This window comes from Nocardia sp. NPDC060255 (assembly GCF_042727395.1).
In the GTDB taxonomy this organism is placed as follows: Bacteria; Actinomycetota; Actinomycetes; order Mycobacteriales; family Mycobacteriaceae; genus Nocardia.
The window spans coordinates 295,857-393,179 of sequence record NZ_JBHXAU010000004.1; the positions used below are offsets into that span (position 1 = coordinate 295,857).

Sequence of the window (97,323 nt, forward strand, 5' to 3'; positions counted from 1 at the left end):
CGATCGCGTTGACGACGGCGAAGTCGGTGATCGACCCGGTCTGCTGGAACACCCAGATGCTGAGCACCAGGGCACTGAGCCCGCTGCCGACCATGGAGATGAACTGGCCGAGCGCGACGAGAGCGAACTTGGACAGGCTGGGCGGTGGACCGGCGGCCGGAATCGGCACGGGTGCAACGGGTTCGGCTTCACGCTCGGCGAAGTCGACGAGCGCTCGAGCCAATGGCTCGGCGTGGCTCTTCACGAAGAAGTGCCCGGCTCGCGGTAGCACGGCGAGGTCGAGCGGGCCTTCGGTGAAGTGCTGCCATTCGTGATGGCGTTCGGTGTAGTGCTCGGTGACCCGGTCCTTGGCGCCGACGACGGCCAGCACCGGTGCATGTAGTGGCGTCTGGGGGTCGGTGTACGCGGCGGTGAAGTACTCCTCGGCGTCGCGGGCGTCATGGCGGACATTGCGCAGCACGAAAGACTGCTGTTCCGCGTCCTCGATGTCGACGAACCCGCCGCGGCCACGCAGATAGGTCAGGTACTCGCGATCGGAGGTGAGCCGGTCGGTCGGCACCAGGCGGTAGAACCAGTCGAAGAACCGGCCGGGCAGCCGTGCGGTGGGGAACCCGGCGCCGAGCGCGACACCGGCCAACTCGATGCCCGCGGCCTCGGCCTGCCGCGCCAGCTCGACGGTCAGCGCGACACCGAGGCAGTGGCCGTACAGCAGAATCGGTCCGGCGATCGCGGGCAGCTCGGCCAGGATCAGTCCGGCGACCACCGTGCCGGGCAACAACTCCTCGTCCGGCCGGGCGCGATCGTGGCCGGGCAGTTCCGCCGCGTACAGCGCCCAGTGCGCGGGCAGTGCTTCGGCGAGTGGCTGATAGGCGACGGCGCTGCCACCGGAGTAGGGCACCGCGACCACCGTGATGCCGTCGGTGGTGGCGTCGATATCGGTGAGCCGGTGCAACATTCGTCGTTCGGCGGGCAAGCCGGGGGAGCGGCCGTCGAGTAGCGCGGCCAGCCGCCGGACCGTCGGATATTGATAGAGCTCGATCAGTGCGGGCGCGGGCTCGAGACGTCGAATCACCTTCAATGCGGCGAACGAGTCACCGCCGAGCGCGAAAAACGTGTCGTCGATACCGAATTCGGCAACGCCGAGCACCTCGCCCCACACCGCCGCGATCCGCAGCTCGGTCGCGGTGCGCGGTGCTGGCCCGGTCACCGATCCGAGGTCGTCAGGCGGTGCGGGTAGTCGGGGACGATCTAGTTTCGCGTTCGGCGTCAGCGGCAGCGCGGCGAGCGTGAGAACCCGTGCGGGCACCATGTGCGTCGGTAACTCGGTCGCGAGCGCCTCGCGAATCGCGGCCTCATCGGCGTCGGTGCCGTCGCGGGTGACGACATACCCGATCAACCGGGCCAGCCCGGATTGCGGCGTGTGCATGGTGACCGCACAGCCGACCACGTCCGGCAACGCGCCGAGCGCGGCCTCGATCTCGCCGATCTCGACCCGGTATCCGTTGACCTTCACCTGCCCGTCGAGCCGGCCGAGGAAGTCGACCTGCCCGTCGAGCCGCCAGCGCGCGGCATCACCCGTGCGATACATCCGCGCGCCCGGTTCGGCCGCGAACGGATCGAGCACGAACCGCTCGCCGGTGAGCTCGGGCCGGTCGTGGTATCCCGGCGTGACACCCGCCCCGCCGAGGTACAGCTCGCCCACGATGCCCGCGGGCACCGGCTCGCGATACGCGTCCAGCACGTAGACCTGGTTGTTCGGAAACGGCCGGCCGATCGGCAACGGCGCATTGCCGGGCAGGTGATCCACCGCGCCCGCGAACCACACGTTGTCGACGCTGACCTCGGTGATGCCGTACGCGTTCACCACCGAGTTGTCCGGCCCGACCAGCCGCCGAGCCAACTCGTATTCCCGAACCCGCCACTCCTCACCGCCGCCGATCAGCAGGCGGACGAAATCCAGCCGCTCGCCGATCTGCTCGACATGGGTGAGCAGCGTGCGCAACACAGCGGGCACGAGTTCGGTGCATTGCACCACTTCGTCCCGCATCAGCGCGTACAGGTCGGCGGGATCGAGCAGCGTCTCCCGCGGCACGATCACCAACCGGCCGCCGGTCGTCAGCGCGCGCAGCGTCTCGCCGACGAACATGTCGAACGAGAAGCTGGCCGCCTGCTGATACGTCCATTCGGGGCGCAGTTCGTAGGCGTGCCGCCACATCCCGACCGCGTGCACCAGGTTGCCGTGATTCACCACGACGCCCTTGGGTTTGCCGGTGGATCCGGAGGTGTAGATCAAATACGCGGGGTCGTCTGCGGTGTTGCGCAACGGCAAATCGCTACTGTCGTCCGGGGTTTCGCCGACCAGATACTCGGCGTCGACGACGAGTGTCGCGCCGCAGTCGGCGAGCATGTAGTCGAGGCGCTCCCGCGGATACGCCGGATCGAGCGGCACATACGCCGCACCGGCTTTGAGCACCGCCCACATCGCGACGAACAGGTCGAAACCGCGATCGAGGCAGATCGCCACCCGCTCGCGCGGCGCGACACTCTCGGCACACAGCCGCCGGGCGAGCCGGTTGGCCCGCTGGTTCAGCTCGGCATAGCTGATCGTGTCGCCACGGAAGGTCAATGCCGGAGCGTCCGGAGTTGTTGCGGCACAACGCTCGAACAGTTGATGCAGTGCCGTCGCGTCGAGCCGGGGGAGTGCGCTGTCGTTCCATTCGCGCACGATCCGACGGTGTTCGGCATCGGTGAGGATGGGCAGCCGGGCCACCGGCGTGCCCGGCTCGGCGACGGCCGCGGCCAGCACGGTGAGCAGGTGGCCGAGCAGGGCCTCGATCCGTGCTGCGTCGAACAGTTCGGTCGCGTAATCGATGCTCAGCACGGCACCGTCGGCGGGGAAATCGAGACCGACGGCCAGGTCGACCATCGTTGCGGCAGGGGCGATCTCACCCGCGTACCGAACGGTGCGGTCGCCGGGCTGCGGCGTGTTGTGCACCGTCAGCATGACCGGACTGACCCGGTTCCGGTTCCCGCTGCCCGGCCTAACGAGAGCCTCGATCAAGTCCGGTAAGGCCAGGTCCTGATGATCCAGGTCGAGCAGCACCGCGTCGCGGACCCGGTCGAGCAGTTCGGCGAACGACGGCTCGCCGGAGATGTCACCGCGCATCGGCAGGATGTTGAGTAGCGGGCCGACTAACGATTCCAGGCCGCTTGCGGTCCGGCAGGCGACCGGTGCCAGCACGGTGAGGTCGGTTCTGCCGGTGTAGCGGGACAGCACCGCCTGCAAACTTGCCAGCAACGCCATGAACAAGCTGGCGCGTCGGCTCTGCGCGTAGGTGCGCAGCCGATCGAGCAACTCCGGGTCGATGCGGGTGGAAACGCGTGCCGCAGCGAAGGATCGGGCCACCGGACGCGGGCGGTCGGCGGGCAGTTCCACGTCGAGATCCGCGCCCTCGAAACGGTCGCGCCAATACGCGGTCAACGATCCGTCGGCCTTCGCCGCGGCGGCTAGGGCGGCCAAGTCCGGCAGCGGCGCGGCCGCAGGTAGAGCACTGTCGACGCCGGTGCGCGCGGCCTCATACAGCTGTGCGAGTTCGTCACCGACGATGCCCGCCGACCACCCGTCGAACGCGAGGTGGTGGACGACGAGGACGACCTCGTCCGAATCGTCACCGCGAACCAGGAATGCTCGCGCGATCGGACCGCGTCGCAGATCGATGCCGTCGGTCTCCGGCGCGGATTCGATCAGCGGGATCGTCGCGTCCGGATCGATCACCATGCTCGGTTCCGCGCCGTCGTCCACGAAGCGAGACCTGAGCAATGGATGACGGCGAGCGAGCTCGACGAGACCATGGGCCAGCGCGTCCGCATCGACGCGACCATGCCACCGATACCGGATGCCGAGCGCGTGCGCGGGCAACCCGGCGCACACCTGCTCGGCGACCCAGAAATCGCGCTGCAATGGACTCAGCGGCAGCGGCACATTCTCCGGCAAGCCCGTGATCCACCGGGGCTCGGCGGGTACGTGCCGACCGAGCCGAGCCGCGACTGCAGCGACAGTAGATGCCGAGTACAGCTCGCGCAGTGTGAAATCGACGCCGTGCTCATGGCGGAGGACGGCGCTGAGGCGTACCGCGCTGAGCGAATCACCACCGAGCGTGAAGAAGTCATCGTCCGGCCCGCTGACGGGCACACCGAGCAGCGACTCCCACAGCGCGGCGATCTTCGCCTCGTCCGCGCTGCCTGACCACGAAACGCTTTGGGCCTGAGTGGGTTCCGTGACAGATATCAGCGCCGCACGATCGATCTTGCCCTGCGGCGTGAGCGGAAACCGCACGTGCCGAACGAGATCGGCGGGCACGAGGTAGGCGGGCAACGTGTCCCGCAGCGCCGCTCGTACTGCGGCCAGGTCAGTGTCGGATTCGGTCACGACATGACCGATCAACACCGGGCGCTCGGCTCGCTGATCCACCAGCACCACGGCATCGTCGATCGCCGGGAGCGCCCGCAGCGCCGCTTCGATATCACCCGGCTCGACCCGGAAGCCGCGGATCTTCACCTGATCGTCGAGCCTGCCGAGGAATTCGAGCTGCCCGTCGCGCCAGCGAACGCGGTCGCCGGTGCGGTACTCCATGCCGTCAGGTCCCGGCCGGAATCGCTCGGCGGTGAGCTCGGGCCGGTTCAGATAGCCCTCGGCGAGGGTGGACCCGCCGATCAGCAGTTCACCGATCGGCGCCGGATCGCCATCGGCGTCGACGACGCGGCAGGTCACCCCGGATAGGGGTGTGCCGATCGGCACCACCTCGCCCGCCCACCGGGTGAGGTCCGCGACGGTCGCGACAACCGTGGTTTCCGTTGGCCCGTAAGTGTTCAGCAGTCGGGTCGCGCCGCCGACCGCGGCCTGCCAGCGGCGCACCGCGTCGGGCCGCGCGGCCTCGCCGCCGATGATGGTCAGCCGGACCGTCGCGGGCAGCGCGGCCTCACCTCGATCGAGCGCCGTGACCAGCTCATGCCAGTAGGCCGTCGGCAGGTCCAGCACCGACACCGCCAAGGCCGCGCAGCGGTCCAGGAACAGATCGGGCCGGCTGATCATGTCTTCGTCCCGAAGCACCACTGCCGCACCACAACTCAGCGCGGGAAAGAGCTCCTCGACGCTGGCGTCGAAACTCAACGACGCGAACTGCAACACCCGGTCATCGACGCCGAGCCCATACCGATCGATCGCGGCCGCACAGAATGCCGCGAGCGCCCGCCGGGAAACCAGCACGCCTTTCGGCCGCCCGGAGGTTCCCGACGTGAAGATCAGATAGGCGGCGTCGGGCTGCGGCACACCGTCGCCCAACGCGACGACACCGTCCTCGGTGACCAGCGCCGCGGGCCGGGCGTCGTCGATCATCGCGTCCAGTCGAGCCGCCGGATACGCCGGATCGAGCGGCACATACGCCGCCCCCGACCGCAGCACGGCCAGGATCGCGACGATCGCCGCACGGCCGCGCGGTAGCTGGACGCCCACCAGGTCGCCGACCCGAACTCCGTTGGCGCGCAAGCGCTCCGCGAAGTCCTCGATCAGCTCGGCGAGCTCGGCATACGTCACACTCCCGGCGCCGTCGATGAGTGCCGCCGCTCCCGGCTGACGACTCACCTGCCCAGCAAAGGACTGCCACATCCCGTCTGTCACATCGGATCGGAATGCCTCACCGGCAGCACTCACCGGATCTCCTCGCCTCGGTCGAACTCCGGGGCAGATGTTATGGGTCCGGCGACGCGCCGCGACGGCGGCGGAAAGCCGCGATGATGTTCCGATGATGCCCGATTGCCGGAATGGGCGGGCCAGCCGGACTTTCGGTGGCGGCGGGTAGGGCGTCGATGATCCAACGATGATGGATCAGAGCTTGATGTTCATCAGATGTATGCGAAAAGTACGGTGCTGCAATGGGGTTCAGGTCGAGATGGCGCTCGCTCGATGGGTTTGCCCGCGGTGGTCTGCCGGAGTCGCGCCGCCGCCGCTCTCCTCGCCCGATGCCGTGTTGATCGCGACGATGCTGCGCCGACGGATCGGTTGATCCGTTGGCGACCAGCAGAATCGGGCGGTCATTTCGGTACGGTGGTTGAGGTGAGGCCTGCCGTGTGGCGGCCCACGGGTGGGCGCGATCGATCCCGGTCGCGTTGAGCAGGGAGGGCAGTATGGCCGACATCGAGGCGCAGGACCTGATCGAGACGGTGGGCGCGGACTTCTTCGAGGACCCGCAGGTGTACTACCGGCGGTGGCGTGAGCGGGGTCCGGTGTTGCAGGTTCAGTTCTCGCACAGCGCACCGGTGTGGGTCGTCATCGGGTACGCCGAGGCGCGGGCGGCGCTCGCCGATCCGCGCCTGCACAAGAACATCCCCGGGATGATCGAGGTGATTCGTCGGAAAGACCCGACAGTAGAACAGGATCCGGAGTGGCTGACACTCACCGACCACATGCTCAACAGCGACCCGCCCGCACACAGCCGGCTGCGCAAGATGGTCAACAAGGCCTTCACCACCCGCCGAGTGGCGGCGCTGCGGCCGCGCATCGAAGAGATCACCGCCGGGTTGCTCGATCAGATGGCCGAGCAGGAGGAGGTGGACCTGGTGGCGGCCTTCGCGACGCCGCTGCCGGTCACCGTGATCTGTGAGCTGCTCGGCGTGCCGTTCGAGGATCGGGAGGACTTCCAGCGGTGGACGAAGGTGCTGGTCGGGGTGGGCGGCGGGACGAGCGGGGTGGAGGAGCGGGCGCGCTGCTCGGCCGAGATGTCGCAGTATCTGGCGGAATTGGTGCAGACGAAGCGGACCGATCCCGGCGATGATCTGCTCTCCGGTCTCACGCAAGCGCGCGAAGACGGTGACCAGCTCTCCGAGGAGGAACTGCTCGGCATGGCGTTCCTGCTGCTGATCGCAGGCCACGAAACCACCGTGAACCTCATCGCGAATGGCTCGTATGCGTTGCTGCGCAACGAATCTCAGTTCCGTGCGCTGCGCGATGATCCGGTCGGCGTGCCCGCCGCGGTAGAGGAATTCCTCCGCTTCGGTAGCCCGGTCGACTGGGCCACCATCCGCTACACCACGGAGCCCGTTCAGGTGGGCGGCACCGAAATCCCTGCCGACGAGTTCGTTTACGTCGCCCTCGCTGCCGCGAACCGTGACCCGGCCCGCTACCACGACCCCGACACCCTCGACCTCACCGGCGACACGGGAGGCCACCTGGCCTTCGGCCACGGCATCCACTTCTGCGTCGGCGCCCCGCTGGCCCGGGTCGAAGCGGAGATAGCGTTCACCGCACTCCTGCGACGATTCCCGAACCTGGCATTGGCCCCGCAGGCCGAGCCCGTGCAGTGGCAGCCCAGCCTCCTCATTAGAGGTCTTGTCGCGCTGCCAGTCCGGTTGCACGGGTAGGTCGAGCGGCCGCGTTCGCGTGCTGCCTCGCCTGCTCGAACCGGGTGTTCGGGTCCGGTGGAGGTAGTTGCCGATCCGGTCCGAGTCTGCCCGTGGTGGAGTGTCGGGTATGACCGACGAGAAGCGAACGGTAGGTGCCCTGTCCGGGATCGTGGTCGCGGACTTCGGGCGGATTCTTGCTGCGCCGTATTTGACCATGTTGCTGGCCGATTTGGGGGCCGAGGTCATCAAGGTGGAGCGGGCGGGTGCCGGGGACGACACTCGAGGGTGGGGGCCGCCGTTCGTGGACGGGCAGGCTACCTATTTTCAGTCGGTGAACCGGAACAAGACGTCGGTGGCGCTGGATTTGCGGAGCGCGGAGGGGCAGCGGTACGCGCGGGAGTTGGTGCGGCGGGCCGACATTGTGGTGGAGAATTTCCGGCCTGGGACGATGGCGAAGTTCGGGTTGTCCTACGAGCAGGTTCAGGGGCTCAATCCGGGGGTGATCTACTGCTCGCTGTCTGCGTTCGGCGCGGGTAAGGGTGCTGAATTGCCGGGTTACGATCTGCTGATTCAGGCTGCGGGTGGGTTGATGAGCATCACGGGGGACGGGGAGCCCACGAAGACCGGCGTCGCCGTGGTCGATGTGCTCGCGGGACTGCATGCGGCCGTGGGAGTGCTTGCGGCGCTACGGCATCGGGCGGCGACCGGCGAAGGGCAGCTGGTCGAGGTGAATCTGCTGTCGAGCCTGCTGGCGGGCATGGTGAACCAGAGCACGGCTTATGCGCTGGCCGGTGTGGTGCCGACCGCGCTCGGCAACCGGCATCCGTCGATCGCGCCGTATGAGGTGTTTCCCACCGCGGACCGGCCGCTGGCGGTGGCGGTGGGCAGTGATGGGCAGTTCGGCACGCTGTGCCGCGCCATCGGCGCCGAGCATCTGGTCGGCGATCCGCGATTCACCGGCAACACCGCGTGGGTCGCGCATGTCGAGGTGCTGGCAGCGGAACTCAGTGCCATCTTGACGACGAAGCCCGCGGCCGAGTGGGAAGCGCTGCTCACTCCGCTCGGCGTTCCCTGCGGGCCTGTCAACGACATGGCCGGCGCGTTCGCATTGGCCGACCGGCTCGGGTTGGAGCCCCGCATCCCGTCGGAGACCGGTCTGCCACCGCTGGTCGCGAACCCGATCACGTTGTCACGGAACCCTGTTCGCTATGTCAGCGCGCCGCCCGCACTCGGGTCCGGGACCGATCGAATCCTCGCCTGGCTGGATGAGGCCTGAGCGATCGTCAAGTGCCCGTGAATGTTCCGCGCTGACCCCGAATTCAGTTCGCGCTGACGGCGACCGGAAGGCGAGCCGCCATCCGCCGCGCCAACAGGATCACCACGTGGGCCCGCAGCATCCCGATGATGCCCGCGCAGGTGTCCGCCCGCGCCATGGCCATATAGTCGTGCACGTTCTCCGGATCGCTCAGGAGTTCGTCGAGTTCCATTCCGGCCCTGGCCTGTTCGAGAGTGAGGGCCCGATCGGGCAGCCAGCTCAACTGCCACACCGCCCGGCCGCGGTCGGCAACACGGGAGGCATGTTCCGGACTGGTATCACTGGTGATCGACCACTCGGTGAAGTAGAGCGCCATGACAAACTCCTCTTGGCAGCATCGTCGAATTCGCAGCGCTGATTCATTGTTCGCGCGCGCTGTCGACAGACGGGAAGCTCGAGGCGAGCAGCCTTATTCGGTCTATCTCGTCGGTCTCGACAGATTGTCGATCCCAGACCCAACGTAGAACCTGCCGACGCAATACACGAGCCCTGCGGCGCATTCTAAAAGCGAGTTCAGGTGCCGTTAACTGGCATATCACGGCCGATCACGGACCGGTCACGTGCAGATCATGTTCGACCAGGTGTTATACGTAATCTGTCGGCGTTCCGGGTGATCACAGGTCATCGACGCAGCTCATCGACCTGGCTTGTCCGTCCCCCGGAGGCCTGCGCGGGCCGTCGCTCATCGTGGTCACGAGTCGCTGCCGACCTGGCATTAGCCGTGTAGTGGCCGATTGATCCGCAGCCGGTTCCGATGTGTATGTACTCGGATTCTCCGCGCCTCCCGAGTAATTAGACCATGGCGACAAGAATAGGGCGAATTGGATCTTCTGCCGCCAAGTATTCCGGTCGATGATGAATCGGTGCCGGTACATCAGCAGGGCTTCACGTTTGTCGTTGAGTACCAACGTCATTGCGCATCGAGGCAGTCGCGCGACGTACTGGGTGAACTTCACGCCGTTGGGCAACTCGATGTCGACGGTCGAGAGCTTCATGTGTCGGTTCTCGTCCACGACGGTCTCACCGTGGATCGTCCACTGGGTGCGGCTCACAAGGTCGACGGTAGCGCTGGACCGCGGTGGGAAGCCAAGCGCCGTCCTTAACGAGTGGGACGAGCCGGGGGTGGGTGGTCAGCGTAAATCGGTGATGAGGCGGAAGCGTTGGAGGATTACGATTGTTTCATCGTTGACGGTGAAGGTTTCGTTGTTGAGGGATTGGCGCATTTCTGGGCTGTGCCAGTAGGTTTCGTGGACTGTTCGCCAGTCGGTGAGGGTGGTGAAACCTTCGCCTTCGTCGATGGCGTGGGGGAGGTCCACTTCGGCGAGGCGGGTGAGGCGAACGTCGGTCACTTCGATTACTGCGACCCGGCGGTCGTTTGAATCGACTACTGCCGCAAGGGAACCGACCTCTGGTAACGGGTCGCCGGAGTGCTCGTAGTCGGCGAGGATGCCGGTGGTGGAGGTTTTCGAACCGTCGAGGATCGCGGCGACGAGTTGATCGCGGATCGGGCCGGGGAATGCGAACTCGGCCTTCGGTAGCGCGCGGGGATCGGTCGTCATGTCGCAACTCTAGGTGGCTGCGGGGTTATGGATCGCCTGCTTTTTCGGACGAGGAAAGGTCGACTTGGCTGCTGATGTTGCCGCGTAGGGGCATGAAAGTTCCGTTGCGGAGGGATTGTTCGATGTCTTCTAGGGAATGGCCCTTTGTTTCGGGGACGCAGAAGTATACGAAGACCAGGGACAGCAGGTTGAAGGCGGCGTACATGACGAAGGCTGGGCCTAGGCCTAGTGCGTCGATGGTGGTCAGGGCGGTGAGGGTGAGGACGAGGTTGGAGCCCCAGAGGGCTACTGCGTGGAGGCTGGTGGCGCGGTCACGGATGCTGAGGGGGTAGAGCTCGGAGCCTAGTAGCCAGCCGACTGCTTGGAGGCCGGCGGCGTTGCAGGCCATGTAGGCGAGCATCAGCGTGAGGGTGAGGAAGCGGTTGGGGTGGGCGGTGAGGATGAAGAGCAGGCCGAAGCCGAACAAGAAAAAGGTCGCGCCGGGGATGAGTATGAGCATCAGGCGGCGGCGGCCGACCTTGTCGACGAGGCGTTCGCCTACTGCGGTGAAGATGAGGTAGACGGCGGCGATGCCGAGGCCGGACCAGACGACCAGGCCGGTACTGAAACCTGCTGCGCTACCGAGGATGGTGTGCGAGTAGTAGATCATCATCTCCAGGCCGGAGAGCTGGGTGAAGGCGGCGATGCCGAGGCCGGCGACGAGTGCGGGGCGGGCCCAGCGTTGGGTCAGGTTGGTCCAGCCGCCGCGGGATTCCTTCTGTTCCTGTTGTGAGATGGCCCAGATCTTCAGTGTTTCGTCGACGGCGGCCGTGCGGTTCGGGCGCATCCAGCGCAACACGACCCTGGCCTTGCCGACCGTGCCGTTGTCGATGAGCCAGCGCGGTGTTTCGGGCAGCTGCAGCATCGCGGCGGCCAGCACGAGCGCCGGGATCACCGCGATGCCGATCATCCAACGCCAGCTGTCGCTGGCCTGGAAGGTGTTGTCGGTGGCCGCGAACACGCTGACCAGGTTGGCGAGGAAGATGCCGACGCCGATCGCGATGTTGAAGAAGGTGACCATCGCGCCGCGGCGATGGGGCGGTGCGAGTTCGGCGATGTAAGTCGGCACGATCTGTGAGCAGGCACCGACGGCGAGGCCGAGGAAGAGCCGGCAGGCCGTCATCATCCAGGCGTCGACGGCGAGCGCGCACGCTATGACACCGACGGCGAAGACGCAGGCGATGATGAAGATGGTCTTGCGGCGCCCCAACGTCTTCGACAGCGAACCGCCGATGAGCGCGCCGATCACCGCACCGGCGAGGATCGCGGCGGTCAGGATCTCCTGGCGGGAGTGGTCGATGCCCCACTGCGCCGACATCTTGGGCAGCGCGCCGGAGATGATCCCGGTGTCGTAGCCGTACAGCATGCCGCCGAGCGCGGCGAACAAGGCCACGATGACGACATTGCGGTCGGCGCTCTGGTTTTCGTCGTCCGTCGGTTTTTCCGGCGCGGAGACGACCATCTCGTAGCCATCGAGGTTGCGACGGCGCAGCCGCGGAATGAAACTCCTCCGTCTGGCTATTGTCGTATTCTCGGTGGGCATCGTTCCAGTGGATAGGGCCGGAACAGGCTGCGCAAACTAAGCGGTCTTGTTTGTGAACAGAATTACTTTCCTGTTTGAAAAGGTGCGTGGTTTTCCGGTTTTGCGCGGTTCTGCCGAATGTGTTGTCCCCGCTTCGGCGGGAATTGTCAGCTCCCGCGCAGGCCGAGACCACGCAATTCCAGGGCGGCCAATTCGCGCACCGTGTCGTCGTCGCCGCGCCGCCAGGCGTCGACCACGTCGGCGTCTATCCGGTCCAGCTTGCGCAGCGGTTGGTTGGTGAGTGCGCGTAGGGCGAGCAGTTCTCGACCGCCCGGGACGGCACGCAGCCGCATCGCGGCCGCGGCCCGGCGCATCCACCGCACCCGCAGCGGCAACCAGACGAACAGCACCAATCCCAGTGGGACGATGAGCATTCCGATCGCGAGGGTCATCGCCAGATCGTTGACGATCGCCTGTTGGTCGTGCCCGGCATCGGCCATCGACCGGGCGGCTCCGGCGGCCCGGTCGAACGGAGAGGTCAGATCGTCACCCACCACGGGCACGCGGCCGACCTTGCGGCCGACATCGCCGAGACTGTCGGCCATCCCGGTGCCCGCGCCCGCCAGTTTCTGCCCGGGAACGGCCAGTTTCTGTATTAGATCGTGCAGCCATAGCGCGGCCACGATGGAGGCGTAGACCCACGCCACTACGATCAGATCCGTGATCAATTGGCGGGCGGCGACGGTGGCCCGATCCGCGTAAATCTTCACGCATTCAGAATCCTCGGTCCGCTGAGCGAAAACAGCACTTTCGCGTTCGGCAGTCGAGGGCGCAGGATCTACCTGCGATCCGCCCGGCGCGATGGGGCGTGCGATGAGGAGGGGCGTCTGTGCCACAACATATTTCACCCGCCATCAAGTCGCTGGATGATGCGCTCGGCGCGGTCACCGAGCTCGCACCCATCGCCCGCCAGTACAGCAAACAAGCCGAGGATGCCCGCAACCTCCCGCCCGAGGTGGTCGACGCCATCGCGGCCGCCGGTCTGTGGGGTGTGTTCACTCCGGCCTGCGCCGGCGGCAGCGGCCTGATCGGTCTCGACGAGGCGTTCGAGATCGTGCGGGCGCTCGCCTACGCGGACACGAGCACGGCGTGGAGCCTGTTCATCTGCGCGACCACGCCCGCCATCCTGGCGGCCGAACTGCCTGCCGACGGACTCGCCGAGGTCTTGGCCGACGGGATCGGACCCATGTCCCTCGTCTTCGGCCCGAACGGGCGCAGTCGGCCCGCCGAGGGTGGGTTACGCGTGACGGGACGGTGGCCGTTCGCCAGCGGCATCGGCTATGCGGGCTGGGTCATGGCGAACACCGTCCTGCTCGACGAAGACGGCGCGCCGAAGCCTGGCGCCGATGGGTTGCCCGAACTCATCTCGGTCGTCGTGCCCACCGAACAGGTGAACATCATCGATGACTGGCACGTCGCGGGCCTACGGGGCACGGGCTCAATGAGTTTCACCCTCGATGACGTGTTCGTACCCGCGCGCCACAGCTTTTCGTTCTTCGCGCCGAGTCACCTCGAGGACGCGAAGTATCGGCTCCCGCTGTTCAGCCTGCTGGCGCCCGGGTTCGCCGGTGTCGCGATCGGCATGGCCGAACATGCCCTCGACGAGGTCCGGGCCGTGCTGCCGAATCGGGTCGGTCCGCCGAAATTCCAACCGGCATCGGAAGATCCGGTCATCCAGCGCATCGTCGGTCGAGCACAGGCCGCGATCCGCGGCGCGCGCGAGTCGACCCGCGCGGTGTTCGACACGTATGTCGACCGGCGGTTGCGCGGCGCGGACATGAGCCAGCTGTCGGTCGCTGACCGGTGTGAGCTGCATCAGCAGGTGGTGTGGGCGGCCGAGACCTGCCGGGACGCGGTCGACGACCTCTTCCGGATCGCCGGGGCGAGCGCGATGTATGAGACGAGCCCGATCCAGCGGATCTGGCGCGACATCAACGTGCTCACCCAGCACCTCTATCTGCGCGACACCCAGCACGAGCACGCGGGCAAGTTCGCCCTCGGCCTCGACGTGGTCAATCCGACGATTTGAGCCGTCAGAGCGTGCCTTGGCGCGCCGACCGCCACAGATCGACCTCACCGTCGTCATCGAGCAGACGGTCGATCTCGGCGAGCTCGTCGGTGCTGAAGTCGAGCGTGCCCAACGCCGCGACGTTCTGTTCGAGCTGCTCGGTGGTGGACGCGCCGATCACCAGCGAGGTCACCCGCTCGTCGCGCAGCGCCCAGGCGAGGGCGAGTTGAGCGAGGGTCTGGCCGCGCTTGTCCGCGATCGCGTTGAGCTTGCGCAACCGCTCGATCATCTCGGGGGTGAGCAATTCCTTCTGGAACGACTTGTCTTGCGCGGCACGCGATTCCGGCGGAATACCGTCGATGTACTTCGAGGTGAGCAGGCCCTGCGCGAGCGCGGTGAACCCGATGACGCCGAACCCTTCCTCGGTGGCGGCGTCGAGCAGGCCCTCGGTCTCGATCCAGCGGTTGAGCATCGAGTACGACGGCTGGTGGATGAGGAGCGGCGTGCCGAGCTCGCGCAGCAGCTTCGCCATGGTGACGGAATCCGCTGCGGTGTACGAGGAAATCCCCACGTACAGCGCTTTGCCTTGGCGGACAGCGGTATTCAGTGCTGCGGCGGTCTCCTCCAGCGGCGTCGTCGGATCGAACCGATGCGAGTAGAAGATGTCGACGTAGTCGAGCCCGAGCCGGGTCAGCGACTGATCGAGGGACGCGAGCACGTACTTGCGCGACCCGCCGCCCTGCCCGTACGGTCCGGGCCACATGTCCCAGCCCGCCTTGGTGGAGATGACGAGTTCGTCGCGATACGGCGCGAGCTCCTCGCGCAGAATACGTCCGGCGTTGATCTCCGCCGACCCGTACGGCGGGCCGTAGTTGTTGGCCAGATCGAAATGGCTGATGCCGAGATCGAAAGCGCGCAGGGCGATTTCGCGCTGGACGAGATACGGGCGATCGTCGCCGAAATTGTGCCAGAAGCCGAGCGAGAGCAGTGGCAGATCGAGACCGGACCGGCCCGAGCGGCGATAGCTCATCGCGCCGTCGTACCTGGTCGGTTCGGGGACGTATGTCATGCGGACCTCCTCGTCTCGGTTGTTCATACTGCCTGAACGGAGTTCGGCGCAGGCCGGAACCCGTCGTGCGGACATTCAAGAGCGGGGCCTGAGTAGGTCCTGGACCAGAGTGTCCACCAGATCGCGGGGGATCGTCGACCCTGTCAGCGCGCGATAGACGAGCGGGCCGATGAGCGCGTCGATCGCTTCGTCCGCGCCGAGCCTGGGCGATATCTCGCCGGATTCGATTGCGCGGGTGAGCATGTCGCGTTCTTGGTCGCGGCGCGGATCGAGATATCGCTCGTGCAGGCTGGTGGCCGTTGCCGGATTGTGCTGTGCCTCGGCGATCAGCGCGAGCAGGACCTTGCCCGCCGGGTCGCGGGTGAGAAAACGCACGAAGGCGCGCAGGTAGCCGCTGATGCTCGCCGCAGTGGGCGCACCGGTGGGGAAGGGGAGGCGCTTGCCGGTGTCCTCGATGAGCGTGTCGAGCAGGATCTCGACCTTCGACGGCCACCAGCGGTAGATCGTCTGCTTGGCGACGCCGGCGCGGCGGGCGATGGCCTCGACGGTCAGCCCGCCGAAGCCGTGCTCGACGAGCAGATCGTCGGCGGCGTGCAGCACGGCGAGCCGGGCGGCCTCGTCGCGCCGTGGGCCGGAGCGCGGCCGCTGTGGCTGAGAGCTCGTGGCGGGCATGCGGGACACCTTACCTATCGGCGGATCGTGTGATTGACTCTAGACGCTACGTCTAGTCTAGATTATGTCTTCGCACTACCAAGGAGTAAATGTGCCTGAAGCGACCAATCGCCGAGCCCTCGTCATCGGCGCCTCGCGCGGGTTGGGGCTCGTGCTCGCCGACGAGCTCGTCCGCCGCGACTGGCAGGTCATCGCGACAACCCGTCGGCCAGGCGGCGAACTGCAAGCGGCTGCCGAGGCCTCGAACGGGCGGCTGACGGTCGAATCACTGGAAATGACCAGCGCCGAACAGCTGGCCGCGCTGCGGGAGCGCCTCGACGGCATCCGACTCGATCTGCTCTTCGTCAACGCCGCGATCGATCGCGGCGACCTGCCGATCGGCGAGGTCCCGACCGGCATGTTCACCGAGGTGATGATCACCAACGCGCTGAGCCCGCTGCGTGCGCTGGAGGCGCTGCGCGGACTGGTCGCGCCCGGTGGCACCGTCGCGATCATGTCCTCCGAGCAGGGCAGCATCTCGCGGAACACCGAGGGCGGCTACGAGCTGTACAAGGCGAGCAAGGCCGCGCTCAACCAGCTGATGCGCAGCTACGCCACCCGCTACGCCGGCGACGGGCAGACCAAGCTGCTCATCGACCCCGGCCACAACCAGACCGAGCTCGGCGGACCCGACGCGCCACTAAGCCCCAAGGAAAGCATCCCAGCCGTCGTCGACGTCCTCGAAGCACAGGCAGGCGCTCCCGGCCTGCAGTTCCTGGATCGGCACGGCGAAACCGTCCCGTGGTAGCGACCCGCAGGCTTCGCCGCGCGTGAATTGGGCAGCCGCGCATGGAATTGCCAGCAATTCCATGCGCAGCGTGCCGAGAGGTGCGCGGCGGTAGTCGACAGCCTCCTGGGGGCTGCATTCGTTCCCCAGTTACTCCTCAGTCGAGATGGCCGCCCAAATGTGGTTCCTTGGTTAGGAATTCGACGGACGTGAAGCGCGGCACGCGCCGTCCGCGTCGAATTCGCGAACCACTCGAGGAGCCTTGCCATGCCCTTGTTACGACACATGTTCGCAATCATGCTCGGCGCGTTCATTATTGCCGGAATGTCGGTCGCGGTCGGCTCGGCGGGCCCGACCGAGGAGCGGGAAGTATTTTCGCCGGACGGCACCATCAGCCGCGTTATCGCGCCCGTCCCCGACAAAAGCCCGGCACCGCGCTCGGCGGTGCAGGCCGACGTCGTGACGATCCAGCAAACCGGACCGTCGAGTCAGCGGTTCGATCTCGTGTTCGTCGGTGACGGATACACCGCCAGTCAATTGGGCACCTACAAGCAGCATGCGATCAATCGGTGGAACGAGATCACCCAGGTCGAGCCGTTCAAGACATATAAGAATTCGTTCAATGTCTGGGCGGTCAACGTGGTCTCCCAGCAGTCCGGGGTGGACAACGATCCGCGTGGCACGTATCGGAATACCGCGCTGGACATGACTTTCTGGTGCGGCGGCACCGAGCGGCTGCTGTGCGTCAACGAAACCAAGGCGCTGCAGTACGCGCGGCTGGCGCCCGAGGCCGACCAGGTGATCGCGCTGGCCAACACCACCAAGTACGGCGGCGCGGGCGGCGGGGTCGCCACGTCGTCCGGCGGGAACGCCCAGGCCGGACAGATCGTGCTGCACGAGCTCGGGCACTCGGTGGGTGGTCTCGCCGACGAGTACGACTACCCGAACGACCGCTACACCGGTCGTGAGCCGAGCGAGGCCAACGCGTCGACCTACACCAGCGCGCAGATGCAGCAGAACCGCACCAAGTGGTACCAGTACCTGGGCAAACAGTCCCCGGACGGCGGCGTGGTCGGCACTTACGAAGGCGCGGTCTACTGCAAGCGCGGTGTGTACCGGCCGACCGAGAACTCGTTGATGCGGACGCTGGGTCGCGAGTTCAACCTGATCGGGCTGGACGCGATGAAGGCCGCGATCGAGCGGAAGAGCCCGCCGCGTCAGTCCTGACCCGTCACCGGATGCCCGGCCAGTTCTGGTCGGGCATCCGAGGTAATTCCCTGAGCCAGTAGGTATTTCGAGTCTCGCACGGGAGTGCCTCGTGATGAGCGGTGACAAGGAGAAGACAATGGCAGCCAGACAGCATCAGCACAGACATGATCGGCGGGGGCCGCGAACCCGAGTGGTCCGGGCAGTCAGGTGGACCCTGGTGACGCTGCGGCGCCTACCGCGCTTGGCGCTGCTGGGCGTGGCCGCCGCGCTGCTGCTTTCCGGTGCGCCCGCGATGGCCGAGCCGCAGACCGGACCGAGCATCGCCGGCGGCGAGGCCCAGCCGACGTTCAATGCGGCCGCGGCTGTCCGCCAAGACCTTTGGGTGCGCGCGCCGGTGGACAGCGACGCGGACGGTAAGGACGACGAGGTGCACGTTCAGGTCGTGCGCCCGGCCGGGGCCACCGGCAAGCTGCCGGTGGTGTACCAGGCGAGTCCGTACTTCTCTGGCGGCAACGACGTCACCAATCATGGTGTGGACGTTGAGCTTTACGTGCCGAACGGCGCCGACGCACGGATGGCTCCGGCACCCGGCGAGCTGCGTGCGCGGGTGGCCGAGGATCTGCGGGCCGCCGGCATCACCCTCGACAAGGGCCAGATCACTTGGCAGTACGAGGACTACTTCCTCGCTCGCGGCTTCGCGGTGATGTACGGCGAGTCGCTCGGCACCGGCACGTCCACCGGCTGCCCGACCTCGGGCGGGCGCAACGAGACCATCGGCGCGCGGGCCCCGATCGATTGGCTGAACGGGCGCGCCAAAGCCCGTGACGCGCAAGGCAAGAACGTCGTCGCCAGCTGGGCCAGCGGCAAGGTCGGCATGATGGGCGTGTCCTACAACGGAACCCTGCCCAATGCCGTCGCCTCCACCGGCGTGCCCGGACTGGAAGCCATCGTGCCGATCGCCGCGATCAGCAACTGGTACGACTACTACCGGGCCGGGGGCGCGGTGGTCGCGCCGGGCACCTATCAGGGCGAGGACACCGACGTGCTGGCCAAGTACGTCTACACCAGGGCCGACCGGAACATCTGCACGCCGGTGATCAACAAGGTGGAGCAGGATCAGGACCGGGTGGACGGTAACTACACCGCCTTCTGGAACGAGCGCAACTACGTCAACGACGTCAGCAAGGTGCATGCCGCGGTACTGGCCGTGCACGGTCTCAACGACTTCAACGTCAAGACCAAGAATGTCGCGCAGTGGTACGACGCGCTGAAGAAAGCCGGTGTGCCGCACAAGATCTGGCTGCACCAGTCCGGTCACACCGACCCGATCAGCCTGCGCAAGGACGAGTGGCTGCGCACGGTGAACCGCTGGTTCAGCAAGTACCTGCTCGGCCAGAACAACGGCATCGATCGCGAGCCCAAGGCCACCATCCAGCGCGAGGACAAGTCGTGGGTGGACGAGGCGGACTGGCCTGCCCCGGCCACCGCTGGCGCGACCGCAGTGTTCCAACCCGGCGGCCGCAATATCGGCGGGCTGGCCACGAGCGGAGCGGGTAAGGTCACCGAATCCCTCGACGACGACGCGACCAAACTGGCCGCCGACCTCGTCGCCGCACCCAGCTCACCGAACCGGCTGGAGTACTTCTCCAAGCCCACCACCACAACGCTGCGCATCAGTGGTGCGGTCGACGTGGCGTTGAAGGCGACCTTCCAGCGCCCGGCCGCGAATGTGACTGCGCTGCTGGTGGATCGCTCGCCCGACGGCAGCTCCCGGATCGTCACCAGGGGCTGGGTGGACCCGCAGAACCGTGACTCGCTCAGCAAGACCAGCCCGATCACCCCGGGCAAAGAGTACGCGATCAACGTGTGCATGATGCCGCACGACTACGTGCTGGTGCGCGGACACAAACTGGGCGTGGTGGTGTTGTCCAGCGACAACGAGTACACCCTGCGGCCCAAGCCAGGACCCGGCTTCGGCGTGAACCTCGCCGAAACCAAGGTCACGTTCCCGGTGGTGGGTGGCCAAGCCGCACTCAACGCCGCGATCGGCTGATCGACCCCGAGATCCGGTCACGCCCGAAACCGTTGGCGTGACCGGATTTCCGGCGTCTACTTCTCGGCAGCCAAGACGATCAGATCGCTGACCACGCCGGGCATGGCGACGCTCACCGCATGCGAGGCGGGGACCTCGACACTGTGCGCGGACGCGCGCTCGGCCATGAACCGTTGTGCCGCAATCGGAATGTTCTTGTCCTCGGTGGTGAGCAACGCGAAGACCGGGATGGTCTGCCATGCCGCCGCCTTGGCCGGTTGCTGCAAGGCGTCGAGGGCAACGGGCCGCTGGGTGGCGGCCATCAGTTCGGCAGCGGGGGTGGGGACGTCTGCGGCGAACTGTGCGGGGAACTCGTCCTGCCGGATGTAGAGCTCGGTTCCCGTATTGCCGTCTGGGAGCGGGTAGTTCGCCGGACGGGTAGTCGGCCCGAGGGTGGAGCCGGGGAACTTGTCGGTCAATTCCAGCGCGCTTTCGCCCTCGGCCGGGATGAAGGCGGCGATATAGACCAGCGCCTGCACGTTCGGCTTCCCGGCCGCGGCGACGGTGATAACGCTACCGCCGTAGGAATGACCGACCAGCACGCACGGGCCGGCGACATCATCGAGGACCGAGCCGATGTATGCGGCATCGCTGTCCAGGCCGCGCAGCGGGTTTGCCGCGGCGACGACCGAATAGCCCTGTGCGCGTAGTGTTTCGACGACACCGTTCCAGCTGGAGGAGTCGGCGAACGCGCCGTGCACCAGCACGATGGTTGGGGCGGTACTCACGAATGTTCCTTTCGCGGCGTGGAATTACGCGGGGTAGAGGGCGGCGTGTAGCACCGCGACGGCCTGGGCGACAGCGGCTTTGGCGGCGTTGGTGTCGTGCATCGAGTTGACCATCACGAAGTCATGGATGATGCCGCCGTACCGCGCCTGGATGACCCGCACGCCCGCGGTCCGCAGCTTCGCCGCGAAAGCCTCACCCTCGTCACGCAATACGTCGTTCTCGGCCGTGATGACCAGCGCGGGCGGCAGGCCGGACAGCTGCTCGGTGCTGGCGCGCAGCGGCGACGCGGTGATCTGCGCGCGATCTTCTTCGCTGGTGGTGTACTGATCCCAGAACCACTTCATCCCGTCGCGAGCCAGGAAGTAGCCCTCGGCGAACCGGTGGTAGGACTCGGTGTCGAAGTTGGCATCGGTCACCGGATAGAACAGCACCTGCTGCACGAACGAGACGTCGCCGCGTTCCTTGGCCATCAGGGTGAGCGCGATGGCCATGTTGCCGCCGACCGAGTCGCCCGCGACCGCGATGCGCGACGGGTCGAGGTTCTTCTCGGCGCCCTGGGTGGTGACCCACTGGGCGACTCGGTAGGACTGCTCGTTGGCCACCGGGTAGTGCACGTCCGGCGAGCGATCGTACTCGGGGAACACCACGGCCGCGTGCGCGCCGACGGCGAGGTCACGGACCAGCCGGTCATGGGTGTGCGCGTCGCCGAAAACCCAACCGGCGCCGTGGGTGTAGACGATCACCGGCAGCGGCTCGGTGACGTTCTGCGGCTTGACGATCCTGGCGCGCACCGACCCGGTCGGCCCGCCTTCGACGGTGATCCACTCTTCGTCGATCTCGGGCTTGTAGATCGGGGTGTCCTGTACCGAATCGACCGCCTTGCGGCCCTCTTCCGGTGCCAGCTGATAGAGGAACGGGGGCGTCGAGGTCGCGTCGACGAACTCCTGAGCGGCCGGCTCCAGTGCGACGCCGTGCGGGTTTCCGGTCATCGTCATTCCTTTCGGTAGGGCGGAGAAATGCTGCGGTGGTTCTATTTTCGAAAGTTCAAGCGAGCTCGGCGAGTGCTGCGGTGATCACCGCGACGACCTCATCAGGATGGGTCTGCATCACCAGGTGCGGTGCGTCGATCTCGACGACCGACCGCAGCGCGGCCCGCTGGTAGCCGAACCGTTCGACCTCGGGATTGATGGTGCGGTCCGCACTGGAAACGATCCCCCAACCCGGCTTGGTTTGCCAGGCCGCGGCGGTGGCCGCCTCGCCGAACGCGATAGCCGAGAGCGGACGCTGCGAGACGGCCAGCACCTGGGCCCGCGTCTTGTCCAGGCCGGCCGCGAAGACCTCGGGGAAGGCGGCGACATCGACCGAAACGTCGGTTCCCGGCTCGCCGTCGGCGACCGGATACGGTGTGTAGACGAGGTTGGCGGCCAGCTCGGAGTCCGGGAAACCGCCCTGCAATTGGCCGAGGCTCTCGCCGACCGCGAGGACATAGCCCGAGACGTAGACCAGACCGACGACATTGCCGGCCACACCGGCGACGGTGATGACCGCGCCGCCGTAGGAGTGGCCGGCCAGCAGGACCGGTCCGTCGATCTGCTCGACGAAGGACTTGATATACGCCGCGTCCTCGGCCAGGCTCCGGTTGAAGACCGGCGGTGCGACGACCCGATGCCCCGCGGCGAGCAGCCGCTCGGTGACCGGGCCCCAGCTGGACGCGTCGGCGAACGCGCCGTGCACGAGAACAATGGTTGTCTCGGAAGACATGCAGGTCCTTTCTCGATATGGCGTTGTGCCGCACTCAGTTTCCGGTGCGCACCCCGTCCGGCGCCCCTCCGCACGGGCCGCAAAAGCCCCGGATCAGGACACGGCGGCCGCGATCGGTTCGAACGCGCCGGCCGATCCGGTGGAACGGAATCGCTGCTGGTACTTGCGCGGTGAGATGCCGAGCCTGGCCACGAACGCGCGGCGCAGCGCCTCGCTGCTGCCGTATCCGGCGGTCATCGCGGCCTCGGTGACGCTGTGTCCCGCGTGCAGCAGGTCGCGGGCGACGCCGAAGCGGATGAAGGCGACGTATTCGGCGGGGGAGCGTTCGAGCTCGGCGCGGAAGAGCCGGGTCAGATGCCGGACGCTGACCATGGCGTGCGTCGCCAACGTCTGAACCGTGTGCGGGAACGCCGGATCCGCGCAGATCAGGTCGACCACCTTGCGCACCAGCGGGCTGCGCGGGACCGGTCCGCTCAGCGACGCCGAGAATTGTGATTGCCCGCCCGCACGCTGCATGTACACCACGAGCAACTGCGCGACCCGGCGGGCGGCGTCGGCGCCGTAGTCCTCCTCGACCAGGGCCAGCGCCAGATCGACGCCCGCCGCGACTCCCGCCGAGCTGTACAGGTTCGCGTCGCGCACGAAGATCGCGTCCGGCTCGACCACGACCGCCGGGTACCGCCGCGCGAGGTCGGCGGCGTACTTCCAGTGGGTGGTCGCGCGTCTGCCGTCGAAGAGACCGAGTTCGGCCAGGACGAAGGCGCCGCTGCAGATCGAGGCCAGCCTGCGGGTGTGCCAGGACAGGTGCCTGGCCGCGGCGACCAGCGCGGGGGTCACGAACGTCGCGGGTGGCAGTTCGCTGCCCGGGATCACGATGGTGTCGAACCGGCCCGCGTCGGCGGCCGCGGCGGCCACCTCGATCCGGGCGCCGATCGAGGTCTGTACGGCACGGCCGTCGGCCGAGAGCAGGACCACGTCGTAGCCGGGCACGGTCTGATTCGCCTCCACGAAAACCTCGGCGGGGCCGGCGAAGTCGAGCATTTTGACGCCGTCGAAGACCAGCACGCCGATTCGTCGGCGCGGCGGCTCGGTGGAGTTAGGGTCCATGTCAACCATTGTTATGGAGGGACGCCTCCATAACAAGCGGTGTGGGCGATGTCGCACACCGATTGGTACGGTGAGCCCATGGGACGGCCACGACAGTTCGACGAAGCGGGCTTGCTCGACGCCGCTACCGAGCTGTTCTGGTCGCAGGGTTTCGACGACACGTCGGTCGAGGACATCTCGCGGGCGACCGGTGTCGGCAACGGCAGTGTCTACGCCGCCTACGGCAACAAGCAGGGGTTGTTCCTCGCCGTATTCGAGCGCTATTGCGAGGGTCGCGCGCGGTTCGTGCGCGAGGTGATCGGCGCCGCGCCGGGCTCGGCGCGGGCCGCCGTGCGCGCGCTCTTCCAGGCGATCATCGATGACTGTGCCGCACAACCGAATCGGCGCGGCTGCCTGATGCTCAACAGCATCGCGCAACTGGGTGCCCGGATGCCCGAAGTGGTCGCCATCAGCACCAGGGCGACCGCCGCCATGGAACAGGGCGTGGCCGAACGGCTATATCCCGCAGTGCGTCTCGGCGGCGACAAGGTCGACGAGGCCGCGGTGTCGGCGCACAGCGCGAACATCGTGGTGGTGGCGCAAGGGCTGATCCAATTGAGCCGCTTGGGAATTGGGCGGGACCGGTTGGCGGAGATCGCGGACGTCTCCAGCCGGGCGCTGCCGTCGGATTGGGCCGATCGAGTCGCCGGCTGATCAACGGCGAACAGCCCTGGCGATCCGGTCGTGACCGGATCGCCAGGGCTGTCAAGCGTTTACAGTTCTTTGGCGGCGGCGGCCAAGAGGTCGCGGGACCGTTCGGGCGTCTCGGCCTGCACCGCGACCTTGTCCATGACCTCGCGGTAGAGCTGGAGGTCTTCCTTGCGGTCCAGGTAGAGCGCGCTGGTCAGTTGTTCCAGGTAGACGATGTCGGGCAGTTCGCGTTCGGCGAAGCGGAGCATGGTGAACGAGCTACCTGCCGCCGCGTGGCCGCCCGCATCGTAGGGGAGCATCTGGATGGTCACGCCTGTTCGCTGCGACATCTCGATCAGATGCTCGATCTGCTCGCGCAGTACCTTCCGGCCGCCGATGGGGCGATGCAGCACCGCCTCGTCGATGACGGCCCATAATCGGGGGCCGTCGGGCACGTCGAGGATTTCCTGGCGCTTGGTGCGCAGCTCTACCCGCCGGGTCGCCTCGGCGTTCTGGTGGCTGACCTCGATGACCGCGTGGGTGTAGTCCTCGGTCTGCAGCAGCCCCGGAACCAGTTGACCCTCAAATGTTCTGATCGTCTGCGCGGCACCCTCGAGGCCGAGGTAGGTCTCGAACCAGGGTGGCAGCAGGTCGTTGTAGCGATGCCACCAACCGGGCTGGTTGGCCCTGCGGGCCAGGTCGAGGAACATTTCGCGCTGGTCCGGCTCGGTGACGCCGTAGAGGGTGAGCAGATCCAGGATGTCGCGGTCCTTGTATCCGGTGCGGCCGAGTTCGAGCCGGCTGATCTTGGCGTGCGAGCCGCGGATGTGCTCGCCCGCCGCCGCGGGCGTGATGCGTTTCGCCTCGCGCAGCTTGCGGAGTTGACCACCGACGGCGATGCGCAACGCTGTCGGGCCGCGTTCCGCGACCCGCGCATCGATATCCCTGATCCGGACCGGTTCCGTGACCATGACCGCTACTCCGCTTCTCGAAGATCCTGGCGGCGTCGCGTTCGTAGCTGTGACGAACCACACCGCGCCTGTTCTGATGGTATCCCCCGTAGGCGTCATAACAAGCGAACTTGCGCCTGAGTGTGCAGATGCCGCTCTCATCCGACTGTCTCGGGTCAGCCCCTGACCGCGCACGAAGATTTAGCCCGGCGTTTGTTCGGCATATGCCACTTGTCACCGATACTTGAATCAGCAAGAGAGAAAACATAACTCGATCCATGGCGCGCAGCAGGGCGGGTGCGCGAAGCTATTCGGAAGGGATTTGTTCTTGATGCGAGGTAGAGCTGCTCTGGTGGGCGTGTGTGCGTTCGCCGCGATCGTGCTTTCGGTGCCACCCACCGCCAATGCGTGGGGACCGCAGGGCCACAACACCACCGGTGCCATCGCCGACCTGCGGCTGAGCGCTCCGGCGCGGGGTGAGGTGGCCCGGCTGTTGCAGGGGGAACCCGACCCCACGCTCGCCGGGGTGTCCAACTGGGCCGACCAGGTCCGCAACAACGACCCGGACCTGGGGAAGATCTCGGCACCCTGGCATTACGTCAATATCGCCGAGAACGGGTGCGTGTACGACCCGGCGGTGAACGGTAACGACGGCCAGAACGTTATCGAAGCGTTGCGGCGGCAGACGGCGATTCTCGCCGACCGGTCCCGGGCGGACGCCGACCGCCGCCAGGCGCTGAAGTTCATCGTCCACTTCGTCGGCGACATCAATCAGCCGATGCACGCCGGGTACGCGCGCGACCGCGGCGGGAACGAGATCAAGGTCCAGTATCTGGGCCGCAACACCAACCTGCACTCGGTGTGGGACAGCCGCATGCTCGACACCCGCCACGCCAGCGACGCCGACGAGGTGCGGCGACTGCTCGCGCTGCCCGCGCCCGACCTGCCGCCCGCGCAGCCGGACAGCGATCCCGTCCGGTGGGCGCAGGACAGCTGCCGGATCGTCGAAACTCCCGGCGTCTACCCGGATTCGGCCACCATCGGCGACGAGTACACCCGGAAGTTCCTCCCGGTAGCCGAGACTCAGCTTCGGCTCGCGGGGGAGTTGCTCGGGCAGCTGCTCAACACGGTGCTCGCCGCGCCGACCGGATCTGCCAACGGGTAGACCTCAGAATTGGTCAGGGAGAACGGGACCCGTGTACAGCAGGGTGTCGTCGCGGTCGTATACCCGGGCGCTGAAGCGATCCAGCGTCTCGTAGTTCTCGCCGCGGTCGTCGCTCTCGAACACGAACGGCACCTCCTCGTCGGGCGCTGCGTAGGCTCGGCGCAGCTGGTTGAGCCTGCGTTCGCTCGGCAGATCGATGGTCACGGCGAAGGTGTGTGCCACGACATCGGCCGCGAAGACGGTGCCGTTCTCGCTGATCACTTCCAGTTTCACGGCCTCCGGCGCGAGCACGCCGCACAGTCCCGACTCGATCACCGTCTTGACGGCGAAGGGGCGGTCGGGGAAGTCGCTGTCGAGCCCGCCGCAGGCGAAGGAATCCAGGTGTCCTTCCTCGAAGATGAGCATGGCGCCGCCGCCGGAGTCGCTGTAGGCCAGCAGGATCGAGTGGGCGACGGCGGTGTGCGCCCCGATACGCGCGCCGGGGTGCCACCCGAGGTATGAAATGTCTTGTACCGGTATGCCGTTGGCTTCGGCCATCTGATACGCCTCGGCGAAGGTGCGGATCTCGACCGTCCAGTCGGGGTGGTGCTGCTCGCCGGTTTGCCGATCTCGGGCGGCGCTGAAGGCATCGGTAAAGGCTTGTAGCTCCGCCATCATCTGCACGTCCTCACCGGCTTCCAGGTCCGCTTCGTCGAGGGCCGCGTCGAGCTCCTTCGTCAACTGCATCATTTCGGCTTCGGCGGCAACGCGTTTGGCCTCGGCGGCCAGGTACTCGTCGCCGATGGTGCGTAGCCGAGCCATGATCTCCCGGAACTGCTCTTTCGCTTCGAGCTGAACTTCGCCTGATGTGGTCACAACGCTGGGTCTTCCTTCGCCACTCGACAACCGACCTTGCCAGGGTGGCACGCGCACCGACCGAACACGCTTCGCTGACATAATCTCGCCATCACCGGACCATCACCGCCGTCCCGGCCCGCCGGATGTCGACACGAAGGGGCAACCGAATTCACGCAGGATGCTCGGTATCCGAGGCGAGCACGGCCAGTCGGCGCAGGCGTTCGAGGTAGCGGAGTTCCTCCGCCTCGGTGATCAGCGGCAGGACCCGGTCGAGCTCGGCAAGACGCTTGCGCAGTGTCTCGATGCGTTCGGTATCGAGCGACCCGCCGTTCTCGTGCCAGACGGACACACAACCGGCGATGGCCGCGTCCAGAAGCGCCATCTCGACACCCGCGGACCGCACGCTGTGCAGTCGCGCAGGGAACGGCGCGCGCATGTGTTCCTGCCATAGACGGCCCATGACAGCTAGCTGCTCACTCATGTGGCTCATTCTTGTTAGTCGAATGCGTTGCCGCACAACATATCAGAGCAGCACCCCAGTTATCCAGGGCCCGGCCGGCAACGATAAGTCATCGGGTGAAGCGGATCTCGCGGTGGTCGCCTATCTCAGGTGAACAGGAAACCGGGCCCGTGGTGTGCACGGGCCCGGCTTCTGACTAATGGTTACTGCTTTGCGGTGACCACTGCGTAGAGGTCGTCATATACCTTCGGCTTGGCCGGGGGCGGGGTGGCCGACCGGGGAGCCCGCTTCGCGTTCGCGTCGAAGGTGGCGGCCGACGGCTTGTAGGACGGCTTGCCCTTGTCGGTGAGCCAGGTCTTGAACAACGCGTTGGTGCTGCGGCCGGTGACGGCGTTGGCCAGGTCGATGAAGTCGGCGACCTTGGCGTTACCGTACTGGTGTTTGGTGAGCCATTCCCGGACCAGCCGGAAGAAGACGTCGTCATCGTTGATTGCGCTGCGCAGTGCCTGAATGGCCAGCGCGCCTCTGGTGTACAACTCGGCGGGCAGCACGTCGGCCGGTCCCGGATCGGTCAGCACGACATTCCAATTGATCCGGGTGGAGGTGGCGTAGGCGTAGTCGGCGATGTCCGCCGCGGAGCCGGTGTCGTTCTTCTCCGACCAGAGATATTCCAGGTAGCTGGCCCAGCCTTCGTTCAGCCAGCCGTCCTTCCAGGTGGCGACGGAGGTCGAGTCGCCGAACCACTGGTGCGCGTTCTCGTGCACCACGACCGAGTCATTCTTGCCGCGCCTGAAGAATCCGTCGGTGTAGGTGGGCCTGGTCTGGGTTTCCAGCGCGAAGCCGCCCATCCGGGCGTCCACGATCCCGCCGGTGGCCTCGTACGGGTACGGCGTGAGCGTGCTGGCGAGCCAGTCCACGATCTCCGGGGTCCGCTCGATGCTCGCCTTGGCGTTGGCGCGGATGGTCGGATCCAGGTCCGTCGCATAGGCGTTCAGGTTCGGCCTGGCCGGGGTGCCTGCGCTCTGGCCGCTGCGCTCGTATTTGCCGATCGCCAGGAAGGTGGCGTAGGTCATCTGCGGCGACTTGCTCAGCCAGTTGTGCCGCTTCCAGCCCGGAATCGTTTGGGTGACACTGGTTTCGACCCCGTTGGACAGGACGTCGCGATCCTCCGGCGCCAGCACCGACACGGCATAGGTCGCCTTGTCGGTGGGGTGGTCGTTGCTCGGGTACCACCACTCGGCCGAGAAGGGCTCGTTGGAAATGATTGCGCCGCCTGCGTTTTCGATCCAGTTGCGCGCGCCGGCCGCGTTCTGCACGCGGGACGGGATGTCGTTGTAGGCGACGACGGTGGTGAACTCGGCGCCGGTCGTCAGGTTCGCCGGGACGTTGACCGCCAGTTTGTCCTTGCCCAGCGTGTATTTGGCGGGCTTGTTGTCGATCAGCACCGACTGCGTCTGCAAGAGGAAGTCGAAACCGATCGCGGTGCCGGCCTTGAGATCCTGCTTGGCTTTCGCGGTGATCGTGGTGGTGCCGGACAGTCGTCCCGAGGACGGATCGAATTTCAGATCGATGCTGTAATTGGAAACATCGTATGCGGCGCTGCCGATATTCGGGAAGTTAGGGTCGCCGATTCCGGTCAATGACGCTGCGGAAGCCGTGCCCATATTCGAGGCCAATGCCGCGACGACCAGTAGTGGAACAGCTCGTACCGAGGCAGTATGCAACAAGGGAAAGCGTCTCATATTAAATAAACTCCAATGTGTCGGACACGTGGATGTTTCGAGCAAAGCAGGTGCCGTGTAGGTCCGCGTCCTCCTCCGGGACATTGCGATACTCAGAGAAGCACAGTGGAGTACCCCGTTTCCACTGGAGATCAACTGGGGAATTTCGATCATGAAGAGTCGATTTGCGGAATGGGTAAGAGATTCTGTGCAGAATGCCTAGTTGGTGTATTGCGGAAGCGCTTTCATCTGGTCATCGAGGTCTGAGACGCTGACGTATGGAGCCGAGCTTTTCGTCGATGGTTCGCCGGTCCGCCGACGGCTTGACTAAGACCATGACAACAACGAAAAACCACACCATCCTCGTCACCGCGGGCACCGGCAAGGTGGGCCGACGGGTGGCAGAACAGTTGGCCGCCAAGGGATTCCCGGTCCGAATCGGCTCCCGCTCGGCGGAGCGTCCGTTCGACTGGGCGGACCGGAGCACCTGGGCGCCCGTGCTCGACGGCGTACACGCGGCGTTCGTGATGTACACCCCGGATATCGGGGATCCGCTTGCCGCGGAGACGATTCGGGCGTTCAGTGAACTGGCCGTCGCGAACGGCGTTGCGCGACTGGTGCTGCTGTCCGCTCGCGGTGAGGACCAGGCCGCCACCGCCGAGGCGGCGGTACGCGACAGCGGCGCCGAATGGACTGTGCTGCAAGCTGCTTGGTTCAATCAGAACTTCGACGAGGGCGTCTTCACCGCTATGGTGCTGGCCGGCGGCGTCGCCTTCCCCGCAGGGCAGGTACTGGAGCCTTTCGTCGACGCCACCGACCTGGCGGCGGTCGCGGTGCTGGCACTCACCGAGGACGGGCACGCCGGCCAGAACTACGAACTGACCGGCCCCCGGCTGCTGACCTTCGGCGACGCGGTCGAGGCGATCGCCAAGGGAACCGGGCGCGAGGTCCACTACATTCCGGTCAGCGGTGCGGAGTTCGGTGCGGTGCTCGCCGGGGAGTTCGGCATGCCCGCCGAGGAGGTGGCCGGGATGATCGACATCTTCGCGACGCTGCTGGACGGCCGCAACGCCAAGGTGACCGACACGGCTGGCCGCCTGCTCGGCCGCGAGCCGATCGACTTCGCCGACTACGTGCGCGACGCCGTGGCGGCTGGTGCCTGGCAGTAGCCGACCGGGGTGCACCGGCCGAGTTTCCGAAACAGAAGGCCAGGTCTGGCTTTTCAGACCTGGCCTTCGCTATGTCATCAGGCGAACGTCACCTGTGCGGTGACAGTCAGGGTCGACAGGCCGTTGGTGCGACAACCCGCATTGGGCTGCGCGTCCCGCGCCGACACCGTGATCGCGTCACCCTTCAACTGTCCGCCGGTCACGTCGGCGCTGAACGCCAACCCGGTGAACGGATCGGGGTCGATCCGCCAGCCGAACGAGCTGTCACCGCCGGACACCCAGGCGATCGTGCCGCTGCCTTTCGCGGTAACCAACAATCCGCACGGATTGAACCCACCCGCGGTCGCCGTCGCCGACCCGGTGCCCGTCAACTTGCCGGCGCGCAGGTCGGCATGCTGACCATTCCGCGACGCGCAGTTGCTGAGATCCCCGCTCACCGACACCTTCGCGCCGCCCCCGGCCCGCAACGGCGGATCGAGGGTGAGCTTGAACGTCGCCGAGCAACTCAGGTCCCCGTCGGCGGCCTGGGCTGGAGCCGCCGGAAGGACAGCGAGAGCCACCGCGAGCGGTGCCGCCGCGGCCATCATGGTCAGAATTCGAAGTCGCCGTGCCATCTTCGTACCTCCTACTAATGTGCTGTTCACACGTTGTTTCAGGGGCCGAGCAAGCCCACCGGCGCAGGGTCGCTCCGCCGAGGGCGAGCCCACGATACGAGTCCTCGCCCGCCCGTAACGAAACCCGCTGCCCCCCAATGCGTGACGTGCGCGAACCCTCAACTGGGGAAGCCACAAGGCGGGGCACGCGACGACGACCCCGGCACCATGGCCGGGGTCGTCGCCGAATTCCTTTGGGGCGGCCGGGATCTAGACCGGGACACCGCCGTACGTTCTGCGGTGCTTGGCCTCGAGGAAGGACAACACGCCGAAGGCCATGAGACCGATGGAGATCAGGATGAGCAGCCAGGGGCCGAACGGTGTGGTGACGAAGTCACGCAGGACCGCGTCGATGCCCTTGGCCTCGGCGGGGTCGTAGTTCAGGCCGGCGAAGACGGCCGCGAGGCCGATGCTGATCACGATCGCGCCGCGGGCGAGGTAGCCGACGCGGCCGAGCCAGATCACGGCCTCGCGGGAACCGTGGGTCATCCAGCCCATGCGCAGGTCGTCGACGAATGCGAGGCTGAGGCCGAGCATGGTCTGCCAGATGCCGAAGGCGATAATGGCGAGGCCGATCAGGAGGACGACGATCTGGCCGCCGTCCCAGCTCAGGATGCGGCCGGTCAGGTCGCGGGCGATGGCGTCGCTCGGCTTCGGTGTCCGGCCGTGCACCACATAGCGGAAGGTGCCCAAAAAGGCCAGGGCATAGACGATTCCGGAGATCACGGCATAGAAGCGGTGCCTGCCCGACACGGTTCGGCGGGCGCTGACGACCTGGGTGACGCGCCAGACGACCAAAGCGGCGAACCCGAACACCAGGATCCACAGCAGGAGGTAGCCGAGGGGTTTGGTCGCGATCGCGGCCAGCGCGCCGCCGCCGTCCGGTTCGTGCTCCGCGGTGCCGATGGCCAGCATGAAGCCGATGATGCCGATGGTGAGGTAGGCGATGCCGCGCGCGATGAAGCCGAATCGTGCGGCCGCTTCCAATCCGCCGGAACTGGTGGACCTGCGTCGGCGGTAGTCGTCGGCGCGGCGTCCCCACCTGGATCGGCCGCGGCCGCTACGCACGGTGCCGACCCGATCACGTCGTCGATATCTGTTCGTACTTCGAAATATGCTCATGATGTTCCTCATCTCTCACCCGCGTAATGCCCACTCCGCGGCGATTGACACGCGCGCTTCGAGAGCCCAGATCCGCTGCGGGACGCGCGGAGTCGTGACTCGGGCGGATGGGGAAGTGGGTGCGACTGGGGAGTGCGGGCACCGCTCGACCGGCGCTGATCGGAAGGGGTTGTGACGCAGGCCATACGGCGAGCAGCCGAACCGATGAGTAATTGGTCGGACGAATCAATTACCGTTTAGGGCGTTATGAACATTTTCGCGACAGTCGTGCACCTGGTCGCCAGGCTGCATGTGGATCTCGGCCGGTTGGCCGCGCAGCTGTGTTGCTGACGCGCGCTCAGCTCACCAGATCCTCTGATTGTCTTGGATGGTTCCCTTGTCTTCACCCAGTTCGCGCAGCCGTGTCCTGAATCCGGCGCGCTGGTCGTTCGGCGTCCAGATCCTGCTCGGCCTCGCGGTCGGTATCGCGGCGGGCTTCATTGCCCGCGCCACCGGATCCGCCTGGCTCACCAGCACATTGACCCAGGTCGGCGGCATTTTCGTGCAGCTGCTGAAGCTCGCGGTGCCGCCGCTGGTGTTCACCGCGGTACTGGTGAGCGTCGCCGGACTGCGGCACGTCACCAATGCGGCCCGGCTGGCCGGTCGCACCCTGCTGTGGTTCCTCGGCACCGCGCTGATCGCGGTGGCGGTCGGCATCGTGCTCGGGCTGGTCACCAACCCCGGTCGCGGCGTCGAACTGACCCTGCTCGGTGCGAAGGCACCCGACTCGAAGGGCGGCTGGACCGACTTCCTCACCGGCATCATCCCGACCAACGTCGTCGGCGCCTTCACCAATGGCAATGTGCTGCAGCTGGTGTTCCTCGGCGCGGTGCTCGGCGTGGCCGCGCTGAAACTCGGTGAGCGCGCGAAACCCTTTCTGACACTGGCGGAATCGGTGCTGGAGCTGGTGCAGAAGGCGCTGTGGTGGGTGATCCGGCTCGCGCCGATCGGTACCGCCGGGCTGATCGGTAAGGCGATCGCCAGCTACGGCTGGAACCTGCTGCGTCCATTGGCGACCTTCACGATCGCGGTGTACGTGGGCTGCCTCATCGTGCTGGTGGTCGTCTACCCGATCCTGCTGCGCACCGTCGGCGGCGTGAACCCGATCCGCTTCTACGCGAAGGCTTGGCCCGCAGTCGAATTGGCGTTCGTGTCCCGGTCGTCGATCGGCACGATGCCGCTGACGCAGCGGATGGTCACCGAACGGCTCGGTGTGCCAAGAGAATACGCGTCGTTCGCCGTTCCGTTCGGGGCGACCACCAAGATGGACGGTTGCGCGGCAGTGTATCCCGCGCTGGCCGCGATCTTCGTCGCGCAGATCACCGGAACGCACCTCGGCATTCGCGACTACCTGTTGATCGCGTTCGTCTCCGTGGTCGGCTCCGCGGCGACCGCCGGTCTCACCGGCGCGATCGTGATGCTCACCCTGACGCTGTCCACGCTGGGCCTGCCACTGGCCGGGGCCGGTCTGCTGCTGGCCATCGACCCGATCCTGGACATGATCCGCACCGCGACGAATGTCGCTGGGCAGATGGTGGTTCCGGTCCTGGTGGCGAAACGCGAAGGCATCCTCGATCAGGAAATCTTCGATCAGCCGTCGGCCCCGTTGACCGAAGCCGAGCCCGAGCCGGTGGAAGAACCAGAACAGGTGCCCGTGGCAGCCTGACAACGCGGTGGTGCGGCGCCTCGCGCGCCGCACCGCGAATACCGCTGCCGCTCAACCGACTTGGCGACCGCCGTCGGTGGGGTGGTAGGAGCGGGCGATCAGGGCGGACCGGAGGTACCAGAGGCCGGAGGGTTGGGACGGGTCGAAACCGGTCAGCTGGCCGATGCGCTTGAGTCGGTAGTCGACGGTGTTGGTGTGCACGTGCAGGGCGTGCGCGGTGCGTTGGCGGTTGAGGTTGTTGCTGATGTGCAGTTGCAGGGTTTCCAGCAGTTCGGCGTGTTCATCGAGGGGCGTGAGCACGCTGCCGAGGTATTCGCGGCCGGGTCCTGGTCGGGTGAGCTGGTATTCGAGGGCGAGTTCGTCAAAGCGGTACAGGCCGGTGACGCAGTCCAGGCGGTGCACCATGTCGAGCAGTTCGTGGGCTTGATCGACGGCGCCGGGGATCTGGTCCGGGGTGGCTTCCATCAGGGTGGCGGTGATGCCGACCTGCGCGGCATCGGAGAGTCCCTTGATCAGCGCGTCGAGTTCGTCGTCGCGGAGCTGGTCGGCGGGCAGCAGGATGGTTCCGCCATCGATGCTGAGCAGGGACAAGGCGTTGCCGCCGCAGCGGGCGGCCAGTTCGGCCTGGGTGCGGCGCAGTTTGCGGCGCGCGACGACCTGGGTGTCGAGGGCCGGATTGTGCTCGTCGCGATGACGCGGAATCGACACGGCCAGCACGACATACGACTCGGCGATGGTGATGCCGCATTCGCGCGCCATCGTCGAGGTGGGCCGCCCGCCGAGCAGGGCGGAGGTGAGGGTGTGCACCGCGGTGTGGTGTTCGCTGACCGCGGCGCGCAGTTCCCGGAAGTAGGCGCGGGAGATGGCAGAGGTCAGCGTGTGCAGAATCTCGACGTTCATCTTGGAGGCGTCGACGAAGCTCTCGAAGTCCTTGACGGTCAGGTTCGAGACGACGAGGTCCATGCCCATCTTGAAGCCGGCGTGAATGGCGTTGTGGATCGCTTCGATCGGCACGCCCTCGCGGGCCCACCCGGCGGCGGCCTCTTCGAGTTGCTCGACCTTCGCCGGAATGTTCTTCCCGTCTAGCATGCTGGCGGCAAGCTCGAGACAGACGCGGGTGATGGTGGTGACGTCGCCGTAGATCGCCTCGCCGGGCAACGTGCCACACGGCACGACGTTCTCGACGAAGTGGCCGACCATTTGCCGGGAGAGGGCTCTTACGTCGCGTAAGGGAGTGGACATCGGTTTCCCGGAGATCGTCAGGTTCGGCCGGATCGGACTGTCGACAGCCATGACAACTCCTTTGTCAGCATTAGCTATATAGCAGCTAACACTAACCGCTTGGGCGCGATTTGCGCGATTTACCAGCCAACTTGTGAGAAAAACCGGGTGTGGCCCGTTGGTAGCTGTGATCGATCACAAGGCATTCTATGCCGCATTGCCGGAGTCGGTTACTATAAGCTCAGACTTATAGAAGGAGGATGTCATGCCCCTGCTCACCGACCCTGCCGCGATCGCCGGGCTCGTCGTTCGCGAGGTCCGCACCGGGTCCCGGGACGGCGCGCCGACCCGGATCGCGATCGCCCGGCGCACCTATGCGACCGACCAGGCCGATCTCTGGGACGCGCTGACCAACGCCGAGCGGATACCGCGGTGGTTCCTGCCGGTCAGTGGCGAACTGAAGGTCGGCGGCCGGTACCAGACCGAAGGCAATGCGGGCGGAGTCGTGACGGAATGCGATGAGCCGCGACTGTTCGCCGTCACCTGGGAGATGGGCCCGCAGGTGTCGTGGGTGGCCGTTACCCTGACCGCCGACGATGAGGGCACTCAGCTGGAGTTGGCGCACGAGGCGCCCGTCGCGCCCGAATTCTGGGATCAGTACGGTCCCGGCGCAGTGGGCGCCGGCTGGGATCTGTCACTGATGGCGCTGGGCCTGCACCTGGCCAGCGGTGCGGCAGTGGACCCGGGCGAGGGCTTGGCCTTTCCCACGACGCCCGAGGGGCTCGAGTTCGTCCGGGTGGCGGCCCTCGGCTGGGCGAACGCGGCCATCGACGACGGTGACGATTCGGCCGCCGCGCACGCGGCCGCGCAGCGCACGATCACCTTCTACACGGTCGAACCCGAGGACAGCTCGCAGTCCTGATGACGCTTTCCCGGGAGAAGATCTTCGAGGCGCTCGGCGATCCGGTTCGTCGCTACATCCTCGAACTGGTGGCGGCCGGCGAGCCGACCGCGGGCGCGATTGTGGCTGCTGTGCAACAACATACGCGGATCTCGCAACCCGGCGTCTCACAGCATCTCAAGGTGCTGCGCGACGCCGGGTTGGTGAGCGTCCGTGCTGACGGGACTCGACGGCTTTATGCCCTCGACTCGGCGGGTGTAGAGATGGCCCAGCAGTGGCTGGCCGGGTTGGTCGACCCGCTGGCCCAGTTCGCCCAGCCGCTCGACGCTCTCGCGACCGAGGTCGCACGTGGTCAACGCGCCCGCAGGGTGGCCAAGCCTGCTCGTTCGGCCGAGGAGCCGTCCGGAACGGACGTTCGCCCCGCCTGACCCCGACCGAAGGCGCCCCTCAGTCGGTCTCAGCGAATGAAGGTCGCCTTCGGTCGATACCGGTTCGCGGGTGGCCGACGGACCGAAGGGGGCGGTCAGTTGGTGTTGGCCGCTGAAGGGCGCCTTTGGTCGGTGGGGATGGTCGGTGTGGCGGGCGCGGTGTCGGGCTCGCCGCGTCGGACGGCGATGACGCCGACGAGAATCAGTGCGCCGCCTAGTAATTGGAGGGCGCGGGGGGCCTCGCCGAGCAGTGCCCAGGCGAAGACGAGTGCGGAGAGTACTTCGAAGAGGGCGACGAAGGAGGCCAGCCGGGAGCCGAGTAGGCGGGTGGCGGCGATGCCGGTGACGTAGGAGAGGGCGGCCGTCACGATGCCGAGTACCAGGACCGTGGGCCACCACGGGACGGTGAAGTGCTGGAAGACGATCGGGTTTGTCGTCGCGTGCAGTGGGACGATGCCGACCGCGCCCGCGGCCAAGAGGGCGAGGCCGCCGATGAGGAGGCCGCCTGCGGCCAGGACGGAGCCGGGCAGCGTGCCGTCGCCGTGTGCCGAGAGCACGAAGTATCCGGCGGCGCCGACCATCGCGGCGAGTGCCCAGGCGATGCCGACCCAGCTGGTGGTCGCGCCGGAACGCAGGTCGATGACCAGGAAGAGGCCGGTGATCCCGAGTGCGGCGCCGGCGACCGTCGCGGCTCCCGGACGTTCCCGGTAGCGCACCCATAGCCAGCCGACCACGGCGATCGGCGCGGTGTACTCGATGAGCAGTGCGACCCCGACCGCCATGTGGGCGACAGCGTTGAAGTACGCCAGCTGCGTACCCGCGACGGCGACCAGGCCATACGCGGTGATCAGAGATGCGTTGCGGCGCAACAACTGCCAATCGCCGCGCAGCTGTCGCAGCGCGATCGGCAGGACCACGACGGCGGCCAGCAGTACCCGCACCGCGACGACCGACGCGGCGCTCCAGCCCGCGTTCATCAGGCCGCGGGCCAGCGAACCGGAGAGCCCGAACGATGACGCGGACAGTATCGCGAGGGTCAGTCCGGATCTGAGTTGCCGCGCAACGGCACTGTCATGAGTCATCGTAGCCATGGGTAATGACGCTATGGGCGGCGTTGTAATATGTCAACATGAACTTTGCTCCTGACATGGAGGAGTCGCTGGTGGCTGCGGTGGAGCTGGTGAATTCGGCCGAGGAACCGGATACGCTGACCGAAATCGACCAGCTCGCAGCGTTTTTCGACAGGCACGTCTATACCGGCTCGCACGCGGGCGATGCCGCCGAGCTCGCGGCGGTCCGTGCGCTGCGCGCGCCGCTGCGCCGGATGCTGACCAGTGACCGCGATACGACGGTGCGGCTGGTGAACGAGACCCTGGCGAAGCATCGCGCGGTGCCGCAACTCGTCCGGCACGGCGACGTCGACTATCACATCCACGCGGTGCCGACGGCGGCGCCGCTGCCGGTCCGGATCGCCGTCGAGACGGCGATCGCGCTGGTCGATCTGATCCGCAGCGATGAGCTGAGCCGGTTGTCCCTGTGTGCCGACAGTGCGTGCGAGGGCATCGTGCTCGACCTGTCGCGCAACCGCTCGCGCCGCTATTGCAGCACCGCCTGCGGAAACCGCAATGCCGTTGCGGCCTATCGGGCGCGGCGGAAATGATCACGCAAATCAGGCGAATGGACCGCTAGGATAGGCGTTTCGTCCCGTATTGGATAGTGTGCCGATCTCACATTGCGTGATCCTGAAACCCGTTTTACTGTCGATTTGCACGCCACGCTGGAGACCTCCGGGTGAATGCCCGGTCCGTTGTCGACCGAAGGCGGTAATTCATTGACCGACGACCGATCGATGTTTCGACGATGGTGGCGCGACCCGGTCGATTACCGCGGTCTGGTCGAGACGTTCGAATCGCACGGTGCGCTCGGTCGATTCAAGTTCATGCTCGGGGCCGGCGGGCTGGTCATGCTGCTGATCGCGGTGCTCGCCTCGGTGGCGCAGGGTGACGTGGCCGGGTGGGTCGGGCAGGTGCAGGGCGCCGTCGAGGCGGCCGTCGCCGGATTGTGGACGTTGCGCTGGTGGTTTCTGCCGTGGCCGCGCGAAATCGAATCGATCGCCTGGATCGTGCTATTCGATATCGACACCACCGCCAACGATTTGCTGGTGCACGATCGCGTCGTCGGAGTTTTGGGAGTCGTGCTGCTGACGGCCATCGGGGCATACGTGACCGTCTTCCACAGTCCGCGGGTCCTGGCATTGCAGGTCGGGTGGACCATGCTGACGAGCGTGGTGCTGGCGTTCCTGATGTTCCGCGGTGACCTGGCCGATTCGACGCGCAGTACGCAGGACAATGCGAGCCGCCAACCACAAGACCTCGCCCTCGGTCTCGCGGTCGTCCTCGTCATGCTGGTCGTGGTCGGCGTGATGCTGCCCTTCGTGCAGTTCTGTCACTGGCTGCTGCGGGCGGACGCCCAATCCGACCCGCTGACCGGCCTGTTGAACCGGCGCGGCCTCGACTCCTACCTGTCCTCGCACATCGTGCATTGCCGTCAGGAGTCGGCCTACGTCGCGACGCTGGACATGGACCGATTCAAAGCCGTGAACGACACGTTCGGTCATCCGTTCGGTGACGAGGTACTGACGCGAACCGCACAGCGATTGCGCGAGGCGGTCGAATCCGACGCCCTGATCGCGCGCACCGGCGGCGAGGAGTTCGTCATCGTCGGCTGCCTGCGCGAAGACGCCGCCGCCGTCGGTGAACGGCTGCGCAGCGCGATCGAAACCATGCCCGACCTGCCGCTCCCGATCACCGCCAGCGTCGGCATCGCGGTGCTCGAGGGCACGACCAGCTCCTACGACGTCGCCACCTACCGCCGCCTGCTGCGCCGCTCCGATTCGGCGATGTATCGGGCGAAGCGCCGAGGCGGCAACGCTGTGGCAATCGCAGGGCAAGACGAGCCACCCCCGGCCCGCCTGCGCCGCAAACCCGCAGGCATACCCGAAATCCATCCCGTACCGACCGCCGATGACATCGGATTGTCCAGCGGCTCGCTCGGGCCGCCCGCCTGATCGACGAGATGAGGGCTTCGCCTGCTGGTCAAAATGGGTTGCGGGACACTGCGTTCAGCGCGACACTGCGGTTATGGGCGCTTTGGATGCGGTCGCCGTGCGGGTCGCCGGTGGGGCCACCGTCCGGATCCGGCCCGCTGGTTCCTCGATGGTGCCGTTGATTCGTAGTCGGCAGTTGGTGACGATCGCGCCGGCCGATCCGGCGAAGCTGGCTGTCGGCGACATCGTGCTCGCCAGAGTGTCGGGGACTGTCTATCTCCATCTCGTCACCGCGATTGCCGGTGGGCGGGGTGCAAATCGGCAACAACCGTGGCCGGATCAACGGATGGACCAGTCCCGCAAGAGTTTTCGGGCTCTGCACCGAGATCGAAGGGGTGCCGCGTAAGAACGTGGACGGCAAGATCCTCGCGCCGCCCGACCAAGCCGAGAGTGGCCGATCACCTGAGTGATGACGCGTCGATCGAGGGCCGTCGCGTGCTGACATTTACGGTTGATCCATGAGCGACACTCCGTGGGAACCGCCCGTCGCCGGTAGCGAGGTCGAGCATCTTGTGGGTGCGCTCGAGCGGTTGCGTACGACGTTTCGGTGGAAGGCCGACGGTCTCGACTCCGCGGGGTTGCGGGCTCGGGTCGGGGTGTCGTCGCTGACGCTTGGTGGGCTGCTCAAGCATCTTGCGCGGGCTGAGGCGCAGATGTTCAGCACCAAACTCAGTGGTGCGCCGATGGGGCCGCCCTGGGACGCGGTCGACTGGGATGCGGTGCCGGACTGGGACTTCGAGTCGGCGGTCGATGACAGTCCGGAACAGTTATACGCGATCTGGGATGACACGGTCGCGCGGTCGCGGGCGAAGCTCGATGCCGCCTTGGCTGCCGGTGGGCTCGACCAACTCGTCCATTTGTCATGGCCCGACGGCCGTCGGCTCAGTCTGCGTCGCTTGGTGTGCGACTTGATCGAGGAGTACGGCAGGCATACCGGTCACGCCGATCTGCTTCGTGAGTCCATGGACGGGCTCGTCGGCGAGGATCCGCCCGCTGGGTGGCGGGCGCGGAGCGGTGCCGCCTCGCGCGAGTGAGCAGCGTCATGGTGCCGGTGCTGTCGAGTGCGGCGTAAGTTCGTTAATTAGCGAAATATCGAAGGGTGGTGGGACGTTGCTCGAAGAGTGCAAAGCGCTGGCGAACGAGACTCGGTTGCGCGTCCTGGAGTGGCTCAAGGAGCCGGACGTGCACTTTCCCGCACGGGGCGAGACGGCTGAGCTCGGCGTGTGCGCCGGTCTCATCCAGCAGAAGGCCGGGACCTCGGCGTCGACCATCTCGGCGCATCTGGCGATCCTGCAGCGCGCGGGGTTCCTCACCGGCACCCGGCGCGGGCAGTGGATCTACTACCGCCGCGACGACGCGCGCATCCGCGCCTTCACCGAACAACTGCATCGCGTTCTCTGACCTACGAAAGGCGACGTCCTATGTCGACTGCTCTGTCCATCCTCGATCTGGCGGTGATCGCGCCCGGCCAGTCCGCGCGCGATAGCTTCGACAACAGCGTCGCCCTGGCGCAGGCCGCCGAACGGTCCGGCTACCGCCGCGTCTGGTACGCCGAGCACCACAACATGGGCTCGATCGCGTCGAGCGCGACGAGCGTGCTCATCGGGCACATCGCGGCGCACACCGACAGCATTCGGCTCGGCTCCGGCGGCATCATGCTGCCCAACCACTCGCCGCTGGTGATCGCGGAACAGTTCGGCACCCTGGAGACGCTGTTCCCCGGACGCATCGACCTGGGGCTGGGGCGAGCGCCGGGCAGTGACCAGAAGACGATGCTCGCGTTGCGCCGCAATCCGTCCTCGGCGGACTCGTTCCCGCAGGACGTGCTCGAGCTGCAGGGGTACCTGTCGGGGCACTCGCGGATATCCGGCGTGCAGGCGGTGCCGCGGGCGGAAGGGGTTGTGCCGCTGTACATCCTGGGCTCTTCGCTGTTCGGCGCCCAGCTCGCCGCGCAGCTCGGCCTGCCGTATGCCTTCGCGTCGCACTTCGCGCCGGACGCGCTGCACCAGGCGGTCGCCGTCTACCGCGACAGCTTCCGTCCGTCGGAGCAGCTGGCCGAGCCGTACGTGATGGCCGGAGTGAATGTGTTCGCCGCGGCGGACCGCGAGGATGCGCTGGCGCAGAAGACGATCTCCTACCGCACCCGGACCCGGATGTTCATCAAGCGCGGCGCCGCCGATGTCGACTACACCGACGCGGAGATCGACGCGTTCCTCGCCTCGCCCAACGGCCGTCAACTCGCCTCGATGACCCAGTACACCGCGGCCGGCACGCCCGCCGAAGTTGTTGCGTACCTGGAGGATTTCGCGGCCGAAATCAACGCCGACGAACTGATCCTGGCCCATCAGACGGCGCAGATCGATGATCGAGTGCGTTCCGTCGAACTCACCGGCGCCGCCATGGCCGCCGCCGCGCACGAACCGGCGGTCTAGCCGCTACGGGCGCGGCGGTCGCTTCTTGGTCGCTTCCGTCGCGCCTTGGTAGCCGAGGATGATGAGCAAGACCATCAGGGTGACGACTTCGAGGGTGTTGAAGCCGACGGTGTCGGCGGCTGAGGCGGCCGCATCGTCATCGGCGGCGGCGGACGGCGCTGCCGCGACAACGAATCTTCCTGGCACGGTGGCCGATTCGGCGTCGGCCTCGGCGATGGGTGCGGCCACCGGCAGGAAGGGGAAGGCCGGTGAGCCCAGTATTGATGGCGGGATCAGGAGTGGGAAGGTGGGGACGGGCGGGGTAGGGACGGTGGACAGTGCGAGGAGGCAGGTCAGTACCGCGCTGCCGGTGACCGCGCTGCCGACGGCGGCGCTGCCGAGGGCGGAGCCGCTCGAGCCGAAACCGGGCGGGATCACCACCGATCCCGCCGAGCCGACGACGGCCCACCAGGGTGGGGCCAGCATGCCCGGACCGATCAGGCCGGAGCCCGCGGCGGAGCCGAGGAACAGGAGCGCACCGCCCGCCACCGCGCTGCCCGCGCAGGCGGTGTCGACGCTGCCGCTGTCGAGACCGAATGCTGCGGGGCCGACGGCGGCTTGTGTTGCGGCTGTGGGAGTTTCGCCCATCTCGTCGTCGGTGGCGCTGCCGATGTCGAGCCTGCCGCTGGCGGGTGGTTTCGGCGGGTCCAGTGACAGCGGGCCGCCTTCGGATGCGCTGCCGGTCGCCGCGTCCGGCGTGGTGCTGCCGGTCGAGACGTCTTGCGGCGCCGCGCTTCCGGTGGAGACGTCCGGTGCGGCCGCGCCTTCGGCTGGCGGGTTTGCCGCCGGGACGTCTGATGGCGGCGGGACATCTGATCGAGGTGTGTCGCCGGCGGGGATGTCCGAGCGAGGCGGGTTCCCGGTCGCAGGATCCGGCGCAGGCGTGTTTCCCGCCGGGATGTCCGTCGAGGGTGCCTTGCCGTACGGAATGCCGAGCGGGGACGTTTTCCCGGCCGGAACATCTTGCGGTGCTTCACCTTCGGGCGAGACGCTCGGCTGCGCTGTATTCGGCGCATCGGCCGTGCGCTCGGTCGTGACATCGGCTGCGGCGGGCGGATCCGGGACCACTTCGGCGGCGGACCGGCCGCCGAATAACAGGGCCGCCGGAACGAACGCGCTCACGACAACCAACCCGCGTGCGCCCCTGGCCATTCGCGGCGCGACGCCGCCCACCTTCATCCGCGGAAGTTTCATTCGTTGTGGGTGACCGGTCCGGAATTGCTCTGCTCGTACTGCGACTGGGCGTAGGTGAACGCGTCTATCGGAATGCCGAGCGCGCCGGAGAACGGCCGTTCCAGGTCGTGGATGGCCAGCAGGGACGAGCCGATCACGATGCCGAGCAGCGCGGTCATCGCGATGCTGCGCCGGGTGACCAGCATGCCGGTCAGCACCGGGTTCAGTAACACCAGGACCGCACCGAAACACAATGCTATGTACAGGAATTGGGGGACCGCGCGGGCCGCGTCGATGGCGCGATCATGGCGTGCCTGGGTCACGCGGTCGATGCCGGCCAGTGCCCGGGATCGCGCCTCGACGACCGCCGGATCCTGCGACCGGATCGCTACCACGGTGTTGCGCAGGTCATCGAGCAGCTTGCCGGTGGCCTCGTTGAGGCGGCTCTCGCGCTCCATGACCGGCCACTCGTCTTTGAGGACCCCGTCGGTGTAGGCCCGCACCTTTTCCTGAATCCGCTGCTGGTCCGGTCCCGGCATGGTGTGGATGGCCAGGTAGGTATCGACCAGCCCCTTGGACTCGGTGATGGTGTGGTTGTACGCGTTCTGGTTCTGGTTCCAGCAGGCCACGAAGACGAAGGCGAGTACCGCCGTGAAGATGGTCTTGGCCAGGTCGAGCGCGAGGTGACTGGACGATTCGTCACTGTTCTGCCGCCACGATTTCGGGCGAACCCGGTCCCCGACAAACAAAACCCCCATCGCGATCACCGCGGCACAGATCCCGACGATTAATTCCTGCATCTCGCTCCACTTTCCCGGGCAAAGTCGATACAACTGATATCCGAGTGCATGGTTGAGCGGCCGAGGCAACCCCGGCATTGGAATATTAGAACAGCAACCGTCGAAGGTTAGCCCTGGTCACCCGCCCAAAGTTGGCGACGTTACCGAAATGTGATCATCAGTGTATGACCGGAGCGAATTTGCAGCAAATACTAGTTCTCAGTCGATCTATTTCGAGGAACTAGGGCCGGACCTGGCTTTGAGGGAGGTGGGTGACTACCGGTTCGTCAGCCGATCAGGTAATCGGGCGGCAGTCGGCGACCAGGGCGGTGGTGTTGTCCGTTCCGCCCGCGCGCAGGGCGCCGTCCACCAGGGTGTCGACCGCGATTGCCGGCGATTTCTCCTCGGCCAGGATCGCCTTGATCGTCGCCATGTCGAGGCGCTTGTGCACGCCGTCGGTGCTCAGCAGCAGCCTGCCGGTGCTGGAGCCGGTGGTCGCGGTGCCGATGTCGGCGGGGCGCACGGTGCGGGCCGAGGTGAAGACGATGTGGTCCAGGCGGGGCGGCGGGCCGAGGCCGCGGGCGCGCCAGTATTCGGCGACGGTGTGGTCGGTGGTGATCTGGTGCAGCACGCGCCCGTTCCAGCGGTAGGCGCGGCAGTCGCCGACCCAGGCGATATCGCCCGGTCCGTCGGGCCGGCCCGCGGACGGCAGCACCGCCACCACCAGGACGCTGTCCGCTTCGGATTGCGGGAACTGGCGGAGCAATTCGGCTTGGGCGGCAAGGATTCCCGCGTGCGCGCCGTCGCGGGCGCCGATGCGTGCGGCGACCTCCGCGGCGGTGCGCGAGGCCCGCGCGGCGGCCAGGTGATCGCCGATGCCGTCGGCCACGACGAACGCGGTGCGCCCGGTGCCCGGATCGGTCACGGCCGCTGCGGCATCGGCGTTCAGTGAGCGAGAACCGCGTCTGCTCAACGACTCCCAGGTGGTGCCGGTGAGCCGGACCACTTCGGGGCCGGGGCCGTCGGTGACAGGTGCCGAGCACATGGCCTGACCTCCTTGGCGGGACCGTTGTGCGTGCCGATCGGCACTATTCCAGTAAACCGCGCTTATCCGTGCCGTCGGCAACAGTTTGCCGTGCAGTTCCTGTGAAGCCCATTACGGTTTGGTCTCTTGGCGCGACGGCGACAACGGTACGGCGAGTTGGGCTTTGACTCGTTCGTAGGTGGGCAGCGTCTCGTACCGGTGCACGGACTTGTCGCCGACGAACAGCTCGTTCGACAGGTGCCGGTAGGCGGCGAGGTCTTCGGTGATCATCACTACGACGTAATCCCATTGGCCCACAACGGAATAACACTGCTGAACGGCGGGTTCGGCGAGCATGCGGTCGCAGAAGGCGAGGTAATGGTCGGTGCTGTCCTGGGTCAGCTCGACGAGCACCACGGTGGTCAGTCCCATGCCGACAGTGCGCGGATCGATGACGGCGACCTCCGCCGTGATCACCCCGCCGGTGCGCAGCCTGGTGAGTCTGCGCTGAACCGCGCTGGGGGACAGGCCGACTCGATCGCCGAGCTCGTGCAGGGGTTGGGTCGCATCGACCTGCACGAGCTCCAGCAGCCGGTGGTCGATGTCATCTAACGGTAGGACGCTCACGCAAGAACCTTGCGTGGAAGCGGGAGAACTGTCAATCGCATTCGACGGCCTTCCTTCTATGGTTCAGCTCATGAACGATCTTGTCGATATCGAGATGCTCCGGCAGCGGGTGGGCATCAAGTGGGCGCGAGCCGGGGCGGACGTGCTGCCCGGCTGGATCGCGGACATGGACTTTCCGGTGCCGGACCCGGTGCGCGCGGCGTTGCGGCGAGCCGCCGACGGTGACCTCGGCTACCCGGCATGGGAGGACCGGCCCGATCGCCATCCGGTGCAGGAGGCGTTCGCGGATCGCATGCGCGAACGGTATGACTTCACGCTCGACCCCGACGACGTGTACGTCTTCACCGAGCTCATTCAGGTACTGCAGATCGTGCTGCAGCTGATGACGAAGCCGGGCGACGCGATCGCCGTGCACACGCCCGCTTACCCGCCGTTCCTGCAGACCATCGAGGTGATGGGACGGCGACTGGTGCCTATCCCGATGATCGCGGGGGAGCAGGGCTGGACCTTCGATGCCGATCGGATGGCCGAGGACGTGCGCCGCAACGATTGCCGCGCGGTGATTCTGGTGAACCCGAACAACCCGACCGGGCACATGTTCGACCGCGATGAACTGTCCGCGATCGCGGAAATCGCCTGTAGGCACGACCTTTTCGTGATCTCCGACGAAATCCATGCCGAGCTCACGCACGAGCGGCGCCGGCACATCCCGATCGCCACGCTCGGCCCGGAAATCGCCGGGCGCACAGTCACACTCAACTCCGCGAGCAAGGCCTTCAATCTGGCGGGCCTGCGCTGCTGCGTCGCCCATGTCGGTGACAGTCGGGTCCGTGCGGCCTTGGCCGCGCAGCCACCTCTGATATACGGCCAGGTCAGCGCGCTGAGCGTGCTCGCGACCTGCACCGCGTGGCAAGACGGTGCCGCGTGGTTGGCGCAGACCCGGCAGCGGCTGACCGGCAACCGTGACTTTGTCGCCGAGTCGCTGCCGCCCGAAATCCGTTTCCAGCGGCCCGAAGCGAGCTACTTGGCTTGGCTCGACTGCCGTGCACTCGACCTCGGCCAGGATCCGGCGGCGTTCTTCCTGGAGCATGCCAAGGTCCGGCTGCTGCCCGGGCCCGACTTCGGGCCCGGCGGAGCGGGATTCGCGCGATTGAACTTCGCGACCTACCGTCCGGTCCTCGAGGACATGCTCGGCCGCATGCACACCGCTGTGCAGGAGCACCTCAACCGCTGACAAGCGCGCCGGTTACTCCGGCGTGCCGAACCAGAACATCAGTGCCGCCGAGATCGTCGCGGGGGCGTCGCTCGCGGCACAGACATACCCGTCCGGCCGGACGAGCACCGCGGGCGCGGCCACTGCGCCGGGATCGACAGCGACACAACGGACCCGGCCCTTCCAGTCGTCGGCGATCGCGGTGAACCGGCGGTCGGGGCTGCCGTCCAGCAGTAGTCCCGACCCGTCGCGCGCGTGCTCGGCGAGCCGGGTGCCGTCGCCGAGGTCGAGATCCGGCATCCGATGGCCGAGGCCAGGACCGAGGTCGTAACGAATGCCGAGACCGGAAATGTCCTCGGCCACCTGACGATTCGCCTCGGGGAGGTGCAGCATCCTGATCATCATCGCCCGGATCGCGAGCGCGTCCGGATGCGCTGTGGTCAGGACGCTTTGCACCTGGGTGTTGGCCAGTACCGCGGCCGCCACCGGGTGCCGTTCCGCGTGATAGGTGTCGAGCAGCTGCGGCGGCGCCCAGCCGTTGATGCCGGCGGCCAGTTTCCAGCCGAGATTGAACGCGTCTTGCAGGCCGAGGCTCATGCCCTGCCCGCCGAGTGGCGCGTGGATGTGCGCCGCGTCACCGGCGAGAAATACTCGGCCCGTGCGGTATTCGGTGGCCTGGCGGGCGGAATCGGTGAACCGGGAGCCGGCGCGCAGCTCGCCGAGTTCGATCTCCGAGCCGTAGGTGCGGGTCAGCGCATGCTGCACCTCCTCGGCGGTGAGCGCGGCGTCCCGGTCGATGCCCGCCTGATCCGGACCGCCGAACACGAACCGGTACAGCCCGTCGGGCAGTGCCAGCAGGAACGCGAAATCGGCACGGGCGGGGTCGAATTCGGGTATCGACCAGCGTTCGGCGAGTCCGGCCGGTTTCCGGGTCAGCGTGACGTCGCAGACCGTGGCAGGCAGATGCCCTTCGCGGCCGGGGAACCCGACGCCGGTCAGCTTGCGCACGGTGCTGCGGCCACCGTCGGCACCGACGAGGTAGTGCGCGGTGATCCGCTGCTCGCCGTCCGAGGTGGCGACGATCGCGCTGACCTGTTCGTCGCCCGGTGCGAGTCCGGAGTCGATACGGACCAGCTCGTGGCCGCGGCGGCGCGTGATACCGAAGTCGGCGAGATTGCCCTCCAGTGCGCGTTCCACATCGGCCTGGACAATGGCGGTCTGCAGGGGGAACCGGCTGTCCAGCTCGCCGTAATTCAGTGGGATACCGGCGAAATGGCCCCATGGCAGCTTGGCGAAGACATACTCGTCCATCAGGCTGAGCCAGCCGCGCCAATCCAGGATTTCCGCCGACCGCGGCTGCAGATTGAGCGCTTTGGACTGGCGGCTTCGAGTGAGGTCGCGCTCCACCACGAGGGCGCGCACCCCGGCAAGACCTAGTTCATTCGCCAACAGGAGACCCGTGGGTCCGCCGCCGACGATCAAGACATCGGTATCGGGCACTCCTCGACTGTGCCAACCAATCGTTCGTTGCGCCACCGGTTTTCGGCTGCGGAGTCTGGTGGAAGGTGCTGCGTGGTAGTTAGATGGGGCGGGTGAGTGTATGGACAGCGTTGGTGTCGTTCGCCGTTGTTGCAGGGTTGCTGACTATTGTTCCGGGTTTGGATACCGCGCTGGTGCTGCGTTCCGCGATTGTCCGGGGCACGCGCATTGCGTTCGCGACCGCGCTCGGGGTGGGCAGTGGGTTGCTGGTGTGGGGGATCGCGGCCACGTGTGGGCTGTCGATGTTGCTGACCACCTCGCAGGTTGCCTACACGGTGTTGCGGATCGCGGGCGCGATCTATCTGGTCTGGCTCGGCGTCGCCAGCTTGGTGACGCTATGGCGGTCCGGTGGCAGCCAGGTCGCCGAGGCGACGGTGCCGGACGGCAGTGTGCTGCGGGCGTGGGTGCGCGGCGCGACGTCGAATCTGCTCAACCCCAAGGTCGGTGTCTTCTATATCGCCATGCTGCCGCAGTTCATCCCGCCGCAGGCGCCGCATCTGCTGATGGGCACGGCGCTGACGCTGGTGCATTTCGTCGAGGGTCTGCTGTGGTGCACGGCGCTGATCGGCGGTGTCCGGTTCGCCAGGGCGTGGCTCGATCGGCGCTCGGTGAAACGGTGGATGGAAGGCGTCACCGGCTCTGTCCTGCTGGCGCTCGGACTGAAACTCGCCTTCGACCCTTCATGATCCGGTACTCCGTTGGGACCGAATCGGTCTCGGCTCCCGCATAGTCGAGCTGGCGGCTGAAGGCTGGGCGTTCCGATCAGCATGATGCTGACCCCTGTGGACCCGGCGATCGGCACCGTACGCTGTGTCGTCCCGGTGGCGCCGCGCTGGCGCGGCGGGAGGGAGTGGACGGCGCGGGCCGGGACAGGTGGTAGGAAAGGGTACGTGTCCACAACTGTCGAAGGATCAGTCCCCAACAGCAGCTCTCGCGCGGTCGACGAGGTGGTAGACCTGGTCAGCGCGCTGATCCGGTTCGATACCTCCAACACCGGCGAGCTGGCAACCACCAAGGGGGAGCGCGAATGCGCGGAATGGGTGGCCGAACAACTGCACCAAGCCGGATATACGACGGAGTACGTGGAGTCGGGCGCGCCGGGGCGCGGGAATGTGTTCGCGCGGCTGCAGGGTGCCGACTCCAGCCGGGGCGCGCTGATGATGCACGGGCACCTCGATGTGGTCCCTGCCGAGGCCGCCGACTGGAGTGTGCACCCGTTCTCGGGTGCGGTGCGCGATGGTTACGTGTGGGGGCGCGGCGCCATCGATATGAAGGACATGGTCGGCATGATGCTGGCGATCGCCCGTCAGTTCAAGCTCGAGGGGACGGTGCCGCCGCGCGATATCGTGTTCGCCTTCCTGGCCGACGAGGAGAACGGCGGCAAGTGGGGCTCGCAGTGGCTGGTGGACAACCGGCCCGACCTGTTCGAAGGGATCACCGAGGCGGTCGGTGAGGTCGGCGGCTTCTCGCTGACCGTGCCCCGGCCGGACGGCACCGAGCGCAGGCTGTACCTGGTGGAGACGGCCGAGAAGGGGCTCGGCTGGATGCGGTTGCGCGCCAAGGCCCGTGCGGGTCACGGCTCGTTCCTGCACGAGGACAACGCGGTCACCATTCTGGCCGCCGCGGTCGCGCGGCTGGGCAAACACACCTTCCCTGTGGTGATGTCGGACTCCGTGACCGAGTTCCTGGCCGCCGTGGCCGAGGAGACCGGGCTGGAGTTCGATCCGGCCAGTCCCGACATCGAGGGCCAGCTGGCCAAGCTGGGCACCATCTCCCGGATCATCGGTGCGACACTGCGTGATACGGCGAACCCGACCATGCTGCAGGCCGGGTACAAGGCGAACGTGATCCCGCAGACCGCGGAGGCCGTGATCGACTGCCGCGTGGTGCCGGGGCGCCAGGCCGCGTTCGAGCGTGAGGTGGACGAGCTGATCGGCCCGGACGTCGAACGTGAGTGGATCACCAAACTCGACTCGTACGAAACAACATTCGACGGTCACCTGGTCGACGCGATGAACGACGCCATCCTCGCGCACGATCCGCAGGGTCGTACTGTGCCCTACATGCTTTCGGGCGGCACCGACGCGAAGGCGTTCGCCCGCTTGGGTATTCGCAGCTTCGGCTTCGCGCCGCTGCGGTTGCCGCCGGAGCTCGACTTCACCGCACTGTTCCACGGTGTCGACGAACGAGTTCCGGTGGAGGCGCTCGAATTCGGCACCCGGGTGCTGGAACACTTCCTGCTGAACAGCTGACGAAAGGACAATCCGTGCCCGACTACTCCTTCAATCCCTACGAGGCGCTGCCGCAGTTGCCGTCGTTCACGCTGACCTCCGCGGATGTCACCGACGGTCAGCCGCTCGGCAACGATCAGGTCAGCGGCGTGTTCGGCGCGGGCGGCAAGGACCTCTCGCCGCAGTTGTCCTGGTCCGGATTCCCTGCGGAGACAAAGAGTTTCACGGTAACCGTGTACGACCCGGACGCGCCGACGGCGGCCGGGTTCTGGCACTGGGCGGTCGCCGATATCCCGCTCGGCGTCACCTCGCTGCCCAGCGGCGCGGGCAGCGGCGAAGAGGGCGGGGCGCTGCCGACCGGCGCGATCTCGTTGCGCAACGACGGCGGGTTCGCCGGATTCGTCGGTGCGGCACCGCCGCCCGGACACGGCTACCACCGCTACTTCATCGTGGTGCACGCGGTGGACGTGGAAAGCCTCGGTCTCGACGGCTCCGCCACGCCCGCCTACCTCGGCTTCAACCTGTTCTCACACGCCATCGCCCGCGCGACCATCGTGGGCACCTACGAGCAGAAGTAAACTCACCCCGACCGAAGGCCACCTCGAGCACGCCAGACCGACCGAAGGTGCCCTTCACTCGATTCGGGCTTGCAGACTGAAGGCGCCCTTCAACCGCTAGGACGGGTTGAAGGGCGCCTTTGGTCGTTATTTGACGTTGATAACTGTGGGGGACGGTTCTTTTGCGTAGAGGGACGCGATCTCGGCGGCGTACTTGGCGGCTATCGGGCTGCGTTTGAGGGACATCTTCGGTGTGAGTTCGTCGCCGCCGGGCTCCCAGATCGCGCCGACGATGGTGAAGCGCTTGATCTGCTCCACCCGCGACAGCTTGACGTTGCCCGCCTGCACCGCGGCGAGCACCTCGTCGACGATCTCCTGGCGGGTCGCCAGCGTCGCCACCTCGGCGTCGGTGGCGTCGAACTCCTTGGCGCGCAAGGCCGCGACGTCGGGGTCGAGCACGATCAGCGCGGCGATGTAGGGCTTGGCGTCGCCGACCGCGACGACCTGACCGACCAGCGAGGAGACGGCCTTCACCGCGTTCTCGACATTGCTCGGCGCGATGTTCTTGCCCGCCTCGCTGATGATCAGTTCCTTCTTGCGGTCCACGATGCGCAGGTAGCCGTCGGGGTCGAGGGTGCCGATGTCGCCGGTGTGCAGCCAGCCGTCGTCGTCGATCGCCTCGGCCGTCCGCTCCGGCATGTTGCGGTAGCCGCGGGTCACGATGGGCCCGCGCACCAGCACCTCACCGTCGGCGTCCAAGCGCAGTTCCATGCCGTCGACCGGGCGGCCGACCGAGCCGGGGCGCGGCTTGGTCTTCTCGGTGAAGGTGCCGACGCCGGTGGTCTCCGACATGCCCCACACCTCGCTCATCGGGAAGCCGAGGCCGAGGAAGTACTCCAGGGTCTCCGCCGGGATCGGCGCGGCACCGGAGGCGGGCACCGACAGTTCGTCCAGTCCCATGGCCTGCCGCAGCTTCGACAGCACCAGCGCGTCGGCCACTTTGTGCTGCACCGCGAGGATCGGGCCACGGCCGCGGCCCGCGAGATCGGCTCGGGCCGCGGCCATTCCGGTCTCGATGGCCCAGTTGGCGAGTGACTTCTTCAGGCCGCTCGGTTCGGCGGCGAGCTTGCCCTCGATGCCGACCTTGATCTTCTGCCACACCCGCGGCACACCGAAGAAGGTGGTCGGGCGGGCGTCGGGCAGCGCGGCGGCGACCTCGCGCGGGTCCGGCACGGTGGTCACCTGGACGCCGGTGGTCAGGTTCATGGCGTGGCAGGAGATGCGGTCGGCGACGTGCGCGGCGGGCAGATAGGACACGGCGCGATCATCGAAGCCGACCGGCAGCGGGCCGTTCACCAGCGCGATCACCTGGGCGAGCACGTTGCGGTGGGTGACCTCGACGCCCTTGGACGGGCCGGTGGTGCCCGAGGTGTAGATCAGCGTGGCCAGATCGTCGGGCTGGACCGCGCGCCAGGCCGCCTCGAAATCGAAGCCGGCGGCCGGGTTCGCCTCGATCTCGGCCAGGGTGCTGGTGCCCGCGGCCGGTCCGTCGACCAGGATGATGTGCGCGAGCTCGACACCCGCGCCGGTGACCTTGTCCAGGAAAACCTGTTCTGTCACAACGACTTTGTTCGCCGCGTTGGTGAACAAGTGGGTGATCTGCTCCGATGAGCTGGTGTTGTAGATCGAGAACGGGGTGGCGCCCAGGTGCAGCGCGGCGGTGTCGACCAGGTTGAATTCGGGCCGGTTGGTGAGCATGATGCCGACGGTGTCGCCGCGCCCGACCCCGAGCTCGGCCAGGCCCGCCGCGATCGCGCGCACCCGCTCACCGAACTGCCGCCAGGTGATCTGCTGGGTCCCGCCGACGGTCCGCAACGCGACCTGCTCCGGCCGGATCGTCACGGTCTCCTGGAACGCCTCCGGCACCGTATAGACCGTTTTGCCCGATTTGTGCGAATAGCCGATGTCTGTCGTCATATCCCTGTTCCCGATATCCATGCAATGAACCGCGCCTCACGGCGTCCGCACGCGGGCGGTTCGAGACCCGAACGGGTCGGCGCGCCAGGAGTGGCGCGGCTCACTCATGGTAGCCAGGACTCCTGGTTCGTGACCGTCGTTAGGCGTAACTATCTGCCGTGCCACCACCGGCGCATCGAGAACCAGCCGCTGCGCAACCACAGCCGGACCGCGGCGAGATCGGCCAGGCGGCCATCGTTTTTGGGCAGCGTGTGCTGCCCGACGAGTCGCTTGGTCTCGAGGTAAGCCCGCGCCCGCCTGCTGCGTGGCCGGGTGTGCAGGGAGCGCACGGTTACCTTGATCCCGGCCTTCTGTACGGCCTGCACTTTGTCGGGATTGTTCGTCATGAGCCGGATCGACGACAGTCCGAGCCGCTGGAGGGCCGCGACTGCCTGCTCGTATCGCCGTGCGTCCCTGGGCAGGCCGAGTTTGGCATAGCTACGGAACGTATCCACCTGATCTTCCTGGCTTGTCCGCAGGCCGCGCGCCTTGTTGACGAGTCCGGCGCCGCGGCCCTCCTGCTCCAGGTAGATCAGAATCCCGCTGCCCGCCGCCTGAATAAAGTCCATGGCCTTCTCGAGCGCGGGGCCGCAGTCGCAGTCGTCGGTCTGCAGCGCATCGCCGTACAGACAGCGGGAATGGATTCGGACGAGGCAGCCGTCGGTCGGCTCGCCGAAGATCAGCACATGCCCGCCGTCGGGCTCGGCGGGCAGCTCTATGACCCGGACCCGCAGATCGTGGCCCTTGCGCAGCAAGCGATGCCCGGTTTCGGCGAGATCCCATTCAGCAGTGGTCAAGTGCTTCCTCCGTGGCCTGGATCGTCTGGTCATCTCGGGGCTTCGACGCCGGTAGCGGGAAAGGCGTAGTGGGCACTGCCGCTAAGGCCCGCGTGACTCCGGGGCGTTTTCGCCACGCCCAACTGCTCGCCACCGCGATCGCGGCAAGGGCGCCCACTGCGGCGATCCCGGCGTGGCCTACCGCGACGAGCAAGACGAGCAGCATCGCGATCGTAGACACCGTGACGAACTCGCGGCTCGGCAGCGGCCGCACCGAACGCGATGTCGGCAGAGCAGGTGATTCCGGCAGCACGAGCAAAGGCAGTCCGCTACTCGGGATGATGTGCCCACGGTGCACGCGCTTGGCTTCCAAATAAGCTCTGGCCCGTTCGCTGCGGACCGGTGTGATCAACGGCGCGACAACGACTGTGAGGTCGGCGTCTTGCAGCGCTTCGACCTTGGCAGGGTTGTTGGTGAGCAAAGTGACCGACCGCAATCCGAGCCCGAGCAGTCCGCGTGCCGCCACCGCATAGGTTCTGGCGTCGACGGGATAACCCAATTCCCGGTAGCTGGTGAAGCTGTCGGTGCGGCAGAGTTCGCTGTGCCGATAGCCACGCGCCTTCGCGATGAGCCCGGCGCCGCGGCCCTCCTGCTCGAGATAGACCAGGATGCCGGAGCGCGCGGCCTGGATGCGATCGAGCGCGACATCGAGCTCGGGGCCGCAGTCGCAATCGTCGGAGCCGAGCACCTCGCCGTAGAGGCACCGCGAATGGATGCGGACCAGGCAGCCGTCGGCGATGTCGCCGAAGACCAACAGGTGGCCTCGTTCGCCTGCGTCGTCGAGCTCGAGCACCCTGACCCGCAGATCGTTCGCCTTACGCGTGAACCGGTGATCGGTGTCGGCAAGGTGGGGCAGGGATATGGTCAATGCTCCTCCGAAGCAAGTCTGACGATGCGGTCGATCTCACTGACCGGTGGCATGGCTCCGGGCACGTCCCCGAACGATTGTGTAGCCACCATCGCTGCGGTCGCCCAGATGTAATCGTCTTCCTCGGCCGGTCGGCGGGTCGAGACGAGACGGTATACCAGGGCGGCCGCGAAGGCAGCAGCCGCACCGGGGGAGTCTTCCATCGCCGCGGGGAAGGCCGGGATCTGGCTGTTGACCAGGTCCGACCACACCGTGCACCGGAAGTCCTCGGTCGCGCAGACCGACCGCACCCCGAGCGCGCGTAACCGTTGCGCGGTATCGCTGGTGGACGCGGCGGCGACCTCGGGCACCATGGCGGCGAGATCCTTGCTGGTGCCCGCCAGGTAGTCGACGACGTTGAGGTACTGGTAAAGGTATTGCGGCAGATCGATCGGCGGTGACGGATGGACCACGAGCAGCGGCCGCGAATCCAGTCGCCGGACCAGGGCCATGACCTGCTCGATGACGGTGATCGGCTGCTCGAAGGTCAGCAGCACGGCATTCGAGGCGGCGATGGCCGCGCGAATCGCCGCGCTGCGTAAGTCCCGCGCGCTCAACCGGATTCGGTCGTCTCGGCAGCCGATGAGGCCCGCGGCGCCGGTGCTGGTGATCATCACCGCGGTCACCGGGGTTGGTGCGTCGGGAACGACCTTGACCAGATCGGTGTCGACGTTTTCTGAGCGCAGGTAGTCGAGGACATGCCGGCCCTCGTCGTCGTCGCCGACCGCCGAGATCAGCCGGACCTGCAGTCCGAGCCTGGCGGCGGCGACCGCGCGGTTGAGGCCCTTGCCGCCAGGATGCTTCTCGAAGCTGTTTCCGGGGGTGGAGGTGCCCGCTTCCGGGATGTGATCGACGAAGTAGATGTGATCGATGACGGCGTCCCCGAAGACCGTCACTACCCCCGGAACCGTTGGTACGGAACGATGTTCCGTCGACAGCTGCGGCTGAACCGCAGCCGCCGGGTGCACCGATCCCGCGTCGTAGACCGACTCGTTCACCAACAGGCCGGCCAGGGCGGTGAAGGCGCGCCGTTCGGGCGTGGCTCGCAACGACCGGACCGATAGCGGGGGCGGGATCCGTTCGGCCCGTAGCGTTTCGTGCAGCAACCGCCAATGCTCGGTGAGGTATTCCCGGCGCTCGCCGAGGTCCGCGGCGTACAGGCGATCGAGATCAACCGCGGTGGTGGCGTTCTCGCGCAACAGGCCCAGTGACAGCTCGGCGTCGGCGATCAATCGGTTGGTCGGTTCCAGTTGTGCCGCGAGTTCTTTGACCACCGGCAGGACGGCCTCCTCCGGCGCGATGCCATGGCGCCGCGCATGCTGGCGGACGGCTAGCAGATCGAGCAGCGGAGCAACGTCGATCTCGGTGGTGCGCAGGCGATCCGAGCTCAGACCGGAGCGCTTGCACAGTCGGGTGAGGATATTACGCACGGCAACCACGCCCGAGTCCTGCGGGACCATGACCGGTGTCAACCTCTCTGGTCGTCGTTATCGAGGGCCGCGCTGACGATAGCCGAAAACGGCGTTTAGCCAGCCGACGAACTGTCAATTACCAAACTACAACGGCAATTGACGGTCAGATACGGCAAATGCCACACTGGGTTTGGCGGGGTACCCGCTTCCCAGCCACCTCGGAGGGGACTCGGAGATGAAAGTTGTTCTCCTGATCAGGCAGGGCCGGCGGCGAAGGCCGCACCGGCACATCGGGTCCGACGCAGACCTCGAGCCGAACCTGGTTGCGGCCTAGGCGAGCCGCGTTGCGTTCGCCGGCCCATCGCGTCCCAAGCCAGCCTCAGCCGTCGCTCGCACCGCTTCATCGAGGAAGCGCCGCACCGGCCGACCGCGCTTCGCCGGTCGGCCGGGCTCAGCACACCCGAATGCGGGTCGGCGACGACTCCTCCCCGGTGGAGACAGCCGTGACGATCTACGAGAACAGCCGGTCGATGACGAGTAGCACCACCCAGGAATGGGCATGGCGGGTGGCGGGGCACGAGGAACCGGCATGGCGCCTGAGTTGGTTACCGCACCGGCTCAGCCACGAACAGGCAAGGGCGGGAATGGAATTGGACGAGCTGCTGAGCCGTCGAGATCTCGCCGCAGACCCAACGACGCAGGAACAGGCCGAAGCGCTGGCCGACATCCTGGGAACCACGGTGCAGCAGGCCACCCTTCTGCTGCACCAGCGAATGCACGACAGGCGGCATTCGTGATGAAGCTCCATCTGTTACCCCGGAGGCAGCTATGACTGTGCACACCACCGCATGGACGATGACCAGCGATATCACCCCGGAGTCGGCGTACCGCGAAGCCGGAAACGCGAATGCGTGGCGGTTGAGCTGGCTGCCGGATCGCCCGCTGAGCCAGGCGCAGGCCCGGCTGGGCATGGAACTCGACGAGTTGCTGAGCAACCCGCACGCGGTGTACGACCAGCGGGCCCAATCCCGTGCTGATACCTGCGCCGAGATGTTAGGCGTGTCCTGGGAAGAAGCGCTGCTGCTGCTGGCCAATCGGATGGCGCAACGACTGCAGCACGGTCAGCGCGCCGAGGGGGAGGCCGCGCCGCCGGGGCGGACTCCCCGCTCGCATTCGATGCGCACACACGTCGTCGAGCCGCCGTACGCGCATCGCTGACGACCGGCGCGATCAGCTGTGGTCGTCGGATGACGTTGGGAGGCGGGCGATCCGATCGATCTCGCTGACGGGCGGCATGGCGCCGGACACGTCGCTGAAGGACTGGGTTGCCGCCATGGCGGCGGTAGCCCATTCGAAGTCTGCGCGATCGGCAGGGCGACCGGCGGTCATGAGCCGGAAGGCGAAGGCGGCGCTGAACGCCGCGGAGGATCCGGGCGAGTCCGCCAGCACCGCGGCGAAGGAGCGTGGCACGTCGAGATTCAGTGCCGCCGATCGGACACTGCACTCGAATCGTTCGACGGCGCAGACACTTCCGACGCCCTGCGCGAGCAGTTGCGGCGCGATGTCGACATCGAGATCGGCGATCGGTGAGTGTGGTGTGCGCGCCGGATCGGCGACCAATTCGGCCAGCTCCCTGCGGGTTCCGATCAGGTAGTCGATCCGGCCGAAATACTTGGAGATGTACTGCGGTGAGTTCGTCGGCGGCGTGGCGTGCACCAGTAAAAGCGGACGCGTGCGTCCTCTGCGGATCACGCCCAAGGCCTGATCGATGACGGCGATCGGCGGCTCGAAGGTGAGCAGCACCGCATCGGCCGAGGTCAGCGCCGATCGGGCGGCGGCGGTGCGCAGGTCGTCGCGGCTTAATCGCACGGCGTTATCGCTGTCGCCGATGATGCCGGTGGCCCCGCTGCTCGCGATGATCACCCCCACCACCGGAGTCGATTCGCCGTCCACCGTCTTGACCAGATCGGTATCGACGCCTTGGCGTTTCAGGTATCGGATGATGCGCCGACCCGCTACATCACCGCCGACCGCACTGATCAGCCGCACCCGTAAACCCAGCCGGGCGGCGGCGACGGCACGGTTGAGACCCTTGCCGCCGAAGTGTTCTTCGAAACGTCCGTGCACCGTGCCGCCTTCGGCGGGCAGCCGGTCGGTGCGATAGATGTGATCGATGACGGCATCGCCCACGATGGTGAGCACGCCCTGATCTCGCGAGACCATGCGCCGCCCCCTCGCGTGGGTTGTGTGTGGTTGTGCCCCAATCAGAATAAGCCGCGCTACGCGAGTTCGGCCGCGTTCCTATCCCATTCGCGGGCTGGGCGCAACGCGCTCAGGCGTTGGCGGTGTGCTCGGCGCCGATGGCGTCGGCGATGCTCTGATACCCGTTGGCGCGCAGGCGTTGTGCGAGACCGCGGTGGATTTTGCGGGTCCAGAAGGGGCCGCCGTAGATGAAGCCGGTGTAGCCCTGCAGCAGGGTGGCGCCCGCGCGGACGCGTTCCCAGGCCTGGTCGGCGGTTTCGATGCCGCCGACGGAGATGAGGATGAGGCGGTCGCCGACGCGGCGGTAGAGGCGGCGCAGCACGTCGAGGGAGCGGTCGGCCACGGGGGCGCCGGAGAGGCCGCCCGCGCCCATGGCGGTGACCTCGTCGGCGGGCGTGCGCAGGCCGTCGCGGCGAATGGTGGTGTTGGTGGCGACGATTCCGGCGAGGCCGAGTTCGACGGCGAGGTCGGCGACGGCGTCGATATCGTCGTCGGACAGGTCGGGGGCGATCTTCACCAGGACCGGCACCTGGACGCTGTCGAGCACGGCCTGCAGCAGCGGGCGCAGCGATTCCACGGCCTGCAGATCGCGCAGGCCGGGGGTGTTGGGGGAGCTGACGTTGACGACGACGAAGTCGGCGAGCGGGCCGAGCAGGGCCGCGCTGATCGCGTAATCGCCTGCGGCGTCGGCGGGTTCGACGATTTTGGTCTTGCCGATGTTCGCGCCGATCGGCACGTCACCGCGGCGGCCACGCAGGTATTCGGCGGCGGCCGCGGCACCGAAGTTGTTGAAGCCCATACGATTGATCAGGGCGTGATCGGCGGGCAGCCGGAACAGTCGCGGCGCGGGATTGCCGGGCTGGGCCTGGGCGGTGACGGTGCCGATCTCGGCGAAACCGAAACCCAGTGGCGCCCAAGCGTCGACGCCGTCGGCATTCTTGTCGAAACCGGCGGCCAGCCCGACCGGCGCCGGGAAGTCGATGCCGAACGCGGTGTTGCGCAGGATGGGATCGTCGGTGACGAGCAGCTTGGTCATCACCCACCGGGTGGGCGCGAAGCGAGCGGCCACGCGCATCGTCGCGAAGGCCAGGTGGTGGATGCGTTCCGGCGGGACCAGAAACATCAGGCGTAATAACAGGGCGTACATCAGCTCACATTCCCGGTTCGGGCTGGGGTAGTGCGGTTTTTCGGCGGCGCAGCAGCACCCGGCGGCTACCGTCGGTATAGGCCCGCACGCGGGACAGTTCCCAGCCGCCGAACTCGGCCTGGATGGCCAGCCGCATGGACGCGGTCACCCTGGTCACCTCGGGTGGCAGTCGCAGCGGCACGTATTCGTAATCGTCGCTGGTGGTTTCCCAGCCGGCGGGCAGTGCGTTGCGCCGCGCTCGCTGCTCGCGTGGTGATGCGGGTTCGTCGTCTGCGCGCGTTGCCGGAGTCATCATTGGCCTCTCTTCCGATCGTCCGCCCGGATCCGCTGCAGGCCGTCGCCGGTCGCGGATCCTACGAACATGTCCCCGGTGCGCTGATCGATGGTCACCGAGTTCGGCTGCCGCACCGTCGGGTAGCGGCCCACCTCTGCCGGTATACCTGTCGACAGATCGAATCCGACGACTTCGTTGCTCTGCGTGCACGTCACCCACACGGTGTCGGACCGCTGATCGTAGGCAAGCGCGTAAGGCGAAGAGTTTACCGGGAACCGCTGACGCAGGACGAGAGGTCCGGCGCTGAAGACCAAGAGTTCGCCGCCGGTGCTGTCGGTGACGATGATCCGGCCGAAGTGGTCGGCGATCATGTTGGTGGCGCCGTCACCCGCGCGCAGGGCCAGGCCGAGGTCGTCTTTGCCCAGCTCGATCTCGGTGACGGAGGTTTGCCGGCGGTCCAGGACGGACACGTGCCCGTCGGTGAGGGCGAGCGCGTCGGCGGAGACGAGGCCGGTGACGGTGCGGGTGACTGCGCCGTCGGTTGCCAGGGTGCGGACCTTGCCGTCGGCGGTGCCGACGAGCAGCGTGCCGTCGTCGCGTCGCTGCACCGACCTCGCGTCACCGTCGAACGGGATTTCGCTGACCGAGTGGGCCGCGATATTGACGCGGAAGATCCGGTTGGGTGCGGCGACAAGCAGTTCGCCCGGCTTGCCCTGGGCGAGGCTGGCGCCGCGGGCCGACAGGGACAGGGCGCGGACACCGGCGTCCGGAACACCGTTGGGATCGGTGCGGCCGAGTGTCGCCGGGTCGATGAGGAACAGGACCGTGCTGGTATCGGTGCTGGCGTCGAGGGCGGCGATCTCTCCGGTGCTCGCCTCGGTCAGCAGTGCGCGGACGGGGCTGGACAGTCGTGTGACATCGCCTGCGGGATGCGGCGTGTCGGTGGGTGAGACCGCCGCGGTGGCCGGATCTCTGGTGGGCAGGTTGTCACTGTCGGGACTGTTGGAGCAGCCGGTCAGCAGGGCCAGTGCCGCTACTCCGACGAGCGCCGTCGGGACTCGGAGTGTGCGGTTGCGGGGCGTAACCACAGCGGAACCCGCGAACGCCGCCAATCGAACCCAGCCGCGAGGGCGCATCCACCGAACTCCTTCTACCGACCGCTACCGACGATTCACCGCAACTCCACCATCTGACCATGATGGCGCACCATGACGGCGTACCGGGGTGGCGGCTGGGGGAGAATGTCGGTGATGCGGGTTACGGTTGAGCTGAAACAGTGTCCAAATCAGGGAGATCCGGTTGAAAGCCGACCATTCGTCGGGATTTGCCATCGATGACATAACCGTTGGCCCGTTCGCGCATGGGTTCGGGACGACCGGCGATGGCAGGCCGTATGCGTTTCGTACGGTCCGGGCCAGCTTGACGCTGGAGATCTACCGGGCCGATCTGGCCAGCGAGGTACCCGGCCCGGAGGACGTGGTCGCGGTCGCCGAGGCCAGGGTCACCGACATCGACCTCGATGACGAACGCAGCGTCGTCGCGTTGGTGCGCGACATGATTCCCGATGCGGTACCCGTCGACGCGGCGCCGGATCGCGAAGTGACGACCGTGCGGGCACTGCTGGGACGCATCAGTTCCGTAATTGATGGTATGTAGATGGTGATGCCATACACATTTCTCGCCCGCACCGTGCTGACCGCGTCCGGCCTCCTGCTGGTGGCCGCCACCGCGGCGTGCAGCACCGGATCGGACGAGGCGGCCGTCGACGCCGCTCGTTCGTCGGCCAACGCGTCGCTGTCCGCCTCGATCACCACGTCGTCCATCGCCGCGCATCCGCCGCTGCCGTCGGCCGCGCAACTGGACTCGCAGATCAAGCGGGCACTCGATCCCGGGCTGCCGGACAGCGAGCGCACCGATCTCATCGAGGACGGTGACGCGTTCCGGACCGCGATCCCCGACATGTACAAGGCGCTGCAGGACAATCCGCGCGCGGTCTACGGGGTCACCGATCCGGTGTTCGACAATCATGACGGCACGCTCACCGCGACGATGCGGCTGGACAAGGACGGTAGCGGGACCGCGGTGCGCACGACCGTCGTGCATTTCGTGTTGCTCGACGGTAAGTGGAAGATCTCGCGGACCGACCTGTGCGGGATCCTGCGTTCCGCCGATTACCGCACGCCGGCCTGCGGCTGACCGTGTCGGACTTGCGGATGACGCGCGTTCGCGGGTCGCGGGCACCGCAGGACGATTCGAAGTTGCATTCGGGGTTGCTGTGGTGGGGGCGGTTCGTCTACCGGCATCGGGTGCTGGTGCTCGGCGTGTTCGTGTTGGTGGTGCTGGCGTCCGGTGTGTACGGGCGCGATCTGGCGGGGCGGTTGACGCAGGAGGGGTGGTTCGACGAGTCCAGCGAATCGGTGGCGGCGTCGAAGATCGCGGACGCGACCTTCGGACGGGACACCGACAGTGATCTGATCCTGCTGTACACCGCGCCGGCGGGCGCGACCGTCGACGATCCGGCGGTCCGATCCGCGGTGACGGGCGCGTTGAACGGATTGCTTGCGCGTTATCCGGAGCACATCCTGAAGATCGATAGCTACTGGGATAGTCCGTTCGCGGCGAACGCCACCGACGCCTCGCGGACACATGCGTTCGCCAGCGTCGGATTGCGCGGAGAGGGCACCGCGACTGTCGAGAACTACTCCGCGATCAAGGATCATCTCGGCGCCGGGCAGGTCGGCGGTGGGCCCGGCGGCACCACCGTGCAGCTGGCCGGTTTGCAGCCGGTGCTGGCGGGACTCAATACCGGGATGCAGAACGACATCCATCGGGCGGAAATCATCGCTATGCCGTTGGTGGCGATTCTGCTGTACTTCGTGTTCGGCGGGGTGATCGGTGCGCTGCTGCCGGTGTTGATCGGCGGGATGACGATCTTGGGCACCGCGGGCATCATGCGGGTGCTCACCGGGCTGATCGATGTGAACGTATTCGCCAGTACCGTCATGACTTTGGTGAGTCTCGGGTTGGCGATCGACTATGGGTTGTTCACCGTCACCCGGTTCCGGGAGGAGCTCGCGGCGGGTCGCAGTGTGGAGGAGGCGACCGCGCGCACGGTCGCGACCGCGGGGCGCACTGTGCTGTTCTCGGCGGCGATCATCGCGGTGAGTCTCGGTGCGCTGTTCATCTTTCCGAACGGGGTACTGCGGTCGGTGCCCTATGGCGGCATCAGCTCGGTGCTGCTCGCCGCGTTGCTGTCGGTGACCGCGCTGCCCGCGGCGTTGAGTATCGCTGGGCGGCGGATCGATCTGCTGGGCTGGAAACGGTTCTCGCGCAGTAAGACCGAGGCGCAGATCGACGCCGGATTCTTCTCGCGGCTCGCGCAGTGGTCGATGCGGCGGCCGTGGGCGGTGGCGGTGCCGATCGTGCTCGCGCTGCTCGCGTTGAGTATTCCGTTCCGGCACATCGAGTTCGGCGGGATCAGTGAGAAATATCTCGGTGCCGAGAACCCTGCCAGGGTGGCGCAGGAACGGTTCGATGAGCTGTTCCCGAGTTTCCGTACCGAACCGCTGAAGCTGGTTATCCGTGGTGCGGATCCGCAGCAGCTCAGTGATATTCGTTACGAGGCGAGTCAAATCACTGGGCTCACCGGACGATTCGAGCCTTCGGTGCCGACCAAGGACGGCATCAATGTGTTGCAGGCCGGGCTGACGGACAAGCAGGATTCCGATCGGGTGATCTCGGCGTTGCGGGCGATCCCGGAACCGCCTGGCGTGGACGTGATGGTCGCGGGGGTGCCCGCGCTGGAACGCGACAGCATCAATGGACTGTTGCATGGGTTGCCGTTGCTGGTGGCGATTCTCGCGGCGGCGGCGTTGACGCTGATGTATGCGGCGTTCCGGTCGATTGTGTTGGCGGTCAAGGCTGTTGCGATGAGCGCGCTGAGTCTGGTGTCGACGTTGGGTGTGCTCACCTGGGTGTTCGTCGAGGGGCATGGTGCGGGGTTCTTCCACTTCACGCCCGGCCCACTGATGTTCGCGGTGCTCGCGTTGATCGTGACGGTGGTGTTCGGGCTGTCCACCGACTATGAGGTGTTCCTGCTGTCCCGGGTCTCCGAGGCACGGGTGAACGGAGCCGAACCAGGCGAGGCGATCCGCTATGGCATCGCCCACACCGGCGGCGTAATCACCTCCGCCGCAGCCATTCTGATCGTCGTCACCGGCGCCTTCGGCTTCTCCGACCTGGTTCTGATGAAGTACATCGCCTACGGAATGATCGCCGCACTGATCCTCGACGCCACCGTTATCCGGATGCTGCTGACTCCAGCGGTATTGAAGCTGATCTGGCGCTGAAGGATCCCGCCATGCAGATACTCAAGGGCGCCAACCTGTTCGGCACCTTCCTACTGGAACTGGGAGTGCTTGCGGGAGTAGCAGTCTGGGGTTTCACCCTGCCCGCCGGCTTGCTGGTCAGGGTGATCGCCGGTGTCGCCACCCCAGCCCTGTTCGTCCTCATGTGGGCTCTGTTCGGCGCGGGGTCGACACCGCGGTTCCCGCTTCGCGGCACCTGGCGCCTCGCCCTCGAACTGATCTGGTTCGGTGGCGGCGCACTCGCCTGGGCCACCGCGACAACACCCGTGACCGGCCTGGTCTTCGTCGCCCTCTGGGCAGTCAACGCCCTCCTACGCGTCCTCCTCCAAGGCGGACTGCTACTCGACAACGACCCATCAGACCCACCCAGCCCCCTCCGACCGCCGACGTACCAGTGACCGCCGTCCGCGCACGAATCAGCCCGGCGCGCACGAAATTCCCGGCGATCTTTATCGCAGGGCGCGAAGAGATACGCGGCACACAGTCCAGGCCAGCCCGGAACCCAACGGCACGCTGCCGAACTGCCTGACGGCCGACCACCTTGCGGCGTACGAATCAGCCTGGCGCGCACGGAATTGCTGGCAATTCTGGACGCAGCGGGCGAGGACGCACGCGGCGGCACCCTTCTGGTGAGATCGGCAGCGGCCAGTCCGAGCCAGACGGACCTCCAGTGCGTTCGTACTCCAGGTGCTGGCAGGGTATAGCGCCGCTTGCCGCGCCTGAATCAGCGTGGCGCGTATGGAATTGCTGGCAATTCTGGACGCGGCGGGTGGGAACGCACGCGGGAGAGGTTATCGGCGGACGGGGAGGACTAGTTGGGCGCCGGTGCGGGGGTGGTTCAGGACTTCGACGGGGTGTTGGTAGACGCGGGTGAGGAGGTCGGTGGTGAGGACCTCGCGGGGTGGGCCGTCGGCGGCGATGCGGCCGGACTCGAGGACGGCGACGCGGTCGGCGTAGGCGGCGGCGATGCCGAGGTCGTGCAGGACGACGACGACCGCGGCACCCGCTTGGGCGCGGGTGGTGGCCAGGTGCAGGACGGCTTCCTGGTGGCCGAGGTCGAGGGCGGCGGTGGGCTCGTCGAGGAGCAGGGTGCCGGTGTCCTGGGCCAGCACACGGGCCAGGGCGACGCGGGCGCGTTCGCCGCCGGAAAGGGTCGGAAAGGACCGGGCGCCAAGGTGTTCCACGTCGGCGGCGGTCATCGCGGCGGCGATGCGCTCGTCATCGAGCTCGCGCCGCTCGGTCCGCAACCATGGCGCCCGCCCCATCGCCACGACCTCGCGAGCGGTGAACGGGAAACCGACGGTATGGGTTTGCGGGAGCACGGCCCGACGGCGCGCCATATCCAGCGGCGACCAATGCGTCAACGCCTGCCCTTCGAGCTCGACCGCCCCCTCGCTCGGCGTCAACTCGCCCGCCAGCGCGGCAAGCAACGTGGACTTGCCCGCACCATTGGGCCCGACCAGCGCGACTACCTCACCCGCGACAACATCGAAGTCCACCCCTTCGAGCACCCGCCGCTGTGCGGTCTTAGCCCCCCGCCGATCCACACTCACCCCCCGCGCCCGCAAGGTAACCGCCCCCTTCTCCGGCGCAACAGGTAACTCATGCGTCCGCGCGAACACCTGTCGAACCCCACTCACACGCCACCCCCACAGCACAGGAAGCCAACCGACACAACGTAATTCGGCCTGCGGGCGCGCATCATGCCCATCCTCCGGCGCGGGCACGGGTGCGGCGGAGCAGCCAGAAGAAGAAGGGGCCGCCGATCAGGGAGGTGAGCATGCCGAGGGGGAGGTCGGCGTTGTGCACCAGGGAGCGGGCGGCGACGTCGGCGGCGAGTAGGACGATGGCGCCGAGGATGGCGCTCAACGGGATCAGGACGCGGTGGGCGGGGCCGACGAGCATCCGGACCAGATGCGGGACGATCAGGCCGACGAACATGACGATGCCGGTGAAGGCGACCCCTGCCGTGGCGAGGACGGCGACGACCAGGATGACGTTGCGGCGCAAGCGTTCCACGTCGACGCCGAGGTGACGGGCAGCGGGCTCACCGAGGGCGAGCAGGTCGAGTCGTGGCGCGATGAGGATGGCGGCGGTGACACCGAGGGCGGTGAGGATGGCGACGACGGTGACCGAATCCCAGGTCGCGCCGTTCAGTGAACCCAACTGCCAGAACACGATCTGATCGCGCGCGGCGGGGTTGGCGACGAACAACAGGAACGCGAGCAACCCGCCCGCGAACGCATTGATCGCGACACCGGTGAGCACCAAGGTGACCACCTCGGTGCGTCCATTGGAGCGGGCGAGCAGATACACCAGCAGTGTGGTGGCCAGCCCCGCGGCGAACGCGGCCGCGGCCACCGACCAGGCGGCGACGAACGCGCCGCCGACCACGATCACGGTGCCCGCACCGACCGCGGCACCGGCGGAAACACCGATAACACCGGGCTCGGCAAGCGGATTCGCGAACACACCCTGCAGCAACCCGCCCGCCGTCGCGAGCGCCGCCCCGACCAGCATGGCCAGCAATACCCGGGGGAACCGCACCTGCCACAACGTCACCTCACCGGCGGGATGCGCGGGCATCGGCCCCCAGTCGAGTCCGATCCGGTGCAGCACGCTGCCCGCTACCTCGGCGGGTGTGGTCGGCACCTGGCCGATCGCGGCGGACGCCAGGGCCAGCGCGATCAGCCCGATGATCGCCACTGCGAACACCAGCGTGATGCGCGAACGTCCGCGCGATTTCGGAGCAGGCGGCACAGATGGTTCGACTGCTGGTTCGGTCTTGGCCACGGCGGATTCGGTCATGCGAGCCGCCCGGTCATGCGGGCTTGACGCCGTACACGGCCGCGCTGAGGGCCGTGATGACGCGGCCGGTGTTGGGGCCGTAGCTCAGGATCACCTGGTCCGACATGTCGACGACCCGCTTGTTGCGCCCGGCCGGGGTCTGCGCGATGCCCGGCACCTTCTCCAATCCGTCTACTCCGCCAACGGATTTCAGCCCGTCCGACATGACGAGCAGCAGATCGGGCGCGGCACTGATCATGGCCTCGCTGGTGATCGTGATGAACGGTTCGGACAGCGCGGCGCCCGCGTCTTGCCCGCCGAGCGCGGCGATCAGCGAATCCGCCCCGGATCCCGGCCCGGCCAGCATGGTGATGGCGGTGCTGCGCAGATACAGGAACGCCATCTTCAGCTGCGGATCCTGCTTGGGCACAGCGGCGATGGCGGCGTCGATCTCGCCGCGGGTGCGCTGCCCGAGCGCCTTCCCTTGCGCGGGCACGCCCAAAGCGTTTGCCACGGCCTCGATCTGGGGGACGACACCGTCCATGGTGCGCTTCGGATCGGCGAACACGACGTTCACGCCTGCCGCGCGCAACTGCTCACGCAACTGCGGCGTCACCGTCACGTCATCGGTCAGGAACACCGAAGGGCGCAGTGCCAGTAGGGCTTCCAGGTTCAACGAACCGTTGCCGCCCGCCACGTTCGGCACATCGCGAATGGCGGGTATCGCGACGGTGCTGCGGCCGATCAGCTTGCCGCCCAAGCCGAGCGCGTACACGATCTGCGAGAGCGTGCCGTAGCGATCGACCGCGATGATGCGGCTCGCATCGGTGATGGTGACGTCCGCGCCGTCGAATGAGCGCACAGTGACCGGGAGCACCGGCGTCGGCTCCGGTCCGATCGGCACCGGATCGAGGTCGGTCAGCGTCGCGGTGGCCGCCCCACGCGGGCCGGAATTCGTCGCCGCGGTGTCCGTTCCGCATGCGGCGGACGCGGCGACCAGCGTGAGCGCGAACACCGCGAGCACACAGCGCGACCAGCCCGATCGGACACCGGCGATCCGCTGGGTTCGGACGGACGAGTCGCCGGACGTCGCATGCCTCATGTAGGTAAGCCTAAGACGTGCCGCGCGACGATCGGCACCGGGTCGGTGCCGATCGAACAGGTGGTCGTCAGGAACTCGCCGGACTTCGAGATTCCGTGAGTGCCCGCAAATACGCCGGCCGCAGGGAGCATCTGGCGGCGTCGCTCACTCGGTACGAGCACTGACGTCGTCGAGCGCGGCCGCGATGGCGCGCGGCAGTTCCAGGGTTTCCGCGGCGAGCACGCCGGTGAGCTGTCCGATATCGCGGGCGCCGACGATCATGCTCGCGATGCCGGGCCGGTCCCGAATCCAGGCCAGCGCGACGGCCAACGGCGAGGTACCCAACCCGTCCGCGGCGGTGACCAGCGCGTCGACCACCCTGGTCGCGCGCTCGTCGAGACTGCTGCGGATATCGGCCGCGGTGGCCTCGTCCGCGCCGCGCGAGTCCGCGGGAACCCCGTCGCGATACTTGCCGGTGAGAATCCCGCCGGCCAGCGGCGCGGACGCGATCACGCCGACACCGTGATGCAGTGCGGCGGGCACGAAATCGGGTTCCGCGTCGCGGGCCAGCAGCGAGTACGGCGTCTGCGCGACGCTGATCGGGGTGATCGCGGCGAGGCTCGCCACCTGCCACGCGCCGAATCCGCGCACGCCCGCGTACCGCACCTTCCCGGCCCGCACCACCTGTTCGAGGGTGGCCGCGACCTCGTCGAGCGGGGTCCGCGGATCCCACACCGCGACATTCCAGATGTCGAGGTGATCGGTGCCGAATTCGAGCAGCGTCCGATCGAGCTGACGCAGCAGCGCGCGCCGCGAGGTGTCGACGGCGGTCTTGGTCGTCGCGTCCGGCACGGCCGGTCCGGCGGGCGCGGGCGTGACCCGCGGCGCGAGACCCGCACAGCCGCTGAGCACCAGATCGTCGCGCGAGACGAGATCGCCGAGCAGCTCGGCCAGGATTCGTTGCGCGCCACCGCCGACGTACGCGGGGGAGGTGTCGACGAGCGTGCCGCCCGCCTCGATGAACGCCACCAACTGCACGGCCGCCTCATCGGCATCCGTATGCGAACCCCAGGTATGGGTCGCAAGCCCTATCCGGGACACCCGTAGGCCGCTGCGGCCAACCGTCCGTTGCTCCATCACCGTGTCCGCGCAATCGTCACGGCGCCAAGCCTAGAGCGTGCGCGGTCGTCCGGGCGCCTACCCGCACAGTGGCTCGCGCGTCGTTCGCGATAGCGGTGCGGGCATGCCACCTTGGCCGCGACACTGTACTGTCGCTGCGGGATTGCGCCGGACTCGCTCGCGTGCGACCCATCTGTTGACCAATTGCCCAGTCGGAACACTTCTTTCGGGCAAGCACACATGGAGGCGGCATGAGACACCAGGAGACCGTGTGACGGGCGAATCGATGACCTGGATACAGGCGCTCGTCCTCGGCCTGGTGCAGGGCCTCACGGAGTTCCTGCCGATCTCCTCGTCGGCGCATCTGCGGATCGTGTCGGGGGTGTTCTTCGGCGACGACGCGGGCGCCTCGTTCACCGCGGTCACCCAGCTCGGCACCGAGGCCGCCGTCCTGGTGTATTTCGCCAAGGACATCTGGCGGATCCTGCAGGCCTGGTTCTGCACCGTGGCCCGCAAGCTGACGCAGCGGCAGTCCGTCCCGATCACCGATCAGGTGACGACGCGGCTGCCCGTGGTGACCATGGGCCAGGCCGACCGCTACTTCGACGCGGAGCGCCAGCGCGAGCTGGACTACCGGGTCGGCTGGTATGTGATCATCGCCACCATCCCGATCGGCGTGCTCGGTTACCTGCTCAAGGACGTGATCCGCACCGCGGCCCGCAATCTGTGGCTGATCTCGTTCATGTTGATCGCGTTCGCGCTGGTCATCGCGGCGGCCGAGTACTACGGACGCAAAGTGCGGCCGCTCGAGCAGCTGACCACCCGCGACGGGCTGGTGATGGGTTTCGCGCAGTGCCTCGCGCTGATTCCCGGTGTGTCGCGCTCGGGTGCCACCTCGTCGGCGGGCCTGTTCCTCGGGCTGACTCGTGAAGCGTCCGTGCGGTTTTCGTTCCTGCTCGCGATTCCCGCGGTGACCGCGTCGGGGCTGTTCAGCATTCCGGATGCGTTCAAGCCGGCCGGTGAGGGGCTCAATGCCAGCGGCGCGCAGCTGATCGTGGCGACGTTGCTGGCGTTTGTTGTCGGATATGCGTCGGTGGCGTGGTTGTTGAAGTTCGTCGCCAAGCATTCGCTGGACTGGTTTGTCGGGTACCGGATCGTGCTCGGGTTGACCGTTATGGGACTGCTCGCGACCGGTGTCGTGTCGGCGACATGATTAGGCTGAGTATATGACGGTGATTCTGCTCCGACACGGAGTCTCGACTTCGAACACCGCCCACACGCTGGCCGGTCGCAGTACCGGCGTAGAGCTGACCGAGCGCGGCAACGACCAAGCCAAGGCCGTCGCCGACCGGCTCGCCGGGCTGCCGATCGAACGCATCGTGCACTCTCCGCTATTGCGCTGTCAGCGAACGGTGGCGCCGCTGGCGGAGAAATTAGGGCTGGAACCGGTCTTCGACGACCGGCTGATCGAGGTCGATTACGGCGAATGGACCGGGCGACCGATCGGCGAACTGCTGCAGGAACCGTTGTGGAAAGTGGTGCAGCGGCACGCTTCCGGCGCGGTATTTCCGGGCGGCGAGGGGCTCGCGCAGGTGCAGAGCCGCGCGGTCGCCGCTCTGCGCGAGCACGATCGGGCGCTGGCCGAACAGCACGGGCACGACGTGCTGTGGGTGGCCTGCACCCACGGTGACGTCATCAAATCCGTGCTGGCCGACGCGTTGGGCATCCATTTGGACGGATTCCAGCGGATCGTCGTGGAGCCCGCGTCGATCAGCGTCGTCCGATACACGCCGACCGCACCCTATGTGTGGCGGCTCAACGACACCGGTACCGACCTGTCCGCGCTGTCGAATCCGCCACGCCCCGTTCCCGATTCCGGCACCGATAAACAAGACGCCGCGCCCGATACCTCCGGGCCCGTTCCCGGCGGTGAGCTAGGTAGTGCCGGGAGTGGGGATAATGGGAATGCGGAGCGCTGAGATTCCTTGTACACGGATAGTGGGCGTTGTATCCCAGCGCCGTGGGTAGTCGATCAGGGTCACGTATCAGGAGGTGCATGTGTCACGCGCAATCCATGTATTTCGCACCCCCGATCGTTTCGTCGCCGGGACCGTCGGTGAGCCGGGCGATCGTTCGTTCTATCTGCAGGCCATAGAGGAACCGCGGGTTGTCAGTGTGTTGCTGGAGAAGCAACAGGTGAAGGTGCTCGCCGACCGGATGGGTTTGCTGTTGGACGAGGTGGCTCGCCGGTTCGGCGCCGAGGTGCCGCCGCAGGCCGAGGACATCGGCGACACGGCGCCGCTGGTGACGCCAGTGGACGCGGAGTTCCGGGTCGGCACCATGGGGCTCGGCTGGGACGCCGATGCGAATGCCGTGGTGGTCGAGTTGCTGGCGATCACCGAGACCGAGGTGGACGAGTCGGTGGTGCTCGACGACACCGAGGAGGGGCCGGACGCGGTCCGGGTGTTCCTCACCCCGATCCAGGCGCGGGAGTTCGCGCTGCGGTCCACCAGGGTGATCGCGGCGGGCCGGCCGCCGTGCCCGCTGTGCGGGGAGCCGCTGTCGTCGCGCGGGCACATGTGCGTGCGCACCAACGGGTACAAGCGCGGCGATATCTTCGGCGCGGCCGAACTAGAGGAGTGATCGGTGACGCGGGCCGGGGACCGGTTCCACAGCGGCGAGCTGACGGTGATCGGGCGGATCAGTACCGCCAGTAACGTGACCCTGGTTTGCGACATTCTCGATGAGACGGAACCGCCGCTGCGGGTGGTGTACAAACCGGTGCGCGGTGAGCGGCCGCTGTGGGACTTTCCCGACGGCACGCTCGCTGGACGCGAGGTGGCGTCGTATCAGATTTCGGCCGCGGTGGGCTGGGGCGTGATTCCCGAGACGATCCTGCGCGATGGGCCGTACGGGGTCGGCATGGTGCAGCGGTGGGTCGAGGGGGTCGACAACCACACCGAGCAGGGGGATCGGCTCGACCTGGTCGATCTGTGCCCGGCCGGTGCGGTGCCGGGCGGTTTCTACGAGGTGCTGCGGGCGCAGGATCCGGCGGGGAACGAGGTGTCGCTCATTCACGCGGACGATCCGCGGTTGCAGCGGATGGCGGTGCTCGATGTGCTGCTGAACAACGCTGACCGCAAGGGTGGGCATGCGTTGGAGGGGACCGACGGGCAGGTGTACGGGGTGGACCACGGCATCTGTTTGCACAGTGAGCATAAATTGCGCACTGTGCTGTGGGGGTGGGCCGGACAACCGCTCAGTGAGGCACTGGTTGCCGATATCACCGCGTTCGCGAAAGAACTGCCGGGTGCTGTTGCCGATCAGCTCGCCGAGCACATCACCGAGGCCGAAATCGAGGCATTGGTCGACCGTACGCAGGAATTGGTCGATGATCCGGTAATGCCTGTGCCGCGCACGGCCCGGCCGATTCCCTGGCCCGCGTTCTGAATTCTGCTGGCGCTGGACCGGTTTTTGGCAGGGAATGCGAAGCTGCGCACTGTGCTGAATTAGAGGGTTGCTCGACACAGTTCGCTGGCGAGTGCCAGTAACTCGAGTCGACCAGAGGGCGCAACCTCGATTCGGCTGCGCCCGCCGCGATGTCGACTACCTCTTCGTGCGGTGTGACGGTCCCACCCTCGCGAATTCCCTTGCCATACCGGCACAGTCGGCCCGCCAGTGCGGTCAGCTGAAGGACTGCGGGCCGAAGCGCCCCCAGGCGATGAAGACGGCCAACGCGAGATATGCGGCATTCAGCACCACGAACTTGTATCCACCATCCCGGATATGAGTGATCATCGCACCCACCATCAACACAACCCAGCAGACGGCCGTCACCGGGACCAGAACCGGCACGATATCGAGCACCGCGGGCAAAATCAGGCCAACCGCGGCGAGAAGCTCGAGCACGCCGAGAGCTTTGATGAATCCGCTATTGATCGGTTCGGTCCATTCCCCACCGGGTACTGCCGCCAGTTTCTCCTTCGGTACGAACGTCTTGCTGATACCACCGGCCAGGGCGACGACCGCCAGCAGTCCGGCAGCAATCCACAGCGTGGTGTTCATGATTTCTCCTCGAGAAGTAGTCCTGATCGGATAACTGGTCCGCATAAGACGCCCACACCTCGACCCTTGTGACACCTCGCTTCCGTGACGTACGTCATAGTCGACCCGGTCGGAGTCGCGAGCTCCGTTGCGCCGGGACCGAAGCATCGCGATGGCGGCGCAGTGCCGCGGGGTGCGAGTCGCCGGTCGCGCGTGCCGTGGGGTCCGTTGGCCGGACAGGAATGACGGCTGCGCAGCCGATCTCGCAGCCCGACGGCAACGGCGGCCGAGAATGCGCACCGGCGTCGACGAATACCGTTGCGGTACTGGTGCACTGGCGTGGTGCCATGTCGCACACTGCTCAATCGGCACCGAGTGCAGGACTGCACGCTGTGCCGATCACGGGCGTTGGCATCCTTGGCCGGGCTGGGATTTCTCGTTGCCCTCGCGCGGCCCGGCCGCTACCGTCAGCGGTTGGCCGGGTGGCGCGCGGTGCCGGAGCGAACGGGCCGGATGCCGGTGAGCGCGGATCCGCCGACAGCTGATTCTGCGAGAGCAAAAATGTTGACATCCGATGATTTGCTGAAAAACGCAGGTCGGGAGCGGCTGGTCAGGGGCGTAAGGCGAGTGCTGGACCGGGGCGGGGGGCGATGATCTCGACCACACCTTTACCCTCGAATCATGCAGTCCTGGTCCGATACCGCCCTACCCACCATCCCCGGAGCAGGGCCACCGTTGCGGTTGTACGACACCGCCGACCGTCAGGTGCGGCCGGTGACACCCGGTGCCACCGCCACCATGTACGTCTGCGGGATCACCCCCTATGACGCCACCCATCTCGGTCACGCCGCCACCTACCTGACCTTCGATCTGGTCAACCGGGTGCTGCGCGACGCCGGCCACGAGGTGCACTACGTGCAAAACGTGACCGACGTGGACGACCCGCTGTTCGAGCGGGCCGCGCGCGACGGCCTGGATTGGCGCGAGCTGGGCACCCGCGAGATCAATCTGTTCCGCGAGGACATGACGGCACTGCGCATCGTGCCGCCGCGCGAGTACGTCGGCGCGATCGAATCCGTCGACGAGGTCGTCGAATTCGTGCAGAAGCTGCTGGCCTCGGGTGCGGCGTACGTCGTCGACGATGCCGAATTCCCCGACGTGTACTTCCGTGCCGACGCCACCGAGCAGTTCGGCTATGAGTCCGGCTATGACCGCGCCACCATGGAGCGCCTGTTCGCCGAACGCGGCGGCGACCCCGACCGCCCCGGCAAGCGCGACACCATCGACGCGCTGCTCTGGCGTGCCGAGCGCCCGGGCGAGCCGTCCTGGCCCGCCCCGTTCGGGGCCGGACGCCCTGGCTGGCACATCGAGTGTTCGGCCATCGCGCTCAACCGCATCGGCCCCGAGTTCGACATCCAGGGGGGCGGCAGCGACCTGATCTACCCGCACCACGAATACTCCGCCGCGCACGCGGAGTCGATCATCGCGGGCCGTCGCTTCGCCCGCCACTACGTGCACGCCGGCCTGATCGGCCTGGACGGCGAGAAGATGTCGAAGTCCAAGGGCAACCTCGTACTGGTCTCCACCCTGCGCCGCAGCGGCGTCGACCCGGCCGCCATCCGCCTCGGCCTGCTGGCCGGCCACTACCGCCAAGACCGCATGTGGACCGACACGGTCCTCGAGCAGGCCAAGTCCCGCCTCGACCTGTGGCGCCGCGCGACCGCGCTGTCGTCCGGCCCCACCGCCACCGACACCATCGCCCGCCTCCGCCAGCACCTGTCCGACGACCTGGACACCCCGAAAGCCCTGGACGCCGTGGACAATTGGGCCCGCCAGGCCCTCGACTACGGCGGCTCCGACCCCGCAGCGCCCGCCGAAATCGCCGCCGCCATCGACGCCCTCCTCGGTATCAGCCTGTAGTCCGCACACCTGATTGTCGCTTCGCATACCCCGCACGTCGGGTTATGCGAAGCGATGGGCAGATGCACGAGGAGCGATGCCACACAGCCGCGCTCCCGTGCGAGTACTCGCCGCAGCCTCCATGGCTGCGAGAGAAGGTCCGTGCTACCCAATCGATCCGGGCCAGAATTCGAACAGACGACTAACGAGCGCCCAGTGGCAATGGCGCCAGTCGTCGTTTCAGGTAACGGCCGGGGCATGACGCACGCCACAAATTGGTCGTTGAATCTTCGACCGTCCCTTGCTTGCAGGGTTGGCCGGGTGTCTATTAGCTATCGGGTTTTCCTTGAGTCGTAGGAGAACTGCGGAGATGGGAATGGTGACTGTTCTCGTTGTCGGTGCGGTGCGCGAGAACGGAGAGGAGACATCCGCTGTCGCGACACCAGCGGATCAGCTGCAGCAGGCCGTCGTGGCGATGTACGGCGCCATCGCCGACCGCGACTACGCTTCGGCCTACAGTTACCGATCCGACACGTGCAAAACAGCCCTGACCTCGGATGCATTCACCGCCGCAATCACCGAGATCTACACCGGCCGCAACCTCTCCGCAGGCCGGCCCAGCTACTCGGCACAGCTCAACGGCGCCTCGGCCGAGGTCGTGTTCAAGTACAACGACATCGATAACGATCCCGACGCCGAAACCGGGCGGACCTGGACACTGACATCCCAAGGCTGGCGATTCGACAACTGCCGATGAACACACCAACCAGTGGAAGCGACGCCATGAGCAAGTTCTTTGCCATCCCGCAAATAGATACCTATTTCGTCGTGATGACCACGCTCATCACCGTCTTAAGCATCGATCCCCTGATCGACGTATTCCGCGGTACCGCATCGCCTCTCGATTGGATCCTGGCGATCCTGGTGACCATCAACTGGATTGTCGCCGCGATCGCACTGACCAGGCGGTACCGCCACAGGAGCAACCAATGACGACCCCGCCCGCCCACGCGACCAGCAACCGAACCCGTGGCAAGACCGTCCTGCTGGGGATCTTCACCCTGGTTGCCGCCCTCGTCGTCGGAGTTCTCATCGGACGGTCAACTTATGAACGCTCCGAAACGCCCGCCGACCAGAAAAGCGTCGCCGAGACGGTACGTACCGTCGTCGATGCCGCGAACACCGGCGACACCACCACCTTGTCCCGACGAACCTGCGGCGACGTCGGGATGCGTGTCAACGAAGGCAATCGCCAGATCCTCGCCAACCAGAACACCGACACAGCAACCCTGCACATCGGTGTCGGCGACTTCCACTACATCACCGTCGACGGCAACACGGCCACTGCCTACGCCCGCGTTCAGGGCAAACTCGGTACCGCCGAGGGAACCCCGCAGGTGGCCTTCTTCGCGCTCGTCCGAGACGACAATGGCTGGAAGCTGTGCACCGCAACAATTTCCAAGCCTTGACAACCTGCCCACCCGCCATTGTCGGCGCGCAAGTTTGCAGGGCCAACCCTTACCAGGATGGATCGCTGCGGTCCGGGCCGATGACCTGCCCGGCCTGAGCACCTTCGCCAACGGGCTCGAGTCCGAATCGACGGGATCGGGCTGAAATGGTTGCCCGGGCCGATGTTCCGTGATGTGGTACTGCGGTGTGCAACATTCCTGGGCGGGGCTTGATCGGGCGGCGGACGATGCTGGGTGGCGTGCTCGGTGCCGGGGTGCTGTTGGCAGCGGGGCGATTGACGGCGTCGGCTGAGCCTGGGGCGCCGCAGACTATTGCTGCTCGGCAGCGGTTCTTCGGAGTCGATACCGTCGATGCGGAGACCGGTGCGGTGCGGGCAGATCGGGTCGTGCTGGCGTGGGCGGGATGCACAACGTTTGCGATGGCCATCGGCGGGTCGGTGTTTCTGCTGGATGCGTGGGTGCCTCGGCTCACCAGCACCGGATATGTGCCCGCTACGCCGCAGGATCTGGCCGACCTTGCGCCCGAAGCGATTTTCATCGGGCACGGGCATTTCGATCATGCCGGTGACGCGGGGCGGATCGCGCAGGCGTCCGGCGCGGTGGTCTACGGGACGGCCGATCACGGTGTGAGTATCCGTGCGCAGGTGAGTGATCCGGAGTTCCGGACCGTCGCCCTCGGTGACGCGAACTCGCTGCCGGGGGAGCGGCACGACTTCACCGTCGGTGCGGTCGAGGTGACCGCGATCCGCCACGTGCACTCCGCGCCTACCGCGCCGGAACGCCCCGGCGGCTCGGCCCCGTTTTTCCCGATGCCGGAACTCTGTGCCCTCGTTCAACATCCGCCGACGCTCGCCGGTGTCTTGCAGAGCGTTCCGCGCCTGAACGATCCCGAGGGCGGTTCGCTGCTCTACCAATTCCGTGTCCCCGGTTTCTCGCTGGTCTGGCACGACTCCAGCGGCCCGCTCACCGAGAAGGCCCCGAACGTGTTCGACGTCTTCGCCGCGCTACCCCCGACCGACCTTCAGATCGGTGCGGTCCAAGGCTTCAACCAAATCACCAACGGTCTGCGCGACCCCCGCCGCTACATCGAAGCCATCGCTCCCGCGCTTTTCGTCCCCACCCACCACGACAATTGGCTCCCCGGGGTCACCGCAGGCGCCGCGAACTACGACCCGCCCCTGCGCGATGAACTCAACCGCATCTCCAGCCTCCACCGCCCTGAGCTCCGCTCCCTCCACGACCCAGCCGACTACATCCGCCCCGACCGCCTCACCTTCCCGCTGTAGTCGGTCAACGAATTCCCCACCCCGCCAACACTTCTGGCGGAGTGGTGGCGCGGGCGAGTGTCCCGTGCGCTCCTGCCGGGGTCAAGAATCGAGCAGAGTCAAAAGGTCGCTACTTGATCTTTGACAGCGACCTTTTGACTCGACTCGATCCCCGCGACGCGGGTGTGGCGGCTACGCGACGGTGGTGGTTTCGGCGGGGGTGGTGGGTTGGTGGACTTCGGGGGGTGGGTCGGGGGAGTAGAGGCGGTCGATGTCGGGGGTGTATTTGGCGGCGATGGGATTGCGGCGGAGTTTCATCGTGAGGGTGATCTCGTCGCCGCCGGGTTCCCAGAAGGTGGGCAGGACGGTGAAGCGTTTGATCTGTTCTACCCGGGACAGTTTGGTGTTGCCCGCCGCGACGCCGCGCGCGATTTCGGCGATCACGCCGGGGTCGGTGGCGAGGGCGGCGGCGGAGGCGTCGGGTAGACCATGTTGGGCCGCATAGGGTTCGGCGGTTTCGGCGTCGATGACGATGAGCGCGGTGTTGAAGGGGCGGCGGTCGCCGATGGTGGCGATGGAGCCGATCAATGGGGTGGCGGCCTTGATGGCGTTCTCGATGTTGGCCGGGGACATGTTCTTTCCGGCGGAGTTGATGATGAGTTCCTTCTTGCGGTCCACGACGCGGAGGTAGCCGTCGGCGTCCTGGGTGAGGATGTCGCCGGTGTGCAGCCAGCCGTCGGCGTCGAGGGCCTCGGCGGTCTTGATGGGTTCCGCGCGGTAGGAGCGCATGATCGACGGGCCTCGAATAAGGAACTCGCCGTCGTCGGCGATGGTGGCCTCGAGGCCGGGCAGTAACTTGCCGACCGTGTCGAGTCTGGCCTCGTGCGGCGGGCTGACGGTGGCGATGCAGGTCACCTCGGACATGCCCCAGACTTCGGAGATGGGGATGCCGAGGCCGAAGAAGAAGCCGAGCGTCTCCGGCGGGATCGGCGCGGCGCCCGACATCGCCCACTTCACTTGGTCCAGACCGAGTTTCGCGCGCAGTTTGGACAACACGGCGGCGTCGGCCTTCGCCCATTCGGCGGCGAGCGCGTCGTCCATCGGTTCGCCCGCCAGTTCCGCGGCGGCCTTGCGCGCGGCGACGCCGAGCCCCCATTGCAGCGCCGCGCGGGTGGCGTCGTCGGGTTCGTTGGCGGCCGCGAATTCCAGTGCGGCCTTGAACTTTTCCCACACGCGGGGGACCGCGCCCCAAATGGTGGGCCTGGCGTCGATCAACGCGCCGAGCAGCTGGTTGCGATCGGGCACGACCGTGAGTTGCGTGCCGAAGACCTCCTGCAGATACAGCGCGGTGAATCGGTCGGCCATGTGCGCCGTCGGTAGGTAGGAGGTTTGGCGGTCGCCGAATTCGACCGGGAGCACCGTGGCGAAGGTGTGCGCGTCGAACAGCAGATTGGCGTGGGTGAGCTCGACACCCTTCGGATTGCCGGTGGTTCCCGAGGTGTAGCACAGCGTCACCACATCGTCCGGCTGCACCGCGCGCCAACTCGCCTCGAAGTCGAAATCGCTGCGCCCCAACGATTTCAGGTCCTCAACGCTGAGCGTTCCGTCCGGCGCGCCGTCCAGGCAGACGATGGTCTCGATCGGCACACCGCACGATCGGATGCGGTCCACGTACTGCGCCTCGCAGATCACCACCCGGTTGCCCGCATTGCCGAACACGTAGTTCAACTGCTCCGGGACGAGCGTGTTGTACACGGAAAACGAAGTGGCCCCGGTATGTTGCGCACCCACCTCGAGCGGATAGAACTCGACCCGGTTGGCCATCATCAACGCGACTGTGTCACCGCGCCCGACACCGAGCGCGCTCAACCCCGCCGCGATCTCCCGCACCTGCGCGGCGTAGTCCCGCCAGGTCAAACTCTGCGCGCCGCCGATCGACCGGACCGCAACCGCGTCGGGATCAATGGACGCGACCCGCTGGAACGCGGCACAGGAAGTATTCGGCTCGGTCATCACACAACCCCGTTCAGAACAGCTGTCTATCTCTCTGAGACGGTAAAGGCAGGGAAAGCACACGGGGACGTTTCTGTCGATTTCCGCACGGTGGCGTTGGCCCCGACGAGCGGTCCGCTGCGGCTTCGTCGCGCGACGCGAAGTAGTCGCGCTGCCGCTCGATCAGCCGATTCAGTTCCGCGCCAAGGACTCTCGCATCGCGGGCAGCGTCGACCAACCCGCGGAATTTCCCGATGACGCGAACCAGTGGACCGTCCTGTGCTCAGGGCGCGCCGACCGGAAGGTGTCGCGGTACCCCACCCAACCGTTCGTCGTAGGTGGCGAGCAAAGCTGGTGATTTCTGCCACGAGCTGCACGGCACCAGCCCGTGATGACTGGTTTTCGCGTTCCGGCGTCGGCGATTCGCATTAGACACCTACCCGGTAGGGGTATATGGTCGACGTTGCCGACGGTACGCCTCGACTCGATCGAGCCGAGCTTTCCGAACGAGGAGTGAGGTACGTGAACCACGACCAGCAGCACCGCAACCCAGCAAGCCGCACCGCCGTCCTCGACGTGCGCGGCATCCGCTGGGCCAGCCAAGCCAACGTCGTCACCGCCGTACTCCGCCGCAGACCAGGCGTGCTCGACGTCGCCGCCAACCCCACCGCCCAAACCGCCACGGTCGCCTACGACCCTGCCATCACCTCGGTCGCCGAACTGGCCGGCTGGATCCGTGACTGCGGCTACCACTGCGCAGGCCGTTCAGTCCCCAACCACATCTGCGATCCACTGATCGAGCCGCACACCGACGGTCACGCGGCAGGCTCGGACAGTGTCGGCAACGTCGCGCACGATGACGACGTGCCCGGCGCGTACGAGCACCGGAGTGACGCCTTGGATAGCGGGCGGACAGTGCACGTCGCGCCGACTCCTGCCGAATCCGCACGGCTGGTGGCCGCTGGTACCGATGGATCTCGCGCACGACACAGCGATCAGGATGGGCAAGTCGGAACGGTCGGGCCGGGTGGCAGCGCTGATCAGGGTGCAGACGCGCGGATCATCCGTCGCGCTGATGGCGATGCGCAGATGGGTACTGCGAATCCCGCTGAGCACGCAGAACGTGGTGGCCGCGTCGATCGTGGCGGGCACGCCGATCATGATGCCGTCGTCGGGGAGGCCGAGCACACAGGGCACGTGACACCTGCGGATTACAGCGATCATGCCAAGGTCGGCGGGCATGGCGGTCGCGCTGAACACGATGCGCAGATGCGAGCCTCCGATCACGGCGATCACGGCGATCACGGCGATCACGGCGATCACGGCGATCACGGCGATCACGGCGATCACGCGGGACGTGGCGGCGATGCGGGGCACGGTGGGCATGCGGGGCACGGTGGGCATGCGGGACATGGCGGCGATGCGGGGCACGGTGGGCATGCGGGGCACGGTGGGCATGCGGGACATGGCGGCGATGCGGGACACGGTGGGCATGCGGGACATGGCGGCCATGCGGGACACGGTGGCCATGCGGGGCATGCCGGGATGTCTATGGCGGACATGGCTGCTGATATGCGGAATCGGTTTGTGGTGGCGGCTGTTTTCGCGGTGTTGGTGATGTTGTGGTCGCCGATGGCTACCGACATGTTCGGGCTGCATTTGCCGGTGCCGTTCGGGATGCGGCAGGACATTTGGGCGCTGGTGCTGAGTTTGCCGGTGATCTTCTATTCGTCGGCGATCTTCTTCACCGGCGCGGTGGCGGCGTTGCGGGCGCGCACGTTGGACATGATGGTGCTGGTCGCGGTGGGGATCGGGGCGGGCTGGCTGTATTCGCTGGCGATCACGCTGACCGGCGGCGGCGAGGTGTTCTATGAGGCCTCGACGATGCTGGCAACCTTTGTGCTGCTTGGTCATTGGTTCGAGATGCGGGCTCGCGGCGGGGCCAACGATGCGATCCGCGCGCTGCTGGATCTGGCGCCGCCGAAGGCGGAGGTGATCCGCGACGGTGTGCCGGTCGAGGTGCCCACCGCCGAGGTGGTGGTCGGTGACCTGTTGCTGGTGCGACCGGGTGCGAAGATCGCCGTCGACGGTGTGGTCGAGGAGGGCGACAGCGAGGTCGACGAGTCGATGGTGACCGGCGAGAGCATGCCGGTGCACAAGGAACCGGGCTCGACGGTCATCGGCGCGTCGTTGAACACCAACGGCACGCTGCGGGTCCGCGCGACCAAGGTCGGCGCGGATACCGCGCTGGCGCAGATCGTGGAATTGGTTCAGCAGGCCCAGAATTCGAAGGCGCCGGGCCAGCAGCTGGCCGACCGCGCGGCCTTCTGGTTGGTGCTGGTCGCACTGGTCGGCGGCGCGCTGACATTCACGGTGTGGCTGCTCGTCGGCGCCTCCTTCGCCAAGGCGATGCTGTTCGCGATCACCGTCGTGGTGATCACCTGCCCCGACGCCCTCGGCCTCGCCACCCCGACCGCGATCATGGTCGGCACCGGCCTCGGCGCGAAACGCGGTGTGCTGTTCAAGAATGCGCTCGCCCTGGAATCCGCGGCCCGCATCCAAACGGTGGTCATGGACAAGACCGGCACCCTCACCAAGGGCGAACCGGAAGTCACCGATGTGGTTACCGCCGAAGGGTTTTCGCCCGACGAGGTGCTCCGCCTGGTCGCCGCCGTCGAACGCGAATCCGAACACCCGCTGGCCGCCGCGATCGTCCGACACACCGAAACCCTCAGCCCTGCACCGCGAGTCGCGTCTCTTCCCGGCGACGCCGTCACTGCCAAGGTCGGCGATAGCGGCGCGATCTCCGGCGATGTCGCCACCACTGCCCGCGACGACCGGGCGCTCGTTGACGGCGTTGAGAAAGGCGGCCACGCAACAAGATCCGCGCCTTACTCCGGCCACGCCGTCGTTCCAGGCGATCGCATAGTTGACGATCGGAATGCCGAAAACAGCAGCAGCGCAGGTTGGTCGGCGAACAGTTCCGAAGGCGCGCCCGGACAGTCGGCTCCAATCGATTCCGACCACAATGGCGATCACGACGGAAGTGGTCGCGCTGCAACGGAGTCCGCTAGCGAATCCGCGCACGACCCCGCCCACGCTGTCCATCTTCCCAGCCGGCCCGCCGTCGATGGCTCGCACCTCGGCAGCGGCGGCACGATTCTGTCTGCCGACGAGTCCGGGAAAGGCCTGAGCGCCGGAACCGTAGCGTCCTTGTCTGCCGACAAGTTCGAGAACGTCCCCGGGTACGGCGCTATCGCTGAGGTCGAGGGGCATCGTGTCGTTGTCGGCAACCGGCGGTTGTTCGAACGTGAACGCATCGACCTCGGATCGCTTGCCGCGCACCGTGATCGACTGGCCGACTCCGGTCACACCGCTGTGCTCGCCGCGATCGATGGCACTGCTGTCGCGGTGATCGCACTCGCCGACGCACCACGCGAAACCTCCGCCGCCGCGGTCGCCGAGCTGCACGACCTCGGTATCGAAGTGGTGATGTTGACCGGTGACAATCACGCTACCGCCGAACGCATTGCCGCCGATCTCGGGATCGATACCGTCATCGCGGAGGTCCTGCCCGGCGACAAGGCCGCGAAAATCGCTGAGCTGCAACGTGATGGCCGCAAGGTCGCGATGGTCGGCGACGGCGTGAACGATGCGCCGGCGCTGGCGGGCGCGGATCTGGGCATCGCGATCGGCGCGGGCACCGATGTCGCCATCGAAACCGCCGACCTGGTGTTGATGCGCTCGGACCCACTCGACGTCCCCACCGCACTGCGCATCGGCCGTGGCACCCTGCGCAAGATGCATCAGAACCTGGCCTGGGCGGTCGGCTACAACACCATCGCCTTGCCGATCGCCGCGGGCGTTTTCGTGCCCGCCTTCGGTTTCACGCTGCGCCCGGAGATCGCCGCCATGTCGATGTCGGGTTCCAGCATCATCGTCGCGTTGAACGCGTTGTCGCTCAAGCGCCTCCGCCTTCCGGGCCGAAACAGGACCGGCGACTAAGGTGCGGGCAGCCCGTGAACGCCACCGCCAGCCGCGCATGCGGCTGGCGGTGCGTCGTGAGCAGGTACTCGACGCCGCATTGCGGCTGGTGACCCAGCACGGCTACGCGGCGATCACGATGGAGGCCGTCGCGCGTGAGGCGGAGCTGGCCAAGCCGCATGTTATTCCGCCTATCCAGGCGTGGAACCGTTGCTGATCGCGCTGTTCGACCGGGAAGGGGAGCGAGCACTGGCGCCGCTGGCCGAGGCGATGCCCACCTTCGCCGACGACGCCGAGTTCGACGACGTCCTCGTCGCCGCGATGACGAACCTGCTCACCGTGGTTCTCGCGAACCCGGATTCATCGCGGCGGCGGCTGCTGCCCGCCGTCGACGCGAGTCAGGTCCGCGAACGATCCGAGGCCGCCATGCAATTCGCCCTCGATCAGCTGCGCGCCTTGCTCGAATGGGGCAGCGATCGCCGCGCCGGCCTCGCCGACATAGATCTGGAACTGCTGGCCATGTCCCTGATCGCCGCGTGCGAGCGGGCGGGGCACCAGATCCTCACCGACCCCGAGCAGTTCACCATCGACCGCTACAAACGATTCGCCCGCAGCATGCTTGGCGCGCTCGCACCCCGATAGCGAGCTGTACATGTCTGAGACACTGACCTAGATTCGGTGGGCATGGAGACGATTGAGCTCACCGCACCCGATGGACGGCTCGAGGCGGTATTGGCGCGGCCGTCCGGGGACGGGCCGTGGCCAGGGGTCGTGGTGATCCACGACGGGGTGGGGTTCAGCGAGGACTTGCGGCGGACCGTGCGAATGCTGGCCGACTACGGGTATCTGACGATCGCGCCGAACCTGTTCTCGCGCGGCCGGGTGCGCTGCATTCGGACGATCTTCCGGGCCCTGGCGTTCACCGGTGACGGCCCGCCGGTGCGCGATGTCATGGCGGCGCGGGACCGGCTGGTCGCCGAACCCGACTGCACCGGCCGCACCGCCGTCGTCGGGTTCTGTATGGGCGGTGGCTTCGCACTGCTGGTCGCGCCGAAGGGTTTCGACGCGTCCGCACCGTTCTATCCGTCGCTGTACGGCGACTATCGCGCCATGCTCGACGGCGCCTGCCCGGTGGTCGCCAGCTACGCCCAACGCGACCCGATCCTGATCGGCGCGCCACGCAAACTGGACGAGGCACTGACCGAACTCGGCGTAGACCACGACATCAAGGTCTACCCGAAGGTCACCCACGCCTTCGCCAACGTCACCCCGGTCGACCCCCTGCTGCGCGTCACCGGCCTCGGCTACAACGAGGACGCCTCCCGAGACGCCTGGCAACGCATCCTCACCTTCTTCGACACCCACCTCACCGCCCCCGAAAACCCTTGAGCCAGCGGACCTATCGAACTAGCCGGTACCGCCGACGGTATAAACCGAGCACTCGCCCCGATGTGCTGCGAACGATGGATCACGTTCAAGATCATGGGGAACTGGTGCTGTTGGCCTCTCGACCGACGCCAACATCAGTTTCCCATGATCTTGAACGTGATCCCACCCCGGTCGCACCCACCGAAATCCGCACCCACACTCGGGATCCGCACTCGGAATAGGGCACTAAAGTCAGTGCTGATCCCGAGTGAGGGTGCGGATTTGGCCAGGACGTCGGGGTTGTCGGCGGTATGACATCGCCGCATAGCGTTGACGCTGCGGGCCTGTCGGCCTCGCCCGTGCACCCTACTGAAATCCGCACTGTGACTCGGGATCGGCACTCGGAATAGGGCCCTAGAGTCAGTGCTGATCCCGAGTGAGGGTGCGGATTTGGCCAGGACGTTTGGGTTGTCGGCGGTATGACATCGCCGTATAGCGTTGATGCGCCGGATCTGTCGGCCTCGCCGTACACCTTACCGAAATCCGCACTGTGACTCGGGATCGGCACTCGAAATAGGGCCCTAGAGTGGGTGCTGATCCCGAGTGAGGGTGCGGATTACGTTAATTACGCGGGGCCTACTCGCCGGTCCATTTTGGGGGGCGCTTTTCGGCGAAGGCGCGGGGGCCTTCGAGGGCGTCCTTGCTGATGAATACCGGGCCTGCTTCCTCGAGGCTCATCTGCCAGATCGGGGTATCCCAGTCGGAGCCGAAGTCGTTGACGCGGTGCATGATTCGTTTGGAGGCGCGTACTGCCATGGGCGCGTTTGCGGCGATCTTCTCGGCCAGTTCGAGTGCGGCGGTGAGCACCTGGTCGGCGGGCACCACGCGGTTGACCAGTCCCCAGTGTGCCGCGCTCGCGGCATCGATCGGGGTGCCGGTCAGCGCCATCTCGAGCGCGATCTTCGGCGGTACCGCGCGCGGCAGGCGCAGTAATCCGCCTGCGGCGGCGATCAATCCGCGCGTCACCTCGGGCAAGCCGAGCGAGGCGTCTTCGCTCATCACCGCGAGATCGCTGGCCAGCACGATCTCGGTGCCGCCGCCGAGGGCGAACCCATTGACCGCCGCGATGAGCGGCTTGTCGACGAAATGTTGTACCAGCCCGGCGAATCCGTACTCCGGATGCGCCACATCGTGAATCACGTTGCCGCGCGCCAACTCTTTGAGGTCGGCCCCGGCACAGAATGCGCGCCCGGCCCCGGTGATCACCCCGACCCGCAGCTCCGGATCGGTGGCGAGTTCGGCCAGCGCGGCACCCACCGCACCCGACAGTTCGGCATTCACCGCATTCATCGCCTCGGGGCGATTCAGGGTGATGACGGCGATGTGCCCCTTGCGTTCCAGCGTGGCTGCGGCGGTCAAGGTGAGCCCTCCTTCAGAAGTTCCTTCGAACCTACCGGGACGCTACGCGCGATCATCGTGTCAGATCCCGGTCAGTGGTCGGATGCCTACTCGATGTCGCGGCCGACCGCAGGCCTGCGCCGCGGGATTCCGTCGCGTAGGCCACGATGGCGGAGCGGCTCTTGACATCCGTGAGTGGCGCAGGCCTTGGCAGGCAGGCACTCCTGCGGACACGGGTCTCTCCGGTGGCCGGTGCTGGTGCGGCCGATCGCAGGCCTGCGCTGCGGATTCGGTCGCGGACGCCAGGCCGCGGCGCGGGAGCGCCCCCGGAGCCTCCTGGCGCTGTGCGGGCCTAGGCGCTCTTGCGGACCGCGATATTTCCGGTGGCCGGTGCTGGTGCAGCCGATCGGAATCCCGTGCGGCGGCTTCGGTCGCCGATGCTAAGCCACAGCGCCGAAGCGGCCCTTGACCTTCCGGCGTTGCGCGGGCCTAGGCAAGCGCTACTGCGGGCCGCGGTATCTCCTGCGGCCGGTGCTGGTGTGTTAGGTCGCAGGATCGCGCTGCGGATTCGGTTGCGATGCTGGGCCACGGTGGCGGAGCGGCCCTTGGCCTCTCGGCGTTGCGCAGCCTAGGTAGGTGCTCCTGCGGACAGCGGTCTCTCCGCGGCCGGCTGCGGCGCCGATCGCAGGTTCGCGCTGCGGATTCGGTTGCGATGCGAGGCCGCAGGGCCGGAGCGGTCCTTGACTTTCTGGCGTTGCGCGGGCCTAGGCCAGCGCTCCTGCGGACCGCGGGCCTAGGCCAGCGCTCCTGCGGACCGTGATATTCCCAGTGGTCGGTGCTGGTGTGGTCGGTCTCAGGTTCGCGCTGCGGATTCGGTCGCCGATGCTAGGCTGCGGCGTCGGAGCGGCCGGTGACCTTCCAGCGTTGCGCGAGCATAGGCCGGCGCTCTTGCTGACCGCGATATGTCGGCCACCGGTGCTGGTGTGATCGGTCGCAAGCCAGTGCCGGAGCGGCCCTCGACCTTCCGGCGTTGTGCGGGCCCAGGCCGGCAGGCGCTGCTGCGGACAGCGGCCTCTCGGGTGGCCGGTGCTGGTGTGACCCGGTCGCAGGCCTGCGCCGCGCGGCAGACAAGGACCCGCTTGGCCCCGTGCAAGACTTGGCCCGTGAGTGGGCCTAAAGCAGACATTCAGCACAACCCCGACAAGACGGCCCAGAGTGGCGGTAGCCACGCCGTGCCGGATCGCGGCGACGTGATCGGGTCCGGAATCATCTGGCTCGCTAAATGGTCGTTGTGCATTGTCGCGATCGCGGCGGGCTCGTGGGTGCTGATGTTTCTGCTCGCGAAGCTGTGGGTGGTGATCTTGCCGGTGGCGCTCGCGATCGTTGTGGCGACGGTGCTGTGGCCGCCGACGCGGTGGCTCACCAATCATGGTTTGCGTCCGGCGCTGGCCGCGACGATCACGATGGTGGTGTTCATCGGCGCGCTGGCCGGAGTCATCGCGCTGATCGTGCCGTCGGTGGTGGACCAGGCGCCCGACCTCGCCGATAAGTCCACCGCCGGTGTCAATCAGGTGCGCGACTGGATGCAGGGTCCGCCGCTGCGGATCCGCGACGAGCAACTCAACTCCGCGGTCGATGCGATCGTGTCCCGGCTGCAGTCGAGCGCCGCGCAGATCGCCGGTGGTGTGTTCAGTGGAGTGTCCACGGCGACGTCGGTGCTCATCACCCTGTTCCTGGTGCTCGTGCTGAGCTTCTTCTTCGTCAAGGACGGCCCGCGACTGCTGCCGTGGCTGCACGCCGTGCTCGGCAGCCGCAGTGGCCTGGCACGTCGAGGAGGTGCTGAACCGGATCTGGGGCACCCTCGGCGGTTTCATCCGGACCCAGGCCCTGGTCAGTTTGATCGACGCGGTGTTCATCGGTGCGGGGCTGGTGATCCTCGGGGTGCCGTTGGCGCTGGTGCTCGCGGTGATCACGTTCATCGGTGGTTTCGTCCCGATGGTCGGTGCGTTCGTGGCGGGCGCGCTCGCGGTGCTCGTCGCGTTGGTCGGCAATGGGTTCACCACCGCGTTGATCGTGCTCGCCATCATCGTCGCGGTGCAGCAGTTGGAAGGTAATGTGCTGCAACCGGTTCTGCAGAGCCGCAGCATGAAGCTGCACGCGGTGCTGGTGTTGCTCGCCGTCACCGCGGGCGGCTCGCTCTACGGGATTGTCGGTGCGTTCCTCGCCGTTCCGGTGGTGGCGGTGGTTGCGGTGGTGGTCCGTTACCTCGGCGAGCAGATCGATGTAATCACCGCCGCACCCGTGGCGTCGGACGACGAGGTTCAGCCCGCACCGGAGTAGGTCAGCCGTTCTGCCTGGCCGCCGCGAGCGCGGCGATGGCGTCGGCGAACATGGTGTTCTTGATGGCGCCGAGGGTGCTGGAATCCTTGCCGCCGAGCGGGGCGAGGATGGCGAGCGCGGTGTCGGTGATCGCGCCCTCGGCGGCGGTGGCGTCGACGATATCGACTGCGAGCGCGTCGGTTCCGCCGAAGCGACGGCCGGTGGTCATCGAGGCGACCGCGGTTTTCGGGGAGAGCTTGGCTTGGATGAGCGCGGCCATCCCCTCGGTGAACGGGATGCGGATGTCCACCTCGGGGAAACAGAAGTAGCCGCGATCGGCGCGCATCACCCGGTAGTCGTGCGCGATGGCGAGCATGGCGCCCGCGCCGAAGGCGTGCCCGGGCAGCGCGGCGACCGTGGGGACGGGCAGCGCGAGCACGCGCGCGAACACAGCCTGCACCTCGCCGACGTACCACTGACTGCGGTCGCCGTTGGCGCCGAGCCAGTCGAGGTCGAGTCCGTTGGAGAAGAACTTTCCGCCGGCGGTGGTGACCAGGCCCTGCGCGCCGTCGGCGAGGACGGTGTCGAGGTGGGCGTTCACTTCGTCGAGAAAGGCCGGCGAGAAACGATTTTCGTCGTTGCCGAGGTCGAGGACGGCGATCTTGTCGTGGTAGCTGAGAGTCGGCATGAGATTCCTTGTGTCGAGAGGTGGTGGATTTTCCTGAACATGAATTGCTGTCACGGTGGCGAACCGAGCGCGAGCACGGCCCGGACTGCCGCGCGAAGTTGCTCACGGGCAAGGGGATTGGTGAACCGTTTGCGGCGCAACAGGATCGCGGTGGGCAGGTCGACCAGGCACAGGTTGAGGACATCGACCGCGCGTCCGTCGGCCCGATCCCAGAGGTGCCGCGACAGTCGGATCATCAACTCCACCAACACCTTGTCGGTATCCGCGAGCTCGGTCGCGATGGTCTCGGGCACCTCGCCGAGCAGTTCATCACGCTCGACGGTGAGCAGCAACCGCGACGACACCGGGAACTGCTCGGCGAACACCGCGGGCGCCTCGGCCGCGGCAACCACCGCGTCGATGCCGTCGCACCGATCGGGCCCGTCCAGCGCGCGGTCGACCAACGCGGACTGCAACGCCAGAAACCGATGCGCCGCCCGCAACCAGGTGCGCCCGAGCAACTCCGCCCGAGAACCGAACGTGTGATAGATCGCGCCGTTGGACACCCCGGTCGCCGCCGCGACCGCCCGCGTGGTGACCGCAGCCGGACCCGATCGCACGGCCAGCGACTCCGCGGCATCGAGCACGACGTCGGGATCGTGGGTGCGGGGGCGAGGCATGCGACCACAATAACAGAGCGAGCGCTCTGCTATTCGGCGCGTCTATCGTGGCTTTCGCCGTCCTGCCGCACCGCCGTCCTGCCGCACCGCCGTCCTGCCGCACCGCCGTCCTGCCGCACCGCCGTCCTGCCGCGCTGCCGCGCTGCCGCGCTGCGCTGACCCGCCGCCTCGTCGCGCCGTTGCGCCGCGCCGGCCTGCCGCGCTGACCCGCTGGCCTGCTGCGCCACCCCGCCACCCCGCCACCCCGCCACCCCGTCGCGCCGCCCCGTCGCGCCACCCCGCCGCGCCGGCCCGCCGCCCCGCCGCGCTGACCCGTCGCCTCGCCGATCCGCGCCGCCGCGTCTCGCCCCGCCGCGCCTGCATGTGTGCAGGTCGTCTTGCGTGTGCCCTGTCTATTAGTTACGGCGTGCTGGCGGTGGACGTGTTCTGGCACGCCGAATCATCCGCGGCAGTCGATGGATCGGATACGTGCACGCGCTCGATCGACCCTGCGATGCTCGCGCGCTATGAGATAGCCCGGCGCACTCGCTCGCCGAGCGTGGTCTCGATTGCACACGCGCACTACATATTTCGCCGGGTAACAGGTACTAGAGGTCGCTGGAACAGCGGGTGTAATGGCTTGGCTATCCTCGTACGAGCCGACGAGACAATGGGGTACTGTTCGGTCCTCCCACCCCTGCCCGAACGAACAGAACGGCGCCCGGCATGTCACGTGTGGTCACCAAGGAGCAGTACTTCGACACGGCTCTGGAGGTGCTCGCCGAACTCGGTTTCAAGGGGCTCAACATCGGCGTGCTGTGCCGTCGGCTCGGGGTCACCAGCGGCTCGTTCTATCACCACTTCGGCAGCTGGCAGGGCTTCGTCGACGCCTTACTGGAGCACTGGGAGAACCGGCAGGTGCTGATCCTGCGCACGCTGAAATTCAACCAGGGCAACCCCGACGACGACATCCGCGCCATGTCCGACCTCGCCGCAGGCCTACACCACGCCGCCGAAGCCGCGATCCGCGCCTGGGCGGGCAACGACGAATCGGTGAACCTGGCGCTCAAGCGGGTCGACGAATCCCGCAGGCGCACAGTGCACAAGGCGATCAAGGGCGTCATCGGCGACGAGGACACCACCGCCGTGGTCACCTCCCTCGGCATGGCCATGCTGATCGGCTACCAGCAGATCGCCGCAGGCGGCGAAGATCCTTCCCTGGATCAACTCCTCAACCAATACGCCCGCCTCATCTACTCCCACGCCCGCCGCTGACCGCGAAGCTTCGCTGACCAGCCCGTCGCTGACTGGGCACGCGACGGCCGAGCGCCGCAAGCCGCAAAGTCCATCGACCGCATCGGGCTCGGTGACCGCCGCGCATGTCATGTCGTGCTGCGTTCGATATTGTTGGCCATTCCGCGCGCGCCTCGCGGCATCGCGCGCGGCGACGGTGTCAAGTGCGGGGCGTCGCTCGAGATGTCCACGTTCTCAACGGATCTCAGCAAGTCGCACGCTGCATAACGGTGCCTCGGTCACGGCGAAAGCGCAACCTGAACCCGCTCCGCGGCGAGATGATGATCAGACCGTGCGCCGACGGGATGCCACGAGGACAGCAGGGGTCGGTCATGTACGGGGAGCAGACCGAGTTCAATGTGATGCTCACCGAAGCTGGTGAGAAGAAGACCAATGTGATCAAGGCCGTCCGTGAGCTGACGGGCCTGAGTCTCGAGGACGCCAAGCCGTAGTCGACGGTGCCCCGGCGATGGTCCTCGAAGCGGTACTCAAGAGCGAGGCCGACAGGGCCAAGGCGCTGTTGGAGGAAGCCGGGGCTCGCGTATAGCTGAAGTGAAGCGTGCCGGGGGATCAGCCCAGTAGTTCGTCCACGTAGCACCAGCGCCAGGCCTCACCGGGTTCGACGCTGCGCATGACCGGGTGCTGGGTGCTGCCGTAGTGCTTGGTCGCGTGGTTGCCGACCGAGGAGTCGCAGCAGGCGATGTGCTTGCAGGTGAGGCACATTCGCAGGTGTACCCAGGTCAGGCCCTCGGCGATGCACTCTTCGCAGACGTCGGGGCCGGCGGGCTCGAGGACCATGGGGGCGTCTTCCAGATGCACACACGTATCGCCCGCGGTGGGGGCGGCGAGCGGTTCGAGACGTTCCTCTTCGGTCTCGTCGTACCGGTCGATCATCGATTCCTCGAGGTCGAGTCGGGCCAGCACGTATTGCAGGATCTCGTAGTCGGCCCCGCCCGAATCTCGTACGCGCAGTACCGTTTCCCGTTCCGCGCGCAGCATCGCCAACCGCAGTCGCCGGTATTCGGCGGTCGGGGTGGCCTGCTCGGATTCGGATCGGCCGAGACGCTCCCAGGCGGCGTTGGTTTTCCAGGTGACTCGGTCGTTCAGCGAATCGACCACCGACTGAGGCGTTTCCGGGGTGATCCACTTGTCGAGCTCGGCGAGGCCCGCGGTTGTCGCCTGTTGGAGCAGATTCGCCTTCTGCAGCGCGTTTTCCGCGCGACTCGGTCCGCGCAGGTGCAGCATCTTCACCAGCCACGGCAACGAAGTGCCTTGCAGCAGTAGCGTTCCCGCGACAACGACCAGCGCGAGCAGTTTCAGCACCGGCAGCTGCGGTGTGTCTTCGGGCAGCAGCAGTACCGCGGCCAGGGTGACCACGCCGCGCATGCCCGCCCACGACACCACCGTCGAATGCGCGATCGGCACGCCGCCGGTATGGCGGCCGAGCCGGCGAATCAGCAACGACCACGGGAAGATCCACAACGGTCGCGCCAGCATCGTCACCAGCAGCACGCCGATCGCGGCCACCACCACGGTCCGATGGTCGAGCCCGCTGCTCCACGCGCCTTCGAGGATCGCGCGCACCTGCAACCCGATGATCACGAACACCGAGCTCTCCAGAATGAACTGGATAGTGCGCCAATTGGTGCGTTCCGCGATCCGCGACGCCGCGCTCTGCCACACCGGCGCGCCGTGCCCGAGGATCATGCCGCAGGTGACCACCGCGATCACGCCGGACGCGCCGATCCCTTCGGCGGGCAGGTACGCCGCGAACGGCGCCAGGAAGGACAGCGTCGTATCGAGCACCGGGTCGGTGATCCGGCGACGAAGCAGCGCAAGCAGATACGCGACGACAACGCCCACCGCGGCACCACCGCCCGCCGCGAGCAGGAAGTCGCCGCCCGCCTGCCACACCGACACGGTGCCGGCCGACGCGGCGATCGCGGTACGCAACGCCACCAGCGCGGTGGCGTCGTTGAACAGCGACTCGTCCTCGAGGATCGTGACGATCTGGCGCGGCATGCCGATCCGCCTGGCCACCGCCGTCGCCGCCACCGCGTCCGGCGGCGCCACCACCGCACCGAGCGCGACCGCGACCGCGAACGGCACCGGCAGCAGCCACCACACCACGGAGGCGACGGCGAAGGTACTGAACAGCACCAAGCCCACCGAGAGCGACGCGATGGTTTTCAGGTTGGCGCGGAAGTCGACCAGCGACGTCCGGATCGCCGCCGTATACAACAGCGGCGGCAGCAGACCGAGCAGGATGATCTCCGGATCCGGATGAATCTCCGGCACGAACGGCAAATACGACGCCGCGACCCCGGCCAGGGTCAACACGAGCGGCTCGGACACCCCGAACCGGCGGGCCAGCGCCGCGAGCGCTGCCGCAGAAGCAACAAGAACCACTAGGCCGATCGCGACATGCACGGTGGCATTCTCGCAGAGCGCACCGACGGCAACTCGGCCCGCAGTACATGACACGTCCGGTGTCGACGGATTTCCTGTGCCAGAGGGGTTGAGGGGCCATGCTTGTCGGCGACAAGGAGGTAGGCATGGAGGAGTTTGCGTCCTGGCGGGCGAACGGCAGGCGGTTCACCCACCGCGGCCACCAGATCTTCTATCGCGACGACGGCGGTGGGGCCGACGGCACGCTGGTCTGCATCCACGGTTTCCCGACCGCGTCCTGGGACTGGCATCGCCTCTGGCCGGGGCTGTGCTCGCGGTTCGCCCGGGTGCTCGCGCCGGACATGATCGGTTTCGGTTGGTCGGCGAAGCCCAGCAATTACCGGTACTCGATCGGCGATCAGGCCGATATTCACGAGGATCTGTTGCGGGAGCAGGGGATCGGCCGGTTCCACATCCTCGCCCACGACTACGGCGACACTGTCGCGCAGGAGTTGCTGGCTCGCGACGCCGAACGCCGGGCAGCGGGTGATGAGTCGCTGGTGCTCGAGTCGGTGTGCCTGCTCAATGGTGGCTTGTTCCCGGAGACGCACCGGGCTCGGCTGGTGCAGCGGCTGCTGGCCAGTCCGCTCGGACCGCTGGCCAGCTTCCTGGCATCCGAGCGGGCCTATACGACCAGTCTGTCGTCGGTCTTCGGGCCCGACACCAAACCGACTCGGGACGAACTGGATCAGTTCTGGACGCTGTGGTGCAGCAAGCGCGGTAAACGCAACGGACACAAGCTGATTCGTTATATGGCCGAACGTCGCAAGTATCGCGAACGCTGGGTCGGGGCACTGCGCGACGCTCCGGTTCCGTTGCGTCTCATCGACGGTCTCCTCGACCCGGTCTCCGGTGCGCACATGGCCCGCCGCTACCGCGAACTGATTCCGAACCCCGACGTGGTGGAACTGGCGAAGATCGGCCACTACCCCCAAGTGGAAGCCCCCGACGAGACCCTCTCGGCCTTTCTCGATTTCCACGCGACTCGGGTGCCGCATCGCACCACCTGATTGGGCGAGTCGCAGTTCCTACCCCTTCGGTCGGTCCACCCTGGCAACGAGCTGACAGGGTGGACCCGTCGGCGGGGCTCGACACCGAGGCGATCCATTAATGCCGCCCACACGGCCCTCGTGATCACCCGAGCCAGGCGCAGGACGGCCAGTTGCCCTGGCGTTGCGTCGTGCTTATGGCATATCCCATAACATGGTCGTATGGCAGGGACACGCCGAGCGCGTAGTGACGGTTCTGTTCGGCCGCGTCCGGGTGATGCGCGGCGGCGGATGATCGAGGGGGCGGTCGATTCGTTGCGGGTACACGGTGCCAGCGCGACGAGTGTGGATCGGGTGCTCAGCACTACCGGCGCGCCGCGTGGATCGGTGTATCACCATTTTCCTGGTGGGCGCACGGAGCTGATCAATGATGCGGTCGTCGCGGCCGGGACCATGATGTCCGAGTTCATCGAGCGGTTGACCGTCGACAACGACCCGGTGACCGCACTCGACAAGTTCGCCACGATGTGGCGGCGCACGTTGCTCGACAGCGAATTCCGTGCGGGCTGCCCGGTATTCGCGGTCGCGGTCGAAACGAACGACGATGCACCGGAATTCGCGCGTGCCGCCGCCGACATCTTCGCTCGCTGGGCCCGTGCGCTCACCGAAATGCTGGTCCGGGACGGCATTTCCGAGTCTCGCGCGCGCAGTATCGCCACCCTCACCGTCGCCGCGTTCGAGGGGGCGATCGCGCTGTGCCGGGCTCAGCGTGACATCACACCGCTCGACGATGTCGTCGGTGAACTGCGCGACCTGATTCCGGCGGTCACCCGCGCCGAATAGTCCCGGAGCGCTCGCAGCCGGGTGGGTGCTACCTCTTGACACACCTACTATGGTGGACACCATAATCAGGAACCGGCTTCGGCTGAATCGCGTTTGCGCCGAAGCCTTCTCGACCACCCGCCGTTGTCCTGCGCATCGAAGGAGCCGCCGATGTCCGCCGCCGACCTCCCACTGGAGACCATCCGACTGGCGCAGGATGGGCGGGTGCTGACGGCACGGGTCGTCGCACCACCGCTCAACTTCGCCACCCCCGAGTTCGTCCGCGACCTGGACACGCTGACCGCCGCGGTCGACGCCGACGACACCGTGGGCGCGGTCGTGATCACCGGTGGGCTGCCCGGCCGGTTCCTCACCCACGCGGACCCGCGCGCACTCATCGGCATGGTCGAGCTGCCGCATCCGTTCATCCCGGCTCGAAACGCGGCACCGTTTCTCCGGATCGGTGATGTGGCGATGCGAGTGCCGGGCGCGACGCGACTGGCGGAACGCTTCGGCGGTGGGCTCGGCGCCGGACTGGTGTGGGGGCATCGGTGGAAGAAGACTACGCTGCGGATGAACCGTTCTGGCGTGGTGTATTTGGCGGCGATCAACGGTCCCGCGCTCGGCGGCGGCCATGAGATCGCGCTCTCCTGCGATCTGCGGTACGCAGCGGACGCCGACCACGTCAAGCTCGGCCAGATCGAGACCCTTGCCAACCTGATCCCCGGTGGCGGCGGAACCCAGCGCCTGTCGCGACTCTTGGGCGCCGCCAAGGCCATTGAGGTAACCCTCGAAGGCGCACCGCTGTCAGCGCAGGAGGGCTACCGACTCGGTCTGGTGCATCGACTGGTGCCCGAAGACCAGCTCCTCGCCGAAACCCAGGCCACAGCAGCCAGATTGGCCACCCGAAACCCGATCGCCATCGCGGAATCCAAGCGCGCCATCTACTTCGGCACCGACAAGTCCCTGTCCCGCGGCCTCGACCGCGAGCAAGCCGGATTCATCTCCGCTGGCACCACCGCCGCGGCCGCCCGCACCACCACGGCATTCTTGGACGACCTCGAACGTCTCGGCGACACCCCATTCCTCGCCGACCTGAAACCGTGGCTCGACGGCACCCGCGTAGACCAGATCGGCAAATAGTCGGTTTCGCAGCGCACCGTCCGGCTAGGCGGTCACCCGGAACAGCATGCCGCGCATGGTTTGTCGCGCCGCGTACGAAGCGGTCGACGATTCGCTGCGCGGCAGGACGCAAGGTGCGCGGCAGGACGTAAGTTGCGCGGCAGGACGTAAGGTGCGCGGCAGGACGTAAGTTGCGCGGCGGGATGCAAGGTGCGCGGCGGGATGCGATGTGCGCGGCAGGACGCTAGGTGCGCGGCGGGATGCAGGGTGCGCGGCCTGTGCCTAGGTGTGGCAACGCGTGAGCGCCCCGGACGTGCGGCGGGGGCGCCATGACAGAAACCCAACCCCCC

General features: G+C 67.0%; 89 protein-coding genes and 3 pseudogenes (1 of these 92 cut by a window edge). 49 read left to right on the plus strand and 43 right to left on the minus strand.

The features are described 5' to 3' along the window. Positions 1-5,710 carry the 5' portion of an amino acid adenylation domain-containing protein gene (locus ACFWF1_RS11485; protein ID WP_379281698.1) on the minus strand. The gene continues 1,196 nt to the left of window position 1, outside the view, so the window shows 5,710 of its 6,906 coding nt (coding positions 1-5,710); the start codon lies at positions 5,708-5,710; the stop codon falls past the left edge of the window. A gap of 473 nt (positions 5,711-6,183) precedes the next feature. Between ACFWF1_RS11485 and ACFWF1_RS11490 the strand changes: the two genes are divergently transcribed. Both ACFWF1_RS11490 and ACFWF1_RS11495 read left to right on the plus strand, forming a co-directional pair. Then, entirely contained in the window at positions 6,184-7,416 is a 1,233-nt protein-coding gene (locus ACFWF1_RS11490; RefSeq protein WP_379281699.1) for a cytochrome P450, read from the plus strand. 109 nt (positions 7,417-7,525) lie between these two features. Next, the gene (locus tag ACFWF1_RS11495; RefSeq protein ID WP_379281700.1) at positions 7,526-8,674 is read left to right on the plus strand and encodes a CaiB/BaiF CoA transferase family protein; all 1,149 of its coding nucleotides are present in this window, start codon (positions 7,526-7,528) and stop codon (positions 8,672-8,674) included. Between the two features lie 43 nt (positions 8,675-8,717). On the opposite strand, the gene ACFWF1_RS11500 is transcribed toward ACFWF1_RS11495, so the two are convergent. The 4 genes from ACFWF1_RS11500 to ACFWF1_RS11515 all read right to left on the minus strand — a co-directional run bounded on the left by ACFWF1_RS11500 (position 8,718) and on the right by ACFWF1_RS11515 (position 12,603). Then, positions 8,718-9,029 carry a hypothetical protein gene (locus tag ACFWF1_RS11500; RefSeq protein WP_379281701.1) on the minus strand — a complete coding sequence of 104 codons (312 nt, stop codon included), beginning with the start codon at positions 9,027-9,029 and terminating at the stop codon, positions 8,718-8,720. Positions 9,030-9,843: 814 nt separating this feature from the next. After that, positions 9,844-10,272 carry an ASCH domain-containing protein gene (locus tag ACFWF1_RS11505; protein ID WP_379281702.1) on the minus strand — a complete coding sequence of 143 codons (429 nt, stop codon included), beginning with the start codon at positions 10,270-10,272 and terminating at the stop codon, positions 9,844-9,846. Between the two features lie 25 nt (positions 10,273-10,297). Further along, on the minus strand, positions 10,298-11,854 hold the full coding sequence (locus ACFWF1_RS11510; protein ID WP_379281703.1) for a sugar porter family MFS transporter: 1,557 nt from the start codon (positions 11,852-11,854) through the stop codon (positions 10,298-10,300). A gap of 146 nt (positions 11,855-12,000) precedes the next feature. Beyond that, the gene (locus tag ACFWF1_RS11515; RefSeq protein WP_379281704.1) at positions 12,001-12,603 is read right to left on the minus strand and encodes a hypothetical protein; all 603 of its coding nucleotides are present in this window, start codon (positions 12,601-12,603) and stop codon (positions 12,001-12,003) included. A gap of 119 nt (positions 12,604-12,722) precedes the next feature. Between ACFWF1_RS11515 and ACFWF1_RS11520 the strand changes: the two genes are divergently transcribed. Next, positions 12,723-13,922, plus strand: coding sequence for an acyl-CoA dehydrogenase family protein (locus ACFWF1_RS11520; protein ID WP_379281705.1), 1,200 nt, complete (start codon positions 12,723-12,725; stop codon positions 13,920-13,922). Between the two features lie 4 nt (positions 13,923-13,926). On the opposite strand, the gene mgrA is transcribed toward ACFWF1_RS11520, so the two are convergent. Then, positions 13,927-14,970: an L-glyceraldehyde 3-phosphate reductase gene (gene mgrA, locus ACFWF1_RS11525; RefSeq protein ID WP_379281706.1), complete on the minus strand. Its 1,044-nt coding sequence runs from the start codon at positions 14,968-14,970 to the stop codon at positions 13,927-13,929. Positions 14,971-15,045: 75 nt separating this feature from the next. Then, positions 15,046-15,642: a TetR/AcrR family transcriptional regulator gene (locus ACFWF1_RS11530; protein ID WP_379281707.1), complete on the minus strand. Its 597-nt coding sequence runs from the start codon at positions 15,640-15,642 to the stop codon at positions 15,046-15,048. 91 nt (positions 15,643-15,733) lie between these two features. Between ACFWF1_RS11530 and ACFWF1_RS11535 the strand changes: the two genes are divergently transcribed. From ACFWF1_RS11535 to ACFWF1_RS11545, 3 genes are all read left to right on the plus strand, one after another. Beyond that, positions 15,734-16,429 (plus strand): SDR family NAD(P)-dependent oxidoreductase, encoded by a 696-nt coding sequence (locus ACFWF1_RS11535; RefSeq protein ID WP_379281708.1) that lies wholly within the window; start codon positions 15,734-15,736, stop codon positions 16,427-16,429. Positions 16,430-16,675: 246 nt separating this feature from the next. Further along, a complete protein-coding gene (locus ACFWF1_RS11540) occupies positions 16,676-17,635 on the plus strand; it encodes a M64 family metallopeptidase (RefSeq protein WP_379281709.1) in 960 nt (319 codons plus the stop codon). A 199-nt stretch (positions 17,636-17,834) separates the two neighbouring features. Next, complete coding sequence (locus ACFWF1_RS11545) at positions 17,835-19,670, plus strand: Xaa-Pro dipeptidyl-peptidase (protein WP_379281710.1); 1,836 nt, start codon at positions 17,835-17,837, stop codon at positions 19,668-19,670. Between the two features lie 56 nt (positions 19,671-19,726). On the opposite strand, the gene ACFWF1_RS11550 is transcribed toward ACFWF1_RS11545, so the two are convergent. From ACFWF1_RS11550 to ACFWF1_RS11565, 4 genes are all read right to left on the minus strand, one after another. Next, positions 19,727-20,437: an alpha/beta fold hydrolase gene (locus tag ACFWF1_RS11550; RefSeq protein ID WP_379281711.1), complete on the minus strand. Its 711-nt coding sequence runs from the start codon at positions 20,435-20,437 to the stop codon at positions 19,727-19,729. A 24-nt stretch (positions 20,438-20,461) separates the two neighbouring features. Then, the gene (locus ACFWF1_RS11555; RefSeq protein ID WP_379281712.1) at positions 20,462-21,427 is read right to left on the minus strand and encodes an alpha/beta hydrolase; all 966 of its coding nucleotides are present in this window, start codon (positions 21,425-21,427) and stop codon (positions 20,462-20,464) included. A 55-nt stretch (positions 21,428-21,482) separates the two neighbouring features. Then, positions 21,483-22,199, minus strand: a complete 717-nt coding sequence (locus ACFWF1_RS11560) for an alpha/beta fold hydrolase (protein ID WP_379281713.1) — start codon at positions 22,197-22,199, stop codon at positions 21,483-21,485. Between the two features lie 93 nt (positions 22,200-22,292). After that, positions 22,293-23,306 (minus strand): GlxA family transcriptional regulator, encoded by a 1,014-nt coding sequence (locus tag ACFWF1_RS11565; RefSeq protein ID WP_379281714.1) that lies wholly within the window; start codon positions 23,304-23,306, stop codon positions 22,293-22,295. Between the two features lie 78 nt (positions 23,307-23,384). On the opposite strand from ACFWF1_RS11565, the gene ACFWF1_RS11570 reads away from it, so the two are divergent. Further along, entirely contained in the window at positions 23,385-23,999 is a 615-nt protein-coding gene (locus ACFWF1_RS11570) for a TetR/AcrR family transcriptional regulator (protein ID WP_379281715.1), read from the plus strand. Between the two features lie 59 nt (positions 24,000-24,058). Here ACFWF1_RS11570 and ACFWF1_RS11575 read toward each other — a convergent pair whose 3' ends face one another. Next, on the minus strand, positions 24,059-24,946 hold the full coding sequence (locus ACFWF1_RS11575; RefSeq protein WP_379281716.1) for a helix-turn-helix domain-containing protein: 888 nt from the start codon (positions 24,944-24,946) through the stop codon (positions 24,059-24,061). Between the two features lie 310 nt (positions 24,947-25,256). Between ACFWF1_RS11575 and ACFWF1_RS11580 the strand changes: the two genes are divergently transcribed. Next, positions 25,257-26,090: a S1/P1 nuclease gene (locus tag ACFWF1_RS11580; RefSeq protein WP_379281717.1), complete on the plus strand. Its 834-nt coding sequence runs from the start codon at positions 25,257-25,259 to the stop codon at positions 26,088-26,090. A gap of 3 nt (positions 26,091-26,093) precedes the next feature. On the opposite strand, the gene ACFWF1_RS11585 is transcribed toward ACFWF1_RS11580, so the two are convergent. The 3 genes from ACFWF1_RS11585 to ACFWF1_RS11595 form a co-directional block, all read right to left on the minus strand. Next, positions 26,094-26,945, minus strand: coding sequence for a hypothetical protein (locus ACFWF1_RS11585; protein ID WP_379281718.1), 852 nt, complete (start codon positions 26,943-26,945; stop codon positions 26,094-26,096). 151 nt (positions 26,946-27,096) lie between these two features. After that, on the minus strand, positions 27,097-27,408 hold the full coding sequence (locus tag ACFWF1_RS11590; protein WP_379281719.1) for a hypothetical protein: 312 nt from the start codon (positions 27,406-27,408) through the stop codon (positions 27,097-27,099). Between the two features lie 182 nt (positions 27,409-27,590). Next, positions 27,591-29,129 carry a M1 family metallopeptidase gene (locus ACFWF1_RS11595; RefSeq protein ID WP_379281720.1) on the minus strand — a complete coding sequence of 513 codons (1,539 nt, stop codon included), beginning with the start codon at positions 29,127-29,129 and terminating at the stop codon, positions 27,591-27,593. 314 nt (positions 29,130-29,443) lie between these two features. Here ACFWF1_RS11595 and ACFWF1_RS11600 point away from each other — a divergent pair, with 314 nt between their 5' ends. Beyond that, a complete protein-coding gene (locus ACFWF1_RS11600; protein WP_379281721.1) occupies positions 29,444-30,277 on the plus strand; it encodes an NAD(P)H-binding protein in 834 nt (277 codons plus the stop codon). Between the two features lie 77 nt (positions 30,278-30,354). Here ACFWF1_RS11600 and ACFWF1_RS11605 read toward each other — a convergent pair whose 3' ends face one another. Together ACFWF1_RS11605 and ACFWF1_RS11610 are read right to left on the minus strand one after the other, a co-directional pair. Next, positions 30,355-30,891: a hypothetical protein gene (locus ACFWF1_RS11605; RefSeq protein ID WP_379281722.1), complete on the minus strand. Its 537-nt coding sequence runs from the start codon at positions 30,889-30,891 to the stop codon at positions 30,355-30,357. A gap of 249 nt (positions 30,892-31,140) precedes the next feature. Beyond that, on the minus strand, positions 31,141-32,052 hold the full coding sequence (locus tag ACFWF1_RS11610) for a DUF1206 domain-containing protein (protein WP_379281723.1): 912 nt from the start codon (positions 32,050-32,052) through the stop codon (positions 31,141-31,143). A 376-nt stretch (positions 32,053-32,428) separates the two neighbouring features. Between ACFWF1_RS11610 and ACFWF1_RS11615 the strand changes: the two genes are divergently transcribed. Further along, positions 32,429-33,757 carry a dicarboxylate/amino acid:cation symporter gene (locus ACFWF1_RS11615; protein ID WP_379281724.1) on the plus strand — a complete coding sequence of 443 codons (1,329 nt, stop codon included), beginning with the start codon at positions 32,429-32,431 and terminating at the stop codon, positions 33,755-33,757. Positions 33,758-33,808: 51 nt separating this feature from the next. Here the strand turns inward: ACFWF1_RS11615 and ACFWF1_RS11620 are convergent, their stop codons facing one another. Then, positions 33,809-35,050, minus strand: coding sequence for a PucR family transcriptional regulator (locus tag ACFWF1_RS11620; RefSeq protein ID WP_379281725.1), 1,242 nt, complete (start codon positions 35,048-35,050; stop codon positions 33,809-33,811). Between the two features lie 193 nt (positions 35,051-35,243). Here ACFWF1_RS11620 and ACFWF1_RS11625 point away from each other — a divergent pair, with 193 nt between their 5' ends. Then, positions 35,244-35,900 carry an SRPBCC family protein gene (locus ACFWF1_RS11625; protein ID WP_379281726.1) on the plus strand — a complete coding sequence of 219 codons (657 nt, stop codon included), beginning with the start codon at positions 35,244-35,246 and terminating at the stop codon, positions 35,898-35,900. Next, positions 35,900-36,307 (plus strand): ArsR/SmtB family transcription factor, encoded by a 408-nt coding sequence (locus tag ACFWF1_RS11630; RefSeq protein ID WP_379281727.1) that lies wholly within the window; start codon positions 35,900-35,902, stop codon positions 36,305-36,307. The genes ACFWF1_RS11625 and ACFWF1_RS11630 overlap by 1 nt, the downstream gene beginning before the upstream one ends. A gap of 95 nt (positions 36,308-36,402) precedes the next feature. Here ACFWF1_RS11630 and ACFWF1_RS11635 read toward each other — a convergent pair whose 3' ends face one another. Beyond that, positions 36,403-37,398 (minus strand): DMT family transporter, encoded by a 996-nt coding sequence (locus tag ACFWF1_RS11635; protein WP_379281728.1) that lies wholly within the window; start codon positions 37,396-37,398, stop codon positions 36,403-36,405. A 38-nt stretch (positions 37,399-37,436) separates the two neighbouring features. On the opposite strand from ACFWF1_RS11635, the gene ACFWF1_RS11640 reads away from it, so the two are divergent. The 6 genes from ACFWF1_RS11640 (at position 37,437) to ACFWF1_RS11665 (ending at position 41,845) form a co-directional block, all read left to right on the plus strand. Next, positions 37,437-37,967 (plus strand): CGNR zinc finger domain-containing protein, encoded by a 531-nt coding sequence (locus tag ACFWF1_RS11640; RefSeq protein WP_379281729.1) that lies wholly within the window; start codon positions 37,437-37,439, stop codon positions 37,965-37,967. 189 nt (positions 37,968-38,156) lie between these two features. After that, on the plus strand, positions 38,157-39,374 hold the full coding sequence (locus tag ACFWF1_RS11645; RefSeq protein ID WP_379281730.1) for a diguanylate cyclase domain-containing protein: 1,218 nt from the start codon (positions 38,157-38,159) through the stop codon (positions 39,372-39,374). A 73-nt stretch (positions 39,375-39,447) separates the two neighbouring features. Then, entirely contained in the window at positions 39,448-39,759 is a 312-nt protein-coding gene (locus tag ACFWF1_RS11650) for a hypothetical protein (protein WP_379281731.1), read from the plus strand. 112 nt (positions 39,760-39,871) lie between these two features. After that, positions 39,872-40,447, plus strand: a complete 576-nt coding sequence (locus tag ACFWF1_RS11655) for a DUF664 domain-containing protein (RefSeq protein WP_379281732.1) — start codon at positions 39,872-39,874, stop codon at positions 40,445-40,447. Positions 40,448-40,562: 115 nt separating this feature from the next. Beyond that, positions 40,563-40,814, plus strand: coding sequence for an ArsR/SmtB family transcription factor (locus tag ACFWF1_RS11660; protein ID WP_379281733.1), 252 nt, complete (start codon positions 40,563-40,565; stop codon positions 40,812-40,814). 20 nt (positions 40,815-40,834) lie between these two features. Then, a complete protein-coding gene (locus ACFWF1_RS11665) occupies positions 40,835-41,845 on the plus strand; it encodes an LLM class flavin-dependent oxidoreductase (RefSeq protein WP_379281734.1) in 1,011 nt (336 codons plus the stop codon). 3 nt (positions 41,846-41,848) lie between these two features. On the opposite strand, the gene ACFWF1_RS11670 is transcribed toward ACFWF1_RS11665, so the two are convergent. From ACFWF1_RS11670 to ACFWF1_RS11685, 4 genes are all read right to left on the minus strand, one after another. Further along, on the minus strand, positions 41,849-43,078 hold the full coding sequence (locus ACFWF1_RS11670; protein WP_379281735.1) for a hypothetical protein: 1,230 nt from the start codon (positions 43,076-43,078) through the stop codon (positions 41,849-41,851). Beyond that, the gene (locus ACFWF1_RS11675; RefSeq protein WP_379281736.1) at positions 43,075-43,857 is read right to left on the minus strand and encodes a hypothetical protein; all 783 of its coding nucleotides are present in this window, start codon (positions 43,855-43,857) and stop codon (positions 43,075-43,077) included. The genes ACFWF1_RS11670 and ACFWF1_RS11675 overlap by 4 nt, the downstream gene beginning before the upstream one ends. A 274-nt stretch (positions 43,858-44,131) precedes the next feature. Beyond that, positions 44,132-44,881 (minus strand): PP2C family protein-serine/threonine phosphatase, encoded by a 750-nt coding sequence (locus ACFWF1_RS11680; RefSeq protein ID WP_379281737.1) that lies wholly within the window; start codon positions 44,879-44,881, stop codon positions 44,132-44,134. 111 nt (positions 44,882-44,992) lie between these two features. Then, on the minus strand, positions 44,993-45,487 hold the full coding sequence (locus ACFWF1_RS11685; RefSeq protein WP_379281738.1) for an Lrp/AsnC family transcriptional regulator: 495 nt from the start codon (positions 45,485-45,487) through the stop codon (positions 44,993-44,995). Between the two features lie 70 nt (positions 45,488-45,557). Here ACFWF1_RS11685 and ACFWF1_RS11690 point away from each other — a divergent pair, with 70 nt between their 5' ends. Then, complete coding sequence (locus ACFWF1_RS11690; protein WP_379281739.1) at positions 45,558-46,721, plus strand: MalY/PatB family protein; 1,164 nt, start codon at positions 45,558-45,560, stop codon at positions 46,719-46,721. A 12-nt stretch (positions 46,722-46,733) separates the two neighbouring features. Here the strand turns inward: ACFWF1_RS11690 and ACFWF1_RS11695 are convergent, their stop codons facing one another. Further along, complete coding sequence (locus tag ACFWF1_RS11695; protein ID WP_379281740.1) at positions 46,734-48,200, minus strand: FAD-dependent monooxygenase; 1,467 nt, start codon at positions 48,198-48,200, stop codon at positions 46,734-46,736. A gap of 92 nt (positions 48,201-48,292) precedes the next feature. On the opposite strand from ACFWF1_RS11695, the gene ACFWF1_RS11700 reads away from it, so the two are divergent. From ACFWF1_RS11700 to ACFWF1_RS11710, 3 genes are all read left to right on the plus strand, one after another. Then, positions 48,293-48,925, plus strand: coding sequence for a LysE family translocator (locus ACFWF1_RS11700; RefSeq protein ID WP_379281741.1), 633 nt, complete (start codon positions 48,293-48,295; stop codon positions 48,923-48,925). Between the two features lie 204 nt (positions 48,926-49,129). Then, entirely contained in the window at positions 49,130-50,491 is a 1,362-nt protein-coding gene (locus ACFWF1_RS11705; RefSeq protein ID WP_379281742.1) for a M20/M25/M40 family metallo-hydrolase, read from the plus strand. A 14-nt stretch (positions 50,492-50,505) separates the two neighbouring features. Next, a complete protein-coding gene (locus ACFWF1_RS11710; RefSeq protein WP_379281743.1) occupies positions 50,506-51,048 on the plus strand; it encodes a YbhB/YbcL family Raf kinase inhibitor-like protein in 543 nt (180 codons plus the stop codon). Positions 51,049-51,174: 126 nt separating this feature from the next. Here the strand turns inward: ACFWF1_RS11710 and ACFWF1_RS11715 are convergent, their stop codons facing one another. From ACFWF1_RS11715 to ACFWF1_RS11730, 4 genes are all read right to left on the minus strand, one after another. Continuing rightward, on the minus strand, positions 51,175-53,004 hold the full coding sequence (locus ACFWF1_RS11715) for an AMP-dependent synthetase/ligase (RefSeq protein ID WP_379281744.1): 1,830 nt from the start codon (positions 53,002-53,004) through the stop codon (positions 51,175-51,177). A gap of 149 nt (positions 53,005-53,153) precedes the next feature. After that, entirely contained in the window at positions 53,154-53,840 is a 687-nt protein-coding gene (locus ACFWF1_RS11720; protein ID WP_379281745.1) for a GTP cyclohydrolase II, read from the minus strand. Beyond that, positions 53,827-54,747 (minus strand): GTP cyclohydrolase II, encoded by a 921-nt coding sequence (locus ACFWF1_RS11725; protein WP_379281746.1) that lies wholly within the window; start codon positions 54,745-54,747, stop codon positions 53,827-53,829. Before ACFWF1_RS11725 ends, ACFWF1_RS11720 begins: the two co-directional genes overlap by 14 nt. After that, positions 54,744-56,246, minus strand: a complete 1,503-nt coding sequence (locus ACFWF1_RS11730) for a PfkB family carbohydrate kinase (RefSeq protein WP_379322170.1) — start codon at positions 56,244-56,246, stop codon at positions 54,744-54,746. Before ACFWF1_RS11730 ends, ACFWF1_RS11725 begins: the two co-directional genes overlap by 4 nt. A 455-nt stretch (positions 56,247-56,701) precedes the next feature. On the opposite strand from ACFWF1_RS11730, the gene ACFWF1_RS11735 reads away from it, so the two are divergent. Next, on the plus strand, positions 56,702-56,995 hold the full coding sequence (locus ACFWF1_RS11735) for a hypothetical protein (RefSeq protein WP_379281748.1): 294 nt from the start codon (positions 56,702-56,704) through the stop codon (positions 56,993-56,995). A gap of 31 nt (positions 56,996-57,026) precedes the next feature. Continuing rightward, entirely contained in the window at positions 57,027-57,416 is a 390-nt protein-coding gene (locus ACFWF1_RS11740; protein ID WP_379281749.1) for a hypothetical protein, read from the plus strand. A gap of 12 nt (positions 57,417-57,428) precedes the next feature. On the opposite strand, the gene ACFWF1_RS11745 is transcribed toward ACFWF1_RS11740, so the two are convergent. From ACFWF1_RS11745 to ACFWF1_RS11760, 4 genes are all read right to left on the minus strand, one after another. Continuing rightward, entirely contained in the window at positions 57,429-58,421 is a 993-nt protein-coding gene (locus ACFWF1_RS11745; protein WP_379281750.1) for a PfkB family carbohydrate kinase, read from the minus strand. Between the two features lie 109 nt (positions 58,422-58,530). Beyond that, positions 58,531-59,607 (minus strand): quinone-dependent dihydroorotate dehydrogenase, encoded by a 1,077-nt coding sequence (locus ACFWF1_RS11750; RefSeq protein WP_379281751.1) that lies wholly within the window; start codon positions 59,605-59,607, stop codon positions 58,531-58,533. 4 nt (positions 59,608-59,611) lie between these two features. Continuing rightward, positions 59,612-59,899 (minus strand): DUF5703 family protein, encoded by a 288-nt coding sequence (locus ACFWF1_RS11755; protein ID WP_379281793.1) that lies wholly within the window; start codon positions 59,897-59,899, stop codon positions 59,612-59,614. Further along, positions 59,899-61,017 carry a YncE family protein gene (locus ACFWF1_RS11760; RefSeq protein WP_379281752.1) on the minus strand — a complete coding sequence of 373 codons (1,119 nt, stop codon included), beginning with the start codon at positions 61,015-61,017 and terminating at the stop codon, positions 59,899-59,901. The genes ACFWF1_RS11755 and ACFWF1_RS11760 overlap by 1 nt, the downstream gene beginning before the upstream one ends. A gap of 283 nt (positions 61,018-61,300) precedes the next feature. Here ACFWF1_RS11760 and ACFWF1_RS11765 point away from each other — a divergent pair, with 283 nt between their 5' ends. From ACFWF1_RS11765 to ACFWF1_RS11780, 4 genes are read left to right on the plus strand one after another with little or no spacing between them, the layout of a single operon-like run. Then, positions 61,301-61,537 (plus strand): hypothetical protein, encoded by a 237-nt coding sequence (locus ACFWF1_RS11765; RefSeq protein ID WP_379281753.1) that lies wholly within the window; start codon positions 61,301-61,303, stop codon positions 61,535-61,537. Then, complete coding sequence (locus ACFWF1_RS11770; RefSeq protein ID WP_379281754.1) at positions 61,538-62,077, plus strand: hypothetical protein; 540 nt, start codon at positions 61,538-61,540, stop codon at positions 62,075-62,077. It abuts the gene before it with no gap. Between the two features lie 17 nt (positions 62,078-62,094). Beyond that, positions 62,095-64,230, plus strand: a complete 2,136-nt coding sequence (locus ACFWF1_RS11775; RefSeq protein ID WP_379281755.1) for an MMPL family transporter — start codon at positions 62,095-62,097, stop codon at positions 64,228-64,230. An 11-nt stretch (positions 64,231-64,241) separates the two neighbouring features. Beyond that, positions 64,242-64,646 (plus strand): YrdB family protein, encoded by a 405-nt coding sequence (locus ACFWF1_RS11780; RefSeq protein ID WP_379281756.1) that lies wholly within the window; start codon positions 64,242-64,244, stop codon positions 64,644-64,646. Between the two features lie 393 nt (positions 64,647-65,039). On the opposite strand, the gene ACFWF1_RS11785 is transcribed toward ACFWF1_RS11780, so the two are convergent. The 4 genes from ACFWF1_RS11785 to ACFWF1_RS11800 form a co-directional block, all read right to left on the minus strand. Next, complete coding sequence (locus tag ACFWF1_RS11785; RefSeq protein ID WP_379281757.1) at positions 65,040-65,888, minus strand: heme ABC transporter ATP-binding protein; 849 nt, start codon at positions 65,886-65,888, stop codon at positions 65,040-65,042. Positions 65,889-65,949: 61 nt separating this feature from the next. Beyond that, complete coding sequence (locus tag ACFWF1_RS11790; RefSeq protein ID WP_379281758.1) at positions 65,950-67,056, minus strand: FecCD family ABC transporter permease; 1,107 nt, start codon at positions 67,054-67,056, stop codon at positions 65,950-65,952. A gap of 13 nt (positions 67,057-67,069) precedes the next feature. Then, entirely contained in the window at positions 67,070-68,137 is a 1,068-nt protein-coding gene (locus ACFWF1_RS11795; RefSeq protein WP_379281759.1) for a hemin ABC transporter substrate-binding protein, read from the minus strand. A 144-nt stretch (positions 68,138-68,281) separates the two neighbouring features. Continuing rightward, the gene (locus ACFWF1_RS11800) at positions 68,282-69,253 is read right to left on the minus strand and encodes an aldo/keto reductase (protein ID WP_379281760.1); all 972 of its coding nucleotides are present in this window, start codon (positions 69,251-69,253) and stop codon (positions 68,282-68,284) included. 268 nt (positions 69,254-69,521) lie between these two features. Here ACFWF1_RS11800 and ACFWF1_RS11805 point away from each other — a divergent pair, with 268 nt between their 5' ends. From ACFWF1_RS11805 to ACFWF1_RS11820, 4 genes are all read left to right on the plus strand, one after another. After that, positions 69,522-70,448 (plus strand): undecaprenyl-diphosphate phosphatase, encoded by a 927-nt coding sequence (locus ACFWF1_RS11805; RefSeq protein ID WP_379281794.1) that lies wholly within the window; start codon positions 69,522-69,524, stop codon positions 70,446-70,448. A 13-nt stretch (positions 70,449-70,461) separates the two neighbouring features. After that, the gene (locus ACFWF1_RS11810) at positions 70,462-71,214 is read left to right on the plus strand and encodes a histidine phosphatase family protein (RefSeq protein ID WP_379281761.1); all 753 of its coding nucleotides are present in this window, start codon (positions 70,462-70,464) and stop codon (positions 71,212-71,214) included. Positions 71,215-71,293: 79 nt separating this feature from the next. After that, on the plus strand, positions 71,294-71,878 hold the full coding sequence (locus ACFWF1_RS11815) for a DUF3090 domain-containing protein (RefSeq protein ID WP_040735411.1): 585 nt from the start codon (positions 71,294-71,296) through the stop codon (positions 71,876-71,878). 3 nt (positions 71,879-71,881) lie between these two features. Beyond that, a complete protein-coding gene (locus tag ACFWF1_RS11820) occupies positions 71,882-72,685 on the plus strand; it encodes an SCO1664 family protein (RefSeq protein ID WP_379281762.1) in 804 nt (267 codons plus the stop codon). A gap of 234 nt (positions 72,686-72,919) precedes the next feature. Here the strand turns inward: ACFWF1_RS11820 and ACFWF1_RS11825 are convergent, their stop codons facing one another. Further along, complete coding sequence (locus tag ACFWF1_RS11825) at positions 72,920-73,300, minus strand: DoxX family protein (RefSeq protein WP_379281763.1); 381 nt, start codon at positions 73,298-73,300, stop codon at positions 72,920-72,922. A gap of 660 nt (positions 73,301-73,960) precedes the next feature. Here ACFWF1_RS11825 and mshC point away from each other — a divergent pair. The 5 genes from mshC (at position 73,961) to ACFWF1_RS11850 (ending at position 77,933) form a co-directional block, all read left to right on the plus strand. Beyond that, positions 73,961-75,199, plus strand: a complete 1,239-nt coding sequence (mshC, locus tag ACFWF1_RS11830; RefSeq protein ID WP_379281764.1) for a cysteine--1-D-myo-inosityl 2-amino-2-deoxy-alpha-D-glucopyranoside ligase — start codon at positions 73,961-73,963, stop codon at positions 75,197-75,199. 355 nt (positions 75,200-75,554) lie between these two features. Beyond that, entirely contained in the window at positions 75,555-75,935 is a 381-nt protein-coding gene (locus ACFWF1_RS11835; RefSeq protein WP_379281765.1) for a hypothetical protein, read from the plus strand. 26 nt (positions 75,936-75,961) lie between these two features. Continuing rightward, positions 75,962-76,171 (plus strand): hypothetical protein, encoded by a 210-nt coding sequence (locus ACFWF1_RS11840; RefSeq protein WP_379281766.1) that lies wholly within the window; start codon positions 75,962-75,964, stop codon positions 76,169-76,171. Beyond that, positions 76,168-76,647: a hypothetical protein gene (locus ACFWF1_RS11845; protein ID WP_379281767.1), complete on the plus strand. Its 480-nt coding sequence runs from the start codon at positions 76,168-76,170 to the stop codon at positions 76,645-76,647. The genes ACFWF1_RS11840 and ACFWF1_RS11845 overlap by 4 nt, the downstream gene beginning before the upstream one ends. Positions 76,648-76,832: 185 nt before the next feature. Beyond that, complete coding sequence (locus tag ACFWF1_RS11850) at positions 76,833-77,933, plus strand: MBL fold metallo-hydrolase (RefSeq protein WP_379281768.1); 1,101 nt, start codon at positions 76,833-76,835, stop codon at positions 77,931-77,933. Between the two features lie 171 nt (positions 77,934-78,104). Here ACFWF1_RS11850 and fadD11 read toward each other — a convergent pair whose 3' ends face one another. Next, a complete protein-coding gene (gene fadD11 / locus ACFWF1_RS11855) occupies positions 78,105-79,925 on the minus strand; it encodes a fatty acid--CoA ligase FadD11 (protein WP_379281769.1) in 1,821 nt (606 codons plus the stop codon). A 432-nt stretch (positions 79,926-80,357) separates the two neighbouring features. Here fadD11 and ACFWF1_RS11860 point away from each other — a divergent pair. After that, positions 80,358-80,597 (plus strand): annotated as a pseudogene (locus ACFWF1_RS11860) (cation transporter); the annotation flags it as partial. 72 nt (positions 80,598-80,669) lie between these two features. On the opposite strand, the gene ACFWF1_RS11865 reads toward ACFWF1_RS11860, so the two are convergent. Further along, entirely contained in the window at positions 80,670-81,443 is a 774-nt protein-coding gene (locus tag ACFWF1_RS11865) for a hypothetical protein (protein WP_379281796.1), read from the minus strand. Between the two features lie 33 nt (positions 81,444-81,476). Between ACFWF1_RS11865 and ACFWF1_RS11870 the strand changes: the two genes are divergently transcribed. From ACFWF1_RS11870 to ACFWF1_RS11885, 4 genes are read left to right on the plus strand one after another with little or no spacing between them, the layout of a single operon-like run. Continuing rightward, complete coding sequence (locus tag ACFWF1_RS11870; protein WP_379281795.1) at positions 81,477-83,909, plus strand: heavy metal translocating P-type ATPase; 2,433 nt, start codon at positions 81,477-81,479, stop codon at positions 83,907-83,909. A 1-nt stretch (position 83,910) separates the two neighbouring features. Beyond that, positions 83,911-84,105, plus strand: a complete 195-nt coding sequence (locus tag ACFWF1_RS11875) for a helix-turn-helix domain-containing protein (RefSeq protein WP_379281770.1) — start codon at positions 83,911-83,913, stop codon at positions 84,103-84,105. Next, entirely contained in the window at positions 84,090-84,530 is a 441-nt protein-coding gene (locus ACFWF1_RS11880; protein ID WP_379281771.1) for a hypothetical protein, read from the plus strand. The genes ACFWF1_RS11875 and ACFWF1_RS11880 overlap by 16 nt, the downstream gene beginning before the upstream one ends. 42 nt (positions 84,531-84,572) lie before the next feature. Beyond that, entirely contained in the window at positions 84,573-85,277 is a 705-nt protein-coding gene (locus tag ACFWF1_RS11885) for a dienelactone hydrolase family protein (RefSeq protein WP_379281772.1), read from the plus strand. Between the two features lie 615 nt (positions 85,278-85,892). On the opposite strand, the gene ACFWF1_RS11890 is transcribed toward ACFWF1_RS11885, so the two are convergent. Then, a complete protein-coding gene (locus ACFWF1_RS11890) occupies positions 85,893-86,675 on the minus strand; it encodes a crotonase/enoyl-CoA hydratase family protein (protein WP_379281773.1) in 783 nt (260 codons plus the stop codon). Positions 86,676-87,817: 1,142 nt separating this feature from the next. Here ACFWF1_RS11890 and ACFWF1_RS11895 point away from each other — a divergent pair. Then, positions 87,818-88,994, plus strand: a pseudogene (locus ACFWF1_RS11895) (AI-2E family transporter). A gap of 1 nt (position 88,995) precedes the next feature. On the opposite strand, the gene ACFWF1_RS11900 reads toward ACFWF1_RS11895, so the two are convergent. Then, a complete protein-coding gene (locus ACFWF1_RS11900) occupies positions 88,996-89,661 on the minus strand; it encodes an enoyl-CoA hydratase-related protein (protein WP_379281774.1) in 666 nt (221 codons plus the stop codon). Positions 89,662-89,711: 50 nt separating this feature from the next. Then, on the minus strand, positions 89,712-90,320 hold the full coding sequence (locus tag ACFWF1_RS11905; RefSeq protein ID WP_379281775.1) for a TetR family transcriptional regulator: 609 nt from the start codon (positions 90,318-90,320) through the stop codon (positions 89,712-89,714). 47 nt (positions 90,321-90,367) lie between these two features. Here ACFWF1_RS11905 and ACFWF1_RS11910 point away from each other — a divergent pair, with 47 nt between their 5' ends. From ACFWF1_RS11910 to ACFWF1_RS11920, 3 genes and pseudogenes are all read left to right on the plus strand, one after another. Continuing rightward, positions 90,368-90,526, plus strand: a complete 159-nt coding sequence (locus tag ACFWF1_RS11910) for a hypothetical protein (RefSeq protein ID WP_379281776.1) — start codon at positions 90,368-90,370, stop codon at positions 90,524-90,526. 499 nt (positions 90,527-91,025) lie between these two features. Then, a complete protein-coding gene (locus tag ACFWF1_RS11915) occupies positions 91,026-91,574 on the plus strand; it encodes a TetR/AcrR family transcriptional regulator (protein ID WP_379292196.1) in 549 nt (182 codons plus the stop codon). 359 nt (positions 91,575-91,933) lie between these two features. Then, positions 91,934-92,139 (plus strand): annotated as a pseudogene (locus ACFWF1_RS11920) (ribosomal protein bL12); the annotation flags it as partial. Between the two features lie 23 nt (positions 92,140-92,162). Here ACFWF1_RS11920 and ACFWF1_RS11925 read toward each other — a convergent pair. Beyond that, positions 92,163-94,022 (minus strand): Na+/H+ antiporter, encoded by a 1,860-nt coding sequence (locus ACFWF1_RS11925; RefSeq protein WP_379292197.1) that lies wholly within the window; start codon positions 94,020-94,022, stop codon positions 92,163-92,165. Positions 94,023-94,147: 125 nt separating this feature from the next. Between ACFWF1_RS11925 and ACFWF1_RS11930 the strand changes: the two genes are divergently transcribed. The 3 genes from ACFWF1_RS11930 (at position 94,148) to ACFWF1_RS11940 (ending at position 96,994) form a co-directional block, all read left to right on the plus strand. Further along, the gene (locus tag ACFWF1_RS11930; protein ID WP_379292198.1) at positions 94,148-95,050 is read left to right on the plus strand and encodes an alpha/beta fold hydrolase; all 903 of its coding nucleotides are present in this window, start codon (positions 94,148-94,150) and stop codon (positions 95,048-95,050) included. Positions 95,051-95,251: 201 nt separating this feature from the next. After that, positions 95,252-95,872 carry a TetR/AcrR family transcriptional regulator gene (locus tag ACFWF1_RS11935; protein ID WP_379292199.1) on the plus strand — a complete coding sequence of 207 codons (621 nt, stop codon included), beginning with the start codon at positions 95,252-95,254 and terminating at the stop codon, positions 95,870-95,872. A gap of 150 nt (positions 95,873-96,022) precedes the next feature. Then, positions 96,023-96,994, plus strand: coding sequence for an enoyl-CoA hydratase/isomerase family protein (locus ACFWF1_RS11940; protein ID WP_379292200.1), 972 nt, complete (start codon positions 96,023-96,025; stop codon positions 96,992-96,994). Positions 96,995-97,323: the final 329 nt, after the last annotated feature.

Coding starts and splice junctions, on each gene's coding strand:
- ACFWF1_RS11905 (WP_379281775.1), bottom strand. CDS start 90,320: ATGCCTCGCCCCCGCACCCACGATCCCGACGTCGTGCTCGATGCCGCG.
- ACFWF1_RS11655 (WP_379281732.1), top strand. CDS start 39,872: ATGAGCGACACTCCGTGGGAACCGCCCGTCGCCGGTAGCGAGGTCGAG.
- ACFWF1_RS11530 (WP_379281707.1), bottom strand. CDS start 15,642: ATGCCCGCCACGAGCTCTCAGCCACAGCGGCCGCGCTCCGGCCCACGG.
- ACFWF1_RS11885 (WP_379281772.1), top strand. CDS start 84,573: ATGGAGACGATTGAGCTCACCGCACCCGATGGACGGCTCGAGGCGGTA.
- ACFWF1_RS11795 (WP_379281759.1), bottom strand. CDS start 68,137: ATGAGGCATGCGACGTCCGGCGACTCGTCCGTCCGAACCCAGCGGATC.
- ACFWF1_RS11675 (WP_379281736.1), bottom strand. CDS start 43,857: ATGCAGGAATTAATCGTCGGGATCTGTGCCGCGGTGATCGCGATGGGG.
- ACFWF1_RS11930 (WP_379292198.1), top strand. CDS start 94,148: ATGGAGGAGTTTGCGTCCTGGCGGGCGAACGGCAGGCGGTTCACCCAC.
- ACFWF1_RS11565 (WP_379281714.1), bottom strand. CDS start 23,306: ATGGACCCTAACTCCACCGAGCCGCCGCGCCGACGAATCGGCGTGCTG.
- ACFWF1_RS11900 (WP_379281774.1), bottom strand. CDS start 89,661: ATGCCGACTCTCAGCTACCACGACAAGATCGCCGTCCTCGACCTCGGC.
- ACFWF1_RS11915 (WP_379292196.1), top strand. CDS start 91,026: ATGTCACGTGTGGTCACCAAGGAGCAGTACTTCGACACGGCTCTGGAG.
- ACFWF1_RS11670 (WP_379281735.1), bottom strand. CDS start 43,078: ATGAAACTTCCGCGGATGAAGGTGGGCGGCGTCGCGCCGCGAATGGCC.
- mgrA (WP_379281706.1), bottom strand. CDS start 14,970: ATGACATACGTCCCCGAACCGACCAGGTACGACGGCGCGATGAGCTAT.
- ACFWF1_RS11640 (WP_379281729.1), top strand. CDS start 37,437: ATGAACTTTGCTCCTGACATGGAGGAGTCGCTGGTGGCTGCGGTGGAG.
- ACFWF1_RS11560 (WP_379281713.1), bottom strand. CDS start 22,199: ATGTCTTCCGAGACAACCATTGTTCTCGTGCACGGCGCGTTCGCCGAC.
- ACFWF1_RS11870 (WP_379281795.1), top strand. CDS start 81,477: ATGCGGAATCGGTTTGTGGTGGCGGCTGTTTTCGCGGTGTTGGTGATG.
- ACFWF1_RS11540 (WP_379281709.1), top strand. CDS start 16,676: ATGCCCTTGTTACGACACATGTTCGCAATCATGCTCGGCGCGTTCATT.
- ACFWF1_RS11570 (WP_379281715.1), top strand. CDS start 23,385: ATGGGACGGCCACGACAGTTCGACGAAGCGGGCTTGCTCGACGCCGCT.
- ACFWF1_RS11760 (WP_379281752.1), bottom strand. CDS start 61,017: ATGCGCCCTCGCGGCTGGGTTCGATTGGCGGCGTTCGCGGGTTCCGCT.
- ACFWF1_RS11590 (WP_379281719.1), bottom strand. CDS start 27,408: ATGAGTGAGCAGCTAGCTGTCATGGGCCGTCTATGGCAGGAACACATG.
- ACFWF1_RS11575 (WP_379281716.1), bottom strand. CDS start 24,946: ATGGTCACGGAACCGGTCCGGATCAGGGATATCGATGCGCGGGTCGCG.
- ACFWF1_RS11750 (WP_379281751.1), bottom strand. CDS start 59,607: ATGTACGCCCTGTTATTACGCCTGATGTTTCTGGTCCCGCCGGAACGC.
- ACFWF1_RS11740 (WP_379281749.1), top strand. CDS start 57,027: ATGACTGTGCACACCACCGCATGGACGATGACCAGCGATATCACCCCG.
- ACFWF1_RS11635 (WP_379281728.1), bottom strand. CDS start 37,398: ATGGCTACGATGACTCATGACAGTGCCGTTGCGCGGCAACTCAGATCC.
- ACFWF1_RS11650 (WP_379281731.1), top strand. CDS start 39,448: ATGGGCGCTTTGGATGCGGTCGCCGTGCGGGTCGCCGGTGGGGCCACC.
- ACFWF1_RS11745 (WP_379281750.1), bottom strand. CDS start 58,421: ATGGTCTCGCGAGATCAGGGCGTGCTCACCATCGTGGGCGATGCCGTC.
- ACFWF1_RS11840 (WP_379281766.1), top strand. CDS start 75,962: ATGAGCAAGTTCTTTGCCATCCCGCAAATAGATACCTATTTCGTCGTG.
- ACFWF1_RS11825 (WP_379281763.1), bottom strand. CDS start 73,300: ATGAACACCACGCTGTGGATTGCTGCCGGACTGCTGGCGGTCGTCGCC.
- ACFWF1_RS11620 (WP_379281725.1), bottom strand. CDS start 35,050: ATGGCTGTCGACAGTCCGATCCGGCCGAACCTGACGATCTCCGGGAAA.
- ACFWF1_RS11645 (WP_379281730.1), top strand. CDS start 38,157: ATGTTTCGACGATGGTGGCGCGACCCGGTCGATTACCGCGGTCTGGTC.
- ACFWF1_RS11805 (WP_379281794.1), top strand. CDS start 69,522: ATGACCTGGATACAGGCGCTCGTCCTCGGCCTGGTGCAGGGCCTCACG.
- ACFWF1_RS11845 (WP_379281767.1), top strand. CDS start 76,168: ATGACGACCCCGCCCGCCCACGCGACCAGCAACCGAACCCGTGGCAAG.
- ACFWF1_RS11755 (WP_379281793.1), bottom strand. CDS start 59,899: ATGACTCCGGCAACGCGCGCAGACGACGAACCCGCATCACCACGCGAG.
- ACFWF1_RS11940 (WP_379292200.1), top strand. CDS start 96,023: ATGTCCGCCGCCGACCTCCCACTGGAGACCATCCGACTGGCGCAGGAT.
- ACFWF1_RS11800 (WP_379281760.1), bottom strand. CDS start 69,253: ATGGAGCAACGGACGGTTGGCCGCAGCGGCCTACGGGTGTCCCGGATA.
- ACFWF1_RS11730 (WP_379322170.1), bottom strand. CDS start 56,246: ATGGTCCCGCAGGACTCGGGCGTGGTTGCCGTGCGTAATATCCTCACC.
- ACFWF1_RS11810 (WP_379281761.1), top strand. CDS start 70,462: ATGACGGTGATTCTGCTCCGACACGGAGTCTCGACTTCGAACACCGCC.
- ACFWF1_RS11495 (WP_379281700.1), top strand. CDS start 7,526: ATGACCGACGAGAAGCGAACGGTAGGTGCCCTGTCCGGGATCGTGGTC.
- ACFWF1_RS11715 (WP_379281744.1), bottom strand. CDS start 53,004: ATGACGACAGACATCGGCTATTCGCACAAATCGGGCAAAACGGTCTAT.
- ACFWF1_RS11555 (WP_379281712.1), bottom strand. CDS start 21,427: ATGACCGGAAACCCGCACGGCGTCGCACTGGAGCCGGCCGCTCAGGAG.
- ACFWF1_RS11690 (WP_379281739.1), top strand. CDS start 45,558: ATGAACGATCTTGTCGATATCGAGATGCTCCGGCAGCGGGTGGGCATC.
- ACFWF1_RS11665 (WP_379281734.1), top strand. CDS start 40,835: ATGTCGACTGCTCTGTCCATCCTCGATCTGGCGGTGATCGCGCCCGGC.
- ACFWF1_RS11835 (WP_379281765.1), top strand. CDS start 75,555: ATGGTGACTGTTCTCGTTGTCGGTGCGGTGCGCGAGAACGGAGAGGAG.
- ACFWF1_RS11775 (WP_379281755.1), top strand. CDS start 62,095: ATGACGCGCGTTCGCGGGTCGCGGGCACCGCAGGACGATTCGAAGTTG.
- ACFWF1_RS11595 (WP_379281720.1), bottom strand. CDS start 29,129: ATGAGACGCTTTCCCTTGTTGCATACTGCCTCGGTACGAGCTGTTCCA.
- ACFWF1_RS11505 (WP_379281702.1), bottom strand. CDS start 10,272: ATGACGACCGATCCCCGCGCGCTACCGAAGGCCGAGTTCGCATTCCCC.
- ACFWF1_RS11780 (WP_379281756.1), top strand. CDS start 64,242: ATGCAGATACTCAAGGGCGCCAACCTGTTCGGCACCTTCCTACTGGAA.
- ACFWF1_RS11625 (WP_379281726.1), top strand. CDS start 35,244: ATGCCCCTGCTCACCGACCCTGCCGCGATCGCCGGGCTCGTCGTTCGC.
- ACFWF1_RS11935 (WP_379292199.1), top strand. CDS start 95,252: ATGGCAGGGACACGCCGAGCGCGTAGTGACGGTTCTGTTCGGCCGCGT.
- ACFWF1_RS11680 (WP_379281737.1), bottom strand. CDS start 44,881: ATGTGCTCGGCACCTGTCACCGACGGCCCCGGCCCCGAAGTGGTCCGG.
- ACFWF1_RS11500 (WP_379281701.1), bottom strand. CDS start 9,029: ATGGCGCTCTACTTCACCGAGTGGTCGATCACCAGTGATACCAGTCCG.
- ACFWF1_RS11600 (WP_379281721.1), top strand. CDS start 29,444: ATGACAACAACGAAAAACCACACCATCCTCGTCACCGCGGGCACCGGC.
- fadD11 (WP_379281769.1), bottom strand. CDS start 79,925: ATGACCGAGCCGAATACTTCCTGTGCCGCGTTCCAGCGGGTCGCGTCC.
- ACFWF1_RS11790 (WP_379281758.1), bottom strand. CDS start 67,056: ATGACCGAATCCGCCGTGGCCAAGACCGAACCAGCAGTCGAACCATCT.
- ACFWF1_RS11610 (WP_379281723.1), bottom strand. CDS start 32,052: ATGAGCATATTTCGAAGTACGAACAGATATCGACGACGTGATCGGGTC.
- ACFWF1_RS11510 (WP_379281703.1), bottom strand. CDS start 11,854: ATGCCCACCGAGAATACGACAATAGCCAGACGGAGGAGTTTCATTCCG.
- ACFWF1_RS11865 (WP_379281796.1), bottom strand. CDS start 81,443: ATGCCCCGCATGGCCACCGTGTCCCGCATGGCCGCCATGTCCCGCATG.
- mshC (WP_379281764.1), top strand. CDS start 73,961: ATGCAGTCCTGGTCCGATACCGCCCTACCCACCATCCCCGGAGCAGGG.
- ACFWF1_RS11630 (WP_379281727.1), top strand. CDS start 35,900: ATGACGCTTTCCCGGGAGAAGATCTTCGAGGCGCTCGGCGATCCGGTT.
- ACFWF1_RS11770 (WP_379281754.1), top strand. CDS start 61,538: ATGGTGATGCCATACACATTTCTCGCCCGCACCGTGCTGACCGCGTCC.
- ACFWF1_RS11605 (WP_379281722.1), bottom strand. CDS start 30,891: ATGGCACGGCGACTTCGAATTCTGACCATGATGGCCGCGGCGGCACCG.
- ACFWF1_RS11580 (WP_379281717.1), top strand. CDS start 25,257: ATGCGAGGTAGAGCTGCTCTGGTGGGCGTGTGTGCGTTCGCCGCGATC.
- ACFWF1_RS11490 (WP_379281699.1), top strand. CDS start 6,184: ATGGCCGACATCGAGGCGCAGGACCTGATCGAGACGGTGGGCGCGGAC.